The 90,946-nt window shown below is 68.1% G+C and carries 88 protein-coding genes, 1 tRNA gene and 1 riboswitch (1 of these 90 only partly in view); of the genes, 40 read left to right on the top strand and 49 right to left on the bottom strand.

Translation table 11 applies throughout. The features are described from left to right. Positions 1-352: 352 nt before the first annotated feature. Together J2848_RS23380 and J2848_RS23375 are read left to right on the top strand one after the other, a co-directional pair. Positions 353-1,597, top strand: a complete 1,245-nt coding sequence (locus tag J2848_RS23380; protein ID WP_149232447.1) for an exonuclease SbcCD subunit D C-terminal domain-containing protein — start codon at positions 353-355, stop codon at positions 1,595-1,597. Further along, positions 1,597-5,358: an AAA family ATPase gene (locus J2848_RS23375; protein WP_149232448.1), complete on the top strand. Its 3,762-nt coding sequence runs from the start codon at positions 1,597-1,599 to the stop codon at positions 5,356-5,358. The genes J2848_RS23380 and J2848_RS23375 overlap by 1 nt, the downstream gene beginning before the upstream one ends. A gap of 29 nt (positions 5,359-5,387) precedes the next feature. On the opposite strand, the gene J2848_RS23370 is transcribed toward J2848_RS23375, so the two are convergent. The 13 genes from J2848_RS23370 to J2848_RS23310 form a co-directional block, all read right to left on the bottom strand. Then, the gene (locus tag J2848_RS23370) at positions 5,388-6,230 is read right to left on the bottom strand and encodes an AAA family ATPase (RefSeq protein ID WP_149232449.1); all 843 of its coding nucleotides are present in this window, start codon (positions 6,228-6,230) and stop codon (positions 5,388-5,390) included. Positions 6,231-6,257: 27 nt separating this feature from the next. After that, a complete protein-coding gene (locus tag J2848_RS23365; protein WP_012975884.1) occupies positions 6,258-6,590 on the bottom strand; it encodes a DHCW motif cupin fold protein in 333 nt (110 codons plus the stop codon). Between the two features lie 76 nt (positions 6,591-6,666). Next, complete coding sequence (alaS, locus tag J2848_RS23360) at positions 6,667-9,336, bottom strand: alanine--tRNA ligase (protein ID WP_149232450.1); 2,670 nt, start codon at positions 9,334-9,336, stop codon at positions 6,667-6,669. Between the two features lie 170 nt (positions 9,337-9,506). Further along, positions 9,507-10,298, bottom strand: coding sequence for a twin-arginine translocase subunit TatC (tatC, locus tag J2848_RS23355; protein WP_149232451.1), 792 nt, complete (start codon positions 10,296-10,298; stop codon positions 9,507-9,509). 16 nt (positions 10,299-10,314) lie between these two features. Next, positions 10,315-10,839: a Sec-independent protein translocase protein TatB gene (tatB, locus tag J2848_RS23350; protein ID WP_149232452.1), complete on the bottom strand. Its 525-nt coding sequence runs from the start codon at positions 10,837-10,839 to the stop codon at positions 10,315-10,317. Positions 10,840-10,911: 72 nt separating this feature from the next. Next, positions 10,912-11,151 (bottom strand): twin-arginine translocase TatA/TatE family subunit, encoded by a 240-nt coding sequence (locus tag J2848_RS23345; RefSeq protein ID WP_149232453.1) that lies wholly within the window; start codon positions 11,149-11,151, stop codon positions 10,912-10,914. Between the two features lie 159 nt (positions 11,152-11,310). Next, positions 11,311-11,928, bottom strand: a complete 618-nt coding sequence (gene scpB, locus J2848_RS23340; protein ID WP_149232454.1) for an SMC-Scp complex subunit ScpB — start codon at positions 11,926-11,928, stop codon at positions 11,311-11,313. Continuing rightward, positions 11,921-12,772, bottom strand: a complete 852-nt coding sequence (locus J2848_RS23335) for a segregation and condensation protein A (protein ID WP_149232455.1) — start codon at positions 12,770-12,772, stop codon at positions 11,921-11,923. Before J2848_RS23335 ends, scpB begins: the two co-directional genes overlap by 8 nt. 10 nt (positions 12,773-12,782) lie before the next feature. Then, entirely contained in the window at positions 12,783-13,460 is a 678-nt protein-coding gene (locus J2848_RS23330) for a site-2 protease family protein (protein ID WP_149232456.1), read from the bottom strand. Positions 13,461-13,476: 16 nt separating this feature from the next. Beyond that, positions 13,477-14,577: a beta-N-acetylhexosaminidase gene (gene nagZ / locus J2848_RS23325; protein WP_149232457.1), complete on the bottom strand. Its 1,101-nt coding sequence runs from the start codon at positions 14,575-14,577 to the stop codon at positions 13,477-13,479. Beyond that, positions 14,549-15,619, bottom strand: a complete 1,071-nt coding sequence (locus J2848_RS23320) for an SPOR domain-containing protein (RefSeq protein ID WP_149232458.1) — start codon at positions 15,617-15,619, stop codon at positions 14,549-14,551. The genes nagZ and J2848_RS23320 overlap by 29 nt, the downstream gene beginning before the upstream one ends. Next, positions 15,616-17,376, bottom strand: a complete 1,761-nt coding sequence (gene argS / locus J2848_RS23315; RefSeq protein WP_149232459.1) for an arginine--tRNA ligase — start codon at positions 17,374-17,376, stop codon at positions 15,616-15,618. The genes J2848_RS23320 and argS overlap by 4 nt, the downstream gene beginning before the upstream one ends. Before the next feature lie 58 nt (positions 17,377-17,434). Continuing rightward, complete coding sequence (locus J2848_RS23310; RefSeq protein ID WP_149232460.1) at positions 17,435-18,634, bottom strand: deoxyguanosinetriphosphate triphosphohydrolase; 1,200 nt, start codon at positions 18,632-18,634, stop codon at positions 17,435-17,437. Between the two features lie 192 nt (positions 18,635-18,826). Here J2848_RS23310 and erpA point away from each other — a divergent pair, with 192 nt between their 5' ends. The 4 genes from erpA to J2848_RS23290 all read left to right on the top strand — a co-directional run bounded on the left by erpA (position 18,827) and on the right by J2848_RS23290 (position 20,894). Beyond that, complete coding sequence (erpA, locus tag J2848_RS23305; protein WP_149232461.1) at positions 18,827-19,183, top strand: iron-sulfur cluster insertion protein ErpA; 357 nt, start codon at positions 18,827-18,829, stop codon at positions 19,181-19,183. A 62-nt stretch (positions 19,184-19,245) separates the two neighbouring features. Further along, positions 19,246-20,019 carry an exodeoxyribonuclease III gene (locus tag J2848_RS23300; protein ID WP_149232462.1) on the top strand — a complete coding sequence of 258 codons (774 nt, stop codon included), beginning with the start codon at positions 19,246-19,248 and terminating at the stop codon, positions 20,017-20,019. A 141-nt stretch (positions 20,020-20,160) separates the two neighbouring features. Further along, positions 20,161-20,733: a hypothetical protein gene (locus J2848_RS23295; RefSeq protein ID WP_149232463.1), complete on the top strand. Its 573-nt coding sequence runs from the start codon at positions 20,161-20,163 to the stop codon at positions 20,731-20,733. A 71-nt stretch (positions 20,734-20,804) separates the two neighbouring features. After that, positions 20,805-20,894 (top strand) — tRNA-Ser (locus J2848_RS23290). A 66-nt stretch (positions 20,895-20,960) separates the two neighbouring features. Here J2848_RS23290 and J2848_RS23285 read toward each other — a convergent pair. The 3 genes from J2848_RS23285 to J2848_RS23275 form a co-directional block, all read right to left on the bottom strand. Further along, positions 20,961-21,530 carry a hypothetical protein gene (locus J2848_RS23285; protein ID WP_149232464.1) on the bottom strand — a complete coding sequence of 190 codons (570 nt, stop codon included), beginning with the start codon at positions 21,528-21,530 and terminating at the stop codon, positions 20,961-20,963. Between the two features lie 342 nt (positions 21,531-21,872). Then, positions 21,873-22,181, bottom strand: coding sequence for a type II toxin-antitoxin system RelE/ParE family toxin (locus J2848_RS23280; RefSeq protein ID WP_211103193.1), 309 nt, complete (start codon positions 22,179-22,181; stop codon positions 21,873-21,875). Further along, a complete protein-coding gene (locus J2848_RS23275; RefSeq protein WP_149232465.1) occupies positions 22,178-22,426 on the bottom strand; it encodes a CopG family ribbon-helix-helix protein in 249 nt (82 codons plus the stop codon). The genes J2848_RS23280 and J2848_RS23275 overlap by 4 nt, the downstream gene beginning before the upstream one ends. 217 nt (positions 22,427-22,643) lie before the next feature. Between J2848_RS23275 and pepN the strand changes: the two genes are divergently transcribed. Continuing rightward, on the top strand, positions 22,644-25,313 hold the full coding sequence (gene pepN, locus J2848_RS23270; RefSeq protein WP_149232467.1) for an aminopeptidase N: 2,670 nt from the start codon (positions 22,644-22,646) through the stop codon (positions 25,311-25,313). Between the two features lie 108 nt (positions 25,314-25,421). Here the strand turns inward: pepN and J2848_RS23265 are convergent, their stop codons facing one another. From J2848_RS23265 to J2848_RS23255, 3 genes are all read right to left on the bottom strand, one after another. Then, on the bottom strand, positions 25,422-25,802 hold the full coding sequence (locus J2848_RS23265; protein ID WP_149232468.1) for a c-type cytochrome: 381 nt from the start codon (positions 25,800-25,802) through the stop codon (positions 25,422-25,424). A gap of 129 nt (positions 25,803-25,931) precedes the next feature. Further along, entirely contained in the window at positions 25,932-26,636 is a 705-nt protein-coding gene (locus J2848_RS23260; protein WP_149232469.1) for an SRPBCC family protein, read from the bottom strand. 158 nt (positions 26,637-26,794) lie between these two features. Continuing rightward, positions 26,795-27,253, bottom strand: a complete 459-nt coding sequence (locus J2848_RS23255; RefSeq protein WP_149232470.1) for a hypothetical protein — start codon at positions 27,251-27,253, stop codon at positions 26,795-26,797. Between the two features lie 211 nt (positions 27,254-27,464). On the opposite strand from J2848_RS23255, the gene folK reads away from it, so the two are divergent. From folK to J2848_RS23240, 3 genes are all read left to right on the top strand, one after another. Further along, positions 27,465-27,998: a 2-amino-4-hydroxy-6-hydroxymethyldihydropteridine diphosphokinase gene (gene folK / locus J2848_RS23250; protein WP_149232471.1), complete on the top strand. Its 534-nt coding sequence runs from the start codon at positions 27,465-27,467 to the stop codon at positions 27,996-27,998. Between the two features lie 88 nt (positions 27,999-28,086). Next, the gene (locus J2848_RS23245) at positions 28,087-28,494 is read left to right on the top strand and encodes a tunnelling fold family protein (protein WP_246193967.1); all 408 of its coding nucleotides are present in this window, start codon (positions 28,087-28,089) and stop codon (positions 28,492-28,494) included. 294 nt (positions 28,495-28,788) lie between these two features. Continuing rightward, positions 28,789-28,947, top strand: coding sequence for a hypothetical protein (locus J2848_RS23240; protein WP_170307099.1), 159 nt, complete (start codon positions 28,789-28,791; stop codon positions 28,945-28,947). A gap of 147 nt (positions 28,948-29,094) precedes the next feature. Here the strand turns inward: J2848_RS23240 and J2848_RS23235 are convergent, their stop codons facing one another. The 5 genes from J2848_RS23235 to J2848_RS23215 form a co-directional block, all read right to left on the bottom strand. Then, positions 29,095-29,475, bottom strand: a complete 381-nt coding sequence (locus J2848_RS23235; protein WP_149232472.1) for a response regulator — start codon at positions 29,473-29,475, stop codon at positions 29,095-29,097. 16 nt (positions 29,476-29,491) lie between these two features. Beyond that, positions 29,492-32,623 carry an efflux RND transporter permease subunit gene (locus tag J2848_RS23230; RefSeq protein WP_149232473.1) on the bottom strand — a complete coding sequence of 1,044 codons (3,132 nt, stop codon included), beginning with the start codon at positions 32,621-32,623 and terminating at the stop codon, positions 29,492-29,494. A gap of 4 nt (positions 32,624-32,627) precedes the next feature. Further along, entirely contained in the window at positions 32,628-33,797 is a 1,170-nt protein-coding gene (locus J2848_RS23225; protein ID WP_149232474.1) for an efflux RND transporter periplasmic adaptor subunit, read from the bottom strand. Between the two features lie 103 nt (positions 33,798-33,900). Continuing rightward, entirely contained in the window at positions 33,901-34,254 is a 354-nt protein-coding gene (locus tag J2848_RS23220) for a hypothetical protein (RefSeq protein ID WP_246193968.1), read from the bottom strand. Between the two features lie 95 nt (positions 34,255-34,349). Beyond that, a complete protein-coding gene (locus J2848_RS23215; RefSeq protein ID WP_149232475.1) occupies positions 34,350-35,225 on the bottom strand; it encodes a glycosyltransferase family 2 protein in 876 nt (291 codons plus the stop codon). A 411-nt stretch (positions 35,226-35,636) separates the two neighbouring features. Between J2848_RS23215 and J2848_RS23210 the strand changes: the two genes are divergently transcribed. Continuing rightward, positions 35,637-36,263, top strand: coding sequence for an ATP-dependent Clp protease proteolytic subunit (locus tag J2848_RS23210; protein WP_149232476.1), 627 nt, complete (start codon positions 35,637-35,639; stop codon positions 36,261-36,263). A 101-nt stretch (positions 36,264-36,364) separates the two neighbouring features. On the opposite strand, the gene J2848_RS23205 is transcribed toward J2848_RS23210, so the two are convergent. Beyond that, a complete protein-coding gene (locus tag J2848_RS23205) occupies positions 36,365-36,661 on the bottom strand; it encodes a hypothetical protein (RefSeq protein WP_149232477.1) in 297 nt (98 codons plus the stop codon). A 62-nt stretch (positions 36,662-36,723) separates the two neighbouring features. Continuing rightward, positions 36,724-37,887, bottom strand: coding sequence for an OpgC family protein (locus J2848_RS23200; RefSeq protein ID WP_149232478.1), 1,164 nt, complete (start codon positions 37,885-37,887; stop codon positions 36,724-36,726). 292 nt (positions 37,888-38,179) lie between these two features. Here J2848_RS23200 and J2848_RS23195 point away from each other — a divergent pair, with 292 nt between their 5' ends. Genes J2848_RS23195 through J2848_RS23185 form a run of 3 tightly spaced genes read left to right on the top strand, consistent with a single transcriptional unit; the run spans position 38,180 to position 40,106 of the window. Beyond that, on the top strand, positions 38,180-39,040 hold the full coding sequence (locus J2848_RS23195; RefSeq protein WP_246193969.1) for a DUF2243 domain-containing protein: 861 nt from the start codon (positions 38,180-38,182) through the stop codon (positions 39,038-39,040). Between the two features lie 13 nt (positions 39,041-39,053). Next, complete coding sequence (locus J2848_RS23190; protein WP_149232480.1) at positions 39,054-39,401, top strand: hypothetical protein; 348 nt, start codon at positions 39,054-39,056, stop codon at positions 39,399-39,401. An 18-nt stretch (positions 39,402-39,419) separates the two neighbouring features. Further along, positions 39,420-40,106 (top strand): peptidoglycan-binding domain-containing protein, encoded by a 687-nt coding sequence (locus J2848_RS23185; RefSeq protein WP_149232481.1) that lies wholly within the window; start codon positions 39,420-39,422, stop codon positions 40,104-40,106. 68 nt (positions 40,107-40,174) lie between these two features. Here J2848_RS23185 and J2848_RS23180 read toward each other — a convergent pair whose 3' ends face one another. The 8 genes from J2848_RS23180 to J2848_RS23145 form a co-directional block, all read right to left on the bottom strand. After that, positions 40,175-42,016, bottom strand: a complete 1,842-nt coding sequence (locus J2848_RS23180) for a chloride channel protein (protein WP_149232482.1) — start codon at positions 42,014-42,016, stop codon at positions 40,175-40,177. A gap of 61 nt (positions 42,017-42,077) precedes the next feature. Beyond that, complete coding sequence (locus tag J2848_RS23175; protein WP_246193970.1) at positions 42,078-43,448, bottom strand: hypothetical protein; 1,371 nt, start codon at positions 43,446-43,448, stop codon at positions 42,078-42,080. Between the two features lie 126 nt (positions 43,449-43,574). Beyond that, the gene (locus J2848_RS23170; RefSeq protein ID WP_149232483.1) at positions 43,575-44,276 is read right to left on the bottom strand and encodes an ABC transporter ATP-binding protein; all 702 of its coding nucleotides are present in this window, start codon (positions 44,274-44,276) and stop codon (positions 43,575-43,577) included. Beyond that, on the bottom strand, positions 44,273-45,991 hold the full coding sequence (locus tag J2848_RS23165; protein WP_149232484.1) for a branched-chain amino acid ABC transporter ATP-binding protein/permease: 1,719 nt from the start codon (positions 45,989-45,991) through the stop codon (positions 44,273-44,275). Before J2848_RS23165 ends, J2848_RS23170 begins: the two co-directional genes overlap by 4 nt. Further along, positions 45,984-46,856, bottom strand: a complete 873-nt coding sequence (locus tag J2848_RS23160) for a branched-chain amino acid ABC transporter permease (protein WP_149232485.1) — start codon at positions 46,854-46,856, stop codon at positions 45,984-45,986. The genes J2848_RS23165 and J2848_RS23160 overlap by 8 nt, the downstream gene beginning before the upstream one ends. Before the next feature lie 4 nt (positions 46,857-46,860). Next, positions 46,861-47,997 carry an ABC transporter substrate-binding protein gene (locus tag J2848_RS23155; protein ID WP_149232486.1) on the bottom strand — a complete coding sequence of 379 codons (1,137 nt, stop codon included), beginning with the start codon at positions 47,995-47,997 and terminating at the stop codon, positions 46,861-46,863. Positions 47,998-48,068: 71 nt separating this feature from the next. Then, positions 48,069-48,183, bottom strand: a riboswitch (TPP riboswitch). Positions 48,184-48,216: 33 nt separating this feature from the next. Continuing rightward, positions 48,217-49,131, bottom strand: coding sequence for a DMT family transporter (locus tag J2848_RS23150; protein WP_149232487.1), 915 nt, complete (start codon positions 49,129-49,131; stop codon positions 48,217-48,219). Between the two features lie 138 nt (positions 49,132-49,269). After that, positions 49,270-49,602, bottom strand: a complete 333-nt coding sequence (locus J2848_RS23145) for a (2Fe-2S) ferredoxin domain-containing protein (RefSeq protein WP_149232488.1) — start codon at positions 49,600-49,602, stop codon at positions 49,270-49,272. 185 nt (positions 49,603-49,787) lie between these two features. On the opposite strand from J2848_RS23145, the gene J2848_RS23140 reads away from it, so the two are divergent. The 6 genes from J2848_RS23140 to deoA are packed head-to-tail and all read left to right on the top strand — an operon-like array spanning position 49,788 to position 55,325. Then, positions 49,788-50,927, top strand: a complete 1,140-nt coding sequence (locus J2848_RS23140) for an ABC transporter permease (RefSeq protein WP_149232489.1) — start codon at positions 49,788-49,790, stop codon at positions 50,925-50,927. A gap of 3 nt (positions 50,928-50,930) precedes the next feature. Beyond that, positions 50,931-51,905, top strand: a complete 975-nt coding sequence (locus J2848_RS23135; protein WP_149232490.1) for an ABC transporter permease — start codon at positions 50,931-50,933, stop codon at positions 51,903-51,905. 4 nt (positions 51,906-51,909) lie between these two features. Continuing rightward, entirely contained in the window at positions 51,910-52,329 is a 420-nt protein-coding gene (gene cdd / locus J2848_RS23130) for a cytidine deaminase (RefSeq protein ID WP_149232491.1), read from the top strand. A 15-nt stretch (positions 52,330-52,344) separates the two neighbouring features. Further along, positions 52,345-53,178 (top strand): purine-nucleoside phosphorylase, encoded by an 834-nt coding sequence (locus tag J2848_RS23125; RefSeq protein ID WP_149232492.1) that lies wholly within the window; start codon positions 52,345-52,347, stop codon positions 53,176-53,178. Next, entirely contained in the window at positions 53,175-54,002 is an 828-nt protein-coding gene (deoC, locus tag J2848_RS23120) for a deoxyribose-phosphate aldolase (protein WP_149232493.1), read from the top strand. The genes J2848_RS23125 and deoC overlap by 4 nt, the downstream gene beginning before the upstream one ends. A gap of 3 nt (positions 54,003-54,005) precedes the next feature. After that, the gene (deoA, locus tag J2848_RS23115) at positions 54,006-55,325 is read left to right on the top strand and encodes a thymidine phosphorylase (protein ID WP_149232494.1); all 1,320 of its coding nucleotides are present in this window, start codon (positions 54,006-54,008) and stop codon (positions 55,323-55,325) included. A gap of 46 nt (positions 55,326-55,371) precedes the next feature. Here the strand turns inward: deoA and J2848_RS23110 are convergent, their stop codons facing one another. Beyond that, positions 55,372-56,565, bottom strand: a complete 1,194-nt coding sequence (locus tag J2848_RS23110) for a nicotinate phosphoribosyltransferase (RefSeq protein ID WP_149232495.1) — start codon at positions 56,563-56,565, stop codon at positions 55,372-55,374. A gap of 392 nt (positions 56,566-56,957) precedes the next feature. Between J2848_RS23110 and J2848_RS23105 the strand changes: the two genes are divergently transcribed. The 4 genes from J2848_RS23105 to J2848_RS23090 all read left to right on the top strand — a co-directional run bounded on the left by J2848_RS23105 (position 56,958) and on the right by J2848_RS23090 (position 60,784). Continuing rightward, positions 56,958-57,482, top strand: coding sequence for a flagellar basal body-associated FliL family protein (locus J2848_RS23105; RefSeq protein ID WP_246193971.1), 525 nt, complete (start codon positions 56,958-56,960; stop codon positions 57,480-57,482). A 106-nt stretch (positions 57,483-57,588) separates the two neighbouring features. Further along, the gene (gene gor / locus J2848_RS23100) at positions 57,589-58,956 is read left to right on the top strand and encodes a glutathione-disulfide reductase (RefSeq protein ID WP_149232496.1); all 1,368 of its coding nucleotides are present in this window, start codon (positions 57,589-57,591) and stop codon (positions 58,954-58,956) included. A gap of 175 nt (positions 58,957-59,131) precedes the next feature. Beyond that, positions 59,132-59,614 (top strand): hypothetical protein, encoded by a 483-nt coding sequence (locus J2848_RS23095; RefSeq protein ID WP_149232497.1) that lies wholly within the window; start codon positions 59,132-59,134, stop codon positions 59,612-59,614. A 267-nt stretch (positions 59,615-59,881) separates the two neighbouring features. After that, entirely contained in the window at positions 59,882-60,784 is a 903-nt protein-coding gene (locus J2848_RS23090; RefSeq protein WP_149232498.1) for a manganese catalase family protein, read from the top strand. Positions 60,785-60,811: 27 nt separating this feature from the next. On the opposite strand, the gene J2848_RS23085 is transcribed toward J2848_RS23090, so the two are convergent. Next, positions 60,812-62,176 carry an AmpG family muropeptide MFS transporter gene (locus J2848_RS23085; RefSeq protein ID WP_149232499.1) on the bottom strand — a complete coding sequence of 455 codons (1,365 nt, stop codon included), beginning with the start codon at positions 62,174-62,176 and terminating at the stop codon, positions 60,812-60,814. Between the two features lie 294 nt (positions 62,177-62,470). Here J2848_RS23085 and J2848_RS23080 point away from each other — a divergent pair, with 294 nt between their 5' ends. After that, positions 62,471-63,862 (top strand): class II 3-deoxy-7-phosphoheptulonate synthase, encoded by a 1,392-nt coding sequence (locus J2848_RS23080; protein WP_149232500.1) that lies wholly within the window; start codon positions 62,471-62,473, stop codon positions 63,860-63,862. Positions 63,863-63,928: 66 nt separating this feature from the next. Here J2848_RS23080 and J2848_RS23075 read toward each other — a convergent pair whose 3' ends face one another. The 7 genes from J2848_RS23075 to J2848_RS23045 are packed head-to-tail and all read right to left on the bottom strand — an operon-like array spanning position 63,929 to position 70,691. Beyond that, a complete protein-coding gene (locus J2848_RS23075) occupies positions 63,929-64,990 on the bottom strand; it encodes an ABC transporter substrate-binding protein (RefSeq protein ID WP_149232501.1) in 1,062 nt (353 codons plus the stop codon). Positions 64,991-65,034: 44 nt separating this feature from the next. Beyond that, positions 65,035-66,156 (bottom strand): NAD(P)/FAD-dependent oxidoreductase, encoded by a 1,122-nt coding sequence (locus tag J2848_RS23070; protein WP_211103195.1) that lies wholly within the window; start codon positions 66,154-66,156, stop codon positions 65,035-65,037. Further along, positions 66,153-67,565: an FAD/NAD(P)-dependent oxidoreductase gene (locus J2848_RS23065; protein WP_149232502.1), complete on the bottom strand. Its 1,413-nt coding sequence runs from the start codon at positions 67,563-67,565 to the stop codon at positions 66,153-66,155. The genes J2848_RS23070 and J2848_RS23065 overlap by 4 nt, the downstream gene beginning before the upstream one ends. After that, positions 67,562-67,852, bottom strand: a complete 291-nt coding sequence (locus J2848_RS23060) for a (2Fe-2S)-binding protein (protein ID WP_149232503.1) — start codon at positions 67,850-67,852, stop codon at positions 67,562-67,564. Before J2848_RS23060 ends, J2848_RS23065 begins: the two co-directional genes overlap by 4 nt. A 40-nt stretch (positions 67,853-67,892) precedes the next feature. Further along, positions 67,893-68,687: an ABC transporter permease gene (locus tag J2848_RS23055; RefSeq protein ID WP_149232504.1), complete on the bottom strand. Its 795-nt coding sequence runs from the start codon at positions 68,685-68,687 to the stop codon at positions 67,893-67,895. Between the two features lie 7 nt (positions 68,688-68,694). Beyond that, positions 68,695-69,600 (bottom strand): ABC transporter permease, encoded by a 906-nt coding sequence (locus tag J2848_RS23050; RefSeq protein ID WP_149232505.1) that lies wholly within the window; start codon positions 69,598-69,600, stop codon positions 68,695-68,697. After that, positions 69,597-70,691, bottom strand: coding sequence for an ABC transporter ATP-binding protein (locus tag J2848_RS23045; RefSeq protein ID WP_149232506.1), 1,095 nt, complete (start codon positions 70,689-70,691; stop codon positions 69,597-69,599). The genes J2848_RS23050 and J2848_RS23045 overlap by 4 nt, the downstream gene beginning before the upstream one ends. 188 nt (positions 70,692-70,879) lie before the next feature. Here J2848_RS23045 and J2848_RS23040 point away from each other — a divergent pair, with 188 nt between their 5' ends. From J2848_RS23040 to J2848_RS23010, 7 genes are all read left to right on the top strand, one after another. Then, positions 70,880-71,761 carry an IclR family transcriptional regulator gene (locus J2848_RS23040; RefSeq protein ID WP_246193973.1) on the top strand — a complete coding sequence of 294 codons (882 nt, stop codon included), beginning with the start codon at positions 70,880-70,882 and terminating at the stop codon, positions 71,759-71,761. Beyond that, positions 71,758-71,937: a DUF2256 domain-containing protein gene (locus tag J2848_RS23035; RefSeq protein WP_149232507.1), complete on the top strand. Its 180-nt coding sequence runs from the start codon at positions 71,758-71,760 to the stop codon at positions 71,935-71,937. Before J2848_RS23040 ends, J2848_RS23035 begins: the two co-directional genes overlap by 4 nt. A gap of 275 nt (positions 71,938-72,212) precedes the next feature. Continuing rightward, positions 72,213-73,223, top strand: a complete 1,011-nt coding sequence (locus J2848_RS23030) for a BMP family protein (RefSeq protein ID WP_211103197.1) — start codon at positions 72,213-72,215, stop codon at positions 73,221-73,223. A gap of 17 nt (positions 73,224-73,240) precedes the next feature. Continuing rightward, complete coding sequence (locus tag J2848_RS23025; RefSeq protein ID WP_246193974.1) at positions 73,241-74,809, top strand: ABC transporter ATP-binding protein; 1,569 nt, start codon at positions 73,241-73,243, stop codon at positions 74,807-74,809. Then, a complete protein-coding gene (locus tag J2848_RS23020; protein WP_149232508.1) occupies positions 74,799-75,848 on the top strand; it encodes an ABC transporter permease in 1,050 nt (349 codons plus the stop codon). Before J2848_RS23025 ends, J2848_RS23020 begins: the two co-directional genes overlap by 11 nt. Positions 75,849-75,854: 6 nt before the next feature. Then, positions 75,855-76,778 carry an ABC transporter permease gene (locus tag J2848_RS23015; protein ID WP_149232509.1) on the top strand — a complete coding sequence of 308 codons (924 nt, stop codon included), beginning with the start codon at positions 75,855-75,857 and terminating at the stop codon, positions 76,776-76,778. Next, a complete protein-coding gene (locus J2848_RS23010) occupies positions 76,778-78,058 on the top strand; it encodes an amidohydrolase family protein (RefSeq protein ID WP_149232510.1) in 1,281 nt (426 codons plus the stop codon). The genes J2848_RS23015 and J2848_RS23010 overlap by 1 nt, the downstream gene beginning before the upstream one ends. Before the next feature lie 62 nt (positions 78,059-78,120). On the opposite strand, the gene hisC is transcribed toward J2848_RS23010, so the two are convergent. After that, positions 78,121-79,212, bottom strand: a complete 1,092-nt coding sequence (gene hisC / locus J2848_RS23005; protein ID WP_149232511.1) for a histidinol-phosphate transaminase — start codon at positions 79,210-79,212, stop codon at positions 78,121-78,123. 151 nt (positions 79,213-79,363) lie between these two features. Further along, positions 79,364-80,260 carry a chorismate mutase gene (gene pheA / locus J2848_RS23000; protein WP_149232512.1) on the bottom strand — a complete coding sequence of 299 codons (897 nt, stop codon included), beginning with the start codon at positions 80,258-80,260 and terminating at the stop codon, positions 79,364-79,366. Positions 80,261-80,484: 224 nt separating this feature from the next. Between pheA and metX the strand changes: the two genes are divergently transcribed. The 4 genes from metX to J2848_RS22980 all read left to right on the top strand — a co-directional run bounded on the left by metX (position 80,485) and on the right by J2848_RS22980 (position 83,356). Further along, positions 80,485-81,702 carry a homoserine O-acetyltransferase MetX gene (gene metX / locus J2848_RS22995; RefSeq protein WP_149232513.1) on the top strand — a complete coding sequence of 406 codons (1,218 nt, stop codon included), beginning with the start codon at positions 80,485-80,487 and terminating at the stop codon, positions 81,700-81,702. Positions 81,703-81,734: 32 nt separating this feature from the next. After that, positions 81,735-82,343, top strand: a complete 609-nt coding sequence (metW, locus tag J2848_RS22990; RefSeq protein ID WP_149232514.1) for a methionine biosynthesis protein MetW — start codon at positions 81,735-81,737, stop codon at positions 82,341-82,343. Positions 82,344-82,421: 78 nt separating this feature from the next. Next, complete coding sequence (locus J2848_RS22985; RefSeq protein WP_211103198.1) at positions 82,422-82,667, top strand: DUF3072 domain-containing protein; 246 nt, start codon at positions 82,422-82,424, stop codon at positions 82,665-82,667. A gap of 119 nt (positions 82,668-82,786) precedes the next feature. Continuing rightward, positions 82,787-83,356, top strand: coding sequence for a PRC-barrel domain-containing protein (locus J2848_RS22980; RefSeq protein WP_149232515.1), 570 nt, complete (start codon positions 82,787-82,789; stop codon positions 83,354-83,356). A 4-nt stretch (positions 83,357-83,360) separates the two neighbouring features. Here the strand turns inward: J2848_RS22980 and J2848_RS22975 are convergent, their stop codons facing one another. Further along, positions 83,361-84,776, bottom strand: a complete 1,416-nt coding sequence (locus J2848_RS22975; RefSeq protein ID WP_246193975.1) for an MFS transporter — start codon at positions 84,774-84,776, stop codon at positions 83,361-83,363. A gap of 175 nt (positions 84,777-84,951) precedes the next feature. Here J2848_RS22975 and J2848_RS22970 point away from each other — a divergent pair, with 175 nt between their 5' ends. Both J2848_RS22970 and J2848_RS22965 read left to right on the top strand, forming a co-directional pair. Then, on the top strand, positions 84,952-85,137 hold the full coding sequence (locus J2848_RS22970) for a hypothetical protein (RefSeq protein WP_149232517.1): 186 nt from the start codon (positions 84,952-84,954) through the stop codon (positions 85,135-85,137). A 3-nt stretch (positions 85,138-85,140) separates the two neighbouring features. Further along, complete coding sequence (locus tag J2848_RS22965; RefSeq protein WP_149232518.1) at positions 85,141-85,338, top strand: hypothetical protein; 198 nt, start codon at positions 85,141-85,143, stop codon at positions 85,336-85,338. 222 nt (positions 85,339-85,560) lie between these two features. Here the strand turns inward: J2848_RS22965 and cueR are convergent, their stop codons facing one another. Beyond that, positions 85,561-85,962 (bottom strand): Cu(I)-responsive transcriptional regulator, encoded by a 402-nt coding sequence (gene cueR / locus J2848_RS22960; protein WP_318604494.1) that lies wholly within the window; start codon positions 85,960-85,962, stop codon positions 85,561-85,563. Further along, positions 85,959-88,406, bottom strand: a complete 2,448-nt coding sequence (locus J2848_RS22955) for a heavy metal translocating P-type ATPase (RefSeq protein WP_149232519.1) — start codon at positions 88,404-88,406, stop codon at positions 85,959-85,961. Before J2848_RS22955 ends, cueR begins: the two co-directional genes overlap by 4 nt. Positions 88,407-88,567: 161 nt before the next feature. Between J2848_RS22955 and J2848_RS22950 the strand changes: the two genes are divergently transcribed. Next, on the top strand, positions 88,568-89,128 hold the full coding sequence (locus J2848_RS22950) for a hypothetical protein (protein WP_149232520.1): 561 nt from the start codon (positions 88,568-88,570) through the stop codon (positions 89,126-89,128). Positions 89,129-89,202: 74 nt separating this feature from the next. Beyond that, a complete protein-coding gene (locus J2848_RS22945) occupies positions 89,203-89,847 on the top strand; it encodes a trimeric intracellular cation channel family protein (RefSeq protein WP_149232521.1) in 645 nt (214 codons plus the stop codon). Positions 89,848-89,896: 49 nt separating this feature from the next. Here the strand turns inward: J2848_RS22945 and J2848_RS22940 are convergent, their stop codons facing one another. Beyond that, positions 89,897-90,946, bottom strand: the 3' portion of a protein-coding gene (locus tag J2848_RS22940) for an ABC transporter substrate-binding protein (RefSeq protein ID WP_149232522.1). Its footprint extends 213 nt past the window's final position; only the last 1,050 of its 1,263 coding nucleotides appear in the window; its start codon lies off the right edge, out of view — the gene reads right to left on this strand; the stop codon is at positions 89,897-89,899.

Here is a 90,946-nt window from a genome sequence, read left to right as displayed (position 1 = left end):
CTGCGCATCCCTTCTCACAACACGGTATTAACTTGTCAAAGAGCCCGCAACGCCGAGACGCGCCGCACCGGCCGCTCTTCCGCATCCCCTTTTTTCGCAGAGGACCGGATCAGAGTGACCGGAGAATTTCGGTCGAAGCCGGAAGAGCCAAACTGCTAAGTTGCTGTTTTCTCTTCCGTTTTTCCGCCGGCGCCGCACTGTCGTTCAGCGCCCCGCCGTCGGTGGAGCGGGTTATAGGCGCCCTCCCCCAAAACGCGCAAGAGCTTTTTTCGTCCTCTCGTCATTTTTTCGTAAGCCGGGTCGACGGCACGGTCCGTAGAGTGGCGCACCGTTTCGTTGCGAGCACAGGACCATGCGGAGCTTCCGTCTTCTCCACACCGCCGACTGGCACCTCGGCCAGACGCTGCATGGCATCCCCCGCGATGCCGAGCATGCCTGCTTCCTCGATTGGCTGATCGACCGCATCGGCGAGCATCGGGTGGATGCGCTGGTGATCGCCGGCGACGTCTTCGACGGACAGAACCCGCCGATCCCGGCCTTGGCGCTCTTCTACAGGTTCGTCGCACGGGCGAAGGCGCTGCATCCCCGGCTCGACATCGTGGTGGTGGCCGGCAACCATGACAGTGCCAGTCGGTTGGAGGCACCATCACCGCTGATGACGGAGATGGGGGTGCGGGTGATCGGTACCCTGCCCTCCTCCACCGAGGGGATGTTCGATCCCTCTCCCTTGATCGTGCCGCTACGCGATGCCGATGGGACGATCGCCGCCCGCTGTGTCGCCATGCCTTATCTGCGGCCATCGGATTTGCCGGCGGTCGAGGAGGCGGACGATGTCGATCCGCTGATCGAGGGGGTGCGGCGCCTCTATACCCAGGCCTGGACCGGCGGGCGCGAGCGCTGCGGACGGGGCGAGGCGCTGATCCTGACCGGACACTGCTATATGCGCGGCGGTGCCGTGTCGGAGTTGAGCGAGCGTAAGATCCTGGGCGGCAACCTGCATGCCCTTCCGGTCGACATCTTCCCCGAGGATGCGGCTTATGTGGCGCTGGGCCATCTGCACCGGGCGCAGGCGGTGGGCGGGCGCGAGGCGGTGCGTTACAGCGGCTCTCCGATCCCGCTGGCGCTGGACGAGGAGCCCTATCCCCATCAGGTGGTGCTGACCGAGTTCGCCGGCGGACGACTGGTCGGGCATGAAGTCCTGCGGGTGCCGCGCCATGTGACGATCCACCGGGTCAGCGAAGCCAGCCCGGAAGCGGCGCTGGACAGGCTGAAGCGGCTGCAGTTGGACAACGCCCTGCCACGCGACGCCTGGCCCTTCCTGGAGGTGACGGTCACCCTGCCGGAGCCGCGGCCCGCCCTGCGCGACGAGGTGGAGGCGGTGCTCGCCGGCCGGCCGGTGCGGCTGCTGAAGCTCGGAGTGCGCTTTACCGGCAGCGGCGAGACGCTGGCGGACAACGCGCCGCCGGTCGATCTGGCTTCCCTGAAACCGGAGGAGGTGTTCCGCCGGCTCTACCGCCGCAGCCATGAAGGCGATCCCGACCCCGATTTGATGGCGGCCTTCCACGAGTTGCTGACCGGCGTGCAGGAGACGATGTGATGCGGATTCTCGCGGTGCGCGGCGCCAACCTGACCAGCCTGGACGGTCCCTTCGCCATCGATTTCGACCGGGAGCCGCTGCGGCGGGCCGGGCTGTTCGCCATCACCGGGCCGACCGGTGCCGGGAAGAGCACGATCCTCGACGCCCTGTGCCTTGCCCTGTTCGACAGCATGCCGCGGCTGCCGGAGGGGCGTGGCGAGATGCTGGGACCGGAAGGCGATCCCAACAGCATCCGCACCACCGATGTGCGCACGGCCTTGCGGCGCGGCGCCGGAGCCGGCTGGGCCGAGGTGGATTTCGTAGGCATCGACGGCGAGGTCTATCGCGCACGCTGGGAGTTGCGGCGGGCACGGCAGAAGGCGCAGGGCGCCTTGCAGCAGCAGACCATGTCGCTGAGCAGCCTGGACGGCGGGCGGCGCTTCGGCGACGGCAAGAAGGGCGTGCTGGTGGAGATCGAGCGGCGTCTCGGGCTGACGTTCGAGCAGTTCCGCCGGGCGGTGCTGCTGGCCCAGGGTGACTTCGCCACCTTTTTGAAAGCGCCGGCACAGGACCGTTCCCAGATCCTGGAACTTCTGACGGGAACCGAACTTTACTCCCGTCTGTCGTCCGCCGCCTATGAACGGGCGCGTACGGAGAAGCAGGCGCTCGACACGCTGGTGGCCCAGGGCGGCGGCATCGGGGTGCTGAGCGACGATGACCGCGCGGCCTTGCAGATGGAAGCCGGTGAGGCGGCGGAGGCGGTGCGGGGTGGCGAGCAGGCATTGGCGCTGGCCCAGGCAGCTCTGGCCTGGCACGAGCGCGACGGGCAGCTTGCCGCAGCGGAGAGCAAAGCGGTCGAGACTGCCGAAGCGGCGGAGCGCGCGTGGGGCGAGGCCGAGGAACGGCGCGAGGCGGCGGTTCGGCTGCGCGGATTGCAGCCGTTGCGGCCGGTGCTGGCCGATGCCGACCGGGCAAGCGGCGAGGCGGCAGAGGCCGCAGCGGCGGTGGAACGGGCGGAGATCGCCTTGGCCGCGGCACGGCTGGCGGTGAATGAGGCGGCCGGCCGCCATGGCGATGCCCGTCGACGGTTCGAAACGGCTTGCGCGGAACAGGCCAAGACCGAACCCGATCTTGAGCTTGCGGCCGACCTGGATGGGCGAATCACGACCCTGACCGGCGAAAGGGAGACTGCCGAAGCGGCGGCGAAGGCGGCGGTCCGGCGCAGCGGCATGCTGCGGAAAGCAGTCCAGGAGATCGACACCACCCTGTCGGCGGCTCGCAGCGATGCGGCGCGGCTGGAGGTCTGGCTGCGGGAGCAGGCGGACTTCGCTGTGGTCGCCGGGCAGTGGGAGCGCTGGGACCGGCTGCTGGCACGCGTCATCGCCGATGGTGGGGCCTGGAAGGCCGCCGCACAGGAGCGTGCGCGGCTGGAGCGGGAGCTTGCCGCGACGGAGGCCGCGGCGCAGGCCGTGGAAAGCCGGCTGGCCGAGGCACGGGAGCGCTGTCGCTCGGCCGAACAGGCTCTGGAAAGCTTGCGCGCCGCGGCGGTGCCGTCGCTGGACGAGGCTCGGCAGGCGCGGACGGATGCGGGGCGGCGGCGGGACGGACTGCTTGCTCTGCTCGCCACCGGGGAGGCGCGGCAGCGCCTGGAGGCCGAGCGCAAGGCGGCCGAGGGCGAGCGGCTGCGGCTGCTGGGCGAAGCAGAGCGTGACGGGACGGCGGCGCAGGAGCTTGCCGAAAGCCGGGCCGGACAACGTGCCGCGGTCGAGGAGGCGGAGCGGACGCTGCAACGGCTGCTGCTCGCTCAGCGTGAGGATGTGGAAAGCCTGCGCGGCAGGCTCACCGAGAACGAACCCTGCCCGGTCTGCGGATCGGCGGATCATCCCTGGGCGGGCGCCGGAGCGACACCGCTCAGCCGGGTGACCCAGGACCAGGAAAAGCACCTTGCCGGATTGCGTGAGGTTCTTGCTGGGACGGTTACCCGTCATGCGGCCTTGGAGGCGGCGGAGCAGGCGGCGCGCAAGGGGGCCGAAGGGCTGGCGGCAAGGGTGGCGGCCATGGCGCAGGAGTCCGAAGGGCTGGAGGCGCGCTGGACCGCGCACGCGGCGGCGGTCGGCTGGCAGGCCGAAAGCGGGATTCCGGCCGGCATCCGCGAGGCGGTCGATGCGGTGGAGCGGCAGCTGGCGACGATTGCGGCCGATGAGGAGCGGGCGCTCGACCATCGGCGGCGGGTGGATGCGGCGCAGCAGGAACATCGGCGGCTGGAGACCGCGGCGGCCGGACTGGCGAGCGAATGCGAGGCGACCCGGCAGCGGCTGGCCGATGGGCGGCAAGCCCTGGCACTGGCGGTGGCGGCGCTGGAGCGGGCAGAGGCTGACCGGGAACTCGCTCTGGCGGAACTGGGTGAAGGGCTGGCGGGTGACGTCGGCTGGCAGGCGCAACTGAAGCGGGAGCCGGAGGGGTATCGGGCCGGTTTGGCGGCGCGAGTGGCCGAATACCGGGAGAAGAGCGAGGCACTGGCCCGAACCGCCCGCGAGGTGGAGCGGGCGACCGGCGAGCGAGCGGTGCAGGCTGCTGAACTGGATGCGGCGCTGCGCGCGGAGGAGGAGGCGCGCAGCCGGGCGGCCGATCTCACCGGACGGCTCGCGGACGCTCGGACAGCGCGCGGGGCGCTGCTGGGCGGCAGGCCGGTGTCGGAGGTGCGGAAAGCGCTGGCCGCAGAACGGCATGAGGCCGAAGCTCTGCTGGAGAAGGCCACATTCGCACGGCAGGACGCCATCGCCCGGCTGTCGGCAGCGGAACAGGAGAGGGAAACCCGCGGTGAGACATTGAGGCGGTGCGCCGACAGGGCCAGGACGGCCGGGAAACGGCTGGAGCTTGCGGTGGCCGAGCGTGGGGTCGGGCTGGAGGAGGTCCGCCGGCTGCTGGCGGCACCCGAAAGCGCGCTGGAGGCGGAAGAACTGGCGCTGGCGGTGCTGGAGCGGGCGCGCGGCGACGCGGCGCTGGTGGTGGCGGAGCGGCGGCGGCAACGTGCCGACCATCATGCCACGGGTCGCCCGGCGCAGAGCGTCGAAGACGCCACAGCCGCGGCGGAGACCATCCGTACGGTGCTGGAGCGCGATCGCGACCGGCTGGGCTCGGCACGCGGGCGGCTTGAAGCGGACGACGCCAACCGGCAACGGCTGGCCGGGTTGACCGCGGAGATCGAGGCGCAGCAGGCGCGCACTGCCCTGTGGGATAAGATGGCGCAGCTGATCGGCTCGAAGACCGGGCAGAAGATGCGCAATTTCGCCCAGAGCCTGAGCCTGGATCTGCTGCTGACCCACGCCAACCGGCATCTGGAGGATCTCGCCCGACGCTATCGGCTGGAACGGGTGGCGGGGGCCGATCTGGAGATCCAGGTGGTCGACCGCGAGATGGGTGACGAGCGGCGCGGCGTGCACAGCCTGTCGGGCGGCGAGCTGTTCTTGGTGTCGCTGGCCCTGGCGCTCGGGCTGTCGGCGATGGCGGCGGGGACCTCCGGCGGGATCGGCACACTGTTCATCGACGAGGGGTTCGGCTCGCTCGATCCCGACAGCCTGGACGTCGCGCTGTCCTGCCTGGAGGCGTTGCAGGCTGGCGGCCGTCAGGTCGGCGTCATCAGCCATGTTCCGGCGATGGTCGAGCGTATCGGCACGCAGATCCGCGTCATGCCGCTGGGCGGCGGGCGCAGCCGGGTGACGGTGCACTCGGCGACGGGGACGGCGCTGGGCGTGGCGATGGAGGAGGTGGAGGGGGTTTGAGGGGAGAACGGTCCCCGTGAACTCCGCCCTTACCTCCCCCGCTTCGCCAGGAAGGCCAGCCGTTCCAGCGTGTGGACGTCCTGCTCGTTCTTCAGCAGCGCGCCACACAGAGGTGGGATCAGGGTGCGGGCGTCCTTGGCGCGCAGGGTCTCGGGATCGACGTCCTCGACCATCAGCAGCTTGATCCAGTCCAGCAGTTCCGACGTGGACGGCTTCTTCTTCAGGCCGGAAACCTCGCGCAGGTCATAGAACAGGTTCAGCGCCTCGCGCAGCAGGGCGGACTTCAGGCCGGGGTAATGGACCTCGACGATGCGTTCCATCGTCTCGCGCTCGGGGAAGCGGATGTAATGGAAGAAGCAACGGCGCAGAAAGGCGTCCGGCAGCTCCTTCTCATTGTTGGAGGTGATGATGACGATGGGGCGCTTGGCCGCCCTGATCGTCTGGCGGGTTTCATAGACGTGGAACTCCATGCGGTCGAGTTCCAGCAGCAGGTCGTTGGGGAACTCGATGTCGGCCTTGTCGATCTCGTCGATCAGCAGGACCGGAGCATCATGCGCCTCAAAGGCTTCCCACAGCTTGCCGCGGACGATGTAGTTGGCGATGTCGTGGACCTTAGCCTCGCCCAACTGGCTGTCGCGCAGCCGGCTGACCGCGTCATATTCGTAGAGGCCCTGCTGCGCCTTGGTCGTCGACTTCACGTGCCAGGACAGCAGCGGCTTGTTCAGCGCGCGGGCGATCTCCACCGCCAGAACGGTCTTGCCGGTGCCGGGTTCGCCCTTCACCAGAAGCGGCCGCTCGAGCGTGATGGCGGCGTTGACCGCCACCATCAGGTCGTCGGTGGCGACATAGCGGTCGGTTCCGGTGAAGCGCATGGGTGGGCTCCCTCAAGCGAGAAGGTTTCAGTCCACGATAAACAGGGTGGCGCCGATTTCGGTCGAGGATCGGTGCGGATGGTCGCCGAAATCGGACACCTGATAGCTCATGCCGGCGGTCAGGACGAAGCGGCGTCCGTCCTTCAGCTCGGTGACCAGTTCGCCGCTGACCACGAACAGCACATGGCCACGGTCGCACCAATGGTCGGCCAGATAGCCGGGCGTGTATTCGACCAGCCGCACCCGCAGCTCTCCGGCGTGGAAGCTGCGCCAGCGGGCGAGGCCGGTCTCGCCTGGATGCTCGGTGACGGGAACGGCGGACCAGTCGGTCACGGTGAAGGGAAGAGTCGGGAGTTCCATCGCCGGACCTTCAGAGAAAGGGCACGAACAGAAAAACGGCCCCCGGAGCGAACCGGGGGCCGGGTTTCAGCCAAGATCAGGAGGCCTTCCTGCCCGCGATCGCCTTTTCGATGGCCTCGATCGCAGCATGGGCCAGCGAGGCATCGGGACCGCCGGCCTGGGCCATGTCCGGCCGGCCGCCACCGCCCTTGCCGCCCAGCGCCTCGGCGCCGACGCGGACCAGATCGACGGCGCTCAAGCTGGCCGTCAGGTCGTCGGTCACGCCGATGACGATGGAAGCCTTGCCCTCGTTGGAGGCGATCAGCACGACGACGCCGGAGCCGACCTGCTTCTTCAGCTCGTCGGCCATCGGTTTCAGGTCCTTGGCCGGCAGGCCTTCGACCACGCGGGCGGCGACCTTGACGCCAGCGACGTCCTTGGCCTCACTGCCGCCGTCGGCCTTGGCGCCGCCTCCCATCGCCACTTGACGACGAAGGTCCGCCAGTTCGCGTTCCATCTTGCGGCGCTCCTCGACCAGGGCCGCCACGCGGGTCGGGACCTCGTCGGGCTTCACCTTCAGGACGCTCGCCGCCTCGGTCAGCAGATGGTCGCGCTCGGACAGCCACGCCTTGGCGCCGGTGCCGGTCAGCGCCTCGATGCGGCGGACACCGGCGGCGACAGCCCCTTCGGAGACGATCTTGAACACGCCGATGTCGCCGGTCCGGCGGACATGGGTGCCGCCGCACAGTTCGATCGAGTAATCGCGGTCCTGCTCGCCATGCGGGCCGCCCATGGAGACGACGCGGACCTCATCGCCGTACTTCTCGCCGAACAGGGCCATGGCACCCTGGGCGCGGGCCTCGTCGGGGGACATCAGGCGGGTGATGACTTCGCTGTTGGCGAGCACGCGGCGGTTCACCTCGTCCTCGATGGCGGCGATGTCGGCTCCCGTCAGGCCGGTCGGCTGGCTGATGTCGAAGCGCAGACGCTCCGGTGCCACCAGCGAGCCCTTCTGGGTGACATGGTCGCCCAGCCGGTGGCGCAGCGCTTCGTGCAGCAGGTGGGTGGCGGAGTGGTTGGCGCGGATGGCGGAGCGGCGCTCGCTGTCCACCCGCAGCTCGACCACATCGCCGACCTTCAGCGTGCCCTTGGTGACGGTGCCGACATGGACCCACACCGCCCCCAGCTTCTTCAGCGTGTCGGAAACCGCGATCTCGGCCCCGCCGGCGGAGAAGATCACGCCCGCATCGCCGACCTGACCGCCCGATTCGCCATAGAAGGGCGTCTGGTTGACGACGACCATCACCGGGTCGCCGGCATTGGCGGCCTCGACGCGGGCGTCGCCCTTGACGAGGGCGGTCACCTTGCCCTCGGCCACTTCGGTGTCGTAGCCGAAGAACTCGGTGGCGCCCAGTTCGTCCTTGATCTCGTACCACAGCTTCTCGGTGCCGACCTCGCCCGAGCCGGCCCAGGATTCGCGGGCCTTGCGGCGCTGCTCGTCCATCGCCGCCTTGAAGCCGGCCTCGTCGACGCCGCGGCCCTGGCCGCGCAGCACGTCCTGCGTCAGGTCGAGCGGGAAGCCGTAGGTGTCGTACAGCTTGAAGGCGACGTCGCCGGCCAGCGGCTGGCCCTCGCCCAGATGGCCGACCTCATCCTCCAGCAGGCGCAGGCCGCGTTCCAGCGTCTGCTTGAAGCGGGTCTCCTCCAGCTTCAGCGTCTCGACGATCAGGGCACGGGCGCGGTTCAGCTCCGGATAGGCGTCGCCCATCTGCTGGATTAGTGCCGGGACCAGACGGTGCATCAGCGGCTCGCGCGCGCCGATCATGTGGGCGTGGCGCATGGCGCGGCGCATGATGCGGCGCAGCACATAGCCGCGGCCTTCGTTCGACGGCAGCACGCCGTCGGCGATCAGGAAGGAGGTGGAGCGCAGATGGTCGGCGATGACGCGGTGCGACACCGCGTGGGCACCGTCCGGCGAAGTCTTGGTGGCCTCGGCCGACGCCATGATCAGCGCCCGCATCAGGTCGATGTCGTAGTTGTCGTGCTTGCCCTGCAGAACGGCGGCCAGACGCTCCAGACCCATGCCGGTGTCGATCGACGGCCTGGGCAGCGGCACCAGATTGTCCGGACCAAGCTGTTCATACTGCATGAACACGAGGTTCCAGATCTCGATGAAGCGGTCGCCATCCTGATCCGGGCTGCCCGGCGGGCCGCCGGCGATCGACGGGCCGTGGTCGTAGAAGATCTCGGAGCAGGGACCGCAGGGACCGGTGTCGCCCATGCGCCAGAAATTGTCGTCGGTCGGGATGCGGATGATGCGGTCGTCCGACAGGCCGGCGACCTTGCGCCAGATCGCTGCCGCATCCTCGTCGGAGGTGTGGACCGTCACCAGCAGCTTGTCAGCCGGCAGGCCGTATTCCTTGGTGATCAGGTTCCAGGCGAACGCGATGGCGTCGTCCTTGAAGTAATCGCCGAAGGAGAAGTTCCCCAGCATCTCGAAGAAGGTATGGTGCCGCGCGGTGTAGCCGACATTGTCCAGGTCGTTGTGCTTGCCGCCGGCGCGCACGCATTTCTGCGAAGTGACGGCGCGCTTGTAGGGCCGCGCCTCGGCACCGGTGAAGACGTTCTTGAACTGGACCATGCCGGCATTGGTGAACATCAGCGTCGGGTCGTTGCGCGGCACGAGCGGCGACGAATCGACCTTCTGATGGCCCTGCTTGGCGAAGAAATCCAGGAACGTGCGACGGATGTCGTTGGCGGTCTGCATACGGTCAAGGCTCCGGGTGCGCGGCTAAGGCCTTCCATTGGCCGAACCGTGCTTTTAGCGCGAGAATGGCGGCATGTCCACGACGGACGGATTATTACCCTAGGTCAAGGCCGGCGAAATGCCATGGGCAAAATGCCGCCAGCAAAATGCTGTGGGCAAAGTGCTGCCGATTACTCGGCCTCCGACGCGGCCCGTGCCTTTTCGATCCGGCGGCCGACGATGATCGCGATCTCGTAGAGTGCGATCAGCGGCAGCGCCAGACTGACCTGGCTGATGACGTCGGGCGGGGTCAGCACCGCGGCGGCGATGAAGGCGCCGACGATGGCGTAGCGGCGCTTGGACGCCAGGGCGTCGGTGCTGATGATGCCGACGCGGATCAGCAGGGTCAGCAGAACCGGCAACTGGAAGGCGATGCCGAAGGCGAAGATCAGCGACATCACCAGGTGCAGATATTCACCGACGCGCGCCTCGAACTCGATGGGCAGGGCGTTGCCGTCGCCGCCGGGGTGGAACTCGAAGCCCAGGAAGAAGCGCCAGGCCATCGGAAAGATGAAGTAATAGACGATACCGGCACCGGTCAGGAACATCACCGGCGTCGCCACCAGGAAGGGCAGGAACGCCTTGCGCTCGTGCTTGTACAGGCCGGGCGCCACGAACATCCAGATCTGGCTGGCGACGATCGGGAAGGAGATGAAGCAGCCGGCCCAGAAGGCGACCTTCACATAGGTGAAGAAGGCTTCGGTCAGGCCGGTGTAGATCATCCGGCGCCCCTGCCCCGCCAGGATGTCGGCCAGCGGCTGGACCAGGAAATTGTAGATCCTGTCCGACACCGCATAGCACAGCAGGAAGGCGATCAGGATGGCGCCGATCGCCCACATCAGCCGGTTCCGCAGTTCGATCAGGTGATCGATCAGCGGCATCTTGCTGTCTTCGAGTTCGTCCTGCTGCGTATCGCCGGTCATTGGGCCGTCTTTGTCTTCAGGTCTGCTTGTCGGTCGGCTGGGCGGCGGCCACGGCGTCCGGGCGCGGAACCGGTGCGGGCTGCGACACCGGGGCCGGCTGCGGGGGTTCGGGGGTGATCGGCGCCGTGGTGATCGGTGAGGGCGCGGCGGAAGGCGCCACGCTGTCGGTGACCATCGGCGTGGCCGGCGCGCTGATCACCGGCTCCGGCGCCTGCGGCAGGTCGGGTTCCGGCGTGCTGCCGGGATGGCCGTTCAAGCCAACATCGAAGGCCTTCCCCACCTCCCCCTTCGGGTCGATGGTGTCCTCCATCATCTTCTTGATGTTCAGGTCGCGGGTCTTCAGGGCTTCCTTGCGAAGCTCGTCCAACTCGGTCTCCCGCATCATGTCGTCGATATGGGTCTGGAATTCGCGCGCAACGACCCGCGCCTTACGCACCCATTTGCCGAGCGTGAAGATCGCCTTGGGCAGATCCTTGGGGCCGATGACCACAAGGGCGATGACGGCGATCACCATCAGTTCGGACCAAGCGATGTCGAACATGTTCTTCCGGCTTCACGAATGCGGTGGGCAGGGTGGCGTGCGGCCCAAGGGGATCGGCCGCGCGCCCGCCGGTCAGCTGCGGACCGCCTCGTCCTTCTTGGCCGCGGTTTCGGCCGTGTTGGCAGGCTGGTTCGGAATGGTCTTGGCGTTGTTGCCGGGCGCGGCATCGTCGCTGTCGTCCTGCAGGCCCGCCTTGAAGGACTTCACGCCCTTGGCGAGATCGCCCATCACCTTCGGCAGCTTGCCGGCGCCGAACAGCAGAAGAACGATCAGAAGAACGATGATCCAGTGCCAGATGCTGAAAGAACCCATGGCGCGCCTATCACGTTTGAACGGCCTTTGCGGCGGGCCGGCACTATGGCAGAAAGGCCAGGGTGCCGCAACGTTCGCCCCACCATCCTTAACCGGTTGTCATTGAGGTTTCACGGGAATTCGCGCGGGACCGCGAAAAACCAGGAGGCCGGCCGGTCCCTACTCCTCGTTGTCGCTTCCCAGCGCGCTGTCGTCCGCCGTCGCCCCCAGCCCCAGCAGCACCGGACGGCTGTCCAGCAGGCCGGCGGCGCGCAGATCGTCGACGCTGGGCAGGTCGCGCAGGGTCTCCAGCCCGAAATGGTCGAGGAAATGGTCGGTGGTGATCCAGGTCAGCGGCCGGCCCGGTGTCTCCCGCCGCTTGCCCGGCCGGATCCAGCCATGTTCCATCAGCAGATCCAGCGTGCCCTTGCTGGTGGCGACACCGCGGATGGATTCAATCTCGCCCCGGGTCACCGGCTGGTGGTAGGCGATGATCGCCAGCGTCTCGATCGCCGCGCGGGACAGCTTGCGCGACACCTCCTCCTCCCGCCGCAGCTCCGGCGCCAGATCGACGGCGGTGCGGAAGGCCCAGCCGCCGCCGGTGCGCACCAGAGTGACGCCGCGCGGCGCATAGTGGGCGCGCAGTTCCTCCAGCAGCAGGCCGACCTCCGGCCCGACACGGCCGGCCAGCGTCTCCTCGTCCAGCGGTTCGGCCGACGCGAACAGCAGCGCTTCCAGCAGGCGCAGCTTGCCGATGCGGGCCTCCGCCTCGTGGGCGTCGGTGACTTCCTTAATCATGCGATTGCGCTTCTTCCGAAATGTCGCCGTCCTGGGAATCGGCGGAATTGCCCGGGCGGCCGCGGACATAGAGCGGGGCGAAGGCGCCCTCCTGGCGCAGTTCCACCCGGCCGGCCTTGGCCAGTTCCAGCGTCGCCGCGAAATGAGCGGCGAGCGCCGAGCGGGTCAGCAGCCCGCCGCTCTCTCCGCTTGGCAGGAAGCTCGCCAGCATCGCCCAGTCCGGCATGTGGCCCAGCAGGGAGGACAGGCGCCGCACCGCCTCCTCCATCGAATAAAGGCGGACCGGGGCGATGTGCAGGACACCGGATTCCTTGCGGGCGCGCTGCCGGCCGTAGGCGCGCAGCAGGTCGAACAGGGTGACCTCGTAGACCGACTTGCGGCGCAGGTCCAAATCCTCCGGCGCGCCGCGCGGGTGGACGTCGATGCGCAGCCGCGGGCGGGCGAACAGCTTCTCGGCAGCTCCCTTCATCGCTTCCAGCCGCTGGAGCTGGAAGGCGAGTGCGGCGGCCATGTCCTCGCCGGACGGCTCTTCTCCCTGCGGTTCGGGCAGCAGCAGGCGCGATTTCAGGTAGGCCAGCCACGCCGCCATCACCAGATAGTCGGCGGCCAGTTCCAGCCGAACCTTCCGCGCCTCCGCGACGAAGGTGAGATACTGGTCGGCCAGTTCCAGGATGGAGATGCGCGTCAGGTCGACCTTCTGGTCGCGTCCCAGCGCCAGCAGCATGTCGAGCGGCCCTTCAAAGCCGTCCAGAACCAGCAACAGCTGTTCAGACGGCGACGACTCTGCCGCCGCCGCGGCGTCGGCCTCACACCCGGCCGGCAGATCGGCCACTAGATCGGCCATCGGAAAACCTTCAGTCGTTGCCGGTCAGAACCCGGATGAAATCGATCACCGCGTCCACCGGCGGACCCAGCACCCAATGCATGACGCTGAGGTCCATGCCGATCTGGCGCCCCAGCATCGGCAGCAGGAAGAAGGCCGCCATCAGGATCGGCAGCCCGAAACGCTCCAGCTTCGCCAGCGGCACGGCCAGCGCATCCGGCAGGATGCCGACCGCGACCCGGCCGCCGTCCAGCGGTGGCAGCGGGATCAGGTTGAACACCATCAGGATGACGTTGACCAGCACCGAGACCTCGGCGGCGGAGCGGATCCACAGCTCGGCCATGCTGTTTTCCGGATTGACCAGCCGCCAGATCACCGCCGACGCCACCGCCAGCAGGAAATTGGTGCCCGGCCCGGCCAGCGCGACCCACACCATGTCGCGGCGCGGATGGTCCAGCCGGGCGAAATTGACCGGAACCGGCTTGGCCCAGCCGAAGACGAAGCCGGTGGTGAAATACATCAGCGCCGGCAGCAGGACGGTGCCGAACGGATCGATGTGGCGGATCGGGTTGAAGGTGACGCGGCCAAGCCGATAGGCAGTGTCGTCGCCCAGCCTCCAGGCGACGAAGCCGTGCGCCGCCTCGTGCAGGGTGATGGCGAGGATGGCCGGCAGGGCCACGGCCGTCACCTGGAAGATCCATTCCTCCATCGTCCGCTCCCGTCCGTCAGGTCTGCGCCGTGCCGAGAAGTTCGGCCAGCCGGTTCGTCAATGCCGCGATGTCCGCCGGTTCCGGCGCATGGCGCATCGCCTCCGCCCGCGCCCAGCGCTCCGCGGCCGCGCCGCTCAGCAGCGGCACGGCGCCGACGATCGACCGCATCTCGGCCAGATCGCCATTGCAGTGGAGCACGACATCCATGCCGGCCGCCAGCACCGCTTCGGTCCGTGTCCTTGGGTCGCCCTGCAATGCGTTCATCGACAGATCGTCGCTGAACAGCAGGCCACCGAAGCCGATGGACGGCCCCCGCACCACCTCGCGCACCACGATGGGGGAGGTGCTGGCGGGTGCGGTCGGGTCGATGGCCTTCAGAACCACATGCGCCACCATCGCCAGCGGCAGATCGGCCAGGGCACGGAAGGGGGCGAAGTCGGTGGCCTCCAGCACCGCGCGGTCCGCCTCCACCACCGGCAGTTCGGCATGGCTGTCGGCGAAGGCACGGCCATGCCCGGGGATGTGCTTGACCACCGGCAGCACGCCGCCGGCCAGCAGACCGTCGGCGGTGGCGCGGGCAAGATCGATCACCACGGCGGGGTCGCGCGAAAAGGCGCGGTCACCGATGATGTCGTGCGCCCCTTCCACCGGCACGTCGCACACCGGCGCGCAGTCCACCGTGATGCCGACCTCCGTCAGCATATGGGCGAGCAGCCGGCCGTTGATCCAGGCGGCTTCTTGGGCGGCCTCGCGCCCGGCGGCGGCATCCTGCGCGGCGAGCGTGCCGAACACGCCCATCGGCGGATGGGCCGGCCAGTGCGGCGGGCGCATGCGCGCGACCCGGCCGCCCTCCTGGTCGATCAGGACAGGAGCGTCCGCCCGGCCGACGCTGTCGCGCAGATCGTCAACCAGCCGGCGCATCTGGTCGCGGCTGTCGCAGTTGCGGCGGAACAGGATGAAGCCGAGGGGATCGGCGTCGCGGAAGAAGGCGGCCTCGTCGGCCGTCACCTCCAGCCCGGCGCAGCCGAAGACGACCGCGCGCGGGTGGGTGACCGGGGTGGACCTCACTGAGTCAGAGCCCAGAAAATCAGGGACGGACAACCACACACCCCACATTTTGCGCGCGCAGCTGGGCACAGGCCGACTTGGCCCGCGCCTCGTCGGCGCCGGCGCCCTGCACCCGATAGAAGATGCCCTTCTCGCCCAGATCGACCTTGGCGACCTGCATCGACAGGCCGCCGAGCGCGTCGGGATGGCGGCCGGCAAGACGGCGCCATTCGGCCGCGGCCTCGCCCTCGCTACGCACCGACGCCAGCTGGACGCGCCAACCGCCGCTGCCGCCGGCTGCCGGAGCGGGAACCGCCGCGGGCTTCGCCGGCTGCGGCACCGCCTTGGCCGGAGCGGTCGGCAGGGAGGCGGCCTCCAGCTTGGCGATCAGCTGCCCCATCGACGGGGCGGCGTTCTGCTGCGCCGGCGGTGCGGGCGGCTTGGCGGCCGAAGCGACCTGCTGTTGAGGCGCAGGAGCCGGCTTGGCCGGAGCGGCCGCGGGCTGCTGCGGCTTTGCGGCGACGCTGGCCGGAGTCTGCACGGACGGCGTCTGCGCCACCGGAACCTGACCGGCCGGCGAAGTGGCCGTGGTCGCGGCCGGCAGGCCGGGCGCCGGTTCGGGGGCGGCCAGCGGAGCCGCCGCCGCGACCGCCGCGGCGACGTTGTCGCGCGGAACGGTGGCGGTGGAGCCCGGCGGCAGCTGGGCCACCGACGGCACCGACGGCAGCGGCACCACAGCCGGAATCTGCGGCGTCACCACCGGACGCGGCAGCGGCACCTCCGGCGGCGGCAGCAGCCGCTCGACCTGATTGCCGCGCCCGCCGTCATGGTCGCGCAGCCGCTCATAGGCCAGGATGTCCTGGTGCGGCACCTCCATCCCACCCGGCTGGTCGGGACGGGCCTTGGACGGCCCGGCATCCGCAGTCAGCAGCGGCGGCCCGTCGCCGGACAGCCGCGACGGGCCGCGAAGCCCGACGACCGCCGCACCGGCGAACGTCACGACGCCGACCACGGCGAAGCCGAGCGCCAGCAGCCCGCGCCTGTTGGCGGACTGTCGGGGCGGCATCCCATAGGGATTGGCCGCGTAGTTGACGTCGCCGTCGTACTTCATGAACGCAGTTCCTCCACCGGCTCGACACCCATCACCGTCAGGCCCGAGGCGATCACCGTCGCCACCGCGGCGATCATCGCCAGCCGGGCGGTCGTCAGTTCCGCATCGCCCTCGATCAGGAAGCGCAGCGAGGCATCGTCACGGCCCCGGTTCCACAGCGCGTGGAAATCGCTGGCGAGATCATAGAGGAAGAAGGCGATGCGGTGCGGTTCATGCGCCTCGGCCGCCGCCTCGACCACGCGCGGCCAGGTGGCCATGCGCTTGGCGAGCGCCATCTCCTCCTCACTGTCCAGCCGGGCAAGGTTCGCCGCGGCGGCGAGCGAAGCCGGCGTCTGGTCCAGCTGCGGCAGCGCCGTCGCGGCGTGGCGCAGGACCGAACGGCAGCGGGCGTGGGCGTACTGCACGTAGAAGACCGGGTTGTCCTTCGACTGCTCCGTCACCTTGGCGAAGTCGAAGTCCAGCGTCTGGTCGTTGCGGCGGGTCAGCATGATGAAGCGGACCACGTCCTTGCCGACCTGATCGATCACGTCGCGCAGCGTCACAAAGGTGCCGGCACGCTTGGACATCTTCACCGGCTGGCCGTTCTGCATCAGATGGACCAGCTGGCACAGCTTCACGTCCAGCTCGGCCTCGCCGCCGGAGATCGCCCGCGTCGCCGCCTGCATGCGCTTGACATAGCCGCCATGGTCGGCGCCCAGCACGTCGATCAGCGATGCAGCACCGCGCCGATACTTGTCATAGTGATAGGCGATGTCGTTGGCGAAATAGGTGAAGGAGCCGTCGGACTTCTTCAGCGGCCGGTCGACGTCGTCGCCGAACTGGCTCGACTTGAACAGGGTCTGTGGGCGCGGCTCCCAATCGTCGGGCTTCTTGCCCTTCGGCGGCTCCAGCACGCCGGTGTAGATCAGGCCACGCTCCTCCAGCGCCGCCAGCGCCGTCTGCACGGCGCCCGCCGTCACCAGGGCGCGTTCGCTGCTATAGACGTCCATCGTGACGCCGAGAGCGCCCAGATCCTCGCGGATCCAGCCCATGATCATGGAGATCGCGAAGTCGCGGCAGGCCGGCAGCCATTCGGACTCGTCGGTGCCGATCCAGCGGTTGCCGTCACGCTCGGCCAGAGCCTGACCGACCTCCTTCAGATATTCGCCGGGATAGAGGCCGGCCGGGATCTCGCCGACCTCCTCGCCCAGCGCCTCGCGGTAGCGGATGAAGGTGGACCGTCCCAGCACGTCGACCTGCGCGCCGGCATCGTTGATGTAATATTCACGGGTGACGGCGTAGCCGGCCTTCTGCAGCAGCGCGGCCAGCGCGTCGCCGAATACGGCGCCACGGCCATGGGCGGCATGCAGCGGGCCGGTCGGGTTGGCCGACACATATTCCACATTGACCGGCGCCCCGCCGCCCAACTCGCTGTCGCCATAGGCGGTGCCGGCGGTCAGCACGTCGCGGATGCGGTCGCGCCAGACGTCCGGCGTCAGGCGCAGGTTGACGAAGCCCGGACCGGCGATCTCGACCGACGCCACGTCGGCGCGGCTCTTCAGCTTGGCGATCAGCAATTCCGCCAGGGCGCGCGGCGCCATCTTCGCCGGCTTCGCCAGGATCATCGCGGCGTTGGTGGACAGGTCGCCATGCGAGGCCTCGCGCGGCGGCTCGACCGTCAGACGGCTGCCGTCCAGCCCGGCGGGGATGGCACCCTCGGCGGCCAGTTCTTCCAGCAGCTTGCGAATATCGGTCTCGAAGGCCTTGAAAATATTCATCGTCTCAGGTCGTCTTTTCAGGAGGTCACAGGAGCCTCGCGGCTCAGGTCTTCACGCGTCAGGTCTTTACATGCAGGTCGAACAGCCGGTCATGTTCGGCCAGCGCGTAGCGGTCGGTCATGCCGGCGATATAGTCGGCCACATGGCGGGCGCGCACCGCAAGATCGGCGTCGCCGCCAGCCTTGGCGATGTCGCGCTGCCATTCGGTCGGCAGAGTGTTGGATTCGTCCATGAACAGCTGGAACAGGGCGCGCACCACGCGCTTGCACTTGCTCATCTCGCGGTTCACGCGATAGTGCCGGTACATGCGCTGGCGCAGGAAGGCGCGCAGCGGCCGCTGCGCCTCCAGCATCCCGTCGGAAAAGCTGACCATCGCCAGCGGCAGGGCGCGCAGTTCCGCCGCACTGCCCGGCTTGTGTTCCGCCAGCCGCCGCCGCGTCTCCGTCACCAGATCGACGACCATCGCGTTGATCATCCGCCGCACCGTCTCGTGGATCAGGCGCGAACGCTCCAGCCCCGGATAGCGGTCGCAGACCTCGCGGACCAGCGGGCCGACCAGCGGCAGCTCCGCCACCTCATCCACCGTGAACAGACCGGCGCGCAGCCCGTCGTCGATGTCGTGGTTGTTATAGGCGATGTCGTCGGCCAGCGCCGCCACCTGCGCCTCGACCCCTGGATTGGTGTGCAGCTCCAGATCCCAGTCGTCCTGGAAGGCGGTGATCGTGGTCGGCAGGCGGTGGCCGGGACGTAGCGGCAGCAGCGGGCCGTTGTGCTTGACCACGCCCTCCAGCGCTTCCCAGGTCAGGTTCAGCCCGTCGAACTCGGCATAGCGCCGCTCCAGCCGCGTCAGGATGCGCAGGGTCTGGTCGTTGTGGGCGAAGCCGCCGAACGGCTCCATGCAGGCGTTCAGCGCCTCTTCCCCGGCATGGCCGAACGGCGTGTGGCCGAGGTCGTGGGCCAGCGCCACCGCCTCCGCCAGATCCTCGTTCAGGCCCAGCGTGCGGCTGATGGAGCGCGCGATCTGCGCCACCTCCAGGCTGTGGGTCAGCCGGGTGCGGTAATAGTCGCCCTCGTGATAGACGAAGACCTGCGTCTTGTGCTTCAGCCGGCGGAAAGCCCCGGAATGCACGATGCGGTCGCGGTCGCGCTGGAAGCACGAGCGCGTCGGGCTTTCCGGCTCCGCCACCAGCCGCCCGCGCGTGTCCGCCGGGTTGCAGGCATAGGGAGCCAGCCGATCGTGGGAACAGTCCGCCGTCATGGGGCGGACACTACCGGCGGGGAATGGCAGGTGCAACGGCGAAGGCGTGCTATGCCCGGCACCCGGGGCCAGCCGGCGGATGAGCGTGCCAGATACGCAACGCTTTCTCGCAACGGTGCCCATACTTTGACGAAGCCGGCGATCCCCCTTACATTTGTGGCAACTCCCGCACCGCACCAGAGGGGCCACCCCATGCCCGACACCGCACTTCCCACCGAAACCCGCGTCCTCGGCGTCAGCGAAAGCGCCGCCAGGCGCGTCGCCTTCCTGATCGAGCAGGAGGGCAATCCCAACCTGATGCTGCGCCTGACCGTGTCCGGCGGCGGCTGCTCCGGCTTCCAGTACGGCTTCACCTTCGACGAGACCGCGACCGACGAGGACCATGTCTTCGAGAAGGACGGCACGAAGGTGGTCACCGACGACGCCTCGCTCGACCTGCTGGCCGGCGCGACGCTGGATTATGTCGAGGACCTGATGGGCGCCGCCTTCCAGATCAAGAACCCGAACGCCACCGCCTCCTGCGGCTGCGGCAACTCGTTCGCGGTATAAGGCCGCGGTATAAGGCCGCGGTCTGAGACCAGAAGAACAAGAAGAGAAGGCAGGCCTTTTTCGTGAAGATCGCCACCTGGAACGTCAACTCGGCGAAGGCCCGCCTTCCGCTGATCACCGACTGGCTGCGCACGGCGTCCCCCGACGTCGTGCTCTTCCAGGAAATCAAATGCGAGACCGCCGCCTTCCCCGCCGCGGCGTTCGAGGAACTCGGCTACCACGTCAATGCGGTCGGGCAGAAGGCCTACAACGGCGTAGCATTGCTGTCGAAGACACCGGCGGAGGACGTGCTGACCCGCTTGCCGGGAGAGCCGGAGGACGAGCAGGCCCGCTATGTCGAGGCCACAGTGTCCGGCGTGCGCATCGCCTCGCTCTACCTGCCCAACGGCAACCCGGTGCCGGGCGAGAAGTTCGCCTACAAGCTGCGCTGGATGGACCGGCTGTACGACCATGCCCGCGGCCTGCTGGCGCGGGAAATCCCGGTGGTGCTGGGCGGCGACTACAACATCATCCCGGAGGCGCGCGACGTCTTCTCGCCGCAGGCCTTTGCCGGCGACGCCCTGTTCCGGCCGGAGTCGAAAGCCAAGTTCCGTGCCCTGCTGAATCTCGGCCTGACCGAGGCCTACCGCGCCCTGCATGACGACGACCGCGCCTATACCTTCTGGGATTATCAGGCCGGCAGCTGGCCGCGCGACAACGGCCTGCGCATCGACCATTTCCTGCTGTCGCCCCAGGCCGCCGACCGTCTGGCCGGCTGCACCATCGACCGCGGCCCGCGCGGGCTGGAAAAGGCGTCCGACCACACCCCGGTCATCCTGGAACTGCGCGACGCCTGACCGATACGGGAACGCCGCCGGAAACTGTGGTCATGGAAAGTCTGTGACAAAAGCATTTTGTTAAAAGTTTCGCTTCTAGGATGACCGCGCCGTCCGGCCGACAACCGGCGGCCATGGTCACCAGGGGAGCATAGAGCGGGCATGGCGTGGGGGCGCGACACCAACCGGGACCGGGTGAAGGCGCTGTTGGCGGCCTTGGAGCGTCAGGCGGCCGAGGCGTCCCGGCTTGCCGACCGTGCCCAGCGCGACATGAGCGATGACCGCTTTGCCTCCTTCCTCGACTTCCGCCGCAAGGTGGAGGAAATCCGCGCCCTGTTCGCCCTGACCGAGGAGCATCTGCAAGGCGTCGACGAGTCGCGTCTCAGCGACCTGCGCGCCGAGTTCGAGCGCATGGATTTGCTGCTGACCCGCATGCTGACACGGACGATGCGCAACTATTTCTCCGGCATGCGTGACGATCAGGTGCTGCCCATCGGCGCCCGCGAGCTGTTCGAGCCGGAACTGCGCAGCATCGACCAGACCCGCGCCCGCCTGCTGAGCCCCCGCTATGCCGACCGCGTGGCCCCGGAGGTCCTGGACGACCTGGACGCGACGGCCGAGATGATCCGCAAGACCATCGCCCGCGCCCCCACCCTGCCCGACTTCTCCGACAGCCCCAGCCCGCCGAAACCGACCCGCCGCCTGCGCACGCTGGGCCGCCCGATCCGGAACTGAGGAGCAAATCGCGGCATCTTGCGCGCAAGACTTGACCCGCCGCGACGCATTCGCTACTCCCGTGGGCCGAGGGAAGAGTGGCCGAGTGGTTTAAGGCAACGGTCTTGAAAACCGTCGTGGGTTCACGCCCACCGTGGGTTCGAATCCCACCTCTTCCGCCAAATTTTCAAAGCGAGCCTTGTACCGCAGAGGTAAGCGCATCCCAAAAAGGGATGCGCATTATAATCCTACATCTGCCCAAGAATCTCGCGCGAGCGGTCGCGATATTCCGCTTCCGTGATCAATTTCTGCTTTTTCAGAGCAGACAGATCTTTCAATTTGGCTTCTGCATCTTCCTTGCTCAGCCGGGGCGCGGTGGCCGGGCTCATGACCAGCGGGCTGCCTTGTGAAGCGCCGCCAGTGGGGACGTTTCCGGCAGGCGGAGCCAGAACCACCGACACGCTCGACGGATAAACATAGGCAGCACCAGATCCCATATCGACCGCAGCGCCAATGATTCCACCAGCAATGATATTACCAAACGCAGCACCCGCCGTGCTCGACGTTACGGAAGTCGATCCCTTTGATCCGTCACCATGCTCGCAGGCTACGGTCAAGTCGCCATAGGCTTTCGTAACGGTGGTGGACCCAGGCGTCTTCGGAATTGTCCAATTGCCCTTCTCATTCGAGAGTTTGCATTCGGCACCATCTTTCGACGGCGTGTTGACGGCAACGGACTGCGTCGTACCCGCGGTGATGGATGCACAGCCGGTGACCGCCAGAGCTCCTAACATGGCCACAAAAACCGTATGCTTCACAAATACCCCCAATCAATGTGCAGCAGCCCCGTCCCTTATCGGAGCTTGAACGCCTATCGTTCTACGCAACCGCCGGATCATGAATAGGCAATAGGAGGTTGTCTATAGATAGATTTTCTAGTGCTCTAGATTGTTTCAATTTGTAGCATATTCCTTCAATGGAGTAATCGTGCGCACGATTTCCATTGCAGAACGGATGGGCGCTTGTCAACACTTGAAGTATATATAAACGCCAGTTCTAAAAAAATTCGCGCGTTGTTCTATAAGAAAGACCATTGATCAGAATGACTTCTACAATGATGGAGACAAAAAAGATCTATGGGAGAACCAAACAGATTTATCCTACAGTTTTCTTGCAACATGTGGCGGCCACAGCATCGCCGTGTGAATAACCCTCAATACGGTGACGATATTATCTCGCCGTATACCGTCATTATACACGATTATGTATGGTAATCCCGAAACAACCAACTCGCGCGTCCCGAACACACGGCCCGGCCGCCCGATTTCCGGCAGTTGTTTCAATCGTGCCACCGCATCCAACAGACGCCGACCGGTCCGCTCGGCCGCAGTGGGGTTGGCTTGCGCAATACGATCGCAAATCGCATTGAAATCCCGCGCTGCTGGACGTGTCCAGCGCGGTCCAATCATGGACTGCTGCCGAATTTCGTTGTGAAGGCAGTCTCAACATCCCGGTGATCGATCACGTCACCGGCGTCCAAAGCCTCCACCCCCTCTTGGACCGCAGCAGCGAATCGTTCCTCCGACTCGACCAACAGCCGGACGGCATGCTCGATTAACTGGTCTCGCGTTCCGCCCTGCCGGTCGGCGAGCCGTTGCAGGCTTGCCAACAGCTCTTCATTGATTTCGGTGTCTACGCGAACCGTCTTGCCCATGTGCCACCTCCGCCTTCGATCCTACCGTTTCGAGCAGCGCGCCGCCAGCGTCAGCCCACCTCCATTCCCACCCCCATTCCCACCCCCATTCCCACCCCCAATCCCACCCCCAATCCCACCGGCGACAGCCCGCCCCCGCCTTGCTACAGTCCTTGTCCCTCGGACCTGTCCCGAACGGCTTGATCCGCAAGACAGACACAGACCAGAGACAAGGCACATGGACAAAGGCACGCCGAAGGCCATCCGGCTTCAGGACTATCGCCCGCCGGCGCATCTGATCGACACGGTCGACCTGTTCGTCGACCTGGGCGAGGATGTCACCACCGTCCGCGCGGTGCTCGCGATCCGCCGCAACCCCGACCGTCCGGAGGCGGCGACGGAGCCGCTGTCGCTCGACGGGCAGAGACTGGATCTGGTGTCGGTGGCGCTGGACGGCCGGACGCTGGGGCCGGACGAATACACCGTCACCCCCGATCACCTGATCGTGCTGGAGGTGCCGGACCGTTACACGCTGGAAACCGTCGTCCGCATCAAGCCGCAGGAGAACACGGCGCTGGAAGGGCTCTACAAGTCCTCCGGCAACTTCTGCACCCAGTGCGAGGCCGAGGGATTCCGCAAGATCACCTATTTCGCCGACCGGCCGGACGTGATGGCGCGCTACAGCACCACCATCACCGCGGACAAGGCGCGCTATCCGGTGCTGCTGTCCAACGGCAACCTCGCCGCTTCCGGCGATCTGGAGGGCGGCCGCCACTGGGCGCGCTGGGAGGACCCCTTCCCCAAGCCCTGCTACCTGTTCGCGCTGGTCGCCGGCAGCCTCGTCCATGGCGAGGACCGTTTCCGCACCGCGTCCGGCCGCGACGTCACCCTGCGCATCTATGTCGAGCCGGGGAACGAGGACAAGATCGACCACGCCATGCGCTCGCTGATCAAGTCGATGCGCTGGGATGAAGAGGTCTATGGTCTGGAATACGACCTCGACATCTTCAACATCGTCGCGGTCGGCGACTTCAACATGGGGGCGATGGAAAACAAGTCGCTCAACGTCTTCAACACCAAATACATCCTGGCCAAGCCGGAAACCGCGACCGACACCGATTTCCTCAACATCGAGGCGGTGGTCGCGCACGAGTATTTCCACAACTGGACCGGCAACCGCGTCACCTGCCGCGACTGGTTCCAGCTGTCGCTGAAGGAAGGGCTGACCGTCTTCCGCGACCAGGAATTCTCGTCCGACATGCATTCCCGCGCGGTGAAGCGCATCGCCGACGTCCAGGGGCTGCGCACCGTGCAGTTCCAGGAGGATGCCGGCGCCATGGCCCATCCGGTGCGCCCGGACAGCTATGTCGAGATCAACAACTTCTACACCCCCACCGTCTACAACAAGGGTGCGGAAGTCATCCGCATGATCCACACCCTGCTGGGGCCGGAGAAGTACCGCAAGGGCACCGACCTCTATTTCCAGCGCCATGACGGCCAGGCGGTGACCTGCGACGATTTCGTCGCCGCCATGGCCGATGCCAGCGGCGTCGACCTGACCCAGTTCCAGCTGTGGTATCGCCAGTCCGGCACGCCGGAACTCGACATCACCGGCAGCCACGACCCGGCGGCCAAGACCTTCACCCTGACGGTCAGGCAGACGGTGCCGCCGACGCCGGGCCAGCCGACCAAGCAGCCGATGCACATCCCGCTGGTCGTCGGCCTGCTCGGCCCCGACGGGCAGGACCTGCCGCTGCGCCTAGAGAATGAAGGCGAGGGCGAGGAGGCCGCCGCCGGCACCAGCCGCATCCTGCATGTGAAGGCGGAAAGCCAGAGCTTCACCTTCCGCGATATCCCGGCCCGGCCGGTGCCGTCGCTGCTGCGCGGCTTCTCCGCCCCGGTGAAGCTGAAGACCGACCTGACCGACGCCGACCTCACCTTCCTGATGGCGCACGACAGCGACGCCTTCAACCGGTGGGAGGCCGGACAGATTCTCGGCACCCGCATCCTGCTCGGCCTCGTCGCCGACCAGCAGGCCGGCCGCGCCCTGGTGCTGCCGGAGGGCTATGCCGACGCCTTCGCCAGGATCCTGGAGGATGCGGAGCGCGATCGCGCCTTCGCCGCCCAGGCGCTGGTGCTGCCGACGGAGGCCTATCTCGGCACGCAGATGGCGGTGGTCGATCCCGACGCCATCCACACGGTACGGGAATTCGCGCGCAAGATTCTGGCCGGGCGGCTGCGGGCGCAGTTCCTCGACCTCTACCGCCGCAACAGCAGCCAGGAGCCCTTCTCCGTCGATGCCGAAGCCATCGGCAAGCGGTCGCTGAAGAACCTCTGCCTCGCCTATCTGATGGCGCTGGAGGATGCGGAGGCGCTCGACCTCTGCCTGACGCAGTACCGCACCGCCAAGGGCATGACCGACGAGATCGCGGCCTTGCAGTTCCTGTCCAATGCCGCCTCGCCGGACGGGGAGACGGCGCTGGCCGACTTCTACGACCGCTGGAAGGGCGAGGCGCTGGTGGTCGACAAGTGGTTCAGCGTGCAGGCGATGTCGCACCGCGCCGACACGCTGGACCGCGTCACCGCCCTGCTCGGCCATCCGGCCTTCGAGATCCGGAACCCGAACAAGGTCTATGCGCTGATCGGCGGCTTCGCCAATGGCAACCCGGTCCGCTTCCATGACGCGAGTGGCGCCGGCTACCGTTTCCTCGCCGATCAGGTGCTGCGCCTGGACCCGATGAATCCGCAGGTTGCGGCTCGTCTGATGGGTCCCTTCTCCCGCCTGCGGCGCTATGACGCGGCCCGCCAGGGGCTGATGAAGGCCGAATTGCAGCGGATCGTCGCCACGCCGGGCCTGTCGCCCGACGTCTACGAGGTCGCCAGCAAGAGCCTGGAGGCCGCCGGCTGAGACTCGGAACCAAAGGACTACGCCCAAAAGCAAGGGGCCGGTGGCATCGCCACCGGCCCTTTCGCCGTCCGCAGGCTCCCCCGGCCGCCGGACCGGAGGACCGCGGTCTTACTTCTGCTCGGACAGGAAGGCGATCAGGTCGGCGCGCTTGGCGTCGTCCTTCAGGCCAGCGAAGGCCATGGTGCCGCCCGGGACGATTTCCTTCGGCGCCTTGATGTAGGCGTCCAGGTTCTCGGCGGTCCAGACCAGGCCACCGGCGCCCTTTTCCTTCATCGGGGCGGAATACTTGAAGCCTTCGATCGAGCCGGCCGGACGGCCGACGACGCCGAACAGCGACGGGCCGACCTTGTTCTTGCCCTGCTCGGCGGTGTGGCAGGCCATGCAGACCTTGAAAACATCCTTGCCGGCGGCGGCATCGGCCGCCTGGGCGGCACCGGCACCCATCACGACCGCGGCGATGGCGGCAACGCCCATCAACAGCTTCTTCATTCTTCGGCTTCCCTTCCGATGGTTCCACCGGCCGACGGCGCCGACCGGAATCGCGCGGCAGCATACACATTCCGAAAGAGTGTCAAATCCCTTTGATGCAGCCGTACGACCAATGAACAATTTGCCACGCTAATTCATCCAGGCAAGCGACGCGAGCAGGACCACAACCACAAGAAGTGCAGCCCACGGCACGTAGAAATTGCCGCCGCCAACGCCAGCCCCGCGCCCGATCGGCAGCGGCAACGGGATTTCCGGCGGCGGTTCCGCCACACGGGCCGCGGGCTTCGCCGCAGGGCCGGCGGCCGGCGTGGGGTCGGAGTAAACGGCGGGCCGGACTACCGGCTGAGGTGCCGCTTCTGCCGGAGCCGCTTCGACGGGGACAGCTTCGGCGGGCGCCGGACCGACGATCTGGGTGAAGCGGGCGAAGAACTCCTCCGCCATCTTGCGGGCGGTGGCGTCGACCAGCCGCGAACCGATCTGCGCCAGCTTGCCGCCGACCTGGGCCTTGGCGGTGTAGGTCAGCAGCGTGGCGCCGCCATCGTCGGACAGCGCCACGGTGGCGCCGCCCTTGCCGAAGCCGGCGGCCCCGCCCGACCCTTCGCCGGTGATGGTGTAGCCGTTGGGCGGGTCCAGGTCCGACAGGGTGACCTTGCCGGCGAATTTGGCGCTGACCGGGCCGACCTTGGCGACGACCCTGGCCGTCATCTCGGTGTCGGATTGCCGGACCACCTCCTCACAGCCGGGGATGCACTGGCGCAGGATCTCCGGATCGTTCAGCGCCGCCCACACCGCCTCGCGGCTGGCCTCGATCCGGTGGCTTCCGCTCATATCCATGGTTCGTGGTTCCTCCAACCCTTATGGCAACCCTGATGCGGCCCTTTGCGGGCGTCTCCGTGCCCTGGCTTGCGGCCGGGGTTATGGTTGAGAATATGGCATAACGAGGTGCTGCGACAGCCCCGGCCGCCTCATCTCAAAGTCTTACCCGCGGGCACTTACCCGCGCGGCGCCATGCAGTTGCTGACGATCGGCGTGCAGGCGGACAGCGAGGCGCCGGCCGGGTAGCTGACCTGCTCCACCGTGCCGCGCGGGCCGATCACCATCGTCGCCTCGCATCCGGGCGAGGTGCTGCCGCCGACCGGCACGCCGAAGCCGAGGCCGAGCCCCACCCCACCGCTGCCGCCGAAACTGCCGGCCCCGATGCCGATGCTGCTGCCTGGGCTGTAGGCCACCGCCGGGTGGGCGACATAGGTGTAGTATTCGCGCCCCGACGCCGTCGCCTGCCGGTCCGGCACACCGGCGCAGGCCAGCAGGTCGGCCTTGGGCATGCCGACCATGGCGGTCTGGGCGCGGCGCGCCACCTCCGGATCGGGGCCGGTGGCGCAGCCGGCAAGGATGCCGGCGGTGCCGCCGAGAAGGATCATCGCAGCGCCAACGGACCTTGCCCTACGCATCTCTCGTCCTCCACCAGAATATCGTGTCATCGCCGGGTTCTTCTCAACCGGTTGATATAGTGCTGAAACCCCGCCGCTGCCCGTCCGTTCCCGAACGGGCCGGGGCGGCCCGAAAGGGTGACCCAACAGCGATGGGCCGCTGACGGGCGGGTCCGGATTTGCTAGGAGTTCCGCCATCTGTCCATACCAGCATATCGGGACCGCCGACGCCATGGCCGAGCTTACGCCCCCCCCTTCGCCCTCATCCTCCCCGGCCGTGACGGTCTATCTCGCGCTCGGCGGCAACATGGGCGACCGCGCCGCCAACCTCGCCGAGGCGATCCGGCGGCTGGGCGAGGCGGTGGAGATCGACGCGCAGTCCGCCCTGTACGAGACGGCGCCGATGTATGTGACCGACCAGCCGGCCTTCCTGAACATGGCGGTGCGCGGCACCACCCGCCTGGACCCTGCGGCTTTGCTGCGTTTCCTGAAGGGGATCGAGGAGTCTCTCGGCCGCGATCTCGGCGGCCTGCGCTTCGGCCCGCGTCCGATCGACGTCGACATCCTGCTCTATGCCGACCGCGTGGTGACGGAGCCGGAGCTGGAAATCCCGCATCCCCGCATGGCGGAGCGCGCCTTCGTCCTGTGCCCGCTGGCCGACATCGCCGCCGGCATCGTCCACCCGGTTCTGAACCGGCGGATCGACGCGCTGTGCGACGCGGTCCCCGGCCGCGAGACCGTCGTCCGCATCGCCGAGACGCTGTGATTGGGCGCGGTGGCATGCCGCCGCCGCACCGCTTATAGTGCCAGCCTGAACGCAGCGCCGGCGCCCGCGCGCCGGCCGGGAGAGTGTGTTGTCGGACGATAGCGTGAAACGGACCATGCTGGTCCAGCCGGGCGGCGCACCGCTCACCTACACCATCCTGGTGCGCGGATTCGCCGCCACCGTGGCGCTCGCCGGCCGCACCGACCGGCCGGAGGTCCGCTTCGACCTGACCCTGACCGTCACCCACCCCGGCCCCGGCTTTCCCGACGACATCGCCGCGGTGATGTCTTACGAGGATATCGTCGAAGACTTGCGGCGCCTTTGTGGCGAATGCGATGTACCAAGCGCCGATTATTTGGCCGACCGAGCCACGGACCTTTGTCTTTCCCATGCCAAGGTGCGGCGGGTTCAGGTCGACGTGACGATTCCGGCGCTCGACTCGGGCGGTCCAACGGCTGGCGCCAGCCTGACGCGCGCACGGCCGGGACAGGCCTGAACGCCGCAGCGCGACGCGGCACGCCATAATACTGCAATACACAAAGATATAGCGGCTGTTGACAAAAGGACGGGTGACAATAGCACTCCGTCTGAGTTATGGTCGCCCTATTGTATTTCAGACCCACAATCCGGACCGAAGGGGGTATATCCCCGGAGGCGATCCGGAAACCGAAAGCCGAGACGAGCGCGCAGCAGGGATTAGGCCAATCGCCATTGCCGGCTTCGACCGTCCGCCGATCCCCCTTCCGGGATGGCAACGGCACCCGGAGGCCGGACACAAAGGGAGGGACGCATGGACCGCAACACGACGCCGACCCTTTCCGAACTGCTCGAAGATCCGATCGTGATCGCCGTGATGGCGCGCGATGGGATCAGCCCCGACAGCGTCCAGCAGCTTTTCGAGCGCCTGCGCCGGAACCGCCGAGTACAGGAAGAACGGCTCGCCGCCTGACTTGCGGACGCTCTGACCCAGGCGTCGCAGACGCCCCAACACAGGTGCCGGATAAAGCCCGGTCAGACATCTTCGGCTGAACCCCTTTCTGTGAAGCGCCGCTTTCCCTGGAGAGCGGCGCTTCGCGATTCCGGGGAAAGCGGCGCCTCACTCCTCCAGAACCGCGCGCACGACCTCCATCACCTCGGTCGGGGTGAAAGGCTTGCGCAGGGTGCGGTGCGCGCCGAGCGCCTCGGCCACCGGCAGCACGTCGAGCGAGGCGCGGGCGCCGCCGCCGGAAATGGCGATGATCTTCAGCGACGGCGCACCGCGCCGCAGCTCCATGATCGTCGCCAGCCCTTCCTGATTCGGCATGAAGATGTCGGTGATCACGAGGTCCAGCGGGCTGTCGGCCGGGCGGTCGCGGAACCGCTCCATCCCCTCCACTCCGTCGCGGGCGCCGACCGCCTCATGGCCGGCCATCGTCAGCGTGCGCAGCAGCACCGCACGGGCGACGTCGTCGTCATCGATGATCAGCACGCTCGCCATGGCGCCGGTCCCTTCCTTACTCCGCCGGGTGGGGCACGCCATGGGCTTGCCCACCGGCCGCCTGCCCCACCTCCGCAGCCTCATCCTGCATCGGCTTCTTGCGGGCAAGATAGCTGTAAACCGTCGGCACGACGAACAGAGTCAGCAGCGTGCCCAGCGTCATGCCGCCGACGATGACGGCGCCGATGGCCTGCCGGCTTTCCGCACCCGCTCCCTTGGCGTAGGCGAGCGGCACCGCACCCAGCACCATGGCGCCGGTGGTCATCAGGATCGGGCGCAGGCGCAGCACGGCCGCCTCCTCCACTGCCTTGCGGATGTCCGTCCCGGCGCGCTGGAGCTGGTTGGCGAACTCCACGATCAGGATGCCGTGCTTGGTGATCAGCCCGACCAGGGTGACGAGGCCGATCTGGCTATAGACGTTCATCGTCCCGCCGCTCATCTGCAAGGCGGCCAGCGCGCCGGTCATCGACAGCGGCACCGTCAGCATGATGACGAAGGGGTCGATGAAGCTCTCGAACTGCGCCGCCAGCACCAGATAGATGAAGGCCAGCGCCAGGATGAAGACGAAGTAGAGTCCGGTCGCCGATTCGCGGAACTCGCGGCTCTGGCCGGCATAGTCGGTCTGGGCGGTGGCCGGCAGCACCTTGTTCGCCGCCGCCTGCATCACCGCCAGCGCCTCGCCCAGCGAGGTACCCGGCGCCAGTGTCGCGGTGATGGTGGCGGAGCGCAGCTTGTTGAAGTGGTTCAGCTCCTTGGGCGCCACCCGCTCCTCCACCTTCACCAAGTTGGCGAGCGAGATCATCTGGCCCCCAATGGATTGATTGGCACCTCCGCTGGCGCTGGTCCCGCCACGCACATAAATGCTGGCAATGTCGTCGGGGTTGCGGCGGTCGACGTTGGCGACCTGGACGATCACATCATACTGCTTGCCGTCCTTCTTGAAGCGCGTCACCTGCCGGCCGCCCAGCAGGGTCTCCAGCGTGCGGCCGACGGTGTCGACATCCACCCCCAGGTCGGCCGCCTTGTCGCGGTCCAGCGACACCCGCAGTTCCGGCTTGTTCAGCTTCAAATCGGTGTCGAGGTTGGTCAGGCCGGGGAAGTTGCGGGCCTCCGCCATCATGGCGTTGACCATCGCCTGCAACTCCTCGAAAGGCAGGGAGGTCTGGATGACGAAATTCACCGGCTTGTCGATCGGGCTCTGGCCCAGCGACGGCGGGTTGGTGACGAAGCCCAGGATGCCGGGGATGCCGAACATCTTGGGGAACAGCTGGGCGGTGATCGCCTGCTGTTTCACCTCGCGCTCGTCCCAGTCGATCAGGCGGACGAAGGCGATGCCCTGGTTCACCACCGGGAAGCCGACGACGACGAAGAACTTCTCCAGCACCGGGATCTGGCGGAACAGCGCCTCCATCCGCTGGGCATAGCCCATGGTGTAGTCCAGCGTGGAGCCTTCCGGCGCGATGGCGATGCCGACGATGGTCCCGCGGTCCTCGACCGGCGACAGCTCCGACTTCAGGCCGGTGAACAGGAAATAGCTGGCGGCGGCGACGCCGAGCCCGATCAGCAGCACCAGCGGCCTTGCCCGCAAGGACAGGCGCAGCAGCCGGCGGTAGCCGTTGGTCATCCCCTCCAGGAACCGCTCTATGGCGCGGTAGAGCAGGCCGTGCTTCGTCTCGTGCTTCAGCAGCTTGGAGCACATCATCGGCGACAGCGTCAGCGCGACGAAGCCGGACACGATCACCGCCCCGGCCAGCGTCAGCGCGAATTCGGTGAACAGCCGCCCGGTGCGCCCGGTCATGAAGCCGATGGGGGCGTACACCGCCGCCAGCGTGATGGTCATGGCGATGACGGCGAAGCCGATCTCGCGCGACCCCTTCAACGCCGCCTGGAAGGGGGCCATCCCCTCTTCCACATAGCGGAAGATGTTCTCCAGCATGACGATGGCGTCGTCGACGACGAGGCCGATCGCCAGCACCATCGACAGCAGCGTCAGCGTGTTGATCGAGAAGCCCAGCGCGTACATCAGGGCGAAGCCGCCGATCAGCGACACCGGGATGGTCACCAGCGGCACCAGCGTCGCCCGCAGCGAGCGCAGGAAGAAGAAGATGACCAGAACGACCAGGATGATCGCTTCGAAGATGGTGTGGAACACCGCGTCGATCGACTTGGCGATGAAGACGGAGCTGTCGTAACCGACATCCACCCCCATGCCTTCGGGCACCGCCGCGCGGATCTTGGGCAGCGCGTCGTTGACCGCCTTCGAGACGTCCAGCGGGTTGGCGGTGGACTGCTTCACCACGCCGATGGCGACGGCGCCGCGGCCGTTGAAGCGGGCGCTGACCCGTTCGTCCAGCGCCCCCAGCTCCGCCCGGCCGACGTCGCGTAGCCGGACCAGATAGCCCGCATCGTCGCGCAGGATGATGTTCTCGAACTCGGCCGGATTGCGCAGATCGGTTTCCGAAACCACGGTGAATTCCCGCGCCACGCTCTCGACGCGGCCGGCCGGGATCTCGACATTCTGCTTGCGCAGCGCGTTCTCGACATCCTGCGGCGTCACCCGGTAGGCGGCCATCCGCTGCGGGTCGAGCCACAGCCGCATGGCGAAGCGGCGTTCGCCGAAGATGCGCACCTGGGCAACGCCGGGCAGGTTCTGCAAGCGGTCCTTGACGTAGCGGTCGGCGAAGTCGGTCACCTCCAGCGGCGAATGCCGGTCGGAGGAGAAGGCGAGATAGATGATCGGCTGGGCATCGGCCTCCACCTTGGCGATCACCGGCTCGTCGATCTCGCTGGGAAGCTGGGCGCGGACGCGGCCCACCCGGTCGCGCACGTCGCTGGCGGCGACATCGACGTTGCGGTCCAGCCGGAAGCGCAGGGTGATCTGCGACTTCTCCGCCCGGCTGATCGAGGACATCACGTCGATGCCCTCGATGCCGGCGAGGCTGTCCTCCAGCGTCTGGGTGACCTGGCTTTCGATGATCTGGGCCGAGGCGCCCTTGTAGGTCGTCTCCACCGTGACGACCGGCTCGTCGATCTTGGGATATTCGCGGACCGACAGGCGCTGGTACGACACGATGCCGATCAGCATCAGGGCGAGGCTCATCACCGTCGCCAGGACGGGACGGCGGACGGAAATGTCGGACAGGATCATGGATTTAGCTCCCCGACGATGAGCTGGGGGCCGGCTTGCTGGGCAGCACGGTGACGGGAACGCCGTCGCGGATCTTGAGCTGACCGGCGGTGACCACCATGTCGCCGGGGGCTAGGCCCTTGGCGATCTCCACCTCCGCATTGCGGCGCTCGCCCAGCGTGACGCGGGTCTGCGCCACCTTGCCGTCGACCACCTTGAAGACGAACTGGTCCTTGCCGAAGGCGACGATGGCCTGTTCGGGGATCAACACCGCGTCCGGCACCGTGGTCAGCGTCAGCGACACGCGGGCGAACAGGCCGGGGCGCAGCGAGCCGTCGGGGTTCGGCACGCGGGCGCGGATCGCCAGCGCGCGGCCGTTCACATCGACCAGCGGGTCGATGGCGTAGACGGTGCCCTCGAAGCTGCGCCCGCCGAAGGCGTCCACCGCCACCTTCACCGTCTGGCCGACCTTCACCGCGGGCAGGAACATCTCCGGCACGCGGAAGTCCAGCTTCAGCGTGTCGATGTCCTCAAGGTTGACGATGTCCTTGCCGGCCTGGACGAAGTCGCCGACCGACGCCTTGCGCAGCCCCAGCACCCCGTCGAAGGGCGCGGCGATCACCTGTTTGTCGAGCTGGGCCTTGGCCAGCTGCACCGCCGCCTCGTCGGCCAGCAGCTTGGCGGAGGCCTGTTCCCGGTTGCGCAACGGGCCGGTGTTCTGGCGGACCAGCTGGTCGGCGCGCGACAACTCGGCACGGGAAAAGGCGATGCTCGCCTGCGCCTGGGCCAGGGTGGCGCGGGCGATGGCGTCGTCCAGCCGCACCAGCACAGTGCCTTTGGTGACGCGCTGCCCTTCCTTGAAGGCGATCTCGCTGATGCGGCCGGCGATCTCCGGCCGGACCACCACCGATTCGTTGGACAGCAGGGAACCAACGGCGGTCACCGTCCGCTCGACCACGCCAACCCGGACCTGGGCGGCCTCCACCGGCATCGGCGGGGCACCGCCGGGCGGCTTGGCTCCCCCGGAGGCACCGCCAGAGGCGCCCCCTTGGGCCGGCGTCCCACCGGACAGAACACCGTTCACCATCGCGGTCAGCCCGGCGACGGTCCCACCCTGCTTCACGAAATACCAGTAGGCCCCGCCGGCGAGTGCCGCCAGGACGAGGAGTGCAGCGATGCGAAGCGTGTGGCGCATGGGACCGGGATCCGGACGGGTTTCGGTTTGCCGCAGTGCAACCGATGGAGGCAGCGGGCAAACTGAACTATATCGTTCAGTTCACATCCGGAGTCGAGAAGGTTCAGCGAACCGAACCGTCCAGGACGGCCGCATTTTGACGGTCGTCATTCTCCTGTGGCTTTCCGGTCTCTAGCTTGCCCGCCCGCATCGGCACCGTCCGGCCGCCGCACAGCGTCACCCACAGATCGGCTGTCCCGCCGGGCACCACCGGGCCATCGCCATCCATGCGCCTCACCTCGCCACCGTCGAGATCCAGCCCGGGGGCGCAGCAGGGCGACTCGCCGGCCGCAACCAGGGCGCGGACCCGGCCATTCTCGATCCGGATATCGCGTAATCCGTCGTGAACCCGCGCATTCTTCAGCCAGAACTTCCCATTGGCGGGGATGCGGGCGAGGCAGCAGGTCGGGGCGCTCATGGATTTTACCCGTGTCCGATCCGGCGATGTGCAACGCACCAAAGCTGACACAAAATGGTAAAGCAAAACCAGCGGGAGCTTGGTCTCTTACGGGTTTACCCCTCCCCCAGCGCCAGGAACTCCTGGAAATTGGCGCAGCGGCCGGCCTTGAAGGCGGCTTCATAGGCGGCGTTGCGGGCGCGCTTGGCGGCGATGGCCTGGGTGAAGGCTTCGCGAAGCCCCTGGTCGCGGATCCCCAGCCCGTCGCCGGCCAACCGGTCCAGCACATGGCGGTAACAGCGCTCCGCCCGCTCCCCGCTGTCGGCGGAAAAGGTGATGGAGCCGGCGCGCTGGCGGTATTCATAGAAGGGTGTCGCCAACAGCGGCACCGGACCGGTGGCGTCGAGCACCCGCACATTGAAGACCACGTCGTCGCAGAAATTCACGTCCTCGTCCCAGCCCGGCACCAGATCGCGCCGCACCACCGGGAACATCGGCACGGAGGTCGCCAGGAACCGCTCGCCGTCCAGCAGGGCCGGGGCCTGCTCGTCCTCATACAGGCGCAGGAGGGGCGAATCGTCCTCGTCACGCACCACCGCGACATTGTCGAAGGCGGCGCCATGGGCCAGCGCCAGCGGTGCCAACGCGGACAGCCGGCCGGGGCGGAAACGGTCGTCGGCGTCCAGCGGCGCCACCAGCCCCCGCCGTGCCGCCGCCAGACCGGCGTTGCGCGCGGCCGGCGCCCCGGCGCCCACGCGGCCGGTTCCGGTGAAGACCAGCCGCGGGTCGTCGATCCCGGCGGCCAGCAGCGTCGGACGATAGTCGGTGCCATCGTCGCTGACGATCACCGCCTCCCACGCCGTCCAGTCCTGCTCCAGCAGGCTTCGCACCGCGCGGACGATGGTGCCGTGGGCGCGGTGGGCCGCGATGATGACCGACACACCGGTCAATGCGGCGTCGGCCCCACCCTGTTCCGTTCCAGTCCCGCCCATTCCGCCGCTCTCCCAACCCACTCGCGGGCAGGAGTTTGGCTGCGGGACGCGAACGGCGTCAATGCTCCGGCCCGGATTTCCAACCGCCCCTTACCCGCGCCACCGCCGCGTGGTAGGAAGGATCGTCGTGTCTGCAATGTCGGAGGACAGCCTCGTGTTCAGCGTGTGGAACAGCGGAACATCTCCGGAAAACTGTTGCACGCTGTTTCATAGGTTCCATCCGGCCGCGGCCCGACCCTTCGATTTTGGCCCGCCGGACGTTGAACATGAAGCCCGGACGGGCTATGTGGTGAAGCAGGCAAGGCGCATGCGGCAGCGGGACAGCAGTCGGGGCATTCCTCCGGCAGCGCATCCCAATCCCGGTACCCCGCTTCCGATACCCCGCTTCCGATACCAGGGAGAAGAACATCAATGGCGCAGGTCGGATACACCCGGTTCGACGACGAACCCGAAAAGGAACCGGACGAGAAGTCGAAGGAAAGCGCCCAGCCGCAGTTCGCCGCCGTGCAGCAGAGCCTGTTCAAGGCGCGCACGGTCCTGATCTTCGGTCAGATCGACATGAAGCTGGCGCAGGTCGTGTCGGCCCAGCTGCTGGCGCTCGCGCATGAGAGCGACGACGACATCACTGTCGTGGTCAACTCGCCGGGCGGCCATGTCGAGGCGGGCGACACCATCCACGACATGATCCGCTTCATCAAGCCGCGGGTGAAGATGCTGGGCACGGGCTGGGTCGCCAGCGCCGGCTGCCACATCTATCTGGCGGCGAACAAGGAAGACCGTTTCTGCCTGCCCAACACCCGCTTCCTGATCCACCAGCCGCTGGGCGGAACGGGCGGTCGGGCGACGGACATCGCCATCGAGGCGAAGGAAATCATCCGGATGCGCGAGCGTCTGAACAAGATCATCGCGCGTGAAACCGGGCAGCCGTTCGAAAAGGTCGCCAAGGACACCGACCGCAACTACTGGATGCTGGCCGACGAGGCCAAGGAATACGGCATCGTCAGCCACGTCATCGACACGATGGACGAGCTGAAGTAACGGTTGGGACTGGTTTGTACGAAAAAAGGGCCTTTCCTCCGGGTGGAGGAAAGGCCCTTTTTGTTTTGGATGGATGCACAGGGTCTGAAGCAGCTGCCCCCTCAGACCGATAGGTTCAGCAGAGATCCGCGCTGCTGGTAGCCCTGGGCATTCACCCGGGCGCCGAGCGCGCCGGCGGTGGTGTCGACCGACTGGTTGCCCTGGGTGGCGGTTCGGGCGTCGCGGGTCTGGTCGGACTTGCCGGCCGCCTGCGGGGCCACGGCGGTCTGCGTCCGCACCGCGGGTGCGGTCTGCTGTGCCGCCTGGACCGCCGGGGACATGGCGACCTGCGCCGCGGGCGTCAGCTGCGGGGTTGGCTTCAGCGTCTGGTAGGACGGTATGGCCGGGTTGAATTGCATGCCCAAATTATGCGCTCACCCGGCGCAGGATTCAAGCAGCCCAGCCGTAGCTCGCCCCGGACTCACGGTGTTTCCGGCATTGCCGTCGGCGGGACGGCAGGCTTCGACGGCTGCCGGCGGGTCCGCCGCCGCTCCAGCACCAGCGCCAGCGCCAGCAGGACGGCGATCCCGACCAGATTGACCGCCAGGACCATGAGAGCGCCATCCTCCGCCACCAGCAGGGCGGAACCGGCGATCGACAGCACCACGCCGACGCAGAAGACCGGCAGCGAATGCCGGCCGCAGGCGACCAGCAGCCGGGCGGGGGCGGAGCGCAGCCACGCCGCATCGCGCGGCACCAGCAGGGCCGCCGCGCAGACCAGCGCCAGGAAATGCAGGAGCCGCATCGGCCCCAGAGTGTCCTTGTCGGTCCAGGGGATCGTCTCCTCCGGCAGCCAGTTCCGCAGCGCTGCCGGCGCCAGCGCCTGGCCGATGTCGGAAGCCGCGAACTTCCACACCGCCATGCCGCCCAGCAGCGCCAGCACGACCGTCAGCAGCCAGCGCGACTGCGGCAGCCGGGCGCGCCCGCTGCGCACCACCAGCGCCAGGCTGGTGCCGAGGAAGAACACGCATTGCCAGGCCAGCGGGCTGAAGTTCCAGTCCTCGTCCCACAAATTGGGCGGTACCAGCCCCGGGGCCGCCTGGGCGATCAGATAGAGCAGAACCGACAGCGCGATCGCCGCAGAACCGAAGCGGGCATAGCTCCACAGGAACAGCGGCGCCACCGCCACCAGCAGGATGTAGAGCGCCAGGATGTCGAAGGCGAAGGGCAGATACATCAGCACCAGATGCCATGCCATCGCGGTGACCGGCGTGTCGAACAGCGGCGCGAAGCTCTGCAGGCGGTTGGATGCCTCCATCGGCAGATTGCCGACATGGACCGCGAAGGCCACCACCAGCGCGCTGACCAGCATGGTCAGGATGTTGGCCACCCAAAGCTGCCGGCAGCGGTCGAGCGCCTTGCGCTGGCAGGCCATGAATCCGCGCTCCGCCAGAACGGGACCGTAGGCCAGTGCGATGGCATAGCCGGAGATGAAGACGAAGATCTCGGCCGAATCCGACGGACCGAACCGGGCGGGCATCAGCTTCGCCAGCGGGTTTCCCCCGACGTGGTTGATGAAGATGACCAGAAGGGCCACGCCCTTGAAAAGATCGAGCCGTGCGTCGCGTGCCTGACGGTGCTGCATGCAGCCCTAGCCTCTCCTGCCGTGATGTCAGCAGACGAATCGCGGAAGCGCAGAACCACCACAGGTCCGGCACCGCCACGACGGATGTAGCCCGATCATGCTCAATTCCTCCGCCCGACTGTCCAACGCGATGGGGGAATCCTTCCAACGCGGCGCAGGGGGGAAAAGCGTTAAACCCTTCTCGGGAGGGCTGTGGCAACCAACCCGTAATCGGAAGGCCCCAGGAACCGCAGAGGGATGGTCCTGTTTCGGATTCCGGGGCCCCCTTTGCGACCCGTGGAGAACCCGCCCGATGACCGCCGCCGATCCTCTGCCGCCGCCCCTTCCCATGTCGGATATCCAGCAAGGACCGGGGCGGGCACTGCTTCCGGGCGTATTCAGCCTGGGCTTCGCGTTGGGCGGGTTCTTCGACGGGATCCTGCTGCACCAGATCCTGCAATGGCACCATCTGCTGTCCGGCCTCGCCAGCCCGGCCTATGCCGACATCACCGTCCAGATCCTGGCCGACGGGCTGTTCCACACCCTGATGTATCTGATTGCCGCCCTGGGGCTTTGGCTTCTGTGGCGCGGGCGCGCGGGACTGACCCATGTCGGGGGGCGCAGGCTGATGGGGTGGGCACTGCTGGGCTTCGGCGCTTGGCATATCCTGGACGGGCTGCTGTCGCACTGGCTGCTCGGCCTGCACCGCATCCGCATGGATGTGGAGAACAGGCTGTTCTGGGATCTGCTGTGGTTCTTCGTCTTCGGCGTCGCGGTGATGCTGGCCGGATGGCTGCTGACGCGGGGGGAGAGCGGAGCAGCAGGCGGAAGCAGCGGCAGGCGACGCGCAGCGGTGCCGGTGCTGCTGACGCTCGCCGTCGGGGTCGCGGGGGCGGTCGCCACACTGCCGCCGCCGGGCGTCACCACCGCTCTGGTGCTGTTTCGTCCGGGCACCACCGCCGGTGAGGCGCTGGCGGCGCTGGCCTCCGTCGATGGCCGGACAGTGTGGAGCGACCCCAGCGGCCGGCTCTGGGCCGTCGACTTGCCTGATGGTGGCAGCGCGCTCGACCTCTATCAGGGGGGCGCGCTGCTGGTCAGCAACGGCGTGGTCCCGGCCGGCTGCCTGGACTGGTTCAGGCCCGCTCCCGGACAGGGCGGAAGGGCCGCGCTTTAGGCGGCGCAAAGGGATGAGCACGGAAGAACACGCAGGCTCCGCTTCCGGCCCGGCGTGGAGCGACGCGGCGACCGGCAGCCGGGCCCCGGTGCCGGCATCGCGCAAAAAGCCTGCCTCTGCAACGGTCAGCGCCATTCACCACCACATATCGGGCGAACAGAGCGGGGCAATGGCGGAGTATTACTCCGGCCGAGGCTTCGTTTGCGTCATGGTGAAGGGCGCCGGCGGAAAATCCTGGGGCGACGTCAGGGAACAAGAAGGCCCGCTGCTGATTGTTCATCACATGACCCAGCTGTCGCTTGCCGTGCGGCAGGACAGTACAGGCCGCACCGGGCGGCGGGTCGCCAACATCGAATCGTAATCGAGAAGGATGGCAACCATGCGTGGGATTTCGAAGATCGTCATGACCGCCACCGCGGCCGGCGCCCTGTTCGCGCTCAGCGCCTGCGGCAGCACGGAAACCTCGCGGACGGCCACCGGCGCCGGTTCAGGTGCGGTCGCCGGCGCCGTCGTCGGCGGTCCGGTCGGCGCGGTGGTCGGCGGTGTCGGCGGCGCGGTGGCCGGCAACAGCATGGACGAAAGCCTCAGCAAGAAGACCGACCGCGTGACCGACCGCGCCACCGCCGAGGTGCGAGACGAGACCTCGGGCAGCTCCACGCGCCGGTCGTCGGCCAACCATTCCGGCAGCATGGCGTCCAACACCAGGCTGAGCCACGATCAGGTACGCGAACTCCAGCAGGCTCTCAACGATCGCAACGACGGCCGCGACATCACCGTCGACGGTGTCTGGGGCGCCAGCACCCGCAGCGCCCTGATGAAGTTCCAGCGCGACAACGGCCTGCGCGCCACCGGCCGCGCCGACCAGCAGACGATGGCCGCGCTGAACCTCAGCGGTAACGGTCAGGCGACCTCCGGCAACACCAGCGGTACCCGCACCGGCAACACCACCGGTACGGCCGGCACCACCGGCACCAGCACGGGGAACACCAGCGGCACGACCGGCAACACGATGCCGAGCGACACCACCACGCCGGGCGCCACCGGCACGACCGGCACCCAGCAGTAACCGCGACCTGAAGCGGCCACCGCAACGCCGGTTCCGGGGCTCCGGAACCGGCGTTGCCTTTTCCCAGGTCAGTCGCGGCCCCAAAGTCCGCGCTCGCCCAGATCCTCGCCACGCTGGCGTTCCAGCGCCTGGGAATAGCGGCGCAGCGCGAAGGATTCCGTCACATAGCCGATGATCCGGCGGTCGGTGGGGGAGGAAAGGACCGGCAAGGCTTCCACCTCCTCGCTGCCAAAGCGGTTGAGCACGGTGCGGGCATCGTCACCGGGCATCAGCACCGCGTCGGACTTGCAGGCGAGCGACCCAACCCGGGTCTCGGTCGCCGCAGCGTTCTGGTCGGGGTCGTGGATCAGCGACATATCGACCAGACCGGCATAACGGCCCGTCTCGTCCACCGCGAAGACCGCCTTGGTGGAGCCCAGTGGATAGAGACGGCGCAGCGCCTCCACCGTCAAGGTGGCCGGCACGGTCTTGGCATCCCGGCGCATCAGCCGGAAAGCCGTCAGTTCCGACAGCCAGCCGATGTCGTAGGCGCCGCGGATCGGCACGCCGCGCAGGTGGAAACGCCAAGTGGCGAAGGAATAGCCGAAGGCCTGCCGGACCACGGTGGTCGACAGAACGACCCCGATCAGCACGCCCGACGCCGCCCACAGATCCTGCGTCGTCTCCAGCACCAGCAGCACCATGGTCACCGGCGCGCCGACGATGCCGGCGGCGACCGACCCCATGCCGACCAGCAGCAGCAGGCCGCCGTCGATCCCCAGGCCCGGCAGGACGGTAGAGGTCACCTGTCCCAGCAGGCCGCCGAACAGCCCGCCGATGAACAGAGAGGCGCTGAACAGGCCGCCGCGGAAGCCCGAACCCAGCGACAGCGCCGACGCCAGGATCTTCGCCACCAGCGTCAGGGCCAGTGCCAGCGCGCCGCCGGCCAATTCCGGCGGCACGGCGCCCGGGCCGCTGCCCATCACCGCCGGCACCGCCAGCGCCAGTCCGCCGACCGTCAGCCCACCGATCGCCGGGCGCATCCAGCGGGGAACCGGCAGCCGGTTGAACCCGCGCTCCGCCATCGTGACCGCCTGCATGGCGAGGATGCTGAGCCAGCCGGCCAGGAAGCCGACGACACCGCAGGCGGCATAATCCCAGCCGGCGATCTCCACCGGCCGGCCGAGCGCCAGTGGCACCTCGCCGCCGGTCAACAGGGCCGACGCCGCCACTCCCAGCGCCGCCGCCGCCCCAACCGGGGCCAGCACCGCCAGCGTGTAACCGCCGAGAACCAGTTCGAAGGCATAGAAGGCCCCGGCCAGCGGCGCGTGATAGGCCGCGGCGATGGCCGCGGCCGCCCCGCAGCCGACCATGGTGCGCAGATCTGCTCGGCGCAACCGCAACCGCTGGCCCAGCGAGGACGCGAGCCCGGCGCCGGCCTGGGTATAGGCCGCCTCCATGCCGACCGACGCACCCGAGGCGTTGGACAGGGCGGTCGTCACCGTCAGCCGCAGGCTGTCGATCAGCGACATCTTGCCGCCATAGAGCGCATTCGCCTCCACCGCGTCGACAATGGCGTTGGGGCGCCAGCGCCGCACCAGCACCGACAGGATGCCCAGCAGCAGTCCGCCCACCACCGGCACGCCGAGCGTGCGCAGCAGGTCGGGCACGCCCTGCCCCAGCCGCTCGCCGTCGGGCAGATCGAAGGCCAGCGCCTGCATCAGCAGCACCGCTTCGTGCAGGAGGCCCACCGCCAGCCCGACGGCACCGCCGACCAGTGCGGCGAGCACGACCACGGCAAGCGCGCTGTTGCGCACGCTCCAACGCTCGGACAGGGTGGTGGCGGCAGACGCATCGAGTGCCGCATAGGGATCGCTTCCGGCGCGGGCGTTGTCGCCCACGCCGTCGATGGAGGCGGAATTGTCAGGCATGATCACGCTGATTGATGGCCCTTCCGTAAGGGGACAATGGGCCGGAAGGGCGTGAGTTCCGTCAGGGCTTCGACGGCTGCGGTTTCGATTGCGGCTTCACCGTCGCCGGAGGGGGTGCCGCCGGGGTGGCCGGCGGAGCGGCGGGAGCCGGTGCGGGAACCTGCGCGGCCGGTGCCGGTGCGGCCTGAGCAGGAGCAGGCTGAATGGGAGCCGGCTGGGCTGGGGACGCATCCGTGGCGACGGGTGCAGGGGCAACTCCGGCGCGGCGCAACACCTGGACGAGGTTGTCGCGCACCTTGTCGGCCAGCGCAACGTCGGGTTCGCCGGCCTCGTGGAAGATGACGGTGAACAGGCGGCGCTGGGACAGCAGGAAGTTCAGCGTGACGTGCAGCTTGCCCTGCGGCATCGCGCAATCGACCGATCCCGTACGCAGCGACACGGCACCCGCCTGTTCGGACTGGTTCAGGGTGACGGTCGGCGTGCCGTCGCAACGCTGCTTCATCGCGTCGGCAAAACTGTCGGACAGCTCGTCGATCTTGGCACCCTCGCCCACCGCGCGTTCGCGGATACCGCCGACGATGGGGCCGAAACGCCAGGCGACGTCGGCCGGCCGGCGGTCCTGCGGGACATTGTCCATCGGCACCAGTTCGGCATCATGGACGCCGGCGGCGGTCAGCAGGCTGTCCAGCCCTTCCGGCAGGCGGTTCTTCCTGTCCCTGTCCGCCGGACGGCCGGCGGCGACCTTGATCGGCGGAACGTTGCCGCCCTTGTCGACGCAGGTCCTCAGGTCGCCCAGCACCTTCTTGGTGCCGGCCAGCTTGAAGACGATGCGGTCGCTGGCCGACGACACCACCAGCTCGTTGCCGCCCATCAGGGCGTTGATCAGATCCTCGTCCTTGCCGTTGGAGACCACCAGCATGTCCGGCTGGGAGGCGACGGCGGTCCGTTCCCGCTTCAGCTTCTTGTCCACCTCGATGGTCACCGGCCATTCGCCCCCCTTGGGCAGGTCGGCGCCGGGAATGCCGATGCCGATGTTGGTCTCTCCCTTCGGGCTGCGGGCGAACATCAGCACATGGCCGGAGGTGAATTCCCCCTCCACCACGCAATAGGCGAAGCTGCCGTCCTTCTTCTTGGCGGCCCCGCCGTCCCAGCTCTCGATCAGTTCGCCCGGCCCGTCGGGCTTGGCGGGAGCGGGAGCCGAGGCGGACGGTTTGCCCGGTGCAGTGGACGGCGCAGTCCCTGGCGCAACGCCCGGCCTCGCGTCCTGCACCGTACCGCCTGGAACGACGATCTCGGCCTCCGGCTCGGGCAGGCCGTAATAGGCGGCTGGAGGAATCGTCGGCTGCACCGGCACCAGTTCGGCCATCGCCGGAGCCGACGCCACCCCCAGCAGGAGAAGCGCGGACAGCGATGCGGCGAAGCGGGCGGTCATGACGAGGTAATCCATAGATGGTTGTGGCGGCGAAGCTATCCGCGCCTGCCCCCGTCCGCAAGTCCAACCGCCCGTCCTGTTGCAGGAGGCAGACACCTGTTGCACAGGACACGCAGGGAATTTTCGCTAAACACCGAAAAAAACCTCGCGCAGGGTCTCTTCCGACAGCGACGCCACCGGCCCGTCGCCGACGACGCGGCCAACCCGCAGCAGAACGGCGCGCGGTGCGACCGTCAGTGCGCGGGCGGCACTCTGCTCGGCCAGCAACACGGCGGTGCCGGTGCCAGCGATACGGCGGACGGCGACGAACAGCTCGTCGGCCAGCCTGGGCGACAGACCAAGCGACGGTTCATCCAGCAGGAGCAGGCGCGGCCGGCCCATCAGCGCGCGCCCCAGGCTCAGCATCTGCTGCTGGCCGCCGGACAGCCGCCAGGCACTCTCCCCGCTCTTGAGCGCGAGGTCTGGAAACAGGGCGAAGATGCGCTCGACATCCTGCGCGCGCTCGCGGGCGGCGGGCAGGCCGGCGACCTCCAGATTGTCGCGCACGCTCATGCCGGGAAAGACCCGCCGCCCCTCCGGCACATAGCCGATGCCGCGCCGAACCCGCGTCTCGGTCGCGAGGCCACCGAGGTCGGCGCCGTCGAAGCGAAGCTCCCCCCATGCCGGCACCAGCCCGAGCAGAGCCTTCAGCAGCGTCGACTTCCCGGCCCCGTTAGCGCCGAGCAGCGCCACCGTCTCCCCCGCAGCGAGGCTGAGTGAGACGTCGTCGAGCGCAGTGGCGCCGCCATAGCCGGCGGTCAGGCCGCGGACGGTCAGCAGCGCGCTCATGCCGACGCCACCCGGCCAAGATAGGCGGCGGCCACCACCGGGTCATGGCGCACGCCGCCGGCCGGGCCGTCATAGATCACCCGCCCGCGGTCGAGGCACAGCACCCGGCCGGCGAGCGGCAGCAGGAAGCCCATGTCATGTTCCACCAGCAGGATCGCCATCCCCTCCCCCGCCAAGTCGCGCAGCAGGGCGGCCAGGTCCGCCTTCTCGCCGTCGGTCAGACCGGCGGCGGGTTCGTCGAGCAGCAGGACTACCGGCCGGCGGACCAGAGCACGCGCAAGTTCCACCCGGCGCCGCAACGCCGCCGGCAGCCCGTCGCAGGAGTGTGCGGCAAGTTCGCCGATGCCCAGCCGGCCGAGCGCCCAGCCGGCATGCGCCTCCGCCGTTTTGGCATCGGGATCGAAGGCAAGGCGGGCGGCGGCGACCGCCTCCAGCACTCCGGCGCCGGCGGGCAGCGCCGCCGCCTGGAAGCTGCGGGCCAGCCCGGCACGGGCCAGCCGGTCGGCGCGGGCGCCGGTGACCTCCCGTCCACCGAGTTGCACCCGCCCGGCATCCGGCCGTTCCAGCCCCGACAGCAGGTTGATGACCGTGGATTTGCCGGAGCCGTTCGGGCCGATCAGTCCGGTGATGGTGCCCGGCCGCAGGTCCAGCGACACATCATCCACCGCCAGGACGCCGCCGAAGGACTTCCGCAAGCCCTCCACCGTCATCCCGTCCGGCAGGTCGAGCGGCAGTGGTGGTTCCCTTGTCTCGACCGGGGTACGCTGCCTGCGGCCGAACAGGCAGACGGCGATGCGGTCGAGCAGACCGGTCAGCCCGTCCGGCGCCAGCACCACGGTTGCCAGCAATGCCACGCCATAGACGACGAGATAGCCACGCTCCAGGAACCGGAACCATTCCGGCAGATGCAGCAGCAGCACGGCACCCAGCACCGCACCGGCCATCCGCCCACGCCCGCCGACGATGGCAATGGTGAGGATGGAGACCATCACCGGGAACTCCAGCACCTCCGGCGAGACGACGCGCTGGGTATGCACGGCCAACGCCCCGGCGGCCCCGGCGAACAGCGCGCTGATGCCGAAGGCGGTCAGCCGCAGCCGCCCGACGTCGAGCCCCAGCGTTCCCGCCGCTAGCGGATCGTCGCGCAGCATGGTCAGCGACCGGCCGAGCCTTCCCCGCGCCAGCCGCCAGCCGATCAGCCCGCCCAGCGCCACCAGCCCCCAGACCAGCCCGGCCATCGGCAGCCCGCGTGGCACCACCCAGCCGAACAGCACCACCGCCGGCACCCCCGCCAGCCCGTTGGAACCGCCGGTCAGGTCCGGCAGGTTCACCGCCAGCAGATGGAGGACCTGCGCGATCCCCAGCGTCGCCAGGGCGAAGTAATGCGACTCCAGCCGCAGCACCGCCAGACCGACCGGCAGAGCCAACAGCAGCGGCACCAGCATCGACAGCGGGAATGTCGCCTCGAACCCAAGGCCGTAGCGGCTGCCGAGGATGCCCGTCACATAGGCACCAACGCCGCAGAAGGCGCCCTGCGCCAGCGACAGTGCCCCGCCGAGCCCGAAGACGATCTGGAAGCCGAAGGTTGCCAGCGCATAGACCCCGGCGACGGTCAGGACACGCAGGCCGTAGGGGGAAGCGAAGGCCAGCGCATAGACCAGCAGGGCCAGGGCGCCTGCTATCAAGGGGACGCGCGGCGAGGATCGCTCAGCCACGGCGGCGCACCGCTTCACCGAACAGGCCCTGCGGACGCAGCACCAGGATCGCCAGCAGCGTCAGGTACAGGGCTCCCAGCGCCACCGGGTAGGAGAGGACCGACGACACTCCCACCTCGAACAGCGCGATCAGCAGAGCGCCCACCACCGCCCCCGGCACGGAACCCCATCCCCCCACCGTCACCGCGATGTAGGCCTTCAGGATCAGGTCGCCGCCCGAGGTCGGCGTGACGAAATAGCGGTTGGCCAGCAGCAGCCCGGCCGCCCCGGCGCAGGCCGCCCCGATGGCGAAGGTCACCAGGATCATCGCGGTGACCGGCACGCCGCAGGCGCGCGCCATTTCCGGGTCCTGCGCCGTGGCGCGCAGCCGGCGGCCCAATTGCGTGCGGGCGAACACCCATTGCTGCGCCCCGATCAGCAGCCCCGCCACCGCGACGATGGCGAGCGACTGCTCGGGCACCGCCAGCCCGGCGATATGGAGAGTGTCGTCGCCGAACAGCGGCGGTGCGGCGCGCGGCTCCGGTCCGAACAGGATGGCAGCGCCGTTTTGAAGGATGATCCCGACCGCAATCGTGCTGATGAAGACCGACACAGGCGGCCGGCGGCGCAAGGGCAGATAGGCCGCCAATGCCAGCAGCAGCCCCAGCGCCGCCATCAGGACCAGCACCACCGGCAACAGCACGATGCCCGGCAGCGGGATCAGCGGCGCCAGCGCCACGGCCAGCAGCCCGCCGGCCATGACGAGATCGCCCTGGGCGAAATTCACTGCCGAGGTGGCGTTCAGCACCAGCACGAAGCCCAGCGCCACCAGGGCATAGGCCGCCCCCAGCGCCACCCCGTTGACCAGCAGTTGAAGCGCCGCCATCCGCTCACTTCGCCGCAAGCGCGGGGGCGTCGTACCGCTTCACCAGCTTCGGCGCGCGGCTGGCACCGTCATAACAGACGATGACCGCGGAATGTGCCATGTTGCCCTTGCCGTCGGACTTGTAGGTCATGGCGAGGCCCTTGAACGTCTCCGACGACAGCGCCTTGCGGATGGCGTCCGGCGTCCGGGCGCCGGCCTTCACCGCCTCCAGCACCATGGTCATGCCGTCATACTGGCCGAGGGCGAAGGCGTCCGGCTCCTTGCCGAAGGCGGCGTGGTAGGCGTCGGTGAAGGCTTTCACCTCCGGCGTGTCGCCGGAAATCGGCGAAGCCGCGGTCTCGGCACAGACGCCCTTCAGTTCCGCCGGCTCCAGCAGCGCAGCGGTGCTCGGCTGATGCATGGCGGAACCGGCGACGATGGGCAGGGTCACGCCGCTGGACGCGGCCTGCCGCAGCAGCAGCGCGGTCGGGCCGGAATGCAGGTGCAGGACCAGCACGTCGGGGTTCGCGGCCAGTGCCTTGGTCAGCACCGGCAGCAGATCCTTGGCGGCGGGGTCCACCCCCTCCTCGAACACCGGCGTGACGCCCAGCGCCTTGAAGGCGGCGTCCAGATGGGCCTTGCCGCTCTGGCCGTAGGCGGTGGTCTGGTAGATAACCGCCGGCTGCCGCTTGCCCAGTTCCTCCACCACATAGCGGGCGTGGGCGGCCTTGGTCACCGCGTCGCCGGGGAAGAAGCGGAACACCCAGGGATTGCCCTGTTCGGTGATCGACGCGGTGCCCGACACGGTGACCAGCGGCAGTTTCAGCTCCTGCGCCAGCGGCAGCATCGCCAGCATCTGGGTGCCGAGCATGCTGGCGGCGACCGCGCCGACCGTGCCGCTGCCGGCCACGCGCTCCAGCGCCGTCACCGCCGCCTCGGGCGACGTGCCGGTGTCGACGACCTCCGACGCGATGGCGACGCCGGCCGGGGTCTGCTTCAGTGCCAGCACGGCGCCATTGCGTTGGCTGGTGCCCTCCAGCGACAGGAAGCCGGTCAGCGGCACCAGCACCGGGAAGGACAGCGTGTCGTCGGCCCGCGCTGCTGGCGACAGACAGGACGATGCCGTCAGCAGGCCGATCAGAAGGGAAAGCACGCGCCGCATGACCGAAAACTCCTCAACACGCGCCGGCGGCCGGAGCGACGCGGAGGGGACGGGGCATTTGGAGCTAATCCGTCGGGTTCCGGTCGGCTCCCTTCGCCGGCATGACCCGGATCAGGTTCGATGGGTGTTGTCTCAGCCCGAACAGCTGCCGATCCGGCGTCCGTACGGGCACCCCAGCCTTGAACAGGCGGCGAGAGTGTCGCCGCCGGCCCCGTCCTGTCAAGAACCCAGCCGGCGGCGCGCCACCACGGTTTCACGATGCAGGATGTAGAGCCCGCTGCCGATGATGACCATGGCGCCGGCAATCACCGGCACGGTCGGCAGGTCGCCGAACACCAGCCAGCCGAACAGGCTGGCCCAGACCATGCCGGTATATTCGAAGGGCGCCACCACCGCCGGCGGTGCGCGGCGGAAGGCCTGGGTCAGCAGAACCTGCGCCCCGGCACCGATCGCACCGACCAGCGCCATCAACCCCAGCGCGAAAGCGGTCGGCGCCGTCCAGATCGGCGCCGCCAGCGCACCGCTCACCACCGTCGTCGTCAGCAGCAGATAGAGCACGATGGAGGCACTGGTCTCCGTCCGCGACAGGCCGCGCACGGCGAGGGCGGCCAAGGCATAGAACAGGGCGGCGCAGAGTCCGACCAGCACCGGCACCAGAGGGGCCCCGGCCGACGGCTGCGCCATCACCACGACGCCGCCGAACCCGACCACCACGGCGGCCCAGCGACGCCAGCCCACCGGCTCCCCCAGCAGCGGGGCAGACAGGGCGGTGATAAACAGCGGCCCGGCGAAGCTCAACACATAGACGTCGGCCAGCGGCAGTTCGCGGAACGCATAGAAGAAGCATCCCATCGAGATCAGCCCGGCAAAAGCCCGCCAGACATGCCCCCACGGCCGTTGCGTCCGCATCGCCGCGATCCCGCCGCCACGCACCAGGGTGTAACCGCCCACCAGCAGGAAGGCGACCAGCGAGCGCACGAACATCAGTTGTGGTACCGGGTAATCGGCGGTCAGGAACTTGATGAGCGTGTCCATCGCCGCGAACAGCAGGATCGCGCCCAGGAAACAGCCGACGGCATAGGGAACCGAATCGGCCTCGGCAGGCAGCAGGTCGGCGGCTTCGGCGTCTGTCATGGGAGTCTGTTCGGAGCGGCAATGGCGGAGGTTGCCCACATTATGGGCAAACGCCCCCGCGTCCCAATGCCGCAACCGCAGGTCTGGTAGGCGCAGCGTCTGCTAAGCGTCGGCTGACGATCGCCCCCTCCCCTCACCTCATCTTGTCAGCACCATCACCAGCCGCTCGACCGGTGCATCGTCGACCAAATGCGAGTCGACAATCTCGTCGATATCCTCCGGCGTTTCCGGGCGGTACCAGATGCCTTCGGGATACACCACCATCAGCGGCCCGGCGGAGCAAAAGCCGAGGCACCCCGTCATCGCCATGCCGACGTCCGCCAGCCCCTTGGCCTGGATTTTCTGGTCCAGCCGCTGCCACAGCGGATGCGCACCCTTGGCGGCGCAGCTGCCGCGGGGGTGGCCGGGCGGGCGCTGCTGGGCGCAGCAGAAGACGTGGTGGCGGAAGGTCTGCGGAATGTCGAGCGGCATCGGGCATGCTCCATAGCCATAAAAAATATGTGGGTAAGAAGCATGCCAGATTGCTGCGCTGCGGCAAGACTTTTGTGACGCTTCCAAGTCCCGATGCCCGTTGGCTTTCCAACATCACGAAACGCTTGGTCGGCAGAGCATTGGCGGTTAAGAATCCCCGGCAAGGGGCAATCCAGGAGACGCCGGTGCTGCTGAGCGGGTCGGGGAAGGGTCAGCCGGGCGCCGTGCCGGGCTGGGTCGGGTATGCGCTGCTGCCGGTTCTCAACCTCGTCGCGGCCTTCGTGCTGTCGGGGCTGGTGATCCTGGTGATCGGCGAGAACCCGGTGGACGTGCTGTCGCTGCTGCTGTCGGAGGCGCTGGGCTATCCCGAGGCCATCGGCTACACCCTCTATTACACCACCGACTACATCTTCACCGGGCTGGCGGTCGCCATCGCCTTCCATTGCGGGCTGTTCAACATCGGCGGCGAGGGACAGGCCTATCTGGGCGGGCTCGGCGCCGGGCTGGTGGCGCTGGCGCTGACCGGCTGGCCCTGGCCGGTGGTGGCGCTGCTGGCGGTGCTGGCGTCGGCGCTGTTCGGTGCCGCCTGGGCCTTCATCCCGGCCTGGCTGCAGGCCAAGCGCGGCAGCCACATCGTCATCACGACGATCATGTTCAACTTCATCGCCGCGTCGATCATGACCTGGCTGCTGGTGGACGTGCTGATCCGCCCCGGCAGCCAGTCGCCGGAAACGCGCGAGTTCGATCCCGGCGTCTGGCTGCCGTCGATGGACCGGGCGCTCGGCTGGTTCGGCATCGCGATCCCTGCCTCGCCGCTGAACCTGTCCTTCCTGTGGGCACTGGCCTGCAGCCTGCTGTTCCACATCTTCCTGCGCCGGACCCGCTGGGGTTACGAGCTGCGGACCGTCGGCCGGAACGAGCGGGCGGCGGTCTATGCCGGCATTTCCCCCGCACGCAACATCGTCATCGCCATGCTGATCTCCGGCGCGCTGGCCGGCTTCGTCGGGGTGAACGAGATCCTGGGCGTGCAGCACCGGGTGATCCTGAATTTCACCGGCGGCGTCGGCTTCGTCGGCATCGCCGTGGCGCTGATGGGGCGCAACCACCCGGTCGGGATCATTCTGGCGGCTCTGCTGTTCGGGGTTCTAGCGCAGGGCGGCGGTCAGCTGTCCTTCGAGTACCCCACGATCAACCGCGAGTTGGTGATGGTCATCCAGGGTCTGGTCATCCTGTTCGCCGGTGCGATGGAGAACCTGTTCAAGCCGCAGGTGGAGGCGCTGTTCCGCCGCCGCGGCGCAGCCGCAACCGAGACGGGAAGGGGCTGAGCGATGGAAGACGCGCTTCTTCTGGCCTTGCAGCTGCTGGGCGCCACCATCCGGGTGGCGACACCGCTGGTGCTGGCCGCCTTCGCCGGCATGTATTGCGAGCGGGCCGGCGTGGTCGACATCGGACTGGAAGGCAAGATGCTGGCCGGCGCCTTCTTTTCCGCCGCCGTCGCGTCCGCCACGCTGAACCCGTGGCTGGGGCTGTTGGCCGGCATCGCCGCGGGCGTGGCGCTGGCGATGGTCCATGGCTTCGCCTGCATCACCCACAACGGCAATCAGGTGGTGTCGGGCATGGCGATCAACATCCTGGTCGCCGGGCTGGCGCCGACGCTGGCCTATGCCTGGTTCCAGCAGGGCGGCCAGACCCCGCTTCTGCCCAACCAGGCGCGCATCCCCGCGGTGGAACTGCCGGGGGTGGAGGCCCTGTCCGGCATCCCGGTCCTGGGGCCGGTCTACCGCGAGCTGTTCAACGGCAACAACATCCTGATCTGGGTGACGCTGGTCCTGGTAATCGCCACCCACTGGGTGCTCTACCGCACCCGCTTCGGGCTGCGGCTGCGGGCGGTGGGCGAGAATCCGGCGGCGGTCGACACCGCCGGCCTGTCGGTGGCGAAGCTGCGCTATCAGGCGCTGCTGGTCACCGGCGTGCTGACGGGGATGGCAGGCTCCTATCTGTCCACCGGCCATGGCGCCGGCTTCGTCCGCGACATGACGGCCGGCAAAGGCTATCTGGCGCTGGCGGCGCTGATCTTCGGCAAATGGCGGCCGGGGCCGACCCTGTTCGCCTGCCTGCTGTTCGCCTTCACCGATGCGGTGCAGGTGCGCCTCCAGGGCGTCGTCCTGCCGGGCATCGGCGTCATCCCGGTGCAGTTCATCCAGATGCTGCCCTATGTGCTGACCGTCCTGCTGCTGGCCGGCTTCGTCGGCAAGGCCATCGCCCCGAAGGCGAGCGGCATCCCCTACGTCAAGGAGCGCTGAGCCGATGGCCGACACCGCAGAGCTGCCCCAGCTGATCGAAGCCGCCCGCGCCGCGCGCGAGAATGCCCACGCCCCCTATTCCAAATTCAAGGTGGGTGCCGCCATCCTCGGTGAGTCGGGCCGCATCTTCGCCGGCTGCAATGTGGAGAACGCGGCGTATCCGCAGGGGCAATGCGCGGAATCGAGCGCCATCGGCGCCATGGTCACCGCCGGCGACCGCCGCATCCGCGCCATCGTCGTGATGGGCGGCGAGGTGGGGGCCGAGGAGATCTGCACCCCCTGCGGCGGCTGTCGCCAGCGCATCCGCGAATTCGCGACGCCGGAGACGCCGATCCACATCTGCGACCCGGCCGGACTGCGGCGCAGCTTTGCACTGGAAACCCTGTTGCCCGAATCCTTCGGCCCCACCAATTTAGCCTTCTGAGCGGAGTTTCCCGACATGACCGCAGCCCGCGCCGCCGCGGACATCCTTCACCATGCCCCCGGCCATCGGCCGCGGGTCGGCATCGTGCTGGGCTCCGGCCTGGGCGGCATCGCCGACCGCATCGCCGACGCGGTCGCCATCCCCTACACCGAAATCGCCGGTTTCCCGATCCCCAGCGTGTCCGGCCATGCCGGGCGGCTCGTCGTGGGACAGCTCGGCGGCGTCGAGGTCGCCTGCATGCAGGGCCGCGTCCATGCCTATGAGGGCAACGGCTTCGACGCGCTGAAGACCGCGGTGCGGGCGCTGAAGCTGGCCGGCTGCGACACGCTGGTGCTGACCGCCGCCGTCGGCTCGCTCCGGCTGGAGGTCGGACCCGGCCGGCTGATGGCGATCAGCGACCATCTGAACCTGCTGGGCAGCAACCCGCTGACCGGCCCGAACGACGAGGCCTTCGGCGAGCGCTTCCCCAGCATGACCGACGCCTGGAATCCGGAGCTGCGCAGCCTGCTGAGGGAGGTGGCGACCGGACTGTCCATCGATCTGGCGGAGGGCGTCTATGCCGCCTATCCCGGCCCGTCCTTCGAGACGCCGGCCGAGGTGCGGATGATGAAGCTGCTGGGCGCCGACGCGGTCGGCATGTCCACCGTTCCCGAATGCATCATCGCACGCCATTGCGGTCTGCGGGTCGTCGGCTGCGCCGTCGTCACCAACCTGGGCGTCGGGCTCGGCGACGGGCCGGTCGACCATCACCAGACCCTGACCGCCGCCTCGGCGGCAGCCGCCGACCTGGAGCGTCTGCTGGTCGGCTTCCTCGAACGCCTGCATGAGAAGGACGGGTCCCGGTCATGAAACTGTCTGCCGACCTGCAAAGCGCGCTCGACGCCAGCGCCAACGCCCCGTCCGACGCCGATCTGGCGCGCCGGGCCGTGGGCATGCTCGACCTCACCAGCCTGAACGGCGACGACAGCGACCGGGTGGTGCAGGACCTCTGTGCCCGCGCCGTCACCCCCGCCGGGCCGGTCGCCGCGGTCTGCGTCTGGGCGCGCTTCGTCCCCACCGCGCGCAAGGCGCTGGACGGCACGCCGGTGAAGATCGCCACCGTGGTCAATTTCCCGACCGGCGAGGCGGACGCCTCCTCAGTGGCGGCGGAGACCCGGCGCGCCATCGCCGACGGGGCGGACGAGATCGACGTGGTGCTGCCCTACAAGGCTTTCATCGACGGCGCCCGCACCCAGCCGATTAATGTGCTGAAGGCCTGCCGCGAGGCCTGCGGCGACAAGGCGCTGATGAAAGTGATCCTGGAATCCGGCGCCTTCCCCGATGCCGACCTGCTGGCCTGGGCGTCGCGCGACGCCATCGCCGCCGGCGCCGACTTCCTGAAGACCTCCACCGGCAAGACCCAGCCGGCCGCAACCCTGCCGGCGGCGGCGGTGATGCTCGACAGCATCTATGAATCGGGCAAACCAGTCGGCTTCAAGGCATCGGGCGGCATCCGCGACGCGGCGGAGGCGGCGCGTTATCTGGCGCTGGCCGACGGCATCCTGGGCGATGGCTGGGCGACGCCGAACACCTTCCGCTTCGGCGCCTCCAGCCTGCTCGACTCGCTGCTGTCGGCCGCTGGCCATGGTGAACGGGAAGGCGAACGCGAACCGGCTCCGGCGGGAGGCTACTGAGGCATGCTTCCGCAGGAAATCGTCCGTGCCAAGCGCGACGGCCAGCCACTCGACGCCGCCACCATCCAGGACTTCGTCCGCGGCATTACCGACGGCCGCGTGTCGGAATCCCAGGCCTCGGCCTTCGCCATGGCCGTCTTCTTCCGTGGCATGAGCCTGGACGAACGGGTGGCGCTGACCCGCGCCATGCGCGATTCGGGAACAGTGATGGAGTGGAGGTCTCTGGATCTGCCCGGTCCAGTGATCGACAAGCATTCCACCGGCGGCGTCGGCGACAAGGTCAGCCTGATCCTGGCGCCGATGCTGGCCGCCTGCGGCGGCTTCGTGCCGATGGTGTCCGGGCGCGGCCTCGGCCACACCGGCGGCACGCTCGACAAGTTCGAGAGCATCCCCGGCTATCGCGCCAAGCCCGACAACGAGCTGCTGCGCCGGGTGGTGAAGCAGGTCGGCTGCGCCGTGATCGGCGCCACCGACGACATCGCCCCGGCCGACAAGCGGCTCTACGCCATCCGCGACGTGACGGCGACGGTGGAGTCGCTCGACCTCATCACCGCCTCGATCCTGTCGAAGAAGCTGGCCGCCGGGCTGGACGCGCTGGTGATGGACGTGAAGTTCGGCAGCGGCGCCTTCATGCAGCGGTTCGAGGATGCCGAGGCGCTGGCCGACAGCATCGTCACCGTATCGAAGGGCGCCGGCCTGCCGGCGGTGGCGCTGCTGACCGACATGAACGAGGTGCTGGGCCGCAGCGCCGGCAACGCGCTGGAGATGCGCGAATGCCTCGCCATCCTGCGCGGCGAACCATCGGAACCGAGGCTCTACGAGGTGACGGCGGCGCTGGCGGCGGAACTGCTGGCGCTGGCCGGACTGGCACCGGACGCCGCGGCGGGCCGCGCCATGGCCGACCGTTCCATCGCCAGCGGTGCTGCGGCTGAGCGCTTCGCCCGCATGGTGGAAGCGCTGGGCGGACCGGCCGACCTGCTGGAGCAGCCGGACCGTTATCTGGAGAGAGCGCCCATCGTCCGCCCGGTCTTCGCCGAGCAACCCGGCTTCGTCGGCGCCATCGACACCCGCGGGGTCGGCATGGCGGTGGTGGCGCTGGGCGGCGGCCGCACCAAGACGACCGACGCCATCGACTTCGCCGTCGGCTTCGACGAGGTGGCCGGGCTGGGCGATGCGGTCGGACCGGGCGAACACCCACTGGCGATCCTGCATGCCCGCACCGAGGCGCAGGCCGACGAGGCGGAGCGCCGCCTGCGCGCATCGGTCATGGTGATCGACACGGCGCCGGCACGCGGGCCGCTGATCGCAAAGCGTTTGGAGTGAGGGGCAACGCCCTCTCCCGGGACGGGAGAGGGCGGATTCTTCGCGACTATCGCCGGAACAGGAACTCGCGACCGACCTTCACACGGCGTTCACCATCATACTCGATGATATCAGCAGTCGCGTAGGTCTCGGTCCAGCGCTCAGGCAGGTAGCTGCCGGTGCCGATGATGTCCACCGGGGCGTTGGCTTCTGCCATCAGGCGGCACTTGGCCGGACCGAAGCCGCTGCTGGCGACGATCTTCACCGCCGGGAAGCCGGCCTCGTCCAGCCGTTCGCGCACGTAATGGATCGCCGCGGCCGACACGCCGGTGCCGATCAGGTAGCGCAGTTGCGTCTCGTCGCGGTAGCCGCGGATGGCGTGCGGCGCATGGCGTTCCAGCACGGCATAGGAGCCGGGCGGATCCAGCCCCTCGACAAAGCGGCCGCCGGGGGTGTCGAGCCGCAGCGACAGCTTGCCCTGGGCGGCAAGCTGCGGGAAGCGGCGGCAGACCTCCAGCCCGTCGGTGATCTCGCGGCCGAAGTAATCGACCAGGACGGTCAGCGGCAGGTCGGAAAAGGTCTCGTGGAACATCTCCGCCGCGCGCACGGTCGATCCGGCATAGCCGATCAGGGCGTGCGGCATGGTGCCCATGCCCCGCTCCTGCCCGAAATAGGGGGCGGTGGCGTCGGTGGCATTGCCGACAAACCCCTTGGCGCCGACCTTGCGCTTGGCCCGGTCGGACCCGACGGAGGCGGCATAGGCCATCATCTCCGCCATTTCCGTCCCGGCGCAATGGCGGGCGTCCATGGCGAGGAAGGCAACCTTCGGCAGGTCGGCGCACATGGTGAAGGCGTTGTAGGCCGCGACGCTGGCAGGACCCAGCTTCTGCAGCAGGATCGTCTCGCAATCGACCAGATGGTAGAAGGAGCCGGTGATGTACATGATCGGCTCGCCGGCGCCGACCCATTTGCCTTCGGGATAGTTCAGTTCGATCTGGAAACTGGTGTTGCGCTCGCGCGCCACCGCCTCCAGCCATTCCACCGCCAGGCGCGGGGCACAGACCACCGGGCGCCGCATGAAAATGGCGTAGGTGACGGTCTTGTCGCCGAATTTGCCCACCGCTTCCTTGGTGCGTCGGAAATAGGTGTCCGTCCAGTCGGGAACGGTGGCGGAGGACGGGTGGAGGGCCGTCGGTCCGTTTCCAGCCGTTCGGATGCCCGCTGCCCGGCTGCCGGCCGGCCGGTTGTCGCTGTCGCTCATACCCGTCACCCTCGCCTTCCGCCCCTGTCTGCGCCTGTGTCCGCGCATGACCCTGCAGTGCTTCGTTGTCGATGCCGGGCCGACGAACGGAGCCGCCAGCCGGTTGTGTTGGAATTCCAGCATTATACGCCCCGGGCAGGCGGGGGAAGAGGCTTCCCGCCCGGCCCACCCGTAGCGGATGGCTGCGTTGCATTTTTCGGCGGGGAACGGGACGGTGGCAGCCGGAGCATAGATCAAATGCTGGTGAAAAATACTTCACAGTCCCAAAATCGAATGCTGGCCATCCGCGAACAATCAAAACAAAACCAGATAAAATACCTTTATTTGACCTACCCCTTCCGCGCTTTTAGAGTTTGCGCACCGGTTCATCGGCAGCAACCAAGAAGGGCGGAATGACCAAGGCAGCGATGTCCGCTCAATCCCAGTTTGCCGAATCCCGGTTCGCCGAACCCGTACGGGAAACCCTGCCTTCCTTCGAGGGAACCGGGAACCGCATGATCCTGGCTCTGCTGGGGCTGATGCTGGCCTTCGCCGGTGCCGGGGCCGGTGGTGCGCTGTTGCTTCGTCCGGCCCCCGCCCAGGGTGCCCATCCTCCCGCCCGGATCGAGGCCGCTCCGGCCGTCTATGCCACCCTGCCCACCCTGACCGTCACGCTGAACGATGGCCGCCGCTTGCAGGAACTGCGGCTGCGCGCCGTTCTGGAGTTCGACCCGTCCACGCCGATGGAAACGGTCACGCCGCACCTGCCGCGCATCGCCGACGCCATGAGCCGGCGCCTGCTGGAGGTCGATCCGGCCGAATTGCGCGGCGCCGACGGGCAGGTCTATGTGAAGGACGCGCTGCGCTACGTCGCCAACAAGACCATGCGGCCGCTGAAGCTTCGACAAGTGCTGATCCAGGACATGCTGCTGCGCTGACGGCGCGCTTCCCAACGAGCCTTGCCACCCCATATCCTGCCGGACTACATCCAGCGGGCCCGTGATCATTCGTGGAATCAAGGTCCAGTTGCGGAAGGAGACGGCCGTGGCCGAGTATGATTTCGACCTCTTCACCATCGGGGCGGGGTCCGGCGGTGTCGCCGCCAGCCGGCGCGCGGCGTCCTATGGCGCCAAGGTGGCGATCTGCGAGGGCAGCCGCGTCGGCGGCACCTGCGTGATCCGCGGCTGCGTGCCGAAGAAGCTTCTGGTCTACGCTGCCCAGTTCCGCGACGGCTTCGAGGACTCCGCGGGTTATGGCTGGAGCGCGCCCATGCCCTCCTTCGACTGGGAGACGCTGATCGCGCGCAAGGACAGCGAGATCGACCGGCTGAACGGCATCTACATCAACATGCTGAAGAATTCCGGCGTCACCCTGTATGAGGGATTCGGCCGGATCATCGACCGCCACACGGTGGAGGTCGACGGCAAGCGCTATACCGCCCGCAACATCCTGATCGCCACCGGCGGCTGGCCGTCGCTGCCGCCGGTCGAGGGGATCGAGCATGCCGTGACCTCCAACGAGGCGCTGCATCTGGAAAAACTGCCCCACTCCGTCCTGATCATCGGCGGCGGCTACATCGCCGTGGAATTCGCCAGTATCTTCCGCGGCCTGGGTGCCGAAGTGACGCTGATGATCCGCGGCGACGACCTGCTGAACGGCTTCGACGACGACATCCGCGTCGCCCTGGCGCAGGAGATGCGCAAGCGCGGCGTCAACATCATCTCGCGCTGCAAGCCGGCGAAGCTGGAGAAGGGCCCCGGCGGCTATACCCTGACCGACCATATGGGCCGCGAGCATTCGGCCGGTCTGGTGATGGCTGCCACCGGCCGCCGGCCGAACACGAAGAATCTGGGGCTGGAAGAGGTCGGCATCACGCTGACCGAGGCCGGTGCGGTTCCGGTCGACGAATGGTCGCGGACGTCGGTCGACAACATCTATGCCATCGGCGACGTCACCGACCGCATGGCATTGACCCCGATCGCGATTGCCGAGGGCCGGGCGCTGGCCGAGACGCTGTTCAACGACAACCCGATGCGCATCGGTTACGACAATGTGCCGACTGCGGTGTTCTCGTTGCCACCGCTAGGCACCGTCGGCCTGACCGAGATGCAGGCCCGCGCCGAATACCCGCAGGTCGACATCTACAAGGCCGGCTTCCGCCCGATGAAGCACACCCTGTCCGGCCGCGACGAGCGGGTGCTGATGAAGCTGGTGGTGGACGGCGAGAGCCAGCGCGTGCTGGGCTGCCACATGATGGGCATGGACGCGCCGGAGATGATGCAGGCGTTGGCCATCGCGCTGAACTGCGGGGCCACCAAGCGCGACTTCGACCGCACCATTGCCCTCCACCCCTCCACGGCGGAGGAGTTCGTGTTGATGCGCGAGAAGGCTGAACCGGAAAAGAAGATCTGAGCGATCGCCTATAGTGGAAGGCCGTGACGGGCCATCCGTACCAGGGTCATGAGCGGAAAGCTCCACTCATGACCCTGTTACATTCCAGTATAAGGACCGGAAATCCCTGGACCTTACCCGATTGCGGTACCTACCATGGTGATACGAACAATTTTCCCATGGAATGGCCCTAAATATGCGTGGAATTTTTGCAGCGGCTGCCTGCGTTGCGGCGTTCGCCTCGATCGGCGCGGCTCATGCCCAGACCAAGATCGGCGTGTGGGACGTCAAGATCGACAAGGACTGCGCCATCAGCCAGGAATGGAAGACCGAAACGAAGGACACCGCCACCATCGCCCTCGCCTACACGAACAAGGGTCAGGCGATGGTGCTGATCTTCGGCGATTCCGCCTGGAAGCTGAAGGAAAAGGAAGATCTCACCATCTCCCTGTCGGTGGATAAGAAGTGGAGCGACAAGGTCCCGGGCGCCGCCATCGACAAGACGATGGCCGTCGTCGGCATTCCGGCGACATCCAAAGCGATCGACGCCCTGATGAACGGCCGTGAACTCTACATGGAAATCGACGGAAAGAGCGACGATTACGCCTACACCTACTATCTCGACGACACCCGCAAGGCGATTTCCGCCCTGGAAGCCTGCCGCGCCCAGGCACAGTAATAAGTCTCAGGCGCCGACGGCAGCGGGGCGTCACACGCCCGCGGAACCCCCGCTGCCATTGCCCGCTGCCAGACAGGATCTGCACGGAAGGCAGTCATTGCAGCCTCCGTCAGGATCCGTCCGTCATAACACTCCGAAGCAGGCATTTCTCCTGGAACGCTTCTAAGGATACGCGGTTGAGGGGATGGAGCGATCCGGCCCGGTCCCGATCGCTGCGATCCGCGGCCCCTGCAAAGCGGGCCATCTGACGCAGGAGGAATCCCTCGCATGTTCATGCACAACAAAAAGCTCATGTACACGGTTCGCGTGTCTGAGCCGAATCCGGTGCTCGCCAGCCTGATGCTTGAGCAGTTCGGCGGTCCACAGGGCGAACTGGCTGCAGCCATGCGCTATTTCACCCAGGGTCTGGCTGACGAGGATCCGGGCCGCAAGGACATGCTGATCGACATCGCGACCGAGGAACTGAGCCACCTTGAGGTGATCGGCTCCATCGTCGCCATGCTGACCAAGGGCGCCAAGGGCAAGCTGGCCGAGGGGGCGGAGGCCACCGCCGACCTCTATGCCAACATCACCCAGGGCAACGGCAGCCACACCCTGTCGCTGCTCTATGGCGGCGGACCGGCCCTGGTGAACTCCGCCGGGCAGTTGTGGACCGGCGGCTATATCGACAGCATCGGCGAACCGACGGCCGACCTGCGTTCCAACGTCGCGGCGGAGGCGCGTGCCAAGATCATTTACGAACGCCTGATCAACGTCACCGACGATCCGGGCGTGAAGGATGCGCTGGGCTTCCTGATGACCCGCGAGATCGCCCACCAGAAGAGCTTCGAGAAGGCGCTCTACGCCATCGACAACAACTTCCCGCCGGGCAAGCTGCCGGGCAAGCCCGAATACACCGACAAGTATTACAACATGAGCCAGGGCGAAGGCGACATGCGCGGTCCCTGGAACCAGGGCGCCCAGTGGGAATTCGTCGACGTCAAGATGGGCGACGCCCCGGTCAACGGCGGCGACGGCAATCCGACGGTCAAGCTGGCTGCGTCGGAACTGGCGGCGGTCAACGCCGTGGCCGCCCGCACCATGTCGAAGCCCGACGCCGATCCCCTGACCGGCGCCGACCTGGGCGCCGGGCCGGGTGCCGGCAAGACCAAGACGACCACCAAGGGCTGATCGGACCCTCCGGCATCTCCGTCCCCGTCACTGCGCGGGGACGGCAGCCTCTTCCTCGCGCCGGTGCAGGCCCATCAGCCAGACCAGCAGGCAGAGCGCCGGGATGGCGCCGGCCATCGACAGCAGGAAGAAGCTGACCCAGTCCATCCGCTCCGCCAGCCAGCCGGATGACGCGCCGAACAGGTCGCCACCCAGCTTGTAGAAGCTCGACAGCAGCGCATACTGGGTCGCAGTGTAGGAGACGTTGCACAGGCCCGACAGATAGGCGACGAAGGCCGCGGTGGCGATGCCGCCGCAGACATTGTCGATCGTCACCGTCACCGCCAGGACGGAGACGTCGTTGCCGGTCCAGGCCAGCGCGACATAGCCCAGATTCGACACCATCTGCAGGATGCCGCCGATCATCAGGCCGCGCAGCACCCCGACCTTGCCGACCAGAAGTCCGCCGATCAGTCCCCCGGCGATGGTCGCCCACAGGCCGAACAGCTTGCTGACCGTGGCGATCTCCGCCTTGGTGAAGCCTAAGCTGATGTAGAAGGTCGAGGACATCTGACCGGCCAGAACCTCCCCCAGCTTGTAGCTGGCGATGAAAGCCAGAATCACCATCCAGGCACGCCGCTCCATGAACTGGAGGAAGGGCGCCACCACCGCCCCGTAAATCCAGGCGAACATCACCGCGCTGCGACCCGACAGGTGCGGCCGGTGGCTAAGCCATTCGGCGATCAGCTTTTCGCGAGCGCTGGGCGGCGGCTCCTTCGGTTCGCGGCACAGCAGGATGGTCGCCATCCCGACCAGAACCAGCCCGGCCATCACCTCGTAAGCGGTACGCCAGCCATAGAATTCCGCGACATAGAGGGCGCCCGCCCCCGCCGCCATCAGGCCGAAGCGATAGCCCAGCACCAGCACCGCGGCACCGGCGGCCTGCTGATGCTCCTCCAGCACCTCGACACGGTAGGCGTCGACGACGATGTCCTGGCTGGCGGAACAGAAGGCGACCAGCACCGCGCACATCGCCGTCCACCACAGGTCCTGCCCCGGGCTGGTGCTGCCCAACCCCAGCAGGGCTGCCATCAGTGCGGCCTGCGCCGTCAGCGCCCAGCCGCGCCGCCGCCCGAACAGCCGGGTCATCACCGGCAACCGCAGCCTGTCGATCAGCGGCGCCCACAGGAATTTCAGAGCATAGGGCATGGTGACCAGCGCGAACAGCCCGATGTTGGTCCGGCTGACGCCCTGTTCGGTCAGCCAGACATTCAGCGTGGCGCCGGTCAGCGCCAGCGGCAACCCTTCGGAGAAGCCGAGGAACAGGATCGCCAGCACACGCGGGTCGCGGTAGACCGCAAGGGCCTGCCCCCAGGAAGACAGGCGCTTCGCCCGCCAGGATGTCGCTTTCACCGGGGAGGCTCCTCTTAGGGCGCATGGTCGGTCTCCCCCGATGTATAGCGGTGGCACGCAACCGCCGCCAGCGGCCCTTGCAAAGCGGGGATGACGAGAAGATTCTTTCATCCGAAATCACCCCCGGTGGCAGGCGACCTGCGCCCGCGGCACAGCATTGCCGGGAGGCCGGCCTAAACTGTGGAAAAGTTACCGCGAGTCGCGCTATAGAGTACCCCCCACGGGGTTCGCCGCCGGTCGTTCGCCGCCCGCCCGGCCCCCGTTCCGCAATCGTCAAGGAAGAGCAGGCGCGTCATGGTCGAGCGTTGGACACCCGCCAGTTGGAGGACGAAACCGGCGAAGCAGTTGCCGACTTATCCCGATCAGTCCAAGGTCGAGGCGGTCGAACAGCGCCTGTCCTCCTATCCGCCGCTCGTCTTCGCCGGCGAGGCCCGCCGGCTGAAGGCCAAGCTGGCCGAGGCCGCCGCCGGCCAGGCCTTCCTGCTGCAGGGCGGCGACTGCGCCGAAAGCTTCGCCGAGTTCCATCCCAACAACATCCGCGACACCTTCCGCGTCCTGCTGCAGATGGCCGTGGTGCTGACCTTCGGCGCCTCGATCCCGGTCATCAAGGTCGGCCGCATGGCCGGCCAGTTCGCCAAGCCACGCTCGGCCGACATGGAGGCGATCGACGGGGTCGAACTGCCGTCCTACCGCGGCGACATCATCAACGGCTTCGATTTCACCAGCGACGCCCGCGTTCCCGATCCGGAGCGCATGATGCAGGCCTACACCCAGGCCGCCGCGACGCTGAACCTGCTGCGCGCCTTCGCCCAGGGCGGCTATGCCGACCTGCACAAGGTCCATCAGTGGACGCTGAGCTTCGTCGAGAAGTCGCCGGCCGGCGAGCATTTCCAGGAGCTGGCGACCCGTCTGGACGAGACGCTGGCCTTCATGGCCGCCTGCGGCATCACCGCGGAAACCACGCCGCAGATCCGCGAGACCGACTTCTTCACCAGCCATGAGGCGCTGCTGCTGCCGTTCGAGCAGGCGCTGACCCGCGTCGACAGCACCACCGGCGACTGGTACGACGTGTCGGCCCATATGCTGTGGATCGGCGACCGCACCCGCCAGCCCGACGGCGCCCATGTCGAGTTCCTGCGCGGGGTGAAGAACCCGATCGGCCTGAAATGCGGCCCGACCACCGATCCGGACGAGCTGATCCGCCTGATCGACATCCTGAACCCGACCAACGAGGCCGGGCGCCTGACGCTGATCGTGCGCATGGGCTCCGACAAGGTGGCGGAGAAGTTCCCGCCGCTGCTGCGCAAGGTCCAGCGCGAAGGCCGCACCGTGGTGTGGTCCTGCGACCCGATGCACGGCAACACGATCAAGTCGACCACCGGCTACAAGACCCGCCCCGTCGAGCGGGTGCTGGCCGAGGCTAGAGGCTTCTTCGAAGTACATCAGGCCGAAGGCACCCATGCCGGCGGCGTGCATTTCGAGCTGACCGGCCAGGACGTGACGGAGTGCACGGGTGGTGCCCAGGCGATCACCGATCACAATCTGGCTCTGCGCTACCACACCGCCTGCGATCCGCGCCTGAACGCCAGCCAGTCGCTGGAGCTGGCCTTCCTGCTGTCGGAGAAGCTGAAGACCGGGCGCCAGTCCCGCGACGCCCAGCGCCGCGCCGCGGTGGCGGCGGAGTAAGCATCCGTCGCAGCGTTTCGGCGATAAAGAAAAGGGGGCGTTTCCGCCCCCTTTTCGATGCCCTGATTACCGTTCGATTTCCTTGTTCCAGCGCTGGTTCCAGTCCGGGCGCTTCTCGTTGATGACGTCCCAGTCCACCGTGACGGCGTTCTTCATGTAGCCCTGGAACTTGTTCATGTCGTCGGCGACCTCGGCCGGCGCGGTGACCTTGGTGTTGGACGGAATCTGCGCACCGTATTTCAGGGCGGCGAGCTGCGCCTCCGGCCCGAGCAGGTAGGCGGCGAGCTTCTGGGCGGCCTCGTTGTCCGGGTTCTTGGCAACGACGCATTCGCCCACCATCAGCACGACCGAGCCTTCCTTGGGCTGGGCATATTCCACCGGGATGCCCTTGGCCTTCAGGCTGCCGACGGCGGTCGGGGTCAGCGGGAAGATGGCCGCCTCGTTGGTCTGCACCATCTCGGCGATCTTGGCCGAGCTGGGGATGTATTCCAGCACGTTCGGGCCGATGGTCTTGCGCCAGGTGGTGAAGCCCGGATCGACGTTGGCCTCGGTACCGCCCTTGATGCGGTTGTACATCAGGAAGGCATGCAGGCCGAAGGAGCTGCTGGCGGCGGACTGGACGACGATCTTGCCCTTGTATTTGGGATCGGCCAGATCCATCCAGCTGGTCGGCGGCGCCCAACCCTTCTCGTCGAACATCGCCTTGTTATAGGCCAACCCGGTCATGCCCATGTTGACGCCGACCGCCATGTCGCCCTTCAGGCGCGCCGACTGATAGACGTCGTTCAGCACCGGCGAGCTGTCCATCTTCTGGCACAGGCCCATGCCGATGGCGCGGTACATCAGACCGTCGTCGAGGAAGACGACGTGCATCTGCGGATTGTCCTTCTGGGCCTGGAGCTTGGCCAGGATGTCGGACGAGGTGCCGGGGACAACCACCACCTTGATGCCGGTCGCCTTCTCGAAGGCGGGGAAGACGTTCTCGGTGTAGGTCTTCTCCATCGTGCCGCCATTCATGCCGATATAGACCGTCTTGGTCTGGGCGGCAGCCGGGGTGGAGAGGGCGGCGGCGGCCGCGATGGCAACCGTGGCGAGACCGGTGAGCGACAGGGAACGCAAGGTGGGCATGCACGTCCTCCAATGGGCCAAGGGGTGAGATCTGGAATGAAGTCTTAGGCGGTGGGCGGGAAGCGGTCGATGCTGAAAGCCTCCAGCGGCATCGGCGTCTCGCCGCCGGTGACCAGTTCGGCCAGCGTCTGGCCGACGCCGGGGCCGATCTGGAATCCGGCGCCGGAGAAGCCGAAGGCGTGGAACAGGCCGGGCGTGGTGCGGCTGGGGCCGATGATCGGGTTGCGGTCGGGCGTGTAGCCCTCCACCCCGGTCCAGCAGCGGATGACGTGGGCGTGGCGCAGCTGCGGGAACAGCTCCGCCGCGTCGCGCATCAGAGTCAGCACGGCGTCGCGTTGCGGCCGGGCACGATCGGCATCCAGCGCGAAGCCGCGCCCGCCGCCGACCACCATGTTGCCGCGCGGCACCTGCCGGCCATAGACGCCGCCGCCCTCGACCCCGATATTGACGTCGAGGAAGCGGGGCAGCGGCTCCGTCACCGCCATGTTGGGATGGAGCGATTCCAGCGGCACCGGCTCGCCGAAGGCTTCCGCCACCCGCCAGGACCAGGCACCGGCAGTGTTCAGCAGGAAGCGGGCGCGGACCTCCAGCGCATCGCCGCTCAGCAGGACGAAACGGTCACCGTCCTTCTCCACCCGGTCGACCGGCGTCTGTTCGCGCACCACGGCGCCCAGCTTGGCCGCAGCACGGGCGAAGGCGGGGGAAACGAGGCGCGGGTTGGCGTGGCCGTCCTCCGGGCAGAGCGAGCCGCCGATCGCCCGGTCGCCCAGCGCCGGCCAGCGGCGGCGGAACGCCTCGCCCGTGACGATCTCCAGCCCGAGGCCGAAACCCTGGCTGCGCTCGCGATAGTCGATCAGGGAGGCAAGGTCCGGCTCGCTGCGCGCCAGCTTCAGATGGCCGGAGCGGATGTATTCGGCATCGGTGCCCAGCAGGTCCGGCAGACGGCCCCAGATGGCGTGGGCGCGCTGGGACAGCGGCAGCTGCTCCAGCGGGCGGCCCTGCCGGCGCACGCCGCCGAAATTGACTCCGCTGGCCTTGGCGCCGCACCAGTCGCGCTCCAGCAGTGTCACCGACAGGCGGGCCTGCCGCAGGAACAGCGCCGCCGACCCACCGACGATCCCGCCGCCGACGATGGCGACGTCGCAGTCGATCCGTTCCCGCATCATGCGACCTCCCGTCCATCGGTGCCCTCTCCCCCCCGGGGAGAAGGAACAATTGTCGCGATGGGGAGGGGTTTGATCGGCGGCTGCGCCCTCAGGCGCCCCACCCCGTCCGGGCCGGTGCCAAGCGTCCGCGACAGCAGCTCCGCCATGGTGGCGCCGCACATGCGGCCCTGGCAGCGGCCCATGCCGACGCGGGTCAATGCCTTGGCGCGGTTCATCTCGCGGGCCTGTCCGCTACGGGCGACCTCACGCACCGCGCCGGCGGTGATACCCTCGCAGCGGCAGATCATCGTGTCATCGGCAATCGCGGCGGCCCAGTCCACCGGGAAGGGGAAAGCTGCCGACAGGCTGCGGCGGAAGGCGGCGATGCGGGCGAGCCGGCCGTCCAGTTCCTTCACCCGCGCGGCCTCGACCGGCCGACCGAGATCCTCCAGCAGGGCCAGCGCCGCGCGCTCCCCCGCCAGTTCCGCCGCATCGGCTCCGGCGATGCCGCTGCCGTCGCCGGCCAGATAGACGCCGGGAACCGAGCTGCACCCTGCCCCGTCCCGCTCCGGCAGCCAGGCACGATCGGCCTCGTCGAAGCGGAAGCGGCAACCAGCAAGATCCGCCAGCTGCGTTTCCGACCGCAAGCCCAGACCGAAGGCAACCGCGTCGCAGCCCGTGCGCCGTTCCTGCCCGCGGGCATCGCGCCAGACCAGCGCCTCGACCCGCTCCGCTCCCTCGGCACGCACCGGGCGTACGCCGTTGTGGATCGGCACGCCATGGGCGCGCAGCCAACCGACGAACAGCAGCCCCTTCGCCAGAGTCGCCGGGTCGCGCAACATGCCGGTGGTGGCGCGGGCCTGGGCGGCGAAGGGCGTGGTGTCGAACACCCCCGCCACCTCGACCCCGGCCTTCAGATACTGGTAGGCCACCAGATAGAGCAGCGGCCCGGTGCCGAGAAAGGCCACCCGCCGGCCGACGGCACAGCCCTGGAACTTCAGCGCCACCTGCGAGCCGCCGAGCGTGAAGACGCCGGGCAGCGTCCAGCCAGGGAAGGGCAGCACACGGTCGGTGGCGCCGGTCGCCAGGATCAGATGGCTGAAGGGCAGTATCTCGCTCGTCCCATCGCTCAGAAGGTCGAGCGCCCCGGCTTCGCAGTTCCACACCAGCGTGCGCGGCCGGTAGTCCACCCGGTCACGAATCGCCGCCATGGCGCGGTGGACCGCGTCGGCCTTGCCGGCTTCGAACCCATACAGTGCCGTCTTCGGCCGGGTGAAGCCGCCATCCGGTGGCTGGCGGTAGATCTGGCCGCCCCAGCGCGCCGCCTCGTCCACCACCACCGGGCGCAGGCCGGCGGCGACCAGCCGTTCGGCGGCACGGATGCCGGCCGGGCCGGCACCGACGATGACGGGGGGCAGGAGTTCGCTCACGACGTCCACTCCCCGCCGCTCACAAGACGCATGCCGTCGGCGATGAAGGTGCCGCAGGCGCGCAGGCGCTCGCCCTCCTCCGTCCGCACCCAGCAATCCTGGCAGGCTCCCATCATGCAGAAGCCGGCGCGCGGGGTGTCGGCGAACTCCGTTCGGCGCAGCCGCTCCCCGTTGGTGAGCATGGCGGTCATGACGGTATCGCCCTCCAGCGCCTCAACCGGGCGCCCGTCGAGGGTGAAGCGGACCACGCGCCGGCCCTGTTCGGCCACACGCTGCAACAAAGCCATGATGACTGGTCTCCGAAGAGAGGACGGCCGGAGCGTATGCTCAGTGCTGGCCGACCAGGATGCGGTCCAACCCATAGACACGGTCGAGCAGAAGCACGGCGACCGCGGTGATGCCGATGATGAGAGCCGACACCGCCGCCATCATCGGGTCGATGGATTCGGTGGCGTACATGTACATCCGCACCGGCAGCGTTACCGTGGACGGCGAGGTGATGAAGATGGACATGGTCAGCTCGTCGAAGCTGTTGATGAAGGCGATCAGCCAGCCGCCGGTGACGCCGGGCAGGATCATCGGCAGGGTGACGCGGCGGAACACGGTGGCCTCGCTGGCGCCGAGCGAGAAGGCCGCCTGCTCCACGCTGCGGTCGAAGCCGGAGATGGCGGCGATCAGCAGGCGCATCACATAGGGGGTGACGATCACCATATGCGCTGCCACCAGCCAGCCGAAGCTGCCCGTGGCGCCGACCACCGCGAACAGCCGCAGCATGGCGACGCCCAGCACCAGATGCGGGATGATCAGCGGCGACAGGAACAGCGCGTTGAGGAAGCCGCGGCCGGGAAACTCCCAGCGCGTGATGGCGAGGGAGGCCGGCACCGCAAGCGCCACCGCCAGCGTCGCCGACAGCACCGCCAGCCACAGGCTGTTCCAGAAGGACTGGACGAAGTCCGGGTGGTGGAACACCGCCTGGAACCAGCGCAGGGAGAAGCCCTTCGTCGGCAGCGACAGCGTGTTTTCCGGCGTAAAGGCGACGAGGCAGACGATCGCCAGCGGCGCCAGCATGAAGATGACGACGAGGGTGTGGAAGATCAGGGCGACGGGTCCGTTGCGGGTCATGGCGTCTTCACCCCAGCCGGCGGCGGTAGTGGCCTTCCACCATGCGGTGGTAGGTCAGCATGATGATCAGGTTGGCGGCCAGCAGGATCACCGCGACCGCAGCCCCCATCGGCCAGTTGAGGTCACTGAGATACTGGTCGTAGACGACGGTCGCGACCATCTTCAGCCGCCGCCCGCCGAGCAATCCTGGAATGGCGAAGGCGCTGGCGCTGAGGCCGAAGACGATCAGGCTTCCCGACAGGATGCCGGGCAGGATCTGTGGTGCCACCACCCGGACGATGGCCGTGGCGCGCGAGGCACCGAAGGACAGCGCCGCCTGCTCCACCGCCGGATCCAGCTTCTGCAAGGAGGTCCAGACCGGGATGACCATGAAGGGCAGCATGACGTGGACCAGTGCCACCACCACCGTGCCTTCGCTGTAGAGCAGCTTCATCCGGCCGATGCCGAGCGCGATCAGCGCCCCGTTCACCGGCCCTTCCGGCCCCAGCAGCATGCTCCAACCGAAGGCGCGGACGACGACGGAGACCAGCAGCGGCGCCAGGATCACCAGCAGGAAGATCGACCGCCAGGGGTTGGTCATCCGGCTGAGGATGTAGGCCTCCGGCACCCCGATCACCACGCAGATGGCGGTCGCCAGCGCCGAGATGCGGAAGGTGCGCAGGAAGATTTCCAGGTAATACTCGTCGGTCACCACCGCCAGATAATGCTCCAGCGTGAAGCCGCCGGTGCGCCCGGTCGCATACTCGAACTGGTTGAAGGACAGAAGCGCCGTCAGGAACAGCGGGGTCAGCACCAGGGCCGCGAACAGCAGCGCAGCCGGTGCCGACAGGAACAGCGGAGCGGTGGGGAACCGGCGTTGCGGCGTATCCTCACCCGGTGATGCCGGAGCGGTATCGGGCAGGGACGCGCTCATCCCGTCACCTCAAGGGCAACATCCGGGGCTTCCGCCATGGCGCCTCGATGGACGCGCACCACCGACGGCGACCACTCCAACCCGACCGGGGCACCCTGCTCCGCCGGGGTCGAGCCGTCGTTCGGCGTCACCACCATGATCGTGCCGAGCGGCCCGTCGATGTGATAGAGCCACTGGCTGCCCAGGAAGAAGCGGTCGGCGACGCGGCCGGTCAGCAGCCCGTTCGACGGGGCGGTCAGGTGCAGCTTCTCCGGCCGGATGCACAGGGTCACCGTCTCGCCCACCGACAGACCGGCGTTTTCCACCGGCACGGCGATGCCGGCCAGCGACACCGTGGCGCCGGCGCCGGTCGCGGTCGCGACCTTGCCCGGCAGCAGGTTGGTCTTGCCGACGAAGCGGGAGATGAACTCCGTCTCCGGATGCTCGTAGATGCGGTAGGGCTGGTCGATCTGGGTGATGCGCCCGGCCTCCATCACCACGACGCGGTCGCTGATCGAGAAGGCTTCCGCCTGATCGTGGGTGACCATCACGGTGGTGGTGCCGACCTTGCGCTGAATTTCGCGCAGCTCGAACTGCATCGCCTCGCGCAGCTTGGCGTCCAGGTTCGACAGCGGTTCGTCCAGCAGCAGGACCGGCGGACGGATGACCAGGGCGCGGGCCAATGCCACGCGCTGCCGCTGGCCGCCCGACAGTTCGCGCGGGTAGCGCTTGGCGTAGGGGGAGAGGTGGACCAGCGACAGCGCCTCCTCCACCCGCGGCTTGCGCTCGCCCTTGGGCACGCGCTGCATCTCCAGGCCGAAGCTGACATTGTCGAAGACGGTCATGTGCGGGAACAGAGCGTAGCTCTGGAACACGATGCCCAGCCCGCGGCTGTTCGCCTTGGCCCGCGTGATGTCGCGTCCGTCCAGCCGGATGGTGCCGGCCGACGGTTCGACGAAACCGGCGATCATCTGCAAAGTCGTGGTCTTGCCGCAGCCCGAGGGGCCGAGCAGAGAGACGAACTCGCCCTTTTCCACCGACAGCGAGACGTCGCCGACCGCGGTCAGCGGGCCGTAACGCTTGGTGATGTTTTTCAATTCGAGGAACGACACGGGGGAATTCTCCCTCTTGCGACACTTGGCCTCGGTCTCCGGGCCCCACCTGTTAACCCGATGGTTCCGTCCCCCGACCGTTCGCGTCAATCCGCTTTTTCCATAGGAAGAAAAGATTTTGCAAAAGCTTCCGATATGCGGAATAGATGGGGCAGCCAACATCACCGATTTTCAGAACGGAACCGAATATGAGTGCCGACCTCCGCAGCACGGCCAATAAGGGCGCCAATGAAGGCGCTGGTGGGGATGAAGCGGGCGGCGAGGCGGGCGGCAAGTCCAGCCTCCAGCGCGGGCTGGCGATCCTGCGTCTGCTGGCAACGTCCAATGAAACCGGCGCAAGGCTGACAGACATCGCCCGCGCGCTCGACCTCACCCCGCCGACCGTCCACCGCCTGCTGAAAATCCTGGTGGAGGAAGGGATGGCTGAGGCAGACAAGGCGACCAAGCGCTACCGGCTGGGCATCGACCTTTTCGGACTGGCCGCCCAGGCCGGCAACCCCAACAACCTGCGCGACATCTGCCGGCCGATCCTGCTGCGCCTGTCGGCGACCCTGCGCGACACCATCTTCCTGCTGGTGCGCAGCGGTTTCGACGCGGTGTGCCTGGACCGCAGCGAGGGTCCCTTCCCCATCCGCTCCTTCACCGGCGACATCGGCGGCCGGGTGACGCTGGGCGTCGGCCAGGGCAGCCTCGCCATCATGGCCTTCCTGCATGCGGAGGAGCGGGAGGAGGTGATCCGCTTCAACCTGCCGCGCATGCAGGGCGTCGGCATCATCGACGAGGTCTATCTGCGCACGGAGATCGCGCGGGTGCGCGATCTCGGCTATGCCAGCCGCTCCACCGGCCTGCTGCCGGGCATGTCCGGCGTCGCGGTGCCGGTGCTGGACCGCGACGGCCATGCTGTGGCGGCGCTGAGCGTCGGCACGATCAGCGAGCGTCTGAACGAGGAACGGCTGCCGGTGGTGGTCGATATCCTGAAGCGCGAATCCGCGGCCATCAGCCGACAGCTGAATCCCTTCGATCCCGTGCTGCGCCGGCCGGCGGCGATCCTGGGAGGCGGCCCGGCGTGAGAGGCGTCAGGAAGGCCGACCTGCCGACCAAGACCTGCCCGGTCTGCAACCGCCCTTTCACGTGGCGCAAGAAATGGGAGCGGGTGTGGGACGAGGTGAAATACTGCTCCGACCGCTGCCGCGGCGATGCCCGCAAGCACGGCCAGAGGCCGGAGGGTGACACGCCACGATCCTGACCAAATCGCCAAGAAGCGTTGCCCTTTTTTCGGTCACATGCCAGCATTCTGACCGGCCGAAGCGCCATGCCTGCGAGGTGGGCGGCGGCTCCGGCCGATGGCATTTCCGTTGCATTTGCATGCCGGCCCTTACGAGGTCCATGGATTGCGGGAACATTCCCGAGTATTCATGCTCCCGGCGGGTCAGCCATATCGCTGCGAGCAATTTGCAGCCAACGATACTCAGCAACACAGGGGACTGAACGATGTCGGTTCGGGGGATGGGGGATCTGGGCATGAGCGTCCTGGGAATGACACGCCGTGCGGTGCTGTGCGGTGTCGCCGCGGTGGCCTTCGCGGCGGCGGCCGGCGGGTCCCTGCCGGCCTTCGCGCAGGGCAAGCTGAAGGTCGCCGGCATCTACACCGTGCCGATCGAGCAGCAGTGGGTAAGCCGTATCCATGTCGCGCTGAAGGCCGCCGCCGACCGTGGCGAGATCGAGTATGTCTGGGCCGAGTCGGTTGCCAACACCGATTATGAGCGCGTGATGCGCCAATATGCCGAGGCCGGCCAGCAGCTGGTCTTCGGCGAGGTGTTCGGGGTGGAGCGCGCCGCCCGCGCCGTCGCCAAGGACTATCCGAAGACCGCCTTCGTCATGGGCTCCAGCTTCAAGCCGCAGGAACCGAACTTCTCGGTCTTCGACAACTACATCCAGGAGCCGGCCTATCTGTCCGGCATGGTCGCCGGCGGCATGACCAAGTCGAACATGATCGGCATGGTCGGCGGCTATCCGATCCCCGAGGTGAACCGCCTGATGAACGCCTTCATGGAAGGCGCCAAGGAGGTCAACCCGCAGGTCAAGTTCTCCGTCAGCTTCATCGGCTCCTGGTTCGACCCGCCCAAGGCCAAGGAAGCCGCCTTCGCCATGATCGACCGCGGCGCCGACGTGATGTACGCCGAGCGCTTCGGCGTGTCCGACGCCGCCAAGGAGCGCAAGGTGCTCGCCATCGGCAACGTCATCGACACCCAGCCGCAGTATCCCGACACCGTCGTCGCCAGCGCCCTGTGGCACATGGAGCCGTCGGTGGAGCGCGCCATCGCCGCGGTGAAGGCCGGCAGCTACAAGGCCGAGGATTACGGGCCCTACAGCATGATGGCGCACAAGGGCTCCAGCCTCGCGCCGCTCGGCACCTTCGAGTCGAAGGTTCCCGACGCCATCAAGGCGAAGGTGAAGGAGCGCGAGCAGCAGATCCGCGACGGCAAGTTCACCGTGAAGGTCAACGACGCCGAGCCGAAGTCGACGATGTGACGCTTGGCGCATCCCCGATGTCATCGCCCATGAAAGGCGGGCCGGAGGTCGTCCTCCGGCTCGCCGGCATTTCGAAGCGGTTCGGTCCGCTGCTCGCCAACGACAACATCTCGCTGACGCTCCGCGCCGGCGAGGTGCTGGCCCTTCTTGGCGAGAACGGCGCCGGCAAGACCACCCTGATGAACATCCTCTTCGGCCATTACGTCGCCGACGAGGGCAGCATCGAGGCGTTCGGCCGTCCGCTGCCGCCGGGTTCGCCCCGCGCGGCGCTGGAGGCCGGCATCGGCATGGTCCACCAGCATTTCACCCTGGCGGACAATCTGTCGGTGCTGGACAACATCGCCGTCGGGACCGAATCGCTGTGGCGCTGGCGCTCCGACCGGGGTGCCGCCCGCCGCCGGCTGCTCGACCTCTCCCAGCGCTTCGGGCTGGAGGTGCGGCCGGACGCGCTGGTCGGCGACCTGTCGGTCGGCGAGCGCCAGCGGGTGGAGATCCTGAAGGCGCTCTACCGCGATGCCCGCATCCTGATCCTCGACGAGCCGACCGCGGTGCTGACGCCGCAGGAATCGGCCGGGCTGTTCGAGACGCTGCGCCGGCTGACCGCCGATGGCTTGGCCGTCGTCTTCATCAGCCACAAGATGAACGAGGTCTTCGCCGCCAGCGACACCGTCGCCGTCCTGCGCGCCGGCAAGCTGGTCGCCACCCACGCCACCGCCTCCACCGACCGCGCCAGGCTGGCCGAGCTGATGGTCGGCCGCAGCGTCAAGCCGCCGGCGCCCGCCCCGCTCAGCCCCGGTGAACCGGTGCTAGAGCTGTCGGGCGTCACGGTGGCGTCGGGTCATGGCCGTCCGCTGCTGGACGGCGTCGATTTGACGGTGCGCCGCCATCAGGTAGTCGGCATCGCCGGCGTATCCGGCAACGGCCAGACCGCGCTCGCGGAGCTGGTCAGCGGCCTGATCCGCCCTGATTCCGGCCGGCTGTCCTTGAAGGGCAGCGTGGTGGAGCATGGCGACCCGGCCGACATGGTCCGGCGCGGCGTCGCCCGCATCCCGGAGGACCGCCACAGCGCCGGCCTCGTCGGCGCCATGTCGGTATGGGAAAACCTGATCGCCGAGCGCTACCACGACTCATCCTTCTCCCGCTTCGGCGTGCTGCGGCGCGGGGCCGCAAGGACTTACGCCCGCAAGGTGATCGAGGAGTTCGACGTCCGCTGCCCCGGTCCCGACGCCCGGACGCAGCTGCTGTCGGGCGGCAACATGCAGAAGCTGATCCTGGGCCGCACCCTGGCCCACGGACCGGACCTGATCCTGGCGAGCCAGCCGACGCGCGGGCTCGACATCGGGGCGGTGTCCTACGTCCACAGCCGGCTGCTCGACGCCCGTGCCGCCGGAGCCGGCGTCCTGCTGATCTCCGAGGATCTGGACGAGATCCTGGCGCTGGCCGACTGCGTCACCGTCGCCTATCACGGGCGCCTCACCCCGCTTCTGCCGCATGACCGGGTGTCGGTCAGCCAGCTCGGTCTGCTGATGGCCGGGCATTGGGACATTTTGCGCGACATCCTGCCGGAGACTGTTGATGCGGCTTGAACCGCGCACCGATACCCCGCTCGCCCTGCGGCTGCTGGCGCCGGTGGGCGCCGTGGCGGCGGCGCTGGCGCTCTGCGCCCTGCTGGTCGCCTGGACCGGCGCCCCGGTGCTGCGTGCCTACGGCCTGCTGTTCGAGGGCGCCGTCGGCTCCCGCTTCGCCCTGACCGAGACGCTGACCCGCGCCACCCCGCTGATCCTGACCGGGCTTGCCGCCGCCGTCGCCTTCCGCGCCAAGCTGTGGAACATCGGGGCGGAGGGGCAGCTCTACATGGGGGCGCTGGCCGCCGTGGTGGTCGGCGGCGGCATGCTCGACCTGCCGGCCTGGGCGCTGATCCCGGTGGTGATGATCGCCGGCATGGCGGCGGGCGGTGTCACCCTGCTCGGTCCCGCCGTGCTGAAGGTCCGCTTCGGCGTCGACGAGGTGGTGACCACCCTGCTGCTGAACTTCGTCGTGCTGCTGCTGGTGTCGATGCTGCTGGAAGGCGCCCTGAAGGACCCGATGGGCATGGGCTGGCCGCAATCGGCGCCGGTCGTCGAGGCGGCGGAGCTTCCCAAGCTGGTGGCGCGTACCCGCCTGCATGCCGGGCTGGCCATCGCGCTCGGCCTGTCGGTGCTACTGTGGCTGGTCGATACCCGGACCATCTGGGGCTACGAGAATCGCGCGGTCGGCGCCAATCCGCGCGCCGCCGCCTTCGCCGGCATGCCGGTGACGCGGGTCATGCTGCGCACCGCCCTGCTGTCGGGCGGGCTCGCCGGGCTGGCGGGTGCGGCGGAGGTCTGCGGGCTGAAGGGCTATCTGACGCTCGACCTGTCGCCGGGCTTCGGCTACAACGGCATCGTCGTCGCCATGCTGGCCCAGTTGCATCCCATCGGCGTGGTGGGGGCCGCGCTGTTCATCGCCGGCATCTTCGTCGGCGCCGACGCCATGAGCCGCGCCATGCCGGTTCCCAACTACATCGCCGACGTCCTGGTCGCCGCCAGCCTGTTGTGCATGCTGGTCGCCGGGCTGCTGGCGCGCTACCGGCTGCGGCGGGGGTAAGGGGTTATGGATTTCCTGTCGATCCTCCTCGACATCCTGCTGTCGGCCGCCTTCTGGACCGCGGTGCTGCGCATCGCCACCCCCTATGTGCTGGGCACGCTGGGCGAGTTGGTGTGCGAACGGGCCGGCGTGCTGAATCTCGGCATCGAAGGCATCATGACGCTGGGGGCCATGGCCGGCTGGATGGCGGTCTACCAGGGGGCCGACCTGTGGACCGGCGTGCTGGTCGCCGCTGCCTGCGGCGCGCTGCTCGGCCTGCTGCATGCGGCGCTGACCGTGCCGCTCGGCCTGTCGCAGCATGTGACCGGCATCGGCGTGACCCTGCTGGGCACCAGCCTGTCCTATTTCGTCTATCGCCTCGTCCTGCCGCAGGCCAGCACCCCGCCGACCGTCGAGCCGTTCCAGCCGCTGGCCTTGCCCGGCGCCCTGGCCCAGACGCCGCTGACCTACCTTGCGTTCCTTCTGGTCGTTGCGGTCGCGTACGTGCTGTACCGCACGCCGGTCGGGCTGGCGGTGCGGATGGTCGGCGAGAATCCGGCCGCCGCCGAGGCGCAGGGGCTGAACGTCACCGCCATCCGCATCGGTGCGGTGGTAGCGGGCAGCGCGCTGATGGCGCTGGCCGGCGCCTTCCTGACCCTGTCGGCCTTCAACGCCTTCTTCTTCAACATGGTCAACGGGCGCGGCTGGATCTGCATCGCGCTGGTGGTCTTCGCCTCCTGGCGGCCGGGCAAGGCTCTGCTGGGCGCCCTGCTGTTCGCGGTGTTCGACGCGCTGCAACTGCGGCTGCAGCAGGCGAGCGGCGGCGTCCTGCCCTACCAGCTGTTCCTGATGATGCCCTATCTGTTGAGCATCCTGGCGCTGGTGCTGGTGGCCCGCCGGGCCTCCTACCCGCGCGCCCTGATGATCCCGTACCGCAAAGGAGAACGCTGATGTTCGACCTGATCCTGCGCCGCGCCACCCTGCCGGATGGCCGCAGCGGCATCGACATCGGCATCAGGGGCGGCCAGATCACCGCGGTCGAAGCGAATCTGGTGGGCGAAGCCGCGGCGGAGATCGACGCCACCGGCCGGCTGGTCAGCCCGCCCTTCGTCGATGCCCATTTCCATATGGACAGCACGCTCAGCTACGGCCTGCCGCGCGTCAACCAGAGCGGCACCCTGCTGGAGGGCATCGCGCTGTGGGGCGAGCTGAAACCGCAGCTGGTGCAGGACGCCATCATCGAGCGGGCGCTCGCTTACTGCGACTGGGCAGTCGGGCGCGGGTTGCTGGCGATCCGCAGCCATGTCGACATCTGCGACCCGCGCCTGCTGGCGACCGAAGCGCTGTTGGACGTCAAGAAGCGCGTCGCTCCCTATCTCGACCTCCAGTTGGTCGCCTTCCCGCAGGACGGTGTTCTCCGCGCACCGGGCGCCAAGGAGCTGCTGATCCGGGCGCTCGACATGGGCGTCGATGTCGTCGGCGGCATCCCGCATTTCGAGCGCACCATGGCCGACGGCGCCGCCTCCGTCCGCCTGCTCTGCGAGACCGCGGCGGAGCGCGGGCTGCTGGTCGACATGCATTGCGACGAGAGCGACGACCCGCTGTCCCGCCATGTCGAGACGCTGGCCTACGAGACGCAGCGGCTGGGTCTGCATGGTCGGGTGACGGGGTCGCACCTGACCTCGATGCACTCGATGGACAACTACTATGTCTCCAAGCTGATCCCGCTGATGGCGGAGGCGCGGCTGGGGGTGATCGCCAACCCGCTGATCAACATCGTCCTCCAGGGCCGCCACGACACCTACCCAAAGCGCCGCGGCATGACCCGCGTGCCGGAGCTGATGGCCGCCGGACTGACGGTCGCCTTCGGCCATGACTGCGTGATGGACCCCTGGTACCCGCTGGGCTCCGGCGACATGCTGGAGGTGGCGCATATGGGGCTGCATGTCGGCCAGATGACTGGGCAGGACGGCATCAAGGCCGCCTTCGACGCGGTGACGATCAACCCGGCCCGCCTGCTGCATCTGGACGGATACGGGCTGGAGCCGGGATGCAACGCCGACCTTGTTGTGCTCCAGGCCGGTAGCGCGGTCGAGGCGATCCGCACCCGCGCCGCCCGCCTGTTCGTCCTGCGCCGCGGCCGGATCGTCAGCCGCTGCGAACCGGTGCAGGCGAAGCTCGACCTGCCGGGCCGGCCGGAAGCGGTCGACTTCCTGCTGAAGCGGGGTTGAAGCGAACATAAAAAGCCCGCCGGAACGGGTGTTCCAGCGGGCTTTTCTTTGTCTGGAAACCGTTACGCCTTCAGAAAGTCCCGCAGCGCGTCGGCTACCGCGCGCATTTCCTGCTCGGTGCCGATGGTGACGCGCAGGCAGCTCGGCAGGCCGTAGGAGGGCATCTGGCGGACCAGGATGCCGCGGGCCTTCAGGAACTGGCGGGCGGCCTCGGCATCGTCCTTGCCGGCAGGCTGGCCCTTGAAATCGACCAGCACGAAGTTAGTGACGCTGGGATGCACCGTCAGCCCCAGTTCCCGCACGATGGCGGAGAACCATTCGCGCCACTGCTCGTTGTGGCGGCGGGAGCGGTCGAGGAACTCGGCATCTTCCACCGCGGCGACGCCAGCGACATGGGCGGCGGTCGATACGTTGAAGGGGCCGCGCACCCGGTTCAGCACGTCGACGATCCCGGCCGGACCGTAGCACCAGCCGATGCGCAGCGAGCCCAGCGCGAAGATCTTCGAGAAGGTGCGGGTCATCACCACGTTGGGGAACTTCTCCACCAGCTCCTCGCCGGCGGTGTAGTCGTCCTTGTTCATGTATTCGGCATAGGCCGCGTCGATGACCAGGATGACGTCCGGCGGCAGGCCGGCATGCAGCCGCGCCACCTCCGACGCCGGCAGATAGGTGCCGGTCGGGTTGTTCGGGTTGGCGAGGAAGACAAGACGGGTACGCGGGGTGACGCGGGCCAGCAGGTTGTCGACGCTGGCGGTCAGCCCGTCCTCCGGCGCGGTCACCGGCGTGGCGCCGACCGACTTGGCGCCGATCGGGTACATCAGGAAGCCGTATTGCGAATACAGCACCTCGTCGCCCGGCCCGGCATAGGAGCGGATCAGCAGGCTGATGATCTCGTCCGACCCGGCGCCGCAGACGATGCGGTCGGCATCCAGGTTGAAGCGCTTGGCGATGGCGCCGCGCAGCGCCGCCGAGCCACCGTCCGGATAGCGGTGCAGGGTGGAGGCCGCCGCCGCATAGGCCTCCATCGCCTTCGGGCTCGGCCCCAGCGCCCCTTCGTTGGAGGCGAGGCGGATATGACCCTGATGCTCGCCGCCGACATAGGCGGCGATGTCGAGAATCCCCGGACGCGGCTGCGGGCCGTTCGGCTGGGTCATGGTCTGCTTACCTTCCGACGCTGGTGGATGGGCGGTTCATGGATGGGGTGGAACAGGATGGAACACTGCTGACGGCACTGTTCCATCGTTTCACGGCGGGCCGGCAGGATAAGGCAGGAGCCGCCCCGGTGGCTCGCCTCATTCGCGCACATCAGCCCAGAGCGAGCGGCACGGCATAGCCGCCGACGACGTTGACCCGCACGGGGATGTCGCCCGACCGCTCCAGCAGCCTGGCGAGGCGGGGGTCGCCCTGCCCGACGAAGTCGGCAATCTCGACCAGATGGACCGACGGGCCGCCACCGCTCATCCCGGTGGCATGGCCAGCCGGATGCCAGGTGCAGAAGCTGACCGGTGGCAGGCCGCAGGCCTCCAGCGAATCCTTCAGCCGGCCGCGGCTGAGGTCGCCGCCGATCTCGATGCTCAGCAGGGTGCGGTCGTCGCCGGTCGGCTCGTGAGGGACGGCGGCGATGGCGAGCGCGTCGCGATTCTCGCCACGGGCATTGCCGCGCCCGCCGAAGGGCAGCCGCGCCACCACCTGCGGCCGGCCGGCGTCGGCCGACACCAGGAAGCGCCACCAGGGATCCGAATCGTCCTCGGCCGGATAGGGCACGACGGCGACGGTCGCCGTTCCCTCCGACACCGCACGGAGTGCTGCGGCGGGGGTGTTGACGGCGGTCATCGGCACGAAGCCGCCGAAATGGTCGCGGGCGACATCCCAGAATCCGCGGCGGTCCTCCGGCGCATAGACGGCGACGGCGAAGGGGCCCTGCATGCGGGTGAAGGCGGTGATCATCTCCCGCCAGATGCGGACGACGACCTGGGCGGGGAAAGAGCCGGCATGGCGTGCCATCAGGCGCCGCAGGATCGTCGCCTCCCGCGCCGGGCGGAGGAAGATGGGCTGAGCGCCGTTCTCCGCCGCGCCATTGCCCTTGGCCGCCCCGATGCGTTCCACCACGGCGGCGCGCCGCATCAGCAGGTCATGGATCGCGTCGTCGATCTGGTCGATTTCGCGGCGCAAATCGTCGAGCGGGGTCCGTGCGGAAGCCATGGGTCAAAAAACCATCGAATGCAAAGCCGGTTAGTAGTAGTCCGCATGCGCCCTGAAATCAAAGAAAACATTGACACTCCGAAGGCCGGCTTCGTAGCTATACGCTCCCGTTCCGCCACAGCTCTCCGACGGTTTCCGCCAAGGCGCCGCAAGGTTTGCACAAGGCGGGATTTCCGAAGGCCAGAACCGCCCGCCCTGAACAGTTTCCAAGGCCCGAAAACGACATGTCCGCGCCCCCCACCGCGCAGCAGCCCCCCCTGGTCACCCCGGCTGTCGCCGACACCCCGGTGATGCCGGGCAAGCGCGTGCGTCTGGCGGTGGACCGGCCCATGCGGCTGGACAGCGGGGTGGAGATCGGCGGTTTCCAGATCGCCTACCAGACCTACGGCACGCTGAACGCCGACAAGTCCAACGCGATCTTCATCTGCCATGCCCTGACCGGCGACCATTTCGTGGTGGAGAAGCACCCGGTCACCGGCAAGCCCGGCTGGTGGGAGATGCTGGTCGGCCCCGGCAAGCCGGTGGACACCGACCGCTATTTCGTCATCTGCTCCAACGTGCTGGGCGGCTGCCTGGGCAGCACCGGGCCGAAGGACGTTGACCCTGCCACCGGCCAGCCCTATGGCCTGTCCTTCCCGGTGGTGACCATCGGCGACATGGTGCGGGCGCAGAAGCTGCTGGTCGAGCATCTGGGCATCGAGAAGCTGTTCTGTGTCATCGGCGGCTCGATGGGCGGCATGCAGGTGCTGCAATGGGCGGTGGCCTATCCCGAATCGGTGTTCGCCGCGGTGCCCATCGCCACCGCCGCCCGCCATTCGGCGCAGAACATCGCCTTCCACGAGGTCGGACGCCAGGCGATCATGGCCGACCCGAACTGGTGCGGCGGCAACTACCTGCTGGAAGGCACCAAGCCGGAAGCCGGTCTGGCCGTCGCCCGCATGGCGGCGCACATCACCTACCTGTCCGAAACGGCGCTGCACCGCAAGTTCGGCCGCAATTTGCAGGACCGCAAGGCGATCACCTACGGCTTCGACGCCGATTTCCAGGTGGAGAGCTACCTGCGCTACCAGGGGGCGGCCTTTGTCGAGCGCTTCGACGCCAATTCCTACCTCTACATCACGCGGGCGATGGATTACTTCGACCTCGCCGCCGATGCCGGGGGCACGCTGGCCAACGCCTTCCGGCCGGGAGGCAAGACCACGCCGGTGCGCTTCTGCCTTGCCAGCTTCTCCAGCGACTGGCTGTTCCCGACCTCGGAATCGCGGGCCATCGTGCATGCGCTGAACGCCGTCGCCGCGAATGTCAGCTTCGTGGAGATCGAGACCGACAAGGGCCACGACGCCTTCCTGCTGGACGAGCCGGAGTTCCATCAGGTGATCCACGGCTTCCTGGAAGGCTGCGCCGAGCATCGCGGCCTGTCCGTCCGCCGCCGCGCGCGTTGAGTAGGACTGGAACTGGGACTGGACGGCCGACCATGGTGGACATTCGCGACGACCTGAAGCTGATCGCCGAGATGGTGGAGCCGAACAGCCGCGTGCTGGACGTCGGCTGCGGCGACGGCGCCCTGCTGGATTATCTGTCCCACACCAAGAATGTCGACGGGCGCGGCATCGAACTCAGCATGGATGGCGTGCGCCAGTGCGTCGCCCATGGCCTGTCGGTGATCCAGGGCGATGCCGAGACCGACCTGAAGGACTATCCGGCCGAAGCGTTCGATTACGTCATCCTGGGCCAGACCTTGCAGGCGATGAAGCAGCCGCGCGACGTGCTGGAGATGCTGTGCCGCATCGGCCGGCGCGCCATCGTCTCGGTGCCGAATTTCGGCTATTGGCGCGTCCGCATGCAGCTGATGCTGACCGGCCGCATGCCAGTGACGGAGAAGCTGGGCTACCAGTGGTGGGAAACACCCAATATCCATTTCTGCACGCTGCGCGACTTCGTCGTCCTGACCGAGGAGATGGGCATCACCATCGAGCAGACCCGGATCATCGACCGCGCCGGCCGGGTAACCAGCCGCGCCCATTCCGGCTTCGCCAACCTGCTGGGCGAACAGGGCGTTTTCCTGCTGCGGCGCAACGGCTGAGGTTTTTTGGGTTGGGAGGCGGGAACTTCCCGCCTCCATGCTTGTTCATGATGTGTTCCTTTTTGAGAGGTACGGATCATGACGACAAAGACCACCGCCGACCATGCCGGCCACGAGAATCCGAAGATCGGCGCAGACACGTCCAACCGTGACAAGAATCCGGACGATTGGACCACCGGCGACGAACCGATGACCGGCGCCCAGGCCTCCTATCTAAAGACGCTGAGCGAGGAAGCCGGCGAGTCCTTCGACGATGGCCTGACAAAAGCGGAGGCGTCGAAGCGGATCGATGCATTGCAGGACAAGACCGGACGCGGGAAGTAAGGGGAAAGTCCCCTCTCCCCGGAGGAAGAGGGAGAGAGCCCGGGATTCACGTCGGCAACCCAAGGGCACCTTGCGCTGTTAACCAGGGCGATACCGAATCCGAATGGAAAGGTCGCCCCATGCTCCGCCCCCTCTTGCTTGTTCCGGCCGCGGCGCTGCTGCTGACCGGCACCGCCATTGCCCAGACCACGCCGGACACCGCTGCCTCGCCGCCACTGATGACCGCGCCGCGGCCGGATGACCAGCCGGCGACCGGGCAGATCACCTCCCCGCCGGGTGTCAGCGGCGAAGCGCCGTCGCTTGAGGTGCAGAACCCCGCCCCGGCGGTCACGGGTGCGCAAGGGTCGTCGCCACCGGTTGCGGCCCTGCCGCCGGCCGCGCTGAACCCGGATCAGGCGCGGGCGATGGTAGGGACGGAGTTGCGCACCCGCGACGGGCAGATGGCCGGCCGCATCCTCGACTTCACCATGGATCGGAACGGCGACCGGGTCGACCGTATCGTGATGGCGCCGAACGAGGTGCTGGGGGTGGGCGAGAAGCTGGTGGCTGTGCCGGCCAGCGCGCTCGCCAACGGTCCCGATGGACCGATGCTGGACATCGGGCAGGCCGAGTTTGACAGGGCGCCGACCTTCGCCTATGGCGACGAGCCGACGCTGACCCGGCCGGAAAGCCAGCAGCCGAAACAGTAACCGGTCAGGCAGCCGGGCGGCGGCGGAAGATGCCGGTCAGGCAGGCGACAAGGCACAGGCCGGCACCCAGCCACAGCACGACGACGCTGCCGTCCGCCTTGCCGATGGCGGTGAAGACCAGCCCCACCGTGGCGGCGCCGAGCGTCTGGCCGAACAGGCGGCCGGTCGCCTGGATGCCGCTGGCACCGCCGCTGCGCTCCTTCGGCGCGCTGCTGACCAGCACCTTGTTGTTCGGGGTCTGGAACAGGCCGAAGCCAAAGCCGGCCAGCGCCATCCGCCAGACCACGTCCAGCGTCGACGGGTCGGGGGGCAGCAGCGCCATCAGGGCGAGGCCGGCGGCGAAGGCCAGCAGGCCCGCCGCCGCCAGCCGCGTCGGCTCATACCGGTCGGCCAGCCGGCCGGAAATCGGGGCGACCAGCGCCACCATCAGCGGCCAGGGCGTCATCAGCAGCCCCGATTCCGTCAGCGACCGGTTCAGTACATCCTCGAAGAAGAAGGGCATCGCGACGAAGACGATGTTCTGCGCCGCGAAAGAGCAGACCGACGTCACCACCGTCAGGGCGAACACCGGGCGGCGCAGCAGATCCACCGGCAGCAAGGGTGCCGCCTGCCCCAGTTCACGCCGCACCAGCGTGGCACCGAGCGCCAGCGCCGCCAGCAGTTCCACGGCGACCAGCCAGATGGGCTGGCTGCCGTCCACCCCCTTGAAACCGACGATGAGCAGGCCGAGCGTGGCGGCGTTCAGCGCGGCGCTCAGCCAGTCGAAACGGTGCCCGGCCGGGTTCGACGCCGGCATCGCCCGCGCCGCCACCACCAGTGCCGCCAGCCCCAGCGGCACATTGACCGCGAACAGCCAGGGCCAGGACGCCACCGACAGGATCAGCGCGGCGAGGCTGGGCCCCGCCGCGGAGGACACCGCGACGATCATCGCGTTGTAGCCGACGCCGCGGCCGAGATGGGTGGAGGGGTAGATATGGCGGACCAGCGCCAGATTGACGCTCATGATCCCGGCGCCGCCGATGCCCTGCAACACGCGGGCGGCGGTCAGCACCGGCAGATTCGGCGACAGCGCACAAGCCAGCGAGGCCATGGTGAAGACCGCCAGACCGAACCAGTAGACCTTGCGGTAGCCGATGATGTCGCCCAGCGACGCCATCGGGAACAGCGAGACGGTGACCGCCAGCTGGTAGGCGTTGACCACCCAGATCGCGCTGGCGGCATCGACGACGAACTCGCGCTGGATCGTCGGCAGGGCGATGTTGGCGACCACCCCGTCCAGCACCGCCATGATCAGCGCGACGGTCATCGCCGCCATCGCCCAATAGCGCTGCGGGACCGGCAGGCCGTCGCCCGCCGCGGCGGGCGGCTTGCGGGTGGCGGATTGGGCGGGGGCGAGGGACGGCGCGGAGAGGTTCGACATGCCTGTCAGCATAAGGGCCGCCATGCACCCTGCGGTCGCAGCAATTTCGCATGAAAGCATTGCGGAAGCCGAGCGCATGGGTGGGTCTCTGCGCCGGCGGGAGCTATCTGGGACCGGAACCCCTCCCCCGCCCTCCTGTTGGAAGGTGACGCGAGCCAACAAAAGGAGCGCCACCATGACCAAGCACATCCCGCCCGTTCCGCCCGAGGGCCGCAGCGACAAGGGCCCCGGCGAGCCGGCGAGCAGCGCGTCCCCCGACGACGGCGCCGGCAACCGCGGCGCCCCCAACACCAAGGAACAGGGCCAGCCCGGCAACACCCGGCAGAACACCACCCACCAGGGCTATCAGCAGGATCGGTGAGGCATGAGCAAGCGCATTGATGCAACCGACCGCCACCATGGCGGTCCCGGCAGCAGCCAGCAGAACGCCGACAAGCCGGAACCGGCGGCGGAGAAGCGCCCGCACCCGGGCGAACCAACCAACACCCGCCAGTCCGGCAGTTCCAGCGGCGGCGGCGAACGCGATCTCCACCACACACACGACCCGAGGACGAAACGGTAAGGTGTAGGTGTGAAGCCCTCTCCTGCCCCACGATTTCTCCCTCTTCCACCTTGGAAATCCCCTCTCCCCCCGGGGAGAGGGTCGGGGTGAGGGGGAGGCATGACGTGGACTCAGCGGAGAACGGGTAGTGCGCGCTGCTTGAAAATCCTCGCCGCGCATCCCCCTCACCCTAACCCTCTCCCCAGGGGGGAGAGGGGATAACGCATGTGAGAAAGTTTCCCATCACGACGCCAAGTCCTTCAGGATCGGGCAGTCCGGCCGCTCGTCGCCGTGGCAGGCGTCGGCAAGCTCGTGCAGCGTATCACGCATCGCCTGCAATTCGGCGATCTTCGCCTCCAGCTCGTCGATGTGCTGGAGCGCGATGCGTTTCACCTCCGAACTGCACCGCGAACGGTCCTGCCACAGCCCGACCAGCTTTTGAATCCGCTCGATCCCGAAGCCCAGCGTCCGCCCCCGCTTGACGAAGCGCAGCACATTCACGTCGCGGTCGCTGTAGACGCGATAGCCCGACGCCGTCCGTCCGGCCTCCGGGATCAGCCCGATGGATTCGTAATAGCGGATCAGCTTGGCGTTCACGCCCGACGCCTTGGCGGCGTCGCCGATGGTCATGCCGTCCTTCATCATGCGTCCTCGCTGTTCGGCTCATTCCGGGGCGGCGTCCAGCCGCGCAAGCTCAGGGCGTTCACCACCACGCTGACAGAACTGAGCGCCATCGCAGCCCCCGCCAGCACCGGGCTGAGGTTGCCCGATGCCGCCAGCGGGATGCCGATGACGTTGTAGGCGAAGGCCCAGAACAGCCCCTGGCGGATTTTCGCATAGGTCCGGCGCGACACGTCGATGGAACCGGCGACCAGCCGCGGGTCGCCGCGCATCAGGGTGACGCCGGCGCTATGCATCGCCACGTCGGTGCCGGTCGCCATGGCGATGCCGACATCGGCGGCGGCCAGTGCCGGCGCGTCGTTGATGCCGTCGCCGACCATGCCGACGGTTTTGCCCTCGCCCTTCAGCGTCGCGACCACGGTGGCCTTGTCGCCCGGCAGCACCTCGGCGAAAACCCGTTCGATGCCCAGAGCCGCGGCGACGGAGCGCGCAGCGCCCCAGCCGTCGCCGGTCACCATCACCGGTTCCACCCCTTGCGCCTTCAGCGCGGCGACGGCGGTGATCGCACTCTCCTTCACCGTATCGCCGAAAGCGACGAGGCCGAGCAGGCGCGGTGTCTCGCCGACTTCGATCAGCCAGGACAGGGTGCGGCCGGAGGCCGCCAGCGCGTCGGCCGGCTCGGCCAGCGGACCGGGCTGCAAGCCGGTCTCCGCCACCACGCGGGCGTTGCCGAGTTGCAGGCGGCGCCCCGCCACCGTGCCGGCGACGCCCCGCCCGGCCAGCGCACGGAAGTCGCTGACCGGTTCCGGCGCCATGCCGGCGGCAGCGGCGCGGTCGCGCAACGCATGGGCCAGCGGATGCTCGCTGCCGGTCTGGAGGGCGGCGGCGTGACGCAGCAGGGTCTCGCCGTCGGTGCCATCGGCGGGGATCAGGTCGGTGACGCGCGGCCTGCCCTCCGTCAGCGTACCGGTCTTGTCGAAGGCGACGGCGGTCAGGGCGTGGGCGCGTTCCAGCGCCTCGGCGTCCTTGATGAGGATGCCATGGCGGGCGGCGACGCCGGTGCCGACCATGATCGCGGTCGGCGTCGCCAGACCCAGCGCGCAGGGGCAGGCGATGACCAGAACCGACACCGCGGTGACAATGGCCGTTTCCAGATCGCCACCGACGATCCACCAGCCGGCGAGCGTCAGCGCCGCCACCGCCAGCACCGCCGGGACGAAGACGGCGCTGACCCGGTCGACCAAGCGCTGGATCGGCGCCTTCGACGCTTGGGCGCCCTCGACCATGCGGACGATCTGCGCCAGCATGGTCTCGGTGCCGACCGCCGTTGTCTCCACCACCAGCAGGCCGTCGCCGTTGATCGAACCGCCGGTGACGCGGGCGCCCGGCTCCTTGTCGACCGGCAGGCTCTCGCCCGTCAGCATCGATTCGTCGACGCCGCCACTGCCCTCGACCACCCGGCCGTCGACCGGCACCCGCTCGCCGGGACGGACCACCACAGGATCGCCGACGCGGACACGCTCCACCGGCACCTCGGTCTCCACGCCGTCGCGGCGCAGCCGGGCGGTCGCCGGGCGCAAATCCATCAGCGCGCGGATCGCCGCCGCGGTCTGGCCCTTGGCCCGCGCCTCCAGCCATTTGCCGAACAGCACGAAGGTGATAAGGACAGAGGAGGCTTCGAAATAGAGATGCGGCTGGTGCCCGGGGTGGGCCGTCAGCATCAGGTAGAGGCTGAGGCCCCAGGCCGCCGAGGTGCCGAGCGCCACCAGCAGATCCATGTTGCCGGCCCCCGCCCGCACTGCGTTCCAGCCGGCGCGATAGAAGCGCGCGCCGAGCCAGAACTGCACGATGCCGGCCAGTACCAGCTGGACCGGGCCCGGCAGCATCCAGTCGGCCCCGAACAGGTCGCCGACCATGCCCGCCAGCAGCGGCAGCGACAGCGTGGCGGCGATCAGCACATGGTGCAGCTCGCGCCGGCTGCGGCCGGCCCGCGCCTCCTCTTCCGCCTGTTCGCCGCCCCGATTGACTGGGGCGGCGCCGTAGCCGACCTTCTCCACTGCGGTGACCAGATCGGCAATGTCCACACTGCCGGCGAAGGCGACGACATGGGCGCGCTCGGTCGCCAGGTTGACCACTGCCGACTCCACGCCGGGCAGGCGGTTGAGCGCCTTCTCCACCCGGCCGGAACAGGAGGCGCAGGTCATGCCGGTGACCGACAGGTCGAACTCCCGCCGTTCGGCGTGGAAGCCGGCGGCCTCGACCGCTTCGGCGGCGGCCTTGGCGTCGGGCGGGCCGGCGAAGCTCAGCCGTGCCCGCTCCGTCGCCAGATTGACCGAGACGGCGGTGACGCCCGGCACCCGGCCCAGCGCCTTCTCCACCCGGCGGACGCAGGAGGCGCAGGTCATGCCCGACACGCCGAGGTCGAGATCGGCGGCCGTCGTGGGGCTGCTGTGCTGGATCGTGGTCATGCCGGTTCTCCTTCGATTCCGCTCGGCATGGAGGAATATGGAGCTTCCAGCCATTGGAAGGTCAAGGGGCCGATCGACGCAGATCTGCTGTTCCCTGAACAAACGGCCGGACAGGACGTTCGTGTCCTGACCATCAGCCATCAGCAGGAAGGGACCGCCCCTTGACCCGCCTGACCATCGCCGAGGCGCAGAGCCGCGTTTCGCACATGCTGACCCATGACGTGGTCGAGGATCTGCGCGCCGTGGAGTATGAGACGCCCCCCCTGGCCGACGCCCCGTCCGCCACGCCGTTGACCGAACTGCGGCGGGCCGAGGTCACCTTCAGCCACGCCCCCTGCTCGCCCGACTGCCTCTATCGCATCGCTGCGTTCGGCGATGCGCTGCTGATGCGGCTTCAACTGAATGTCCGGCGCTTCGTCGCCATCTATCAGGTGCCGGTGACGGATCCGATCGACAGCAACACCATCGCCCCGCATTTCGAACGCTGGGCCATCGGTGCCGGCCATGCCGGCTGGACCATCGGCTGGCGCGACGGCGCCGATCCCTGGAACCATGACCTGCGGGTGGTGGAGACCTATTGCTACGCCATGCTGCCGGAGGATTTCCTGGACGAGCCGCTGACCCAGCTCTACTGGCGCACCGACCTGTTGCAGATGACCCGCGCCTTCATGCTGGAGGCGCGGCGGATGGGCATCCGGCTGTCGGCACCCGATACGGTGTAGCGGAGGTTTCGCTTGGCGCCGCGGGGGCAGCCGTGCTCAATCGGTGGGCAGACGATTTTCTCCAGAGCCCGACCATGCCGCCGCTTCCCATTCCGATGCCGACCGACCTGTCCACCCTGCTGACGGTGATGGATTTCATCGGCGTGTTCGTCTTCGGGCTCAGCGGCGGGACGCTGGCGGTGCGCAAGCGGCTCGACCTGTTCGGGGTGATGGTGCTGTCGCTGGCGGCAGCGCTGGCCGGCGGCGTGGTCCGCGATGTGCTGATCGGCGCGCTGCCGCCGGCCAGCCTGCATGACGACCGCTATCTGATGGTGGCGCTCGCCGCCGGGCTGACCGCCTTCCTGTTCCACAAGCCGATCAACCGGCTGGGCAAGCCGGTGATGGTGCTGGACGCCGCCGGGCTTGCGCTGTTCACCGTCGCCGGCTGCGGCAAGGCGCTGTCCTATGGGCTGAGCCCGTTGCCGGCCGCCCTGCTGGGGGCGCTGACCGCCTGCGGTGGCGGGGCGGTGCGCGACCTGCTGGTGGCCGAGGTGCCGCGGGTGCTGCGCGAGGAAATCTACGCCATGGCGTCCCTGCTGGGGGCGGCGGTGGTGATCGCCGGCAACCGCCTGGACCTGCCACCGGTGCCGGTCGCGGTGGTCGGCGCGCTGGCGGTGTTCGTGTTGCGTGTGGTCAGCGTGCTACGGGGCTGGAGTGCGCCGCGGGCGCCGGGGAGTTGAGGAACGCTCTCCCCCGGTCCGGAGGAGAGCGTGTCACAAGAGGATCGGCTTACGCCCGCTTGCCCCAGCCCGGCATCGGGAAGACCGGCTCGGCTTCGGCCGAGGCCTTCGGCAGCACCACGGTCGGGCGCAGCTTGTGGTTCTGGATGCAGGCGGAGATCAGGTTGGTGTTCTGACCCTTGTCGTCGAAGGTGATCGCCGGGCCGACCATCAGCTTGTCCGACAGGTTGGTCTGGCGCAGTGCCGCCAGCATCGCCGACGCTTCCGCAGTGCCAGCACGCTTGAAGGCGTCGGCAGCGATCAGGATCGCTTCGAAGGTGAAGGCGACGTTGAAGGCATAGCCCTCGAACCGGTCATTCGGGAACTGCTTCTTGAAGGCCGCCTCGACCCGCTTGGTCATCGCCGCCTTGGGATCGTACCAGGGCAGGTTGGTGATGGCGTAATCGGCGTATTTGCCCAGCACCTTGTAGAACTGCTCGTCATACAGGCCGGGCGAGCCGGGGGAGATGATGCCCTTCGGCTCCCACCGCTGCTTCACCATCTCGCGCACCATCATGATGGCGTCGTTGGCGCGGGTGGTGACGATGGCAAGCTCGGCGCCGGTACCCTTGGCCTTCGCCACCTCGACCGCCAGATCCTGCGCCTTGGGGTCGTAGGAGATCGATTCCAGGATCTGGAACGGCATGTCCAGCTTGGGGAACAGCGCGTCGATGGCGGCCTTGTTCGCCATGCCGAAGGTGTCGTTGGCGTGCAGGAAGACGGCCGTCTTCGGCGTGGTGCCGGTGGCGGCGAACAGGTCCTTCATCAGCGACATCCCGTTCGACACCAGCATGGTGGAGGTCGGGAAGTTGCGGAAGACGGTCTTGTAGCCCTGCTCGGTCAGCTTGTCGGCGGCGGCGATGTTCATCACCAGCGGCACGCCGCGCTGTTCGCAGACCTGGGCGGCGGCGGCGGTCTGGCCGCTGTCGAAGGCGCCGACGATGACATGGGCGCCGTCGTTGATCAGCTTTTCCGTGCGCGAGCGGGCGACATCGGCGTTCGATTCGGTGTCGGCCGACAGCACTTCGACCTTATAGCCGAGGTCGGAGAGCACCGCCGG

This window comes from Azospirillum lipoferum, assembly GCF_024170005.1.
Lineage (GTDB): Bacteria > Pseudomonadota > Alphaproteobacteria > Azospirillales > Azospirillaceae > Azospirillum > Azospirillum lipoferum.
Note: the sequence above shows the minus strand (reverse complement) of the source record. Positions and strands in the feature narration are given on the sequence as shown.

Excerpts from the sequence above, each read along its gene's own strand:
- J2848_RS23380 (WP_149232447.1), top strand. The coding sequence starts at position 353 with ATGCGGAGCTTCCGTCTTCTCCACACCGCCGACTGGCACCTCGGCCAG.
- J2848_RS23375 (WP_149232448.1), top strand. The coding sequence starts at position 1,597 with ATGCGGATTCTCGCGGTGCGCGGCGCCAACCTGACCAGCCTGGACGGT.
- J2848_RS23370 (WP_149232449.1), bottom strand. The coding sequence starts at position 6,230 with ATGCGCTTCACCGGAACCGACCGCTATGTCGCCACCGACGACCTGATG.
- J2848_RS23365 (WP_012975884.1), bottom strand. The coding sequence starts at position 6,590 with ATGGAACTCCCGACTCTTCCCTTCACCGTGACCGACTGGTCCGCCGTT.
- alaS (WP_149232450.1), bottom strand. The coding sequence starts at position 9,336 with ATGCAGACCGCCAACGACATCCGTCGCACGTTCCTGGATTTCTTCGCC.
- tatC (WP_149232451.1), bottom strand. The coding sequence starts at position 10,298 with ATGACCGGCGATACGCAGCAGGACGAACTCGAAGACAGCAAGATGCCG.
- tatB (WP_149232452.1), bottom strand. The coding sequence starts at position 10,839 with ATGTTCGACATCGCTTGGTCCGAACTGATGGTGATCGCCGTCATCGCC.
- J2848_RS23345 (WP_149232453.1), bottom strand. The coding sequence starts at position 11,151 with ATGGGTTCTTTCAGCATCTGGCACTGGATCATCGTTCTTCTGATCGTT.
- scpB (WP_149232454.1), bottom strand. The coding sequence starts at position 11,928 with ATGATTAAGGAAGTCACCGACGCCCACGAGGCGGAGGCCCGCATCGGC.
- J2848_RS23335 (WP_149232455.1), bottom strand. The coding sequence starts at position 12,772 with ATGGCCGATCTAGTGGCCGATCTGCCGGCCGGGTGTGAGGCCGACGCC.
- J2848_RS23330 (WP_149232456.1), bottom strand. The coding sequence starts at position 13,460 with ATGGAGGAATGGATCTTCCAGGTGACGGCCGTGGCCCTGCCGGCCATC.
- nagZ (WP_149232457.1), bottom strand. The coding sequence starts at position 14,577 with ATGTGGGGTGTGTGGTTGTCCGTCCCTGATTTTCTGGGCTCTGACTCA.
- J2848_RS23320 (WP_149232458.1), bottom strand. The coding sequence starts at position 15,619 with ATGAAGTACGACGGCGACGTCAACTACGCGGCCAATCCCTATGGGATG.
- argS (WP_149232459.1), bottom strand. The coding sequence starts at position 17,376 with ATGAATATTTTCAAGGCCTTCGAGACCGATATTCGCAAGCTGCTGGAA.
- J2848_RS23310 (WP_149232460.1), bottom strand. The coding sequence starts at position 18,634 with ATGACGGCGGACTGTTCCCACGATCGGCTGGCTCCCTATGCCTGCAAC.
- erpA (WP_149232461.1), top strand. The coding sequence starts at position 18,827 with ATGCCCGACACCGCACTTCCCACCGAAACCCGCGTCCTCGGCGTCAGC.
- J2848_RS23295 (WP_149232463.1), top strand. The coding sequence starts at position 20,161 with ATGGCGTGGGGGCGCGACACCAACCGGGACCGGGTGAAGGCGCTGTTG.
- J2848_RS23280 (WP_211103193.1), bottom strand. The coding sequence starts at position 22,181 with ATGATTGGACCGCGCTGGACACGTCCAGCAGCGCGGGATTTCAATGCG.
- J2848_RS23275 (WP_149232465.1), bottom strand. The coding sequence starts at position 22,426 with ATGGGCAAGACGGTTCGCGTAGACACCGAAATCAATGAAGAGCTGTTG.
- pepN (WP_149232467.1), top strand. The coding sequence starts at position 22,644 with ATGGACAAAGGCACGCCGAAGGCCATCCGGCTTCAGGACTATCGCCCG.
- J2848_RS23265 (WP_149232468.1), bottom strand. The coding sequence starts at position 25,802 with ATGAAGAAGCTGTTGATGGGCGTTGCCGCCATCGCCGCGGTCGTGATG.
- J2848_RS23260 (WP_149232469.1), bottom strand. The coding sequence starts at position 26,636 with ATGGATATGAGCGGAAGCCACCGGATCGAGGCCAGCCGCGAGGCGGTG.
- J2848_RS23255 (WP_149232470.1), bottom strand. The coding sequence starts at position 27,253 with ATGCGTAGGGCAAGGTCCGTTGGCGCTGCGATGATCCTTCTCGGCGGC.
- folK (WP_149232471.1), top strand. The coding sequence starts at position 27,465 with ATGGCCGAGCTTACGCCCCCCCCTTCGCCCTCATCCTCCCCGGCCGTG.
- J2848_RS23240 (WP_170307099.1), top strand. The coding sequence starts at position 28,789 with ATGGACCGCAACACGACGCCGACCCTTTCCGAACTGCTCGAAGATCCG.
- J2848_RS23235 (WP_149232472.1), bottom strand. The coding sequence starts at position 29,475 with ATGGCGAGCGTGCTGATCATCGATGACGACGACGTCGCCCGTGCGGTG.
- J2848_RS23230 (WP_149232473.1), bottom strand. The coding sequence starts at position 32,623 with ATGATCCTGTCCGACATTTCCGTCCGCCGTCCCGTCCTGGCGACGGTG.
- J2848_RS23225 (WP_149232474.1), bottom strand. The coding sequence starts at position 33,797 with ATGCGCCACACGCTTCGCATCGCTGCACTCCTCGTCCTGGCGGCACTC.
- J2848_RS23220 (WP_246193968.1), bottom strand. The coding sequence starts at position 34,254 with ATGAGCGCCCCGACCTGCTGCCTCGCCCGCATCCCCGCCAATGGGAAG.
- J2848_RS23215 (WP_149232475.1), bottom strand. The coding sequence starts at position 35,225 with ATGGGCGGGACTGGAACGGAACAGGGTGGGGCCGACGCCGCATTGACC.
- J2848_RS23210 (WP_149232476.1), top strand. The coding sequence starts at position 35,637 with ATGGCGCAGGTCGGATACACCCGGTTCGACGACGAACCCGAAAAGGAA.
- J2848_RS23205 (WP_149232477.1), bottom strand. The coding sequence starts at position 36,661 with ATGCAATTCAACCCGGCCATACCGTCCTACCAGACGCTGAAGCCAACC.
- J2848_RS23200 (WP_149232478.1), bottom strand. The coding sequence starts at position 37,887 with ATGCAGCACCGTCAGGCACGCGACGCACGGCTCGATCTTTTCAAGGGC.
- J2848_RS23195 (WP_246193969.1), top strand. The coding sequence starts at position 38,180 with ATGACCGCCGCCGATCCTCTGCCGCCGCCCCTTCCCATGTCGGATATC.
- J2848_RS23190 (WP_149232480.1), top strand. The coding sequence starts at position 39,054 with ATGAGCACGGAAGAACACGCAGGCTCCGCTTCCGGCCCGGCGTGGAGC.
- J2848_RS23185 (WP_149232481.1), top strand. The coding sequence starts at position 39,420 with ATGCGTGGGATTTCGAAGATCGTCATGACCGCCACCGCGGCCGGCGCC.
- J2848_RS23180 (WP_149232482.1), bottom strand. The coding sequence starts at position 42,016 with ATGCCTGACAATTCCGCCTCCATCGACGGCGTGGGCGACAACGCCCGC.
- J2848_RS23175 (WP_246193970.1), bottom strand. The coding sequence starts at position 43,448 with ATGACCGCCCGCTTCGCCGCATCGCTGTCCGCGCTTCTCCTGCTGGGG.
- J2848_RS23170 (WP_149232483.1), bottom strand. The coding sequence starts at position 44,276 with ATGAGCGCGCTGCTGACCGTCCGCGGCCTGACCGCCGGCTATGGCGGC.
- J2848_RS23160 (WP_149232485.1), bottom strand. The coding sequence starts at position 46,856 with ATGGCGGCGCTTCAACTGCTGGTCAACGGGGTGGCGCTGGGGGCGGCC.
- J2848_RS23155 (WP_149232486.1), bottom strand. The coding sequence starts at position 47,997 with ATGCGGCGCGTGCTTTCCCTTCTGATCGGCCTGCTGACGGCATCGTCC.
- J2848_RS23150 (WP_149232487.1), bottom strand. The coding sequence starts at position 49,131 with ATGACAGACGCCGAAGCCGCCGACCTGCTGCCTGCCGAGGCCGATTCG.
- J2848_RS23145 (WP_149232488.1), bottom strand. The coding sequence starts at position 49,602 with ATGCCGCTCGACATTCCGCAGACCTTCCGCCACCACGTCTTCTGCTGC.
- J2848_RS23135 (WP_149232490.1), top strand. The coding sequence starts at position 50,931 with ATGGAAGACGCGCTTCTTCTGGCCTTGCAGCTGCTGGGCGCCACCATC.
- cdd (WP_149232491.1), top strand. The coding sequence starts at position 51,910 with ATGGCCGACACCGCAGAGCTGCCCCAGCTGATCGAAGCCGCCCGCGCC.
- J2848_RS23125 (WP_149232492.1), top strand. The coding sequence starts at position 52,345 with ATGACCGCAGCCCGCGCCGCCGCGGACATCCTTCACCATGCCCCCGGC.
- deoC (WP_149232493.1), top strand. The coding sequence starts at position 53,175 with ATGAAACTGTCTGCCGACCTGCAAAGCGCGCTCGACGCCAGCGCCAAC.
- deoA (WP_149232494.1), top strand. The coding sequence starts at position 54,006 with ATGCTTCCGCAGGAAATCGTCCGTGCCAAGCGCGACGGCCAGCCACTC.
- J2848_RS23110 (WP_149232495.1), bottom strand. The coding sequence starts at position 56,565 with ATGAGCGACAGCGACAACCGGCCGGCCGGCAGCCGGGCAGCGGGCATC.
- J2848_RS23105 (WP_246193971.1), top strand. The coding sequence starts at position 56,958 with ATGACCAAGGCAGCGATGTCCGCTCAATCCCAGTTTGCCGAATCCCGG.
- J2848_RS23095 (WP_149232497.1), top strand. The coding sequence starts at position 59,132 with ATGCGTGGAATTTTTGCAGCGGCTGCCTGCGTTGCGGCGTTCGCCTCG.
- J2848_RS23090 (WP_149232498.1), top strand. The coding sequence starts at position 59,882 with ATGTTCATGCACAACAAAAAGCTCATGTACACGGTTCGCGTGTCTGAG.
- J2848_RS23080 (WP_149232500.1), top strand. The coding sequence starts at position 62,471 with ATGGTCGAGCGTTGGACACCCGCCAGTTGGAGGACGAAACCGGCGAAG.
- J2848_RS23075 (WP_149232501.1), bottom strand. The coding sequence starts at position 64,990 with ATGCCCACCTTGCGTTCCCTGTCGCTCACCGGTCTCGCCACGGTTGCC.
- J2848_RS23070 (WP_211103195.1), bottom strand. The coding sequence starts at position 66,156 with ATGATGCGGGAACGGATCGACTGCGACGTCGCCATCGTCGGCGGCGGG.
- J2848_RS23060 (WP_149232503.1), bottom strand. The coding sequence starts at position 67,852 with ATGGCTTTGTTGCAGCGTGTGGCCGAACAGGGCCGGCGCGTGGTCCGC.
- J2848_RS23055 (WP_149232504.1), bottom strand. The coding sequence starts at position 68,687 with ATGACCCGCAACGGACCCGTCGCCCTGATCTTCCACACCCTCGTCGTC.
- J2848_RS23050 (WP_149232505.1), bottom strand. The coding sequence starts at position 69,600 with ATGAGCGCGTCCCTGCCCGATACCGCTCCGGCATCACCGGGTGAGGAT.
- J2848_RS23040 (WP_246193973.1), top strand. The coding sequence starts at position 70,880 with ATGAGTGCCGACCTCCGCAGCACGGCCAATAAGGGCGCCAATGAAGGC.
- J2848_RS23030 (WP_211103197.1), top strand. The coding sequence starts at position 72,213 with ATGAGCGTCCTGGGAATGACACGCCGTGCGGTGCTGTGCGGTGTCGCC.
- J2848_RS23025 (WP_246193974.1), top strand. The coding sequence starts at position 73,241 with ATGTCATCGCCCATGAAAGGCGGGCCGGAGGTCGTCCTCCGGCTCGCC.
- J2848_RS23020 (WP_149232508.1), top strand. The coding sequence starts at position 74,799 with ATGCGGCTTGAACCGCGCACCGATACCCCGCTCGCCCTGCGGCTGCTG.
- J2848_RS23015 (WP_149232509.1), top strand. The coding sequence starts at position 75,855 with ATGGATTTCCTGTCGATCCTCCTCGACATCCTGCTGTCGGCCGCCTTC.
- J2848_RS23010 (WP_149232510.1), top strand. The coding sequence starts at position 76,778 with ATGTTCGACCTGATCCTGCGCCGCGCCACCCTGCCGGATGGCCGCAGC.
- hisC (WP_149232511.1), bottom strand. The coding sequence starts at position 79,212 with ATGACCCAGCCGAACGGCCCGCAGCCGCGTCCGGGGATTCTCGACATC.
- pheA (WP_149232512.1), bottom strand. The coding sequence starts at position 80,260 with ATGGCTTCCGCACGGACCCCGCTCGACGATTTGCGCCGCGAAATCGAC.
- metX (WP_149232513.1), top strand. The coding sequence starts at position 80,485 with ATGTCCGCGCCCCCCACCGCGCAGCAGCCCCCCCTGGTCACCCCGGCT.
- metW (WP_149232514.1), top strand. The coding sequence starts at position 81,735 with ATGGTGGACATTCGCGACGACCTGAAGCTGATCGCCGAGATGGTGGAG.
- J2848_RS22985 (WP_211103198.1), top strand. The coding sequence starts at position 82,422 with ATGACGACAAAGACCACCGCCGACCATGCCGGCCACGAGAATCCGAAG.
- J2848_RS22980 (WP_149232515.1), top strand. The coding sequence starts at position 82,787 with ATGCTCCGCCCCCTCTTGCTTGTTCCGGCCGCGGCGCTGCTGCTGACC.
- J2848_RS22975 (WP_246193975.1), bottom strand. The coding sequence starts at position 84,776 with ATGTCGAACCTCTCCGCGCCGTCCCTCGCCCCCGCCCAATCCGCCACC.
- J2848_RS22970 (WP_149232517.1), top strand. The coding sequence starts at position 84,952 with ATGACCAAGCACATCCCGCCCGTTCCGCCCGAGGGCCGCAGCGACAAG.
- J2848_RS22965 (WP_149232518.1), top strand. The coding sequence starts at position 85,141 with ATGAGCAAGCGCATTGATGCAACCGACCGCCACCATGGCGGTCCCGGC.
- cueR (WP_318604494.1), bottom strand. The coding sequence starts at position 85,962 with ATGATGAAGGACGGCATGACCATCGGCGACGCCGCCAAGGCGTCGGGC.
- J2848_RS22955 (WP_149232519.1), bottom strand. The coding sequence starts at position 88,406 with ATGACCACGATCCAGCACAGCAGCCCCACGACGGCCGCCGATCTCGAC.
- J2848_RS22945 (WP_149232521.1), top strand. The coding sequence starts at position 89,203 with ATGCCGCCGCTTCCCATTCCGATGCCGACCGACCTGTCCACCCTGCTG.